Here is an 85,606-nt window from a genome sequence, read left to right as displayed (position 1 = left end):
TTACAACCGTGCCTGCGGTTCTATAGCCTGCGGTCTACGGTTTGAGCGCCTGACTCTTTTAAGATACAAGGGGCGGGTTCGCCAGTATTCTCGATACTAAAAGCCAACAGTTTCATAAACCCGCCCCGCCCATACGATCGCGAATCAACGGGACATGATATGACTAGGAACTTCAGCCGATCGCCTTTTACTGCAATACATCACCAGCAGCGCAAACAGCCCGATCCCAGCCAAATACTTCAACGGATCGGGAATTGCCGGATTTGGCGAGAAAAAACCCTCGATTGTACCAGCAATTACCAGCATCGGCACAATCCCAAATAGCAATTGTGCAGCTTGAGTACCGTAAAACTTCATGGCATCAGCACGGCGATATTTGCCAGGAAAAAAAATTGCCCTGGCTATGATTAAACCAGCGCCGCCAGCTAAAAAAATCGCTGGCAATTCCAGAGAACCGTGAGGAAATACAAAAGCCCAAAAAGGGTAAGCTAAATTATGCTGAGCTACTAAACTGGCGATCGCGCCGATGATCACTCCATTAAATGCCATAATATAAACAGTGTAAAGACCGCCAACTATTCCTCCCCCAACAGCAGCAAAACATACGGATAGATTGTTAGTCATAATACCGCTAGAAGCTAAAGGTTCGACTCCCACAATTGAACCCATCCACAATTTCCCGTCATCGCGTACCGTTTTAATCAAATGTCCAGGAACTACTAGGGACAAAAACGCCGGATCTTGCCAAGCAAACCACCAAGCAATCAACGCCATTACTAAAAAAATACCCGTCGCAGTCGCCGTATAACCAAACGTCTCCTGTACCGTAGCCGGAAAACCCCAGCGACAAAACTCCACCATAGCTTCCCAATCTTGGCGGCGCGAACCTTGGTAAATTTGGGTGTAGCCACGAGAAGTTAACCTTTGCAAATCTTGTAACAAAATATTACCGACTTCATTTGTCCTCGCCCTAGCCAAATCCGCCGAAACAGAACGGTACAAACTCGCTAATTCCCTGATTTCAGACGCAGGTAAGGACTTTAGCCCCTTTTTTTCCACTTGCTGTAAAAGAGTGTTCAACCGTTTCCAGTTGGGTTCCCGCCGCGCGATCCAACGTTTAATATTCATAAAGTTTTCACTAAGTTCTATTAGATATAGCTTAAGATAGTTGTAAATTTTCCGCCTCACACAACTATACCCATCCAGTCATGCCTAAAAAAAATCTTAGTTCTTCTGGACAAACAGGCCCCTTGAGCGTCGGTAATGTGGTTAGCGCTAGTTTGCGGATTTACCGCGACCATTTTAAGTCATATTTTGGTTTGGCTTTCACAGCTTATCTGTGGTTATTAGTTCCGATTTATGGTTGGGCTAAATATTCTGCCATCTCAGGGCTCATTTCTCGTCTGGCTTACGGTGAAGTTAGGGAAAATCCTGAGACTGTCAGTGATGCTAACAGTGAGGTGAATCCTCGGATGTGGCGTTTTTTTTGGGCAGGTGTATTGACATCTCTGATTTACATTGGAGTCTACTTGGGATGTGCGATCGGGCTGTTAGTTGTGGGAGTGGGGGCTGCTACTATCTTTGGGCAAAATGGCAGAATTATTGGAGGTTTGCTGGTAGCCGTTGGGGTCATTGCTTTCTTAATTATATATATCCGAATTCTCTCTCGCTTGCTGATTGTTGAGGTGCCGCTGGCGATCGAGAACAATCAGAGTGCTAGTTCAGCAATCAGTCGCAGTTGGGAGTTAACTAAGGGGTCGGTTGGACGCATTCAGTGGATAGTTGTTGTTGCCTTTTTGGTCTCTCTTCCGGTTTACATTGTATCAAATGTACTTACCGCGATCATTCAAATTGTTTTACTTAGACTTTTCGGGCCAGAATCCAGTCTATACTTCTTATTTTATTGGATTTTGATTGTGGGACTGAGCTTTGGCTTTGGCGCACTGGTAACTCCTTTTTGGCAAGCTATTAAAGCCATTATCTACTATGACCTCCGCAGTCGCAAAGAAGGTTTGGGTTTGCAAATGCGCGATAAAAAACGAGATTCAAACAAGCCAAATACCAAAAAATGAATGCCCCAATACCAGATTGATTAAATAAATTTGGTATTTAAAAAATTCAATTTTTTTAAGAAAAAACGCCAAACTTAACGGAATTTACTCTCTCTTGAAAAGTAAGCCCACCTAATTAAACCTAAGCTCTGCCTTCTGCGTTCTTCCTTCTATCCTTTACATCCGTTACATCCCGTACATTGCTCGTTGCCGAACCTTCTTCCTTCTTCCTTCGACTTATGCCACTTTTTAATCGCTTCACTCTCCACACTCCCGAAAGTGTAGAACTCGAATTTACCTTAGCGGGAATTGGCAACCGAGCATACGCATTGCTGATAGACTATATCATTTTGGGTTTGATGATATTAGTGTTTCTATTAGGTGCGCTGATATTTAATTCAGTGTTGCTTGAGACGATCGCAAAGTTGCTAGGAAGTACCAATCGCTTAGAACTCTGGTTGATAGCAGTTCAGGCATTAATTGGTTTTTTCATTTATGTAGGTTACTTTGTATTTTTTGAAACGGTGTGGTCTGGTCAAACACCAGGCAAGCGTCGTGTCAAAATCCGAGTAATTAGGGATGACGGCCGTCCAGTCAGGCTTCAGCAATCAACACTGCGGGCTTTGATCCGGCCTTTTGACGACTTATTTTTTATAGGCGTATTTTTTATAGTGTTCAGCCAGCGGGAAAAACGTTTAGGAGATTTGGTAGCCGGCACCCTGGTAATTCAAGAAGAACAACCTCTGACAACTACTGCATTGAAAGTATCGACATCGGCTCAATCCCTGGCAAAAAAATTGCTGATGGATACCGATATCTCCCGCTTACTGCCAGAAGATTTTGCTGTAGTTCGAGAGTATTTGCAGCGGCGCGAAGCTATGATACCTAATGCCAGAAATGAATTGAGCAAACAACTGGCTACTCAGGTTAAAGAAATCATTGGTTTGGGAAAACTGCCGACAAAAGTTGATGCTAATCTCTTTTTAGAGGCTGTATATTACGCCTACCAGCAGCAAGTTGACAATTAATATCAAGCTGGGTTAATTACTTATAAATCCACGGGCATGGGGAATTAGGCATGGGGAATTGGGCATTGGGCATTAATCTGACTAAAGCAGGAATTATGCACTTACCCTCCTCTGAGTTGTCAGGGGCAACTCTACAATAAACTCACTTCCTTCGCCAACCTGACTGACGCAACTCAGCTTGCCACCGTGAGCTTGAACAATTACCTGATAGCACACTGAAAGCCCTAAACCCGTACCTTTACCCACAGGTTTAGTAGTAAAAAATGGGTCAAAAATCTTGTCTTGAATTTCCGCAGGAATGCCAGTTCCCGTGTCGCGGACAGAGATTGTTACCCAGTCCGGCTCGCTTTGCCAACTGCGAATAGTTAATTCCCCCGGTTTGCTCGTTGACTGGAGCGCATCTAAAGCATTGTCTATCAAATTATAAAATACTTGGTTGATTTGACTGGCATGACATTGGACGGGCGGCAAACTGCCGTATTGCTTGTCTATTTTGATATGGGTTTTTAGCTTATTTTGCAGCATCAAAAAACTGCTTTCTAAACCTTCATTCAAATCTACTGGTTTTAATTCAGCGTGGTCTAAACGAGAAAAATTTCGCAGCGTCATCACGATAGAGCGAATCCTCCCGCTGCCTTCCCGCATTGAATTGAGCATTTTACCAAAGTCTTCTCGAATGTAATCTAGTTCTAGTTCTTCATTGATTCTGACAATTGCTTCTGCTGCTTCCGGGCAGGCATTTCCGGCTTGTTGTAGAGCTTCGTTCAAGGCTTTAAAATATTCTTTAGCGTGAAACAAGTTAGCGTGGATGAAATTGTTGGCGTTGTTAATTTCATGAGCAATTCCCGCTACCATTTGCCCCAAACCTGACATTTTTTCGCTTTGAATCAATTGCTGCTGCGCCGATCGCAATTCTTCTAACGCTGCTTGCAATTGCTGGGTTTGAGCTTGAGATTTGACCGCAGCTTCTCGGACTTTACTGTAAAGTTCTGCTTGCTGAATGGCGATCGCCATTTGGTCGGCTAGCTGCGACAACAACTCCATTTCTTGCCGCTGCCAATTGCGGGTATCCCCACACTCGTGAGCGATCAGCAAACCCCACAGTTTACCGGGAAATTTTAAATTAGAACTTCCGGCTGTATGGAGTGAACTTTCTTCGCTTCTGGATGTAACAATCGGCACGATCAGGTTAGCTTTTACTTGCAAACTGTCTAAGAAATCAACGTGGCAAGGCTCTAAACCGGCATTGAAAATATCATTAATTGCTTTGACTCGCCCTTGCTGGTAAAGATCGGCGTAATCTCCCCGAAAACACTTATCAGCCCCCATATCTCCTAAAATTGAAGGCCAAGGAACGGTCATGTTTTCAACAACAACTTTTCCTTGCCAGTTGTCTTGAAACTGATAGATAATTACTCGATCGCACTGCAACAGTTGGCGGACTTCCCTCACCGCTGTTTCCAGGATAGTTCCCAGATCCAGGGTACTGCGAATTTGGTTGCCGATCAGCCGTAGCAGCGATTCTCGTTCGGCTTGACGCCTGGTTTTGCTATAGAGTTTGGCTTGATTGATCGCGATCGCCAATTGCGATCCTACCCCTTCTAAAAGCTGCCGTTCCCAATCAGTCCATTCCCGTTCGCGATCGCACTGATGCAAGCCAATTATGCCATTCACTTCACCTTGATAGCGAGTAGCTACTGCCAGCATTGACTTAATCTCCAAAGCTTCGGCAATTTTTCTGGTTTGTGGGTTCAATCCCGGAAAATCGACAAACTTCGTCACTGCTAGGGACTCTTGCTGAGACACGACGGCAGCCAAATGCGGGTTGTCAGTCATCGGTACTTTCATTCCCAGTTGGATCGGATAGTCCCCCGCGTTGTACTCTCCGCGCGTGACTAAAGTTTTTTCTGTATTTGATTCTTTGACTAAAATGCTCACGCGGCTGCACTGTAATGCTTGCCCCAGCAATCTGCAGGCCGATGTCAAAATTTCTTCTATGTCAAGTGTACTGCGAATTTCGTTATTAATTTGGTTCAGCAAGTTTGATAACTGAACTTGCTGCTGCATCTGCACGATTAGGGCTTTTTGTTGGTCTATTTCCGGCAGCGAAAGACTTTCTTCTTGCATCCAGTTTTCAGATTCAGGCAACCGCGAAGTTACTCTGTGCCAGGGGTTTTCGTGTTCTTGTATTTTTAAAGACATATTTACTTAGCAGTTGTACAGTATTCTGATTGAGTCTGGTTTTATAAACCTGTGCTTACCCCGCCAACAGCCCCATTGCAGCTACCAGGACTTTTGGAATATCTTAAGACATTATAAAGGATGCAGCATGAGCAAAGCAATTATTTGCTTTACAAATATTTATATTTAGCAAGTATGCGCTCTGCCGCCCACAATACTAATTGGTGCGCTGCATGGAACTTGGTCAGATGTCAAATAGAGTTAACCGCCCGGTTAAGCGTAAAATTAATCTAAAATCTATCTTTAGTTCAATGTTTGCGCCGACTCGATCAACATGGAAAATTCAATTCCTGACAATTTTAGTTCGCCAGCAAGCACCGATAACATTACGTCTGGATTGACAGGTAAAGCCCAGATTAAAATAGCTTTGGCGATCGGCAATTCCCGACTGCACTGGGGATTATTTGTGGGGAAAACTCTGAAGAAAACATGGGATACAGAGCATCTCAATGCTGATACTGTTTCCTCGCTCTCGGAGCAGGAAAAAGCCGAATATTTGGTGCAAATAGTAATGAGGTCGATCGAGGAAATATCTGCTCAAAATCTCCTTTGTCTTCCTGCTACTCCCGCTTTTTCTAATCCTCACACACTTTCTTTCGTGCCACTGCCTCTAATTTTGGCTTCAGTTGTTCCCCAGCAAACAGGAATTTGGCAGAGTTATCCAGATGTCCGAATTATTACTTTAGACCAGTTGCCGATCGGGGGACTCTATCCTACCCTGGGAATTGACAGAGCTTTGGCTGTACTGGGCGCTGGCAACCAATTGGGTTGGCCAGTTTTACTTATAGATGCTGGTACAGCTTTAACATTTACTGGGGCTGATGTCAATAGGTATTTAGTTGGGGGGGCAATCTTACCAGGTTTGGGTTTGCAGTTATCGTCGCTAGGTAAAAAAACCGCTGCATTACCTTTAATCACTTTACCACAAAATCTGCCGCACCGCTGGGCGAAAGACACTGCTGGGGCAATTCAAAGCGGAGTTGTGTATGCGACGGTGGCAGGAGTTAGGGATTTTATTGAAGATTGGCGGGGTTTGTTTCCTGATAGCAAAATTGCGGTCACGGGGGGCGATCGCACTATGCTTTTAAAATACCTCACTGCAGCCTTTCCTGATACAGCCGCAGGCTTAATTGACGCACCAGAGGCTATTTTTTGGGGAATTAGCCTGTTAACAGTTGACTGTTGACTGTTGACTGTTGTCAGTTGATCAATTCGCAATTCCCAATTCACCTAGCAAACTCGCGAATATAGTTAGCAACAACATCCGGGACTTCCTGCGGCAAATTGCTTTCCCCCGGACTGACTAATTGTAGTTCGGCATTAGGAGCCAGAGCAGCATAGGATTGACACAAAGACGAAGCTGCGGGAGTATCTTCAGAACCTTGCAACAGCAAAACAGGCGCTTTCAGCAAAGGCAAATTCTCCTCAACTAATTCCGCTGTAATTTCAGCCCGCCGCCGCCCGAACAGCAACTGCACGGCAACTGGGGACTGCATCAACTGCTGTCTGAACTTTAGCAATCCGTCAATCTTTTTTTGGCTACCCAGCAACTTAGCAATTGGATAGATCGATCGTAGCCACCACAAAGCCAGCGGAGGTTGGCCCATTAGCCAGCTAGCCGTCTGCCACCGCCCCCGCCGGTTGCCAACCTTGACGCCTTCTGGGGCCAACAACACCAAACCCTGAACTCGATCGGGATATTTGATAGCGTAGCTGGTAGCCACCCAGCCACCCACAGAGTGAGCGATTAAATAAACCTGTCGCAACTTCAAAGTATCAAGGTATTGGGCGAGACATTCTACTTCCAGGTCGATCGAATAATGAAGATTCGGGCGTTCCGAGTCCCCAAACCCCAGCAAATCCGGTGCGAAGCAGTGGTAGTAGGGGCTCAAATGTTCGATCGTCCTTAGCCACTGACTGCTGTCGTGCCAAGAACCGTGCACAAATACTAAATTCGGGCCTTGACCGACTTCGTGCCAGAAGATTTGCCCTACAGAGAGTTTGACCCGAGAATTACGTAGCGGTGAGTACATCCGGTTAAATATTTAGTAATAAAAAGATGATTAATTTAATGTTCAGAGTTTGTGAATAAAAGTAGGAAAACAGTGAAAATTAATTCCACATTTATATACAGAAAATTTTTGACGGCGAGGTAATTTCCGACTTTGATCGAATTTGGATGCCCCGCCGATTTACGCCAAAGTTGTTAGGCCTTGAAAATAGTCCTGTAAGTGTTGGTTGTTATCGTGGCTCAGCGCGCCCTCCGGCAGCGATGCGGGCAAAAAAGCCTCAACCTCGCTGACTTCAAGCGTATCCTGAACTTGCATTTTTCCCTCTACCTCTGCTGCCACCACGATACAAATCGAGTGCAGGCGAGGATCTCGATCGGCAGCCGAATAAACACCCACCAAGCGACGGATTTTAACTAAATCGAGTCCTGTTTCCTCCGCTAATTCCCGGCGCACAGTTGTGGGAATATCCTCTCCCCAATCCACCATACCTCCCGGCAGTGCCCAGCGACCGTTGTCGCGGCGGCGAATTAACACAATTCGCCCGTCAGGCAATAGGGGAATCACCGCAGTACCAGTGACGGGATGTCGAAAAATCAGTCCCAGCACAGTTTGTACAATTTGCCACAATCGACGCATAAACTCAAAAGCTTGTTTAGGGGAAAGTAATTTCAGGTTTCTTAGCTGGCAGCTCAAAAGTCTTAATTTTTAATTTTTCATTCAGGCGAGAGGTCTGGCAAGTCTGCTAATATCTCGGCTGCGTGAGTTTCTGGTTTGACTTTCCGATAAACCTTTTCAATCCTACCATCAGGGTCGATCGCGAAAGTCGATCGAGTAATTCCCATAAATTCTTTTCCCATAAATTTTTTGAGTCCGTAACAGCCGTAGGCGCTAGCAACTTCGGCGTTTGAGTCGCACAGCAAGGGAAAAGGCAGTTGATATTTAGCTGCAAACTTGGCGTGGGCCCCGGCCCCGTCTGTACTGACGCCGAGGACTACTATATTGCGCGACTGGTACTGTAAGTAAATGTCGCGAAAGCCGCAAGCTTCTTTGGTACAGCCTGGGGTATTGTCCCGAGGGTAAAAGTAAAGTACAACTCGCCGCCCTCGAAAATCTGCAAGGCTGACGAAATTGCCTTGCGCGTCGGGCAGGCTGAAGACAGGTGCTACGTCACCGGGATTTATAGTCATTTGTCGTATTTTGTCAAGAGTTTATAGAAATCTTCTGCAAGATTGACAACATTGCGTCCCATCGCACCCAGATTCCCAGCGACTTGAATCCCCGTGTTCTTTTTTCTGGGTCTTGTACCGGGTGTGCTATGATCGTCATCGGTCTAAAATTGAGTATAACTAGCCAACGTAAAAACTTAACTGGATTAGTTGAGTGCGTAGTCTCACCTAACGGTGTTACGGTTTAGCTAGGCAGACAGGAATCCCCACACTGTACCGATCAAAGGTTAGTGCGGGATAAAAGGCTCGTCAGACTCCTGATTCCACCCGTTCATAATCTCATAAGCATAGCTTTGAGCCGTGGAGGGGTGGACAACGAGACGAACCAATTCCTTTTTATAATATAAGTGGGGCTGGACGTGTTCCTCACTTTAAAACGCCGTAGAGGGAAACGATTGGAGTACCTTGAAGGAAGTTCTCGATCTCCTTAACAGGACTCAGAAGCCTAAACCATATCGCTTGCGATTGTTGTGGGAGCGTCACGAAAGCTAAATTTGAACAAAACGTAGCTACAGAAAGAGAACTGATCGAGTACGGTAGGGCATACCGGAATTTACGCTTGGGGAGAAGGCACCTATATTTTGGCTGGAGAAATCCTGTCACAAGCAAGTGACTTCGCTGAACCAAGAATCTCAGTCACCAAGAGTGCACAGAGTGTCAAACTTTAAGAATCCCCGTGCGTGAAAGCCCGGGGACTGTCAATGTTTATTAGTGAGGTCAGAATGGCTAAGCGCCGCAATCTCAAGAAAGAAAAGGCACAACGAAATCAAGCATACGCTCGCAAGTTTCGCAAGCGGAGAAATCAAGATATGTTCTCCAACAAGAGAAGACGATTTGACGGCGGTAACGGCGGTGGCATGGGCGCCATGAGCGGTGGCGGCAGAGACAAAGACATGGCTGCTGCTGAAGATTAATTGAGTCAGGCTATCTGCCGAACTTAGAACCAGAGTGGAAAACACGATCGTTCTAAGGAAAGATAGCCAGCGGGAATTTGTCCAATAATTCAACGATGTTTAGGCGATCCGATCGCGCGCAGCGATAAGTGATTTTCTCACTTGTTCAAACCCGGTACCCCCGTAACTATTGCGAGCCGCCACCACTTGCTGAGGTGCGATCGCGCTGTAAATGTCTGTCTCAAAGGCTGGGTGCAAGTCTTTCCACTCCTCAAGTGTCAAATCTTTGAGGAGTTTGCCCCCCGAAAGGCAAGTTTTGACGACTTTGCCGACAAGGTTGTAAGCTTCCCGGAAGGGAACGCCTTTGGCGGCCAAGTAGTCGGCTACGTCTGTAGCATTAGAAAAGTCTTCCGTAACAGCCGCGGCGAGGATCTCGCCATTAAACTCGATTCCTTCGCGCAACAAAATGGTCATTGCTTCTAAGCAACCCTGTACCGTTCTTACGGTATCAAACAAAGCCTCTTTATCTTCTTGTAAATCTTTGTTGTAGGCCAAAGGAAGTCCCTTCACTACTACCAACAAGGCTTGCAAGTTACCGAACACCCGCCCCGCTTTGCCCCGCACCAACTCCGGCACGTCGGGATTTTTTTTCTGGGGCATGATGCTAGAACCAGTAGCGCAGCTATCTTTGAGCGTAATAAATCCAAATTCGTGAGAAGACCACAAAATCATTTCTTCTGACAAGCGGCTCAGGTGTACCATAATCAAGCTGGCTGCAGCGAGAAATTCTATGGCGAAATCTCGATCGCTCACTCCATCTAAGCTATTAGCATAAACCTTGTCAAAATGCAATAGTTCTGCCGTATAATGTCGGTCAATTGGGAAAGTCGTCCCCGCCAGCGCGCCACAACCCAAAGGCGAAACATTCACCCGCTTGCAGATATCGCCGAGACGTTCCCAATCGCGATCGCTCATTTCAAAATAAGCTAAAAGGTAATGAGCCAAACTGATCGGCTGGGCGCGCTGCAAATGAGTGTAACCGGGGATTAAAGTTTCTACATTACGATCGGCAATATCGAGCAAAACCCCTTGAAATTCCCGTAATTGCTCGCGAATTTCGGCGATGCGATCGCGCAAATACAAGCGAGTATCAGTGCCGGCTTGATCGTTGCGAGATCGGGCGGTGTGCAACTTTTTCCCAACATCCCCCACGATATCCGTCAGCCGCTTCTCTACAGCGAAGTGAACGTCTTCTGCATCAACTCCCGGAACAAAAAGTCCTTGGCGGTATTCCCGGCGGATCTGTTCCAAACCATTGACTAACTGTTCGCCTTCTGCTGCGGAAATAATCCCCGTTTTGGCCAGCATTTTAGCGTGAGCGACAGAACCAGTCAAGTCATACTCAATCAATTCAATATCGAAGCCAATACTAGCATTGAATCGGGCGATCGCCGGGTGCAGCGCCGATTCAAATCTTTGACTCCAAGTTTTTTGTTGTGTTGTCATTGCTCAAGCTAAAACTAGATTATATCTCTGTTGCAGAAGTCTATAAAAACCGATTTGTAGCAAAGACTTTAGTCTTTCCTCCGGTTTGTAGTCAGCACTTTAGTCCTCCATCCCAAATTCTGTAATAAAAAACTCAAGTCCTGACTAACAACTTTTTATACATCTTTTGACCAGAAAAAACTGAAGTCTTGACTACAAAATTGTGAAACTTTTGCTGCATCACAAAGAAGTGAAGTTTGGGCTACAAACCTTTCAAATCCGTTACCGATACCTTCTTCGACAATAACTCTAACGAAAAATGCCTTTAAAGAACCAGCCCACAAAAATACCTATAAAAAAAGCTCCTATTTGACCAGTCGAAACAAAATTGTTCCAAGCTTTCTGGAAATTCGTAAAAATTTCGTAACTTTGAGCCAAAAACACCGTCGAACTCAAATGAGATTTCAAAACTAACACGTGAGCGATATCGTTCCAATTAATCGAACTGGTTAATCCAGCAGTAATTTCCGGCATTAAATTAACTATCATGGTGATTTTCTCCTGCTAAAGGTGTTACCCTAAGTACAACCAGTGTCATGTCATCTTCGTTACGATTGCCGATGCCAATAAACTGGTGAACGCGATCAAACAAATAATCCAAAATTTCTTCAGACTGCTGGTAATTTTGACAGGCCCACTGAAAAGCCGAGGTCAAATTATCCTCATCAAAGCGATCGCCCCTTTGATTAGAAGCATCGGTAAATCCGTCTGTGTAATAAATAATAGTATCTCCTGGCTGCAATTGCACTTGAGCTTCTTGGTAATGCGAATCAGCATCCAGGCCAATTAACATTCCCTCCAAAGTATCGAGCTGAAGAATCGTATTAGTTGCAGCTTGCCACAGCAAAGGCGGGTGGTGAGCAGCATTGCTGTAAGACAAAACGCGAGTTTTCGGGTCATACTCCGAATAAAACAGAGTCACAAAACGGTGGGAATTTTCCAAATCCGCGTGCATAACCCGGTTTAAATGTTGCAAAATTCTCGACGGCGAGTGGCGGTTCAAAACCTCCGCCCGCAGCATACCCCGTGTCATCGTCATCAACAGGCCAGCCGGTACTCCTTTGCCCATCACGTCGCCGATCACAATGCTCCAGCGGCCCTTGTCGATTTTGGACTTGAGATTTTTAATTAGGGATGGGGGGTGTTCCCCCTCATTTTCCTTGCCGATCGGGTCATAGTCAGCGGGAATAAAATCATAATAATCTCCGCCGACTCTGCTAGCAGTTTGGCAGCGGGCGGCCACGTCAAGGCCGGGAATTTTCGGACAACTACGGGGTTGCAGCCGCAATTGAATTTCCGCCCCGATTTCTAACTCTCTGTCTAAGCGGTCTTTTTCCGCCAACTTAACAGTAAGTTCGTCTTTGCAAATAGCCACAGCGGTTTGATCCGCCACCAACCGAACTAATTTCTGTCTGCTGGGAGTCCAGAGATATTGCGGATCACTGCTAAAAACATAAAGCCGTCCGCGTTCCAAATTGTTGACTAAAATTGGCGCCCCAAACAAATGAACATCCGGGCCCAAATAACGACCGACTTGCAAGTCTAGACTAGAAGTTTGCCCAGAGGTTTCCGAAAACGTTCCAGCAGTAGCGCCCACACCTGCTGTAGCTTGCCTGGTGGCTATTTCCAGCGCTTTTCGCATATCTTGGCACTGCCGTCCTTCCTGACAATGCAACTGCTGGAACCTGACTTGACCGTTGGGTTTGAACAGCACTAAAGCTCCCCCATCGGCGTCCGTAACGCGAGTCGCCACCAAAGGCACCAACTCCAAAAATTGGTTGAGATTGTTAAAACTTCGCAGGGCAAATCCCAGCGAACCCAACATATCTTGAACGTTGTGCTGATATCGGTGCAAACGCGCCACCAGTTCTTTGAGGGCAAATACTGGCGTCGCGTCGGTGGAATTGCGACCCGAAGGGCGGTCAGCAGGTTGAGGTGAGGGACGAGGCAAAGGCACAGCAGTCATTGTAAATTTGTGATTTTCGATCTTAGACGGAGGAGGAATGATTGAGGACTTACGGGCCACTTGAACAGAAACCCGTTTTTTTTTCGAGCAAGCAGTTTGGTTTGATCAAGTAAGTTGGGTACTAGGACATTGGTATCAACTGAAGTCTGAAATTCTTAAGCAATCTCGTTTATAGCTGAGTCTATATCCCCTAAATCCACGTCGCTTGCTTTACTTGGGGGGCCCCAAGACCGCAGCGGCTTCCCTTAAGAAGGGGGACTTTAACCAGTTGCTGTCGCCCTTCTTAAAGGGAGGGTCAATCGATTTTAGATTTTAGAGGCGACCCCACGGATAAATGCGGGGGCTTGAGGATTTTCGATTTTCGATTTTGGATTGATTCCACGGATAAATCACGTGGCGGGTACCATCAAGAAATTCGTGGTAAGGGGGATCGGGAAGAATATGCAATCAGACAGCAGACTGATACTAAATTTGACACACTACTGGCGCTTTGAACGCAACCCAGCAAGAACAGGGGGAAGGTATTGTTTCTAGGTATTTAGTTTTACTCGCCGCCCGTGGTGGCGCAAGTCCTGCGATGGTAGTTTGAGGTTAACGATTTGAGATTTTGAAACTCTGTATCCGCCTCCAAAAATCGGGGCGGCTGGCAGATACCTCATCAATCTAAAATCTAAAATCTAAAATCTAAAATCGAGTAGGGCTTCCACAAATTCGTAACTAGAAAACGGGCGCAAGTCTTCGATGCTTTCCCCGACTCCAATAAAGCGGATTGGCAGACCAAGCTGCTGCACTACTGCTAGGGCAACACCACCTTTAGCAGAACCGTCAAGTTTTGTCAATACTACTCCACTTAATTTGGCCGATTCTGCGAACACTTCTGCCTGTCGCAAACCATTTTGACCCAGTGTGGCATCCAAGACCAGTAGAGATTCTACGGTAGCGCCTGGGGCTTTCTTGTCTACAATGCGACGGATTTTACTTAATTCGTCCATCAGATTTTTTTTGTTTTGCAGGCGGCCTGCGGTGTCTACGATCAGCAGTTCTGTGCCGCGGGCGCTGGCAGCGGCGATCGCATCAAACACGACAGCAGCCGGATCGGTATTTTTCCCTGGGTTGGCAATAATTTCGACGCCGCTGCGGGAACCCCAAACTTTCACTTGTTCGACGGCGGCGGCGCGGAAAGTGTCGGCGGCAGCAATCAGGGTTTTGTAGCCGGATTTTTGGGCAATGTGGGCAAGTTTGCCGATCGTCGTAGTTTTGCCCGCACCGTTGACTCCTACAATTAGCCAGATATTAAAAGTGTCTTTTTCCGGGGCAAATGTCAGGCTGTAGGCGGGATTACCGGCGGCGGTTTCGGCACAGGGAGCGTCCAGAATGTCGCGCAGGATGGTTTTCAGGTAGGCTAGAGCCTGTTCTGGCGGCAGCACTTCTTGTTTGAGTCTTTCTTGGAGGCGACTGATAATGATGTCGGTGGCTGCGACTCCGACATCGGCTTGCAGGAGCAAAGTCTCAATTTCCGCTACCGCGTCTTGATTGAGCGGGCCTTGACCAACGATCGCCTTGAGTCGATTAATTAAGCTGCGGCGAGTTCTTTCTAAGCCTTTCCGCAGTTTTTGCAGCCAAGTGATTTCTTCAACGGATACTTGGTCTGGGCGGCGGCCTTGACTGGCTAAGATTTCTGAGGACCACAGGAAGCCTTCGTCAAAGGCGAAACCGGGAATTTCTTCGATAATTGCCGCTCTCTCGGCGGCGGCTGCAATTACTTCTGGTTCTTCAAGGGCTGTTTCTTTGAGGCGTTCGATGCGCTCCATGCGATCGGCCTGAGCTCTGGCCCAAAACGGCAGGGCTTCCGCTGATTCGCCCTCCGATACGAGTGATTCGGTTTCTACAACCTCCGTTGCAGGTTCGGCAATTTCTATATTTTCTGCTGTAACTTCTAATTTTTGAGCAATAGGTGCAATGTCGATCGCCCCGGCTGTGGGTTGCAGAGTTTCTGGAATTTCTGCTGGGTTGGCTGCATCGAGTTCCATCGCCTCGGTTGCTTCAAGTCCGGCGGGTTCTGCAACTTCTGGAACTTCTGCAACAGTTGGTGCTGTGGGTGCTGGTTCAAGTTCGATCGGCTCGGTTGCTTCAATAGTCGCCGGTTCTGCAACTTCTGCAACCGTCGCGATTTCTGCTTCGGCTGCTGGAACATCCGGCGCTGCTGTCTCGGAAACTTCTGTTTCTGGTTTTTGCTGTTTTTGAATATTTTTGTAAGCAGCTTTTGCCCAGTTGAGATAATCTTCGGCTACAGCGGGAGAGTCTTGCTCTGTTGCATCTGTTTGAGGCTCAACCGGTGCGGATTTTGCCGACTCATCTTGCTGCTGTTCGGGGGTTGCCTCTGTTTCTGAAGATTTGCTTTCGCTGTACTGGCGACGAAACCAATTAAATACCATAGTTGATGGGGAATAGAGAATAGTTATTAGTCATTAGTCCTCAGTCCCTAGTGTAGAGCCGATTGAGGATTGGCAATCACTAATGACCAATGACTGCTGACTAAGGACTACTGACTAAGAACTAGGGACTAACAACTTCTGCGTTGATTTTATCGACTACTCGGCGCAGGACTCCGTTGATGAAGCGATGTCCTTCGTCGCCACTGTAGCGTTTTGCCAGTTGGACGGCTTCGTTGACGCTGACTTGTTCGGGTAAGCCTAGATATAGCATTTCGGCGATCGCGATTCTCATGATATCTCGATCGATCCGGGGCAACCGTTCTATTTGCCAGTCTACAAGGGATTCCGAGAGCAATTCATCAATTTGAACACGGTTGGCGCTGACTTTCGTCAGAATTTGCAAAGCATAGGTGCGGACATCTTGCTGGTTGGCTAGCTGGATTAGTTCTGGAAACTCCATTGCTGAACCGAGACGGTTGATGGCGGTTTGGGTGAGTTCGACTGCTTCCCGTACCATTGTTCTAGCACTTTGTATATCGGCGGCACGGATTTCGCTAGCAAGCAGTTTGTCGCTACTCCGCTGCACTTCGGATGCTGCTGCTTCTAGGGATTCTTGAACTTCTGCTGTCAGGGTACGGATGGCGGCGAGGAGAACATCTTGCAGTTTCTTGGCTTCTAAGAGTTCTGGATTCGTCGGCAGTTGGCTGATGCCGAGGAGTGCGAGTTCGCGTGCTGTTTCGCGGGCTTTTTTCATAGTTTTTAGATAGGGATTGAGAATTTAGGAAGTTTTTCGATCGCGCGCGGACTTGAACTTTAGCAGAAAACTCGACTAAAAGCGGTACAAGACAAGCCGTCTGACTCGCCAGCGGCGGGTAGTTTACTGATACTTGGCTGTCAAACCCAAGATTGATGCTCGAAACCGGGTTTCTGAGTTTAGGCTTTCTTGGTTTCGGCTGGTTTTGTCGAAATATTATCTGCTATGGGGAAAGTTTACACGGCCTTACGGGCCACTAAAGATGTCTTGGTTTAGTCTTCTTCGACTGGGACAGCCTGGTATCTTGATTCGGATACCAAGGGTTCGAGTGTTTTGCCCTTAATGTTTTCGGGGGTTACTGGAACTGAGTTGCTGGGGTTGACGATGCCGCCAGAGATGATGACTTTAAAGGCATCTTCGATCGACATTGACAAATTGACTAAATCTGCCTCCGGGACTATAGCGTACCATCCGGTGGTGGGGTTGGGAGTGGTGGGGATGAAAATGCCGATCGGGGTTTCGCCGGAAAGGTGAGGCGGAATATCGTTATTCTCGATCGTACCGGTCACAAATGCTAAAGTCCAGATTCCCCGCCGGGGATATTCCACTAACACCACGCGGCGAAATTTGTCGTTTGATTTGAGGAGGGTTCCCAGCAGTTGTTTGAGGGTTTTGTAAACCGAACCGGCTAGGGGAATTGCCTGCAACACCCGTTCGCCAAAATCTAGCAGCCACTTGCCGAAAATGTTGCGGGCCATTAAACCGATGACTAAGATGCTCAGCAGGGGTACAGCCAGCCCTACTAAAAGATTTAACAGATTCACCAAAATCGGGTGGAGTCCGTCAAAAGGGTTGATCTGCTTGGGAATTTTGGTGAGAAAATTGATCACCCAACTGGCGACGGTAATTGTCAGCCAGATGGTGGTAGCTAAGGGTATCACTACCAATAGTCCTGCGATCAGGTCGTTTTTTAAGTCTTGTTTGATGCGTTGGAGCACGGCGGGTCAAATCTCCTCGTAACTGGTTCCCAATAACCTGAATAAAGCTGAGACTAAAGCAACTGCACGGGCTTTACTGGATGTCACCATAGACGATCGTCTTCAATTCTGCTAAACCCTACCCTTTCTGAGGGGGAAGAGTTAGGGATCGCCGGTGCTGTACCTTTATTTTAAAGAATTATTGCAAGTTGGCGCTTGATTTTAATATATGCGGGCTGTGCAGCAGCTCACCGTATTGTATATTTTAAGACATTTTGGGTCGGTTCAATCAATAAGCCGATCGGTCAGAGGCAGCCTGGGAGTCCAAGTCAAGCGAGTCCAGAGAAAATTTTCTGGGATTGGTATGGGGAATTAATTGGTCGATCGAGCTTTCTCAGATTTTCGGCGGGGTGGCAGTTCGTTTTACCGAATTCAGGGGAATCTCTGCAGGTTGAGTGCAGTGTGTCTGCAACATTATATCTTTGGATAGATGCAATATAACGAGCTGCTACTATAATAACTGTGATTTTTCAGGGGCGAGTGCGATAAACAAGGCAACAGTTACCTACCATGAAACACTTGCATGGTAGGCAAATTCGGCAAAAAGTAAAGCAGACAGACCAGCAACTTTGACTTTTTTTGACAGGATTGATCCATATTCAGGAAATAAGGGCAGAATTCAAGCGAATTCGAGCTTGAGAGGAGCGGCAAAGCAATATAGAATTAACTCGGGCATCACTACAAAAAAAATAATCTGCCAAACGAGGTAGCAGTAGTTAGGAGCAAGCGAGATAAATTACTACATAGCTAGTTGTTTCTAGCCAGAAGCGCGAAACTATTTGTTCAACAGGGTATAGCTAAACTGCTGCATACAAGCAAGACTCCAGCGGTACCGATTCCTGGAAAACCGACGAAAGTTAAGGAAAAATAAGCGTACTAGCCAATCAAGTCAGAGCGGGGGTTCACCCCGCGGCAAGAAGCAATAGACTTGATTAGAAGTTAGGATTGAGATATGAATGCTCAACTCATGAAACCAATTGGTTTTTACATTTTTTTATGCCATTCAAAACCCAAAACTTTTTTGGGCTTGACTTAAAGCCACAGCCCGCTCAAATTTTGTGTCCGATAATTAATATTTAAGAAAAAGGAATTTTTGTGAAAACGCTCAGTATCCTCTTAGTAGAAGACAGTCCCCTAGATGCCGAACTGATTGAGGCATATCTAATGGATGGCGGGCTCCAATTTTCTCTGGTGTGTGTGGAAACTCGAGAAGACTTTGCCACGGCGCTGGAAAAACAACGTTTTGACATTATTTTGGCAGATTATATGCTGCCTTGTTTTAACGGGATAGCTGCATTGGAAATTGCCCACATTACTTGTCCGGGAGTGCCGTTTATTTTTGTTTCGGCTACTTTGGGCGAGGAAGTGGCAATCGAAACTTTGAAAAGAGGGGCTACTGATTATGTTCTCAAACGCCGTTTGATACGCCTGGTGCCGTCGATTGAGCGGGCCCTGCGGGAAGTTCAAGAACGGAACGAGCGCAAGCAAGCCGAAGCACAGCAGCAGGAGAGTGAAGCTCGATTTCGGATCATGGCAGATACCGCGCCGGTAATGATTTGGATGTCGGATACTGACCAACTTGGCGATTACTTTAATAAAGTTTGGCTGGAGTTTACCGGTAGAACTTTGGCGCAAGAAATGGGCATGGGTTGGATGGAAAACTTGCACCCAGATGACTTACCAGAATGTCTGGATATTTACCAAAAAGCCTTCGACGCTGGCAGTGAGTATCGGCACGAATGCCGCCTGAGACGCTATGACGGGGAATACCGCTGGGTTTTGGGTACAGGCGTACCCCGGTACAGGCCCGATCGCACTTTTGCAGGTTACATCGGTTCTTACATCGATATTAGCGATCGAAAACAGGCAGAACAAGAACGCGGGGCAGCTTTGTCCCGCGAACAAGCAGCGAGGTTGCAAGCAGAAGAAACAGCTAAAGCGCTGCAATCGGCAAACTATAAAATTACTAACATTCTCGAAAGCATTACCGATGCTTTTATCGCTGTTGATTTAAATTGGAACTATACCTATGTCAACCATCAAGCTATTGAACTGTTAGGCAGACCAAAAGCAGAACTGATTGGTAAAAATTTTTGGGATATATTTCCCTGGGCTGTCGATTTACAGTTTTACAAAATGGCGAGCAAAGCATTAGCAGAAAAGGTAACGGTCGAGTATGAAGAATTCGTACCGTTATGGAATAAGTGGTTGAAGATGCGTTTTTATCCTTCCGATTCTGGTTTGTCGGGTTACATCCAAGACATTACCGAGCGCAAGCAAACAGAAGCTGCACTCCAAGCTAGCGAAGAAAAGCTGAGAATGTTAGCCGAAGCTAACTTGATGGGAATTATCTTCGGGGATGTGAACGGCGGTATCATCGAGGCCAACGATGAATTTTTGCGGATAGTTGGTTACACGCGGGAACAGTTGCAGCGCGGGGAATTAAACTGGATTGACATCACGCCGCCGGAGTACCAGTCTCTCGACAAGAAGGGGATGGCAGAGGCACAAGCAACGGGGGCTTGCACTCCCTACGAAAAGGAATTCTGGAGGAGAGACGGTAGCCGGATTCCGGTGTTGATCGGATATGTTTTGCTGGCCCAAAAGCGGCAAGAATCTGTCGCTTTTATTCTCGATTTAACGGTTGGCAAGCAGTTGGAAAGAGAACTGCACGATCGAGCCCAGGAATTGGCGCGGGCGAACCGGATTAAAGACGAGTTTCTAGGAACTTTGTCCCACGAATTGCGGACGCCGCTGAATGCGATGCTGGGATGGGCGCAACTGCTGCGAAACCGCAAGTTTGACGAAAAAACGACTGTTAGGGCTCTGGAAACGATCGACCGCAATACACGTTCGCTGGCAACTCTAATCGAGGATTTGCTGGACGTGTCGCAGATTATTACCGGAAAACTGTCGCTGAATTTGCGGTGGGTGGATGTGATTTCTACTGTTGAGGCTGCGATCGATACTCTAGCGCCCGCGATTGCCGCCAAAAATATTGAAATGGTGACGGATTTCGACCCCAGTACCGGGCGGATTTTTGCCGATTCCGGTCGCTTGCAGCAGGTAGCGTGGAATTTGCTGTCGAATGCAATTAAGTTCACTCCTGATGGCGGACAGGTGAGGGTGGCGGTGCGAAAGATGGAGAGGACTTTTGCCGATGACGAATCCGCTTGCTGTAAAAATTTGTCGCCCGCTAGTATCGAAATTGAGGTTAGTGACACGGGACAAGGGATTTCAAAAGAGTTTTTGCCGCACGTTTTCGAGCGGTTCAGCCAAGCTGACAGCTCTACAAGGCGATCGTACAACGGATTGGGTTTGGGCTTGGCCCTAGTGCGGCATTTTGTGGAAATGCACGGGGGGACGGTGCAAGCCGAATCTGCCGGGAAGGGAGAAGGCTCGAGGTTTTTAGTGAAATTGCCAATTCAACAGCTTCATTGCGACGGCGGATTTTCTGTTGCCCCACTCGGTGAGGTTGCGATTCCTCAAAGCAAGGCGCGAGCCCCTGTAAAGGAGTCTTTTGTCAGCACCAATCTTTCTGGAGTGCGGGTATTGGTGGTCGATATCGACGCGGATTCCCTGGATTTTGCCTGTACCGTGCTCGAAGATTGCGGGGCCCAGGTGGAGACTGCTAGCTCTGGAAAGGATGCCCTGGAGGCGATTGAAAGGCTGAATCCGAATGTGTTGGCGATCGATATTGGCCTGCTGGCCCTTGATGGAGAAGCTTTGCTGCAACAAGTGCGATCAGGGATAATGGACAAGGAAATTCCGGCGTTGGCGTTCACGGCGGTTGGTAGGGTAGAGGAACGGATACGGGCACTGCAGCAAGGTTTTCAAATTTACGTGCCCAAGCCGATCGAGCCTGCTGAGTTGGTGGCGGTGGTGGCAAGTTTGGCGGCGCGCTCAAAGATTTTAGAGGTTAGATTTTAGATTGACTCTGCGATGACGGAAAAACGAGACGCAAGCCCCGGGCTACCGACACGGGGATAAGTCGGCAGCGGTTTCAACCGCCTTCAATTCTTGGTATAATTCAAGCAGCAAGTAAGAATAACCGTCTACGCGAGGAATCATCCTAGTACGGAGAAATCCCGGCAACGGAGACATCCGCCTTTGATGCGGAATACTTAAAGGGCAAATAATGGCAGGGTGAGGAGCGTACCTATCTGGCGCAAGTGATGGACTCAGAAAGCGAAAACAACTTAAAAGTAACGGCAATTCTAGCACCTCTGGTACTGGTGTTATTTTGAGCCTCTAGAGGGACTTTTGCCTGTTCCTTCCAAGTTGGACTTGGAGAATCCCCCGGTTTCAACCGTGGGGAGTGTCAAGGATGTCGTAACTACAGATCAATTTTCTTGCATTCGAGCGATCGGACAATTCTTAGGACTCAGGCCAACTGGCCGATTAAACAAAAATATGTAGTTGCGCTTGTGCGCTATTCGCTTAGGAAAGAGCGTACAAGCGCAACGAGATACTTAAAATTTAAGCTTTACTTTGTGAGAGTTGCCCTTAGTCCTAATCCTGCCGAAAAACTTTTTTTAGTATTAATAAGACTTAGAGCTAATTTGTCAAGCCCCAAAAGTTATAAATTTAATTTAGATCACAGTATGTAGTTTTTGATACTGATAGCAGTTTCTAAAAGGAATGCAACTGTAGACAAGTTCCAAACCCCTATCATCATCAGTATTACAATTTCTCAAATCTCAAATCTAAAACCTAAAATCTAAAATTGTATGAGGTTCAGGGACGATCGCCCTTAACAGTCTCTCCTCAAATATCAAGTTCAGTAATTAGCTGCTTCATTAAGCATGACTCTTATCTACAATTAACCTAATTTGTCATACCCCAAAAGTTATAGATTTAATTTAAGTCAAAGTTTTAGCTTTTGATCAGAGGTGCAGGGACGATCGCCCCTAACACTATTTCCTCACATATCAAGTTCAGCAACGAGATACTTCATTAGAAAAATATTGGACCGGCGTAAATGCTTCTAACAGGTCTCTATTGCTTGCCGTGCAAGGATTTTTGGGTTTTTGGATGTGGACTGGTCGCCCGGTTCCCACTATCGACGGCTAGATACCAATTGCACCCGGCCGGCATCCATTTCATCCATTAATAACTCTAAAGCCTCATAATCAATATCGGAGATGTACCCCAAACGGGTGAGCTCGTAGTTGATTTCGTTTTCAATGTCAGGCGTCAACTGCTTAATGTAGAGGGCTTTTTCTACAAGTTGACGAATAGCATGAGTTGCTTGCATAGTAAGTCGGAGAACTCCGTACTGTTTAATTTTCCTCTGAACTGTCGAGTAAACAGGTGATCTAGATCAGAACTAATAAGTGATTTAAATTACATTGTTCAGTTTCATCTAACAGCTAGGACAAACTCGATCGCAATTTTTAGAATTACCAAGACTAAACCTGCAGGCCTAAATAAAAAATAGTATAGTAGCTGACGTTTCCTCCCCAAATCTTAGGCAAAACTTCATAAAAAAGAGTCAATAAATAAAGATTCAGTAAAACTACTGACAACAACTGGTCAGTTTGCCTCAGCTTAAGTTAGGCTCAGAGTAATCAAGTAGGTTTAGGCTTACATCTGTCCAGCGCAGTAGTTGAAAATACGTAGCAATCATAGGTTTGACATATGCAGACACTTCTTGCCCATAAACCAATTACGGTGATTCGACCCCTAGACTACCTGAATGCAGCCACCGCCGGAGAATTCGGACGGCAACTAGCGGCAGCAATTGCAGCCCCCGGAGTTGTAGCGGTACTCGTAGATTTGGCCGAAGTAAAATTTATTGACAGTGCAGGTTTGATGGCATTGGTTTCGGGCCTCAAGCAGGCGAAAAAAATGGGGCGCAGGTTTAGTCTTTGCTCACTATCCCCTGGGATTAAGATGATTCTGGAACTCAGCCAACTCGATCGAGTTTTTGAGATATTTGAAAATGTCGATAGCTTTGATGCCCAAAACTCCTGCGTAAAACAACACTGATAGAACCTCCTCATCGACGATAACAGGCAACAAAACACAGCAAATTCGGTTAAATGGCCGAAAAGACAGACGACTGTCGTTGGCGTGTTGGCAGATTTTAAGGTAGGCTGCTTAAGAGTCGCAAATATTTAGCGAGTCGAGCCGTGGCAGTAAAAGTCGAAGAATTACTTACAGCAGACATTAATCAGCCTGCTCGTTATCTGGGAAACGAATTGGGGGCTACGCACAAGCCTTGGGACGCGGCGTCTGTGCGCTGGGTTCTCACTTACCCAGAAGTGTATGAAGTTGGTGCTTCCAATCTGGGGCACATCATCCTTTACAACATTTTGAACGCAGGGCCGAGACAGTTGTGCGATCGAGCTTATTTGCCCGCACCAGACTTGGCAGCAAAACTGCGATCGACCAAAACTCCGCTGTTTGCCGTAGAATCGAGGCGATCGCTCACAGAATTTGATATTCTGGGCTTCAGCCTCAGCTACGAACTCGGAGCAACAAACATTCTGGAAATGCTGGATTTAGCTGGCATTCCCCTAACTTGGCAAGAAAGAGCGACCAATCCCCAAAACGCTCAAATGCCGCTGATTTTTGCTGGTGGGCAAACGGCAACTTCCAACCCCGAACCCTACGCTGACTTTTTTGACTTCATCGCTTTGGGAGATGGAGAAGAGTTGCTGCCAGAAATTGGCTTGATTTTGGCAGAAGGCAAAACTAATAATTTGAGCCGAGAAGCATTGCTGCTGGATTTAGCGCAAATTCCAGGCGTCTACGTCCCGCAATTCTACGATATGGCGGCAGACGGTTCTGTTCATCCCAACCGCCCGCAAGTTCCCGATCGAATTCTGCGCCGCGTGGCGACTCCGATACCAGCTTATTCGATCGGCCTGGTTCCCTACGTCCAGACAGTACATGACAGACTGACAGTAGAAATCCGCCGGGGATGCACGCGCGGGTGTCGCTTCTGTCAGCCGGGAATGCTGACTCGCCCCGCGCGCGATGTCGAACCGCAGCAAGTCGTAGAGGCGATCGAACAGGGGATGCAAGCCACCGGACACAGCGAGTTTTCCCTGCTTTCCCTGAGTTGTTCCGACTATCTGGCACTCCCAGCAGTCGGCATGGAAATCAAAAATCGCCTGAAAGATAAAAATATTTCTCTATCTCTACCCAGTCAGCGGGTTGACAGATTTGACGATAATATTGCCGACATTCTCGGCGGGACGCGACAAGGCGGTTTGACTTTTGCGCCGGAAGCTGGTACTCAGCGGATGCGGGACATCGTTAACAAAGGTTTGACCAACGAAGAATTGCTTCGGGGTGTAAAAACTGCGGTCGATCGCGGCTGGGATAAAATCAAGCTGTATTTTATGATCGGTTTGCCCGGAGAAACAGATTTTGATGTTCTGGGCATCGCCGAAACAGTCCGCTGGCTGCACAGGGAATGCAGGATCAATGGCAGGCGGGGACTGAATTTTAACTTGACAATTTCTAATTTTACGCCTAAGCCTCACACTCCTTTTCAGTGGCACTCGGTTTCTACTGCTGAGTTTTCCCGCAAGCAAAAACTCCTGAAGGAAGAGTTTCGGGGAATGCGGGGCGTCAAGGTGAATTACACTGATGTGCGGATTTCGGCAATGGAGGATTTTGTCGGACGGGGCGATCGACGTTTGGGCGCTGTAGTCCGCCGCGCTTGGGAACTTGGCGCGGGTATGGATGCGTGGTGGGAAAGCTTGGATAAGGCATATAAAGCTTGGACTCAGGCGATCGATGAATCGGGCCTTACCTGGAAATACCGCCAAGTCGAAAGCGGCGAGTGGAATCTTTTTGAGAAGGAAGAAGGAAGTTCGGCAACGGATTCTGTAACGGATGTAACGGATGTAACGGATGTCAGTCCGATGTCCGTCGGAAGAAGGGAGAAGGAAGATTTTTCCAATTCTCCGGATCTCCCCCTCTCCTCCTCCTCCACTCTCCCCCTCTCCCCTTCCCCCTCTCTCCCCCTCTCTCTCGATCAGGCCCTGCCTTGGGATCATTTAGATACGGGAATCGACAAAAACTGGCTGAAAATTGACTTGCAAAAGGCTTTAGAAGCAGCGACGGTTCCCGACTGTTCCTTTGAAGGGTGCTCGCGCTGCGGGGTGTGTGGCACCGATTTCGGACACAATGTGGTTGTGGATGCGCTGCCAATTCCTGAGTTTGCCGGGGAGTTTGTCCCGAATACGGATCGGAAACAGCGTTTGCGGGTTTGGTTCGGGAAGGTGGGCGATATGGCTTTGGTTGGTCATTTGGATTTGATCCGATTGTTCGATCGAGTAGTCCGCAGAGCCGATTTGCCGATTTCGTTTACCGGCGGGTTTCACCCGAACCCTCGGATTTCTCTGGCAAATGCTCTGCCTCTGGGCGTTACCAGCACTGGGGAAATTGCTGACTTTGAGCTCACTGAGTCGATCGATATTGAGAGTTTTCGGGAAAAGTTGGCCGCTAAGCTGCCGGCAAATATTCCGATTTACAAGGTTGAGTCGATCGATCTCAAGGCTCCTTCTGCTAACCAGTTGTTAGAAGCAGCGGAGTACGTGATTACTGTCGCTGTAGGGGGTTCGCTGACAGAAGATGGCGAATTAGACCGGGACAATGCTGCTCCTGTCTCGGTGGCTCCTGATGCCAACTGGGAAACTTGGGTCAAGACGATCGTCGAAACCGAGGCTTTTTGGCGGGTGCATACTACTAAGTCGGGAAAGACCCACAATGTCAATTTGCGCGATCGACTGCACAAACTAGAGCTTGTAGAGCAGAAACCAGACAGCAGCACCTCTGCGAGGAGTGCTACATCCGAAGGTAGAGCCGTCTTGCGCTTTACCGGCAGTTGTCGCAGCGACGGCAACGTGCTGAAGCCAGAACATATTGTGTTCATGCTCGAACAAGTCAGCCAGCAGGAAATTCAGCTTCTACAGGTTGAGCGTAGTCAGCTAATCCTGGGTTATGGTTAAGATAGGGAAGTCGTGGTGGAATTTTTCACCTTCGGCTCTCGATCGGGATGTGTCGTTTCACGCTATAATCGCTTGTTATGGAAGCCGCGGCGGCTCGAGCGCTTTAGTCGCTCGTCGCCCTCGTCAACCAGCAACGCGGGCTGGGTGCAATTTGCTTCTGTTCAAGACTTCAAGCCTTTTTGTTGTACATTCACGGGCTAAATCTAGCGCCAAACCCGCCGGAGCGGGGTCTGAACCAAATTTAGCGATTAATTTCGATTGATCGACTGGTTGTCGGTGGTCGGCTTATTCAAAAATCTCACGGTTCAAACCGCAGAGCGGGTATTCAACAATAGATGTTTTTGACGGGTCAAAAAACGGAGATAAGCCCCGACTTAAGTCGTGGAGAACCAAAAATTTTAGATTTTAGATTAAAGTTCCAGCTCCGAGATTTATCTGTGGAGTAAATCTAAAATCTAAAACCTAAAATCTAAAATCGACTGACCCGTCAAAAAACGGAGATAAGCCCCCCACTTAATTCGTGGAGAACCAAAAATTTTAGATTTTAGACTCTAGTTCAATCTCCCAGATTCGTCTGTGGAGTAAATCTAAAATCTAAAATTTAAAATCTAAAATCGACTGACCCGTCAAAAAACGGAGATAAGCCCCCGACTTAGTTCGTGGAGAACCCAAATTTTAGACTTTAGACTCTAGTTCAATCTCCGAGATTCATCTGTGGAGTAAATCTAAAATCTAAAATCTAAAATCTAAAATCGACTGACGAGGTTTTAGGGTTGGCAGGGGCGGAGGTTGCAGTCGAATGCCAAACTGGGGTATGTTGAGTGCGATCGCACAAGAATTCAACAAAAGTCTAGGCGCTTTCACTCCTACCTACTTTCCCTCAAAACCAGCCCTCTACCACCACGCAAGCGGAGTTATCAGTTCGTAGTGTTAAGTTGTGTGTTAAGAAATTGGTACGGTGTCACTGAATTTATTCGCGCTCGTTCAAGGGAAGAGTTGTAAGTGTTGAATTTTGAGTATTGATGTCGCAATTCTCAACTCAAACCTCAATATTGCTAACTCGATAAAAGCCTCCTTATTTCTATCTCTCAGATTTATCTGCTGAGCATAACTCATAACTCTGTACGGGCGGGTTTAACTACTTTATCTGTAACAGTTAACAGTGAACAGTCAACAGTCAACAGTTAACAGTTAACAGTGAACGGTCAAAAGTTAACTTTCCTTCCACCCTGCACCAACTCACAGCTAATAACTCTTCAAGCTACTACTAATTACAGTCTAAGTCAGAGGCACTATGAGTGCGTAAGTGTCTCTAACTTGCTGCCAGTTTTTTGAGGAAATTGAATGACAAAGCAGATAGTTATAGCAGAGCAGCATCGCATTGCTGCCGTCTTTTCAGAAGATCAAATCCAAGAACTTGTGGTAGCCACAGGCAGCCACCAAGTCAGTGACATTTACTTGGGAATTGTTGAAAATGTACTCCCTGGGATAGATGCGGCCTTTGTCAATATTGGCGATCCAGAACGTAACGGGTTTATGCACGTCACAGACCTCGGCCCGCTGCGTCTTAAACGCTCGGCAGGAGCAATTACAGAACTCCTGACCCCCCAGCAGAAAGTGGTGGTACAGGTAATGAAAGAACCGACGGGCAGCAAAGGCCCCCGGCTGACAGGCAACATTACCCTGCCGGGTCGCTATTTGGTACTGATGCCCTACGGCAGGGGAGTCAACCTGTCACGCAGGATCAAGTCGGAAGCCGAGCGCAACCGCCTCAGAGCTCTGGCTATTTTGGTGAAACCGGCCGGGATGGGGCTGCTGGTACGCACCGAAGCTGAAGGGATGACTGAAGAAGCGATCATGGAAGATTTGGAAGTCCTCCAAAAACAGTGGGAAGCCGTTCAACTCGAAGGCGGTACTTCGCGGGCGCCGGCACTACTCAACCGGGATGACGATTTTATCCAGCGGGTGCTGCGAGATATGTTCAGCGGTGACGTGAATCGGATTGTGGTGGACTCGCAAAATGGAATTAAGCGGGTGAAGCAGCAGTTGATGAGCTGGAACGGCGGTAAACTTCCTGCGGGAGTTTTGATCGACCACCACCGAGAGCGCGCCTCGATTTTAGAATTTTTCCGGGTTAATGCTGCGATTCGAGAAGCCCTCAGACCAAGGGTGGATTTGCCTTCGGGTGGTTATGTGATTATTGAGCCGACTGAGGCGCTGACGGTTATAGATGTCAACTCGGGTTCGTTTACTCGATCGGCGACGGCTAGGGAAACGGTACTCTGGACAAATTGCGAAGCAGCAACGGAAATTGCTAGACAACTGCGGTTACGCAATATTGCCGGGGTGATTATTGTTGACTTTATTGACATGGAATCCCGCCGCGATCAGTTGCAGGTGCTGGAACATTTCAATAAAGCTCTCAAGGCTGACAAAGCTCGGCCGCAAATCGCTCAACTGTCGGAATTGGGACTGGTAGAACTGACCCGCAAGCGCCAAGGTCAAAATATTTATGAGTTGTTCGGGCACAGTTGCCCTACTTGCAGCGGGTTGGGTCATCTGGTGCACTTGCCCGGGGAAGAAGACTTCGCCGCAGCGGTGCGGGAATCGGGCGATCGCACTGTTGCTACGTCGAACCGCGTTTTGTTGAATTTACCCGAAGGATTGGAACGCCGCAGCTTGACGCCTGTAGCGGCTGCAACTCCTGCCCCGGTGCGGGAAGAACGCCCCCCCGAACCTGCTCGGGCTGCTTGGGAACCTCAGAGTCAGAGCGAAAGTTCGGATTTTGAGACAGCCAGTAACGCCTCGCCTTTGGACTTGCTCAACCATCCCAGCTATCAGGATTTGGGGAACGGAACTAGACGCCGCCGCCGCCGCCGGATTGGCGAAGAGCCTTTTGCTCTCCCGGCGGAGGAGGAACCTGTACGTAGCAAGTTGCGGCTGCCGAATACTTCGAGCGCGCCCGTCGCGGATACGCGCTCTGAGTATCTGGCACCCCCCGGCATCCGGGCAGCTTCGGAGGGCTTCGGGCTGGTGAATATGGCTGCTGCTGGCAGGCGCGAGGATTTTGATCGCGTGCGTCCGGCTAAGTCTGAGTTGATGAAGCCGATGGTGGAGCCTCCAGAGGTGATTTCGGTGGAAATGACGGCGGAGGAGCAGGATGTTTATGCTCTGATGGGGGTTTCTCCTTTGGTGCTTACTGATCGCAGCGTGAAAAATCCTAAGAATGCGATCGTTTCGGTGACGCTTCCGGGAGCTGCTCCGAACAAGCCACCTTTCGAGCAGCTCGAATTTGAATTTGAAGCGACGACGCCTCAAGAGAATGTTGAGGAACGGGATTATTATCCAGAAAGGTCGGTAGTTGAGCCTGTGTTTTCAGAGGATGATGATGATGATGATGATGATGATGCCCAAATTTATGGCGAGAGTTTGATCGACGAAACTGATGATTTTGATCGGATGGAGGAACCCAGCGATGTGATGGACGAATCCTATGAACCGATCGAATCCTATGAACCGATCGAACTCAATGAGCCGATCAAACTCAATGAGCCGATCAAACTCAATGAGCCGATCGAACTCAATGAGTCCAGCGAACTCAATGAGCCGATCGAACTCAATGAGCCGATCGAAGCCAGCGAACCCAGCGAACCCAGCGAACCCGAGGAGCCTGCTATCAACCGTCGCCGCCGCCGTCGCTCGTCAGCCGTTGTGGATGAGTGATATGAAGTCAGAGGGAAGAAGGAAGAAGTCAGAGGGAAGAGGGAAGAAGGAAGAAGTAGAAATTTTTACTCTCTTCCCATCTTTCCATCTTCCCCTTTCCTCCTCTCCCTCGAACGCTCTGGTAATTGCGGGTGTGGATGAAGTCGGACGAGGCGCTTTGTTCGGGCCGGTGGTGGCTGCAGCCTGCATTTTGCCCGACGAAGTTCTCGATGAATTAGCAAGTTGCGGGGTGCGAGATAGCAAGCAGTTGAGTGCCGCAGCCCGGAGTCGGTTAGCTGTGAAAATCCGGGCTGTGGCGGTTGACTGTCAAATTGGTGCGGCTTCGGTGCGGGAGATCGATCGCCTCAATATTTTGCAGGCTTCTTTGTTGGCGATGAAACGGGCGATTTTGAAGTTGAAGGTGACGCCGGATTTGTGTTTGGTTGACGGGAATCAAAGGATTCCCAATTTGGCGATCAAGCAAGAGACGATGATTAAGGGTGATGCGCGATCGATTCAGATTGCTGCTGCTAGTATTGTGGCGAAAGTTTGGCGCGATGAATTAATCCTGCGGATGGCTGTTAAGTATCCTGAATATGACTTGACAAATAACAAGGGATATGGAACAGCAAAACATAAATTGGCTTTGGAACGCTGCGGGCGATCGGCTTTTCACCGAGTCTCTTTTAGTCCTTGTCAAAAATCTTAAAATAAGGGTGAAAAACTTAGCTAATTCCAGCGCAATTATATAAAATTTGAAAAACCGAGAATTTCCGCTTAAAAAATTCAGTTAGTACAGGCTGAACAATGTCTATCACCTGTTAGAGAAACTAGCTAAGCAATAGACCTGTCTTAGTCTATTCCCAAATTTATCATTTTCAGCCTCCGGTAGCATCTATAAAATCTTTATTTAACCTCTTCCGCATGACTGATAATTTGTTAACAATTCCCGGCTATCGCATCCTTGAGCAAATCTACAATGGCTCTAAAACACAGGTTTATCGAGGAGTTTCTGAGTCAAACCAAAAAGTAATTATCAAACTGCTATTGAGCGAGTATCCCACTTTTAGCGAACTGGTGCAGTTGCGGAATCAGTACACCATTACCAAAAATCTTGACCTTCCTGGAATTGTCAAACCCATTGCACTCTTAAACTACCGCAATGCTTTTGCTCTGGTAATGGAGGATGTTGGGGGTGTTTCTCTTGCTGAGTATACTGCTAATGCTGAAGCGAAGAATTTGGGCGATCGCCTATCAAATAATTCTGAGGTTTCCTACCCCCATACTTCGCCCCTACCGCTCGATGAATTTATGCCCATCGCGATTCAGATTGTCCAAACCATAGAAGGATTATATCACAACCGAATTATTCACAAAGATATCAAGCCCGATAATATTATCATTAACCCCCAAACTAAAGAAGTTAAATTAATTGACTTCAGCATTTCCTCTCTTTTACCCAGAGAAAAACAGGAAATCCACAACCCAAACGTCTTAGAAGGAACTCTAGCTTATATGTCCCCAGAACAGACGGGACGAATGAATCGGGGTATCGACTACCGCACAGATTTTTACTCGCTGGGAATCACGTTTTACGAACTACTGACAGGGCAATTACCTTTTAACTCTAGCGATTCAATGGAGTTAGTCCATTGTCATATGGCCACGATTCCTACTCCTCCAATTGAGCTGGTCCCAGCTATTGGCGCGATGGTGAATAAAATTATTATGAAATTGCTCAATAAAACTCCAGAGTCACGCTATCGAAGTGCTGTTGGGCTGCGATATGACTTAGAAAATTGTTGGCAGCAATGGCAAGAAAATGGCAATATTAGCCAGTTTGCCTTGGGGAATAGAGATATTTGCGATCGCTTCGTCATTCCTGAAAAACTCTACGGTAGAGAAACTGAAGTTAAAGCGCTATTAGATGCCTTCGATCGCGTCAGCGAAGGCAGTTGCGAAATCATGCTAGTTGCTGGCTTTTCCGGGATTGGCAAAACAGCGGTTGTTAACGAAGTTCATAAACCTATTGTCCGCCAGCGGGGTTACTTCATTAAAGGTAAATTTGACCAATTTAAGCGCGATATTCCCTTCTCGTCGTGGGTGCAAGCCTTTCAGAATTTGATGCAGCAATTACTCACCGAAAGTGCTGCTGAGATCCATAAATGGCAAGTCAAAATATTAGAAGCGTTAGGCGAAAATAGTCAAGTCATTATAGATGTTATCCCGGAATTAGAACGACTAATTGGCAAGCAGCCAGAAGTGCCAAAACTAGAAGGGACTGCCGCTCAAAATCGCTTCAATCTATTATTTAAAAAAATCCTCAGAGTGTTCGCAACAAAAGAACATCCTTTAGTGATTTTCTTGGATGATTTGCAGTGGGCAGATTCGGCTTCTTTGAAGCTAATGCAGTTGTTAATGAGTGAAATAGATACCCGCTATCTGTTGTTAATGGGAGCGTATCGGGATAACGAAGTGTTTCCCGCCCATCCACTAATGCTGACATTGGATGAGATTCGCAAAGACTCGGCAACAGTCAACCAAATTACATTAGCACCCTTAGACAAAACTTCCCTGAATCGCCTGATTGTCGATACTCTTTCCTGTCCACCAGAACGGGCGATTCCTCTGACAGAGCTGGTTTTTACCAAAACTAAAGGCAATCCTTTTTTTGCTACTCAATTTATAAAATCTCTGCACGAAGATGGGTTAATATCTTTTGATTTTAATAGTGGCTATTGGCAATGTGACATAGCCCAAGTGAGGACGCTAGCTTTGACAGATGATGTTGTCGAGTTTATGGCGATTCAGTTGCAAAAGTTGCCTAGAGATACCCAGGATGTTCTGAAACTTGCAGCGTGTATTGGCAACCAATTTGACTTAGCAACCCTGGCAATGGTTCATCAAAAATCTCAGAGTGAGACAGCGGCTGATTTGTGGAAAGCTTTGCAAGAAGGGTTAGTTATTCCGATCGCTGAAGTGTACAAATTTTTTCAAGACTCGGAATCAGTTGAACTTGCACAAACGCCTGAGTTATCGGTTCCCTACAAGTTTTTACACGATCGAGTGCAGCAAGCAGCATATCTTCTGATCCCCGAATCCCAGAAACAGTCCACCCATCTCGAAATTGGGAAAATGCTGTTGAGGAAGGGCGGGGACGGAGGCACCGCCCCTACGGAAGCAGAAATAGAAGAGAAAATTTTTGATATTGTCAACCAATTGAATATGGGGATGGAGTTAATTACCCCTCAAATAGAACGGGACGAACTGGCTCAGTTGAATTTAATGGCTGGACGTAAAGCTAAATCTTCAACGGCTTACGCGGCTGCTAAAAAGTATTTAACTGTAGGTATAGCACTTCTGGCTATTGATTGTTGGAATAACCATTATAACCTAACTTTGGCACTGTATGAAGAAGCCACGGAGGCGATGTATCTAAACGGTGATTTTGAGCAAATGGAGCGATTGGCAGAAATTGCCCTCCAAAACGCAAATATGCTCTTAGATAAAATCAAAATTTATCAAGTTAAAATTCAAGCTTTGAGAGCGCAGAACCAAATCAAACAATCTTTAAATTTTGGGTTAGACATTCTCAAACTATTGGGGATAAATCTACCTCAAGATCCAGAACCGACAGAAATTCCCCTGGCTTTTAAAGAGACGCAATTGGCTTTACAGGGGAAACATATTCAAGACTTAATTGACTTGCCTGACATGACTGACCCGCAAAAACTGGCAGCGAGTAAGATCCTGTTAAAACTCTGTCCTGCTGCCTACATGGTAACTCCCCTCCTGTTGCCCCTGATTACTTTTAAACAGATTCAGTTAGCCATTGAATATGGTAATGCACCAACTCATACTCATTCCTATGCGAATTATGGAGTCATTCTCTGCGGCTTCATGGGAGAGTTAGAATCGGGCTATCAATTTGGAGAACTGGCACTAAATCTGCTCAATAAGCTCGATGCCAAGCCTTTCGAGGCTATGACTATTTTTGTAGCAACTTACTTGACCAAACCTTGGAAAAATCATATTAAAGAAACGTTTAAACCCCTGTTATCTGCTTACCTTAGAGGTTTAGAAACTGGAGATTTAGAACACGCTGGCTGTTCAGCACAAAGGTACTGTTACCTTTTGTACTGTAGTGGCTCTACTGAACTGTCAAGGGTTGAACTAGAAATGCAAACCTACAGGGATGCTTTCACAAAGATGAATCAGGATAGCATTCTTCAAGTGCATCAAATTGACCATCAACTTGTATTAAACTTGCTGGGAATGACAGAGAATCCTTGCCGTTTAATGGGTTCAGCTTGTGATGAATCTAAAATGTTACCGCTTCATATTGCCAATAATCACAGAATGGCGTGTTACTATTTTTACTTAAATAAGTTAATCCTTTGTTATCTTTTTAGTGACTACCACCAAGCAGTTGAGAATTCTGCCGGAGCAAAACAGTATTTAGATGCAGTAGTAGCTTCGATATTAGTGCCGATTTTTTATACCTACGATTCTCTTTCTAAGTTGGCGGTGTATTCTGATGTAGAGATTTCTGAACAACAACAAATCCTCGAAACTATAATTTCCAATCAGGCAAAAATGCAAAACTGGGCGAATCATGCCCCGATGAATTATTTACATAAATTCTATCTAGTAGAGGCAGAACGGCATCGAGTTTTAGGTCAAAATATGGAGGCCATGGATTATTACGATCGCGCCATAAAACTCGCTAAAGAAAATGAGTACATTAACGAAGAAGCACTTAGCAATGAGCTGGCAGGAAAATTCTATCTCACTTGGGGTAAAGAAAAAATTGCCCAAGTCTACCTTACAGAAGCTTACTACGCCTATGCACGCTGGGGAGCCAAGGCAAAAATTGAGGATTTAGAAAAATGCTACCCCCAATTACTTGCACCTATTTTAAATCAAAAAATCAGCTTAAAGACAGGAGAAACAATTACCCAAATGATGACTAGAACTGTTGCAAATACAACTTCAGGTCTTTCAGAGATTTTGGACTTGGCAACAGTAATCAAAGCCTCTCAATCACTGTCAGGAGAAATCAACCTCGATAAGTTGCTCTCCACTTTGATGCAAGTGATGATTGAGAATGTGGGAGCTAAAAAAGGAGCTATGATTTTGAGAGAAAGAGATTCTTTCTTCGTCGTGGCTCTATGTGTGAGCAGTAAATCGTGCAATCTAGCATCAACTCCCCTTGTTGACTCTAACGAAATTCCGATCGCGATCGTTAACTATGTCTCGCGCACCCAAGAAACCTTGGTAATTCATGATGCGACGGCTGAGGCTACCTTTGCGGCTGACTCTTATATCATCCAGCATCAACCCAAGTCGGTTTTGTGTCTGCCGATTCAACATCAAGGAAAGCCGATCGCCATTCTTTACCTAGAAAATACTCTTGTTACAAATGCCTTTACTCCCGATCGGCTGGCCGTCTTAAATATCTTAGCCTCCCAAGCCGCGATCTCTATAGAAAATGCCCAACTCTATGCCAACTTAGAAGCCAAAGTCGAAGAACGCACCCAAGAATTATCACAAGCTTTAAGCAATCTCGAAGCCACCCAAGAAGGATTGATTCAATCAGAAAAAATGGCAGCTTTAGGACAACTGGTTGCCGGAGTTGCTCACGAAGTTAACACTCCCCTGGGTGCAATTCGCTCCTCGGCAGGAAATGTTTCTAAGTTCTTGAATCAAACTTTAGAACAGTTGCCCGCACTTTTTCAATCTCTCTCCCCAGAAGAAGCACAGAATTTCTTGAGTTTACTTCAGCGATCGCTCCAACAAGAAGCAAGCTTATCAACCAAAGAAGAACGCAAATTGAAGAGAGCTTTGAGAAGCCAACTGGAAGAATTAGGAATTGACAGTGCCGATACCGTAGCCGATCGCCTAGTGATTATGGGTGTTTATAATGAAATAGATGCCTTTGTTCGTTTGTTGCAAAGATCCGATAGTTTACACATCCTAGAAATCGCCTACAAACTTTCCGAATTAAAAAGAGGCATCGCTACTATCAACACAGCCACAGATAGAGCATCGAAAGTAGTTTTTGCCTTAAAAACTTATGCCCGCTACGAACAGTCGGGCGAAAAAACAGCAGCCTGTATTAAAGAAGGTATTGAAACAATCTTAACTCTGTATCAAAATCTCCTCAAACAGGGAGTTGAGGTCATCACAAACTATGCCGAAATCCCGCCGATACTGTGCTATCCCGACGAACTCAATCAAGTTTGGACGAATTTAATTCATAATGCTTTGCAAGCAATGGATTATCGAGGCACGCTAACAATTGAGTTAACGGTTCAAGATGACCAGGCTAAAATTAGCATTACCGACAGCGGCAACGGGATACCAGAAGAGATAAAAACAAAAATATTTGACCCGTTTTTTACTACTAAATTGGCCGGAGAAGGCAGCGGATTAGGACTAGATATTGTCAAGAAGATTGTTGACAAACATCAGGGAAAAATTGAAGTGGAATCACTTCCTGGCAAAACTATATTTAATGTTTTCCTGCCCATGAGCGGTCTATAAGCAGGTCAATGCGATCGCCAACAATATAAGCTACTAAGTAGGTCGGGTGTTACTTGGTTCCGCCTAAGCTGCAATCTACCCCATTGGGAGTATTTCAAAAGTCAAAGCGTTTTGAGGCTCATAACTCCGATTCAACAGGAAACGGATGTAAAACAGCAGTACGATGCGTTATGCTCAGCTAAGCTACTACGCATATAAGTTTCTTGGTTTCGGCGACTGGGGAGGGAGAAAGGATTTGGCGAGGCGTTGACTTGTGACATCTTAAGATAAAATGGGGCCTACTAATATACTTTACTACTGTGACTACTTTTGCTACTAATAAACAATTAAAAACGAGAAAAAATAGATGTCTAAACCAGTTATTTTGTGCGTTGACGACGAGAGAATAGTGTTAGACAGTCTCAGGACGCAGCTAGCAGCAGCATTTGGGGATACCTACATCTATGAAGGGGCTGAGGATGCTGAGGAGGCTTTAGATCTAATTAATGACCTCAATGAGGAGGGAATTAGCGTTATTTTGATTATTTCTGATTGGTTAATGCCCGGTATCAGGGGAGATGAGTTGCTGATTCAAATTCACAAAAACTACCCCAATGTTATTAAAATCATGCTCACAGGTCAAGCTGATGAAGTAGCAATTGACAGAGCAAAAAAACAGGCGAACCTCCATCGTTGCTTATCTAAACCTTGGTCGGAAGACCATTTGCTAGAAACTATTAAATCTGGTTTATCTAAACTATGACCCAGCAGGTAATTATCTGTGTCGATGATGAGAAAACTATACTCAGCAGCCTCAAAGCAGAACTGCAAGAGGCTGTCGGCAAGGATTACATAATCGAAATTGCTGAAGGGGGAGAGGAAGCATTAGAGTTAATTGAAGAATTGTTAGAGGATGGGGATGAAATTCCTTTACTTATTTCTGACCACATTATGCCTGAAATGAAGGGAGATGAGCTGTTAAAACAGGCTCATCTAATTTTGCCTAAAACTATAAAAATTATGCTGACAGGACAAGCAGATCTTGGGGCTATCGCCCATGCTATCAACTCTGCAAACTTATATCGTTATATTACCAAACCTTGGCAATCTGAAGATTTGAAATTGACGGTTAGAGAAGCGCTAAATAGTTATCTTCAAGATAAACAACTTACCGAACAAAATGCCAAACTCCACCAAATAAATCAGGAGTTAGCCCAGCTAAACAGCCAGCAAACGGCACTGATTGCCAAACTGCATGAAAACGAAAATCGCTTGAGACAGTTTTTGGAAGCAATGCCGATTGGTGTAGGTGTGCTGGGTGCGGACGGCAAACCTTACTACGTCAATCGGAAAGCAAAAGAGATATTTGGTAAAGGAGTTGTGCCGAATACGAGTTCGGAGCAATTGTCAGAGGTTTATGAAGTCTACCAAGCAGGCACAAATCAAAAGTATCCTACGGAAAATTTGCCCATCGTGCGCGCGTTGAAGGGGGAAATTGCTAGGGCTGACGATGCAGAAGTTCATCAAGGCGACAAGATTATTCCCTTAGAAATCTTCGCTACTCCAATCTACGATCAACAAGGAAATATTGTTTATGCTATCAACACTCTTCAAGATATCACAGAACGCCGAGAAGCTGAGGCAGAACGCAAAAAGTTCATTCAGGATCTCTTTGAGGTCAATTCCAATTTGGAGCTTTCACTGGATGCAGAATTAGAAATTGCGGAGGCGACAAGTCGCTTTGTACCCAATGAGTTTTTAGCTTTTTTGGGATGTGACAGTATTGTTGATATTAAATTGGGAGGAGCGGTGGAGTTGGAAATGTCAGTTTTGTTTTCTGACATCCGCGATTTCACTACTCTCTCGGAACAAATGACACCGACAGAAAATTTCAAATTTATCAATTCTTATCTGAGTCGAATGGAACCACTGATTGTGGAAAATAAAGGGTTTATTGATAAATATATTGGTGATGCAATTATGGCTTTGTTTAGCGAGGGCGCGGATGATGCTGTGAAAGCCGGAATTGCGATGCTGCATACTCTGGCTGAATACAATCGAGATCGCGCTTCTGTGGGTTATGTGCCAGTTGAGATTGGGGTGGGAATCAATACTGGTTCTTTGATTCTGGGTATAGTGGGCGGAAAAAGCCGCATGGACGGTACTGTGATTAGCGATGCGGTTAATTTGGCTTCTCGGATTGAAAGTTTGACGAAGAATTACGGGGTGTCGCTGTTAATTACTCAGCAGACGTTCGATCGCTTGACAAATCCTGCTGAGTATGCAATTCGAGTAATTGATAAAGTTCAGGTTAAGGGTAAGTCTGAATGGGTGACTGTTTATGAAGTTTTTGATGCGGATTGGCCGGAAGTTAAAGCGGGGAAGTTAGCGACTCTGCAACTATTTACTGAGGCTTTGTCTTTTTACAATATGAAGAATTTTAGGGAAGCTGCGGGACTTTTTGCGGATTGTTTGGGGCAAAATCCAGAGGATAAGGTGGCTCGAATTTATTGGGAAAGGTGTCAGTATAGCCTTTCTCAGTAACATGAGGTGCTCACGCGGGCATAGGGCATAGGGCATAGGGCATAGGGCATAGGGCATAGGCATAGGACTCACCCCATACGTCACTTTCTTGAAAACCGCTATAGTTAGTTGGTAGTTGTTAGTTGGCAGTTGGTAGTTGTTAGTTGTTATTAGTTATTAGTCATTAGTCATGGGTTAGCGATCGAGCGTCATCAGTCAACAGTCAACAGTCATAAATAAGCAATAACCAATGACTAATGACTGCTGACTAGGGTTGTTCGATCGGCAATTCTATGATAAATTCTGCTCCGTGGCCGAGTGCAGATACGCAGCTAAGTTTGCCACCGTGTTCTTGGACAACTTTGTAGGAAATTGACAGACCTAAACCGGTACCTTTGTCGGCGGGTTTTGTGGTAAAAAAAGCCTCGAATAACTGCTGGGAAACTTCTTCTGGCATACCGGGGCCGTTGTCAGAAATCCTAATTACAGCATGGGAGTTTTGGACTTCAGTCCTAATTTTAATCTTGCTGCGGTTAGCTTTGACTTCAGCAACTGAACGCCCTTCGTTGTATTCCTCGATCGCGTCGATCGCATTTCCGATCAAATTCATAAATACCTGATTAACTTTCCCGGCATAACACTCAACCAAAGGCAAATTTCCATAGTCCTTAACTACCGCAATTTCGGGATAGTTGCCTCTGGCTTTCAGGCGGCTTTGCAGAATCAGCAACGTTCCTTCAATCCCTTCGTGCAGGTTAACTTTGCTCATTTGAGAATCGTCTTTGCGAGAGAAATTTCTGAGCGATCGCACGATTTCCCGAATGCGATCGGCCCCAACCTGCATCGAAGACATCGCTTTCGGCAAATCTTCTAGCAGAAACTCTAATTCGATATCCTTAATTTGATCTTGAATTGCTGCCGGCGGCTGCGGGCAGTGCTTCTGGTACATATCGAGCAAATTCAGCAAATCTTCGGTGTAGTGGCCGACGTGGACGAGATTGCCGCAGACGCTGCTAACAGGATTGTTAATTTCGTGAGCAACACCGGCTACCATTTGACCGAGAGTAGACATTTTCTCAGTATGAATTAATAAGGCTTGAGTTTGCTGCAATTCGTGCAAAGTATTTTCGAGTTGAAGTTTTTGTTGGGTTAACTCTGTTTGCGATCGCAGTAAAGCTTCTTCACTGCGTTTCTGCTCGGAAATATCAGTAATTAACCCTTCCAAAGCTATCAAATCTCCAGAGTCGGAAAACACTCCCAAACCTTGCTCCCAAACCCATTTTACTTCGCCATTTTTAGAAGTAATTCGGTAATTTAGCTGATAGGGTCGATTTTCTTGTAAGGCAACTTGCACGGCATTCCACAAATTTTCGCGATCGTCCGGGTGAGTCAATTCCGAGATAGAAACTTCCCGAGTGCCGATAAATTCTTCAGGAGAATAGCCGGCTAACTGATAGCAACCTTCGCTGACAAACTCCATACTGCGATCGGCATCGTTGCGAAAACGGTAGGCCATTCCCGGCAAATTGCTCATCAGCGTCGCCAAGGCCCGCTGGCTTTCCCGTAGGGCTTCTTCGGCGTGTTTGCGATCGGTAATATCCGTCATCACCCCCAGCATACAGAGTTCGCCGTCCAAATTAATCAACTCTGCTGACAGCAAACACACCACCACCGATCCCGACTTCATCCGAAACTCGCATTCCTGATTGCGAACAACACCTTGTTCGTGCAAACTTCGCCTAAAATTAAGTCGGTCTTCAGGTCTTACCCAAATATTTAACCCCGGTACTGTATTCCAGGTCGTTTCTTCTAAATCGTAACCAGTCATCGACAGAAAACTATCATTAACTTCAATAAAACGACCCTCAGCAAAAGTAGTAATAATCATCGGATCTGGACTCGACCGAAAAGCCTTAGAAAACTTTTCTTCCGATAACCTCAACTTTTTAATAGCCTCTTCCAACTGACTTGTCCGCTCTTTAACCCGGCGTTCCAATACTTCATTAGCCTGCTTCAGGGCTTCCTCAGCCTGTACCCGATAAGTGATATCGCGCACCACGCCTTGCAGCCCTATTTTGCCGCCGATATCCATAGAAGTTAGCAGCACTTCCGCCGGAAACTCAGAACCATCCAAACGGCAGTGCCGCCAGTCAAAACGGCAATTTCCCGATCGCAGAGCCGTATTAATGCGCTCTTGAGAAATACTCCTAGAATCTTGTCCGTCTGGTTGCAACGGCGGGCTGAACTCCGAAGGATGCTTGCCGCAAAACTCCGATTCAGTGCTGCATCCAAATAACTTTAAAGTAGCCGGATTGCAATCCAAAAACCCCTCTTCGTCTAGCAGCATTACCGCATCAGTCGTCGATTCGTACAAAGTGCGAAACTTTTTTTCCGACGCCTGCAAAGAAGCAATCAACTGCATCTTTTCCTCAGCCGCCCGCTTTTGCTCAGTAATATCCTGCATTACTTGAGAAAAGCCCTGCAACTTTCCCCTTTCATCGCGCAAAGGAGTAACAATAATATTCGCCCAAAATCGCGATCCGTCTTTGCGAAGCCGCCAGCCTTGATTTTCGTATCGACCTTCGGCTACTGCCCTGATTAATTTTTCTTGGGGCTTGCCAATTTTAATATCTTCTTTCGTGAAAAAACACTCCGAATGATTGCCGACTATTTCATGAAATATATATCCAAAAATGCGTTCAGCACCAGAATTCCAGCTAGCTACATACCCCTCAGTATCTAACATGAATATAGCGTAATCCTTAACGCCTTCAATGATTAAGCGCAGGCGTTCTTCGCTTTCTCGAAGTGCAGATTCTGCTTGCTTGCGCTGGGTGATATCTTCTACAAAACCTTCGTAGTAGAGCAATTTACCCGCTTCATCGCAGACAGCCCGCGCATTTTCAGCGATCCAAATTATTGTTCCGTCTCGGCGATAAATCTGCGACTCAAAATCCGATACGATGCCCTGTGCTTGCAAAGCAGAAACAAACTGATCGCGGCGATCGGGATTGACGTAAAGCTGATCGCTGATATCAGTCAGAGAACCCATCAATTCTGCGGCGGAACTATATCCGTAAATGCGAGCCAAAGCTGGGTTAGCGCTGATGTAGCGACCGTCTTGGGTTGTTTGAAAAATGCCCGACACCGCATTTTCAAACATACTATAATATTTTGCTTCCATTTGGTGCAGTGCCTCCGCGACATTCAGGCATTCTATCGCTTTATTTCCTAGTTTTTGATTTCCCACTTTTGAATACCCTGCTCTTGTGTGTGAGTTGAATATTTTGGTCTACCGCCTGTTAAATTCGAGCCGTTAGTTAGGTTGAAAGATGGTGTGTCGCAGCCGGATACGAGTGTGTTTATTTATCTGTCCTACGGGGCTGTTAGTTGTTAGTGGTTGCTGCCGAAAGTTGATTTGATCGGGTATTTATTTGAGGCTTGACTGGCTGTCACGATCGCATTGGCACATCGAACGACCTATGATGCAGGTGTTCTAGCAAAACCCGTTCGTTGAAATCTCCCTGAATATATTAGCCGTTGAATACCCTGAAATAAGTTAGTAGCAAGGAGGTTGTTACAATAATAAAAGGCAGCGACTTGTACAACCGCAAGACTCTATTTTTAGGATTTGGGTGAGAGTACGATCGACTCTTACCCGAAGCAACTAACCCGCCTGCAAGAGCTAAATGCTCGCTGTCCTTGCTGTCAGTCGATTTGAGATTTTAGATTAAAGTTGACTCCACAGATGAATCTGGGGCTCCCTAATGTCTAAAATTTTTTGGTCTCCACAACTCCTGTCGGAAACTTTTATCGGTCTTTGGGTGCTCTGAGTTACTGTTAAGTATTATTGCTGATAGATAATACAGCAGACTACTGGCAGTTGTACGATCTGGGGTTTCTATGTAAAGTTGGCACAACAATAGCGTAATTGTTGTATCAAAAAATTCATATTCTGCTACTGCAGGCGGAAAAATTCTGTAGCGGTGCTGGCATTTGAGCAAAAATCGAGGCCCGATCGCGCAAAATTTGATCGGCAAGTCTGGTAAAATCCCGATCGATTCTCGGTTTGGCCGCAAAGCTCGATCGGGCTAAATTTGACTAAAAACTAATAAATGACAGATTCTCCTCTCCTAGCAACGCCAGAGTTATCCCCTGCTTCCACCCAGACGGCAGATTCTCCTGTGTGGCCAGCCCTCCTGCAACAACTGTTAGACAGACAATCTCTCTCACGCGCCCAAGCAGCCGACTTAATGCAGGGATGGCTAGCAGAAGCTATTCCCCCCGTCCTCTCAGGAGCAATTTTAGCGGCCATCCAAGCCAAAGGCATCTCTGCCCAAGAATTGGTAGGAATGGCTCAGGTATTGGATTCTCAGTCGCTTGCAGGTGAGTCGGAGAGCGTTTTCAATTCCCAATCTCCAACCTCCAATCTCAAATTAATTGATACTTGTGGCACGGGCGGCGACGGCGCTTCCACCTTTAATATTTCCACTGCTGTCGCTTTTGTGGCCGCCGCCGGCAAAGTTCGAGTTGCCAAACACGGAAATCGATCGGCATCAAGCAAAGTGGGTTCTGCTGACGTGTTGGAAGCACTCGGAGTCAACCTCAACGCCGATCCGGCGAAGGTGAGAGCTGCGGTAGACTCTGTGGGCATCACCTTTTTATTTGCCCCTGGGTGGCATCCCGCACTTAAGGCTGTAGCGTCGCTCCGGCGCACTTTGAAGGTGCGGACTGTTTTTAACCTTTTAGGCCCCCTCGTTAATCCTATGCGCCCTACAGGGCAGGTAATCGGGGTGTTCGATCCTAGTCTGGTATCCACTATTGCCCAAGCTTTGGGCGAGTTGGGGACTGAGTTAGCTGTAGTCGTTCACGGCAGAGAAAAATTGGACGAGGCGGGTTTGGGAGATGTGACTGATTTGGCGGTTTTGTCGGATGGCAAAGTGGAACTCACTACTTTAGACCCGCAAAAGGTAGGAGTGACACCAAGTGCGATCGGCTCGTTAAAAGGCGGAAATGTTGAGGAAAACGCCGAGATTTTGCGGAACGTTTTGCAAGGCAAAGGTACGTCCGCACAAATGGATGTTGTAGCTTTGAATGCGTCTTTGGCTTTGCAGGTGGGAGGTGCAATTCCTATGGGTTCTCACGCAGCAGGAGTTTCTATGGCTAAGGACATTTTATTGAGCGGTGAATCTTGGTTGAAGTTGCAGCAGTTGATTGAGTTTTTGAAATGAAGGAAGTTCGGCAACGGATTTTGTAACGGATGTAACGGATGTAACGGATGGAAGAAGGATGAAGGAAAAAGGAAAAAGGAAGAAGGAAGAAGGAATTTTTGGTTTTAAGTGACCAAGAGTAAAAATTATTTAATTCTAAATTTTTCTTTACTTCTTCCCTCGGACTTCTTCGTTTTTTTTAAGAGCGCGATCGAAATTCAATGACATCTTGCTTAATAGTCACATCTTTATTACCAAAAAAGTCGTGACCCAACAGTCCGATATCTAGGGATGGCGAGACGGCCACAACCACATTGTTAACTGCCAGACCACCTGCTTCCATAGAAGTCAGGCGACCGAGGGGAAAAGTAGCCACTCCGTTCGGAGTTTGTGCTTGCACTGTTCCCTGGAGAACAACACCCAAGGCTTTAGCCATTGCTGGTGTAATTACTGTGCCACTAGCTCCAGAATCTACCATCATCTCGAACTTTTGTTTGCCGTTAAACGTGACTTCTATGACGGGGATATTAGCCTCTCGCCGTTTGATTTTTGCCTGAAACACTCCCGACTTTGCCGCCGCCGAAGTGGTAGGCGTCAATTCTTCGGGGAGAAAACCGCAGACTGATTGGCTGAGGTTGAGGGTTCGGCCTGACGAGCTCCGCATGAAGCATCCCTCACTTTCTTGAGCCACTGCTCGCGAGGAGTTGGCAACAGTCCCTATTAAAATTGAACTGCTCAGAGAAATAACTGTTGTTACAACCAGTAGCGGTTTGCACAGTTTTTGAGAGTTCAGTAGATGCTTGTATAAGTTTGAGAGTAAAGGCAAGGGAGATTTGCTGGCCATAGTTTCGTTAAACGCTGTAGCTCGATCGTAACAGCGACAACTGCCTTTTGGTATAGATATAGAATTTCCGCCCGCCTCCTAAACTGCTGGCAGATAAATTGCTGGCGCGGGGGGAGATGGAGAATTTGCACTTATTGCTGCTTTTTGATTACCTGTGGCATAAGTGCCTCCGGCATCGGGCCTCCGGCATCAGGGCCTTGCTTTTCCGAACCCTTGCACAAATTAAAATAATATCTGTACATTGCCGACTAGCATCAAATCCCTGGCAGTGGTAAGAATTAAACCAAACGAAAGTAATTAAGGATGCCATGTCACTTTCAACTGCACAACCCGCTCTCCTAGTCCTGGCTGACGGTACTGCTTACCGCGGCTGGTCCTTTGGCGCTGACGCCACCGTCGTTGGCGAGGTAGTATTTAATACTGGAATGACGGGCTACCAAGAAGTATTGACCGATCCCAGCTATTGCGGTCAAATTGTAACTTTTACTTATCCAGAATTGGGCAATACCGGGGTAAATCTTGAAGACGAAGAATCCTCGCGCCCGCAAATTCAGGGCGCGATCGCCCGCAACGTCTGCAGCCGCCCCAGCAACTGGCGCTGTTCGCAATCTCTGCAAGACTACCTAAAACAGTACGATATCCCCGGAATTTACGGGATCGACACCCGCGCCCTGACTCGCAAAATTCGCACGGTGGGAGCGATCAACGGTGGCATTTCGACCACGATTCTCGACCAGGCAGAGCTTTTGGAGCTAGTACAAGACGCCCCCAGCATGGACGGGCTGAATCTAGTCCAGGAAGTCACCACCCGCAAGGTTTACGAGTGGTCTGAAGCCACGGACTCGGTTTGGGAGTTCAGTCCTACAGTCAAACCTGCTAACGGCAAAATGTGGACGGTGGTAGCGCTAGACTTTGGGATCAAGCGCAACATCCTGCGGCGTCTGGCGAGTTACGGGTGTCGGGTCATCGTTGTCCCCGCTGACACCTCGCCGGAGGAAATCCTCAAATACAACCCGGACGGCATTTTTCTGTCCAACGGCCCCGGAGATCCGGCGGCGGTAACGGAAGGGATCGCTACTGCGAAAGCTTTGTTAAAGTCGGACAAACCCGTATTCGGCATCTGCATGGGACACCAAATTTTGGGACTTTCCTTGGGTGCAGAAACTTTTAAACTTAAGTTCGGCCATCGGGGATTGAATCATCCAGCGGGTTTAACCGAGCAAGTAGAAATTACTAGCCAAAATCACGGTTTTGCGATCGACCCCGATTCCTTAACCCCCGAAGTAGAGATTACTCATCTCAATTTGAACGATCGCACCGTAGCCGGATTGAAACATAAAACTCTGCCACTGTTCTCAGTGCAGTACCACCCAGAAGCCAGTCCGGGCCCGCACGACGCCGATTATTTATTCGATCGATTCGTGCAGTCAATGCGAGACAATCAGAAAGTAGCCAGCAGTAAGTAGTCCTTAGTCAGCAGTCATTAGTCAGTAGTCATCAGAGGCTGTTTATGTCGATCGCTTCTGACTAATGACCAATGACTAAAAAACTGTAGACAAAAGACCAAAAAACTCCTATAATGAAGCCTCGACTTTAAGCCATATCTAGCTAGGAGGGTGTCATTCCTGAGTCATTGACCCTGACCGTTAGCCTCAGAGGCACTCGCGAAGTCAAGAATAACTATCAGTTATTTCGCTTGACTGGCCTGCTGGACGCTTTTTCTGAGGCCACTTTTCGGAAGGTAATAAGCAAATGTATTGACGAGGGCCCAAAACACGTAATTTTGGACTTGTCTCAGATAGACTTTGTGGATAGTTCAGGCTTGGGCGCACTTGTGCAACTTGTCAAAAAAGCCCAAACCTTGGAAGGGACATTGCAAATTGTCTCAAATCCCCGCGTAACTCAGACTGTTAAACTGGTTCGCTTAGAGAAATTTTTGTCTTTGCAGCCTTCGGTTGATGAGGCGGTAAAAAACGTCAAGGATGCTTGACGCCAAAGTGGATTAAATTAGCTATCCGGTTCTAAACGCTGGATAGCAAATTTTTATTTTTTTGCTGGTAAAACAATACCAATTTACCCAGAAGCTGTGACACGCGCCAGCCGCTATTTCTCCGATGCTTAGAGTTTCGGTGGATGGGCAGTAAAATATGTGTGGCAAACACGCGGAAAAATGGTATAAAAATTAGAGCATCCCGATTTGGTAAAAAGCCTTTTTTAGGAGTGCGATCGTCGCGCCAAGCTTTGCCTATATATCTCGCTTCGTGCTCTGAGAGCGAACAGTCCTGTAAAAGCTATAATTGCGGAAGTGACGAAAGACGAAATAAGTAAGTAACTAGAAAAACCAAGCTGTGCGGAAGTTTTATTTAAAAAAGTATGTCGCCGATCGCAGATGACGGACTCAAACTGAGTCTGACGGATATCAGTTTAAATCGAGTGCATCCTGCGAGGGCTACACCAGCAGAAATAGAAAGAATTTCGCCTGCAGCCTGGGCATATTTGGGAGATGCAGTGTACGAACTCTACGTTCGGAGTTCGTACTTAGTGCCACCCAAAAGATTGCAAGCTTATCACGAATTGGTGGTGGGGCAAGTACGAGCCGAAACTCAAGCGCGTCACTTGCGATCGCTCTCTCCTTACTTGAACAGTACAGAATTAGCAATTGTCAAGCGCGGCCGCAATGCTGCAGCGGGCCGTTCTAAGCGAGCAGATCCAGAGATATACCAACAAGCCAGCAGCTTAGAAACTTTGATCGGATATTTGTATCTCACCGATCCCGAAAGATTGACCGAACTTCTGGCACTTTTAGATATTGAGACTTAAAGGATTTAGCAGTTAAGAGTTGCGAATGAGGAGGGATTAATTAACCATCCTTGCACGGCCAACATAAAACCTCAAAAATCTTGATGGGCAAAACAGGATTTATCAGTTATTAACTAGCAATTTGAACACAGCAAAATCCTTGCTCCCTCCCTAGAATATCTAAAATCTCAAAGCCCCAAGATTGCTCCCTCAATCAAGAATCTCAAATCTACAATCTACAATCGACTAGCCTTCAGCCAAAACGTTTTGACTACAAGAAACCAATGAGAAAATTTACCAGACCCAACTCCTCGCGATCGAATTCCGACAGCAAGCCATTCAAAAGCGAAGGCCGCCGTCAGGACTCACAACCATCCTCTCCCCGCTTTGAACGCAAGCCCCGTCCCGATACTCGCGGAGTAGACGCGCCTCAAAAGCGATCGACCTTCGCCCCGCAATCGCGAGAAATGCCCGTGAGAGCAATTTTCAAACGGAGAGTCGATGCCGACAGCCAACCGGAAATTCGCAGAAATAATCATTTCAAAGACAGAGACAGCAGCCCGCAGGAATCCAGGGGCAATTATTACCAAGACAGAGACAGCAGCCCCCAGCCGGCCCGCAACAGTTTCCGAGACAGAGACAGAGATAGCAGCCCCCAGCCGGCCCGCAACAGTTTCCGAGACAGAGACAGAGACAGAGACAGGAGCCCCCAGCCGGCCCGCAACAATTTCCGAGACAGAGACAGAGACAGCAGCCCACAGCGGGCCCGCAATAATTTCCGAGACAGAGACAGCAGCCCACAGGAATCCAGGGGCAATTATTACAAAGACAGAGACAAAGACAATAGCCCGCAGGAATTCCGGGGCAACCATTTCAGAGACAGGGACAAAGACAGAGACACTCGCCCTGTTGACACTGCCTCAAATACAGTCGTGCAACCAGACGCAGACACAGACGACATGATTTACGGTCGCCATGCGGTGCAAGCAGCTTTAGAAACAAACCAAGTCCTCAACCGGATCTGGGTTGTTCCGCACCTGCGCTACGATCCCCGCTTTCATAGCTTGCTAACCGAAGCAAAAGCCAACGGCAGCATTATTGACGAAGTTGACGATTTGCGCCTCGACTACATCACGCGCAAAGCAAACCACCAAGGCGTAGCCGCCCAAGTATCAGCTTACGAATACCTGGATTTGAGCGAACTGATCGCAAAGGCTAAGTCGGCTTGCGAAGATCCAGTAATTGTGGTGGCAGAAGGACTCAACGACCCGCACAATCTAGGGGCGATCATTCGCACCGCAGAAGCATTGGGATCTCAGGGCATGGTGATTCCCCAGCGGCGGGCTGTTGGGATTACCTCGGCAGTGAGAAAAGTGGCAGCAGGGGCATTGGAAAGCCTGCCCGTGGCGAGGGTTGTCAATCTTAACCGGGCGCTGGAAGAACTCAAAGAGGCTGGATTCTGGATTTATGGCACTGCAGCAGGCGTCGGTCAATCTATAGAGACAGTCAAGTTCTCCGGGCCCACTGTTTTAGTGGTGGGTGGTGAAGCTGACGGTTTGAGCCTTTTGATACAGCGCGGATGTGACGGATTAGTTTCAATTCCTTTAAGGGGCCATACTCCTAGCCTGAATGTCTCGGTAGCAACGGGGATGGCTTTATACGAAATTTACCGTCAGCGCGGGCCCAAAAAGTTTCACGTACACGGATCGTAAAGGTGCTTGAAAAAAAGAGCACAACAGAGTAGTTTATTGTGGATGCCGCCCAGAATTGAGTGGCACCACACCCGGAACAAGTAAGGATAGTCGATCGACTGTCGTTACTTGTTCAGGCGAAAGTAGAAGGGGCGTAGCCCCTAGGTTCAAACAGGAATTCGACACAAATCTATTTAGATATATTTAAATAGGTTTGGATCGGTTCTTGGCAGCAGTCAGCCACGTGTAAATAACAAAAGCCTAGGCGTGTTCGCAGCACCCTGAAAACACCGTCAAATACATTAGAAAAGCAGATGAAAGAATTCTTGATTAGCTTGCTCAACTTTTTCGGATTGGCTTGGTGGGTTGAAGTTAAAACTTCAGCGCCGCGGTGCATTTACTATTTTGGCCCGTTCTTAACCGATGGAGAGGCGGAAGCTGCAAAAGCAGGATATGTAGAAGACATAGAAAATGAAGGGGCAGAAGGTGTTAGTGTTTCGATTCACCGCTGCAAACCAATTACTTTGACGGTTGCAGAAGATATGGGAAAGCTTGGTGATGCAGGGCTGTGGCCGGTTTTGAGCGGTCAGTAGCAACAGGGGAGTTTTGAGTTTTGAGAGGGCTACGCTTCTATCGCAACGCTGTGCGGTTTTGAGTGGTGATTTATAACTTCAAAACTGTTGAGTGTTGGGTAATAAATTGCTTGTGACAAAATCCCAACTCAACACTCGCAATTGCCAACTGCTTCGGGGTGACTCTCAATCCAATGATCGATGTCTGCAACTACCCGATCGGGAATTTCCCAAGGGAACAAGTGGGCGGTATTTGGATAGCACTGCCACTGACAATCGTGGAGGTGGCGGGCGGTTTCTAAACTGGATGCTGAGGTGATGTGCCGATCGCCTTCTCCGGCCAACACTAAGCACGGACAATGAATGTCGCCCAGGTGGAGCAGTCGATCGTATCCTGCCCTGAGAGCGGTATTTAATGCCTTCGTGGCCGTGTTGGAAGTCTTGAGGTAGGCGGGAGTACCTGCCTGTGCTAAGTAGCGGTAAGGGGTGGCGTTATGCTGCTGTATCAAGTAGCGAAAGAGCGATCGCCTAGCAAAAGTATCAATATTCCACTGCCAACCGGGTATCACCCAATTGATAATTCCCGCTAAACCGGTGTAAAGGTTATCTTGCCAAGAGATGGGAGGGTGACTTCCTCGCGGTTTTGCTGCGGATGCAAGTAAAATCAAACCGGTGACTCGCTGGGGATATTTCATGGCTAATTCCATCGCTAAAATCCCTCCCAAAGACCATCCGATCACCAAACACCGATCGACTCCTAATTTGTCTAATAGTGCTTCTAAATCTACCAGATGATCTGTCATTTCAAAGGGAACAGAGGTGCGGCTGTTGCCGTATCCGCGCAAGTCTGGGGCGATCGTTTGGAAGCGTTTTGATAGGTGTTCTGTAAAGACGGACATACAATCGCCGGAACCTGGATGGCCGTGCAAACAAAGAATAGGAAATCCCTTGCCTTCGACGGAAACACTGAGTTGTTGATGCGGCATTTTTTAACTGTTTGGGCGGTGCGTTGTCCCCCGCTATAAATTGTATATTCCAGCGGTTAAAAGCTGGGGTTTCGGACAATGTAATCGGCAATTTTAGAAATAGACTGGCGCATTTGTAGCTCGCCGCTGCGGCTGTCAATCACAGTAATCACATAGGCCTCGTCGTCGATGCTCATCGCTAAAGTTGTGCCGAGCACCCAGGAATTTTGGCCTGTTTTTTCCCCCAACCACTGAGCTTTCGTTCCTTCCAATGCGGCAAATCCCAGAGCGTGATCGTACTGGCGGTTGAGAGTTTCTATTAATAGTTTAGCACCGGGTGTTTCGCCGTTGTAAATTTGCACCATCATTTCGGTGAGTTCGTTAGCAGTCACGCGGTTGCGACCAGAACCGGGGTTGGAGGGCATAATTCTTTCCCCCATTAATTTGAAGTTGACGCGGGTGACTTCGTAGCCGCTATTATCTAAATATTGATTGATGTAATCCGAACCCAAATAATCGATTAGTTGATTGGTGGCGATATTGCTGCTGTGATAGATCATTTCTTCTAACAGTAGCTGTAGCGGGTAATTGCGATTGGACGTAATCTTTGCCGATGCGTCTTCGGTGAAATTACCGCGAGTGACTAATACTTCTTGGTTCAGACTAATTTTTTCTTTATCGACTTTTTGCATCAGGGCGACAGCAATCGGCAATTTAATTAAGCTGGCCGGACTGATAGGAGGCACATCGCCCCGCAGGTTTACGCATTCTCTAGAAAGGTTACAAAGGCCGATCGAAGCTTGAGCAGACAAACCGCTTTCCCTGGCAAGCGCACCCAACAAATCAGATTTTGCTTGCTGCACTTGAAAGGTTGCTGCTGTTAAATTTTCCCGGTATTCTTGAGTTTTTGAGGCAGTGACGGAAGCTAAAAATGAATTTTGAGGAACTTCCTGCAAGTTGTTGAGGGCCTGATGCCAGAAAAATTGAGTTTGCTGCGAAGATGCGATCGACTTATTTTGCTGCTGTTTAGTTTCTACGGCTCTGTTGGCTAAACGGACTGCTTGCTGTAAGTTGTCGTTAGCCCTCTTTTCTACTAATATTTGAGCTTCCACCGCTTGCAACTGCTGTAGCAGTTGTTCTGGAGGATTGGCTGCGAAGGGAACTAAGCCGGAAAGGATGCTTGGTTCTGGGGAGGGAGAGGAGGGTTGTTCTAATTCGGTGATCAGCCCATCGCGAATTTTGTAGAGTTCGTCTAGGGAACGCGGGTTAGATGATTGAGAGAATGAACTTGCGATGGTTAACATCTGAACCAGTCCAATGCCGGCTACTACTGCCGCCATCTTGTTGGCGATCGACAAAAAACACCTCATATCTCGCATATTTAACATCCTCAACACCACCACATTCAATATAAGCAGCTATTGTTACATCAGTCAAACTATTTTAGATTTTAGATTTTAGATTATTGTAGATGTTAGATTTTTTTAGATTGCAGAATAAATCTACAATGTACAATGTGAAATCGGAAAGTTAGATCGCAGCAAAATAACCAAAATAAAGGGAGCGATCGCTCGAAGGCAATCAACCCCCTCTAAATATTGCGAACTATCTACTTTTTGCGCCGCCGCCGCCAGTCAGCACCCAACCGCTTGAGGTAATCCCAGCCGCGTTGGGGCCAGACATGATCGCTACCTATTTTTTCGGCAATCCAGCGAGCGACTTTGGGGCCTGTCCAGTCTCCGCCGTCGGGGGCAGGGCCTAGCAGGGCTTGTCGCAGTTCTTCTTGCTGTTCAGGATTCAGCAAGGATTTTGCAGGAGGGGGCTGGCGGTCTCCGCTGCGATTTCTCACAGAGTTAGGCCCTTCTCGGTTGTAGCGCTGGACAATTTCTTTGGCGTAGTCGTAGTTGAGGCCTACGACTTGGGCTGCTTGTTTAATAGTCCAATTTCTGGAAACTAACAGCAGCAAGTGCCAGCGGCGCGACTCTGTGGTGTTTTGTGCCTGCCGGTAGCGAATTTTGAGTTCCTCTGCCGTCAGGTGGGATTCTAAGTGAGCTTTAGGTGGCATTCCTCCAACGGGGCATCGGGAACTTCTTACCATATATCTTGGGTTTTGGGGATAATTCCGGATGAAATTATTTTCCTGGGGATCGATCGGGCAAATAAGTAGCTTTTTTTACCGCAGATGCACGCAGCTAGTCGCAATTGAGGAAGGACTGCTGTTTTTTTGCAGGTGCGCGCAACAGGAGACCACGGCGTGGCGGTGAGCGTTCCCAGCTTTTTTGTGAACCCCAGATTTATGACAGGCTTGTTGACCGAAAGCATCCAGGATACAAGCCGCCGGATTCATTCCGAAAGCAGACTCAGGATCCAGAAATAAAAAACCTGTATCCGATGAAACTTGCCCCCCGAATTTATCCGTGGAGTCAATGCTTCAATTCTAAAATCTAAAATCTAAAATCTAAAATCTAAAATCGATTGACCTCTGGCACAGGGGGCGTGGATCGGAAAAGGTCGATCGCTATTTTCTTCGATCGGGCAGCGGCCCTTAATTCACTCGGCTGAATGATAACTTTTAGTCATTTTTGACTAAAAAAGTATTCTTCATAATCTGACCCTAATTATTAGGCTATATACCGCCATGATCTAATCTTTTATTATCATATTTTTTATATTAAGTTTATTTATTTATATGTTCACAGGAGATTAATCTTCTATAAAATCAGCTTAAATGCTGCTAATTATGCCCTTTAAAATAACTTAAGCCTAATAAACAAATATGTATTGTGAACTATAATATTCTGAAAATTCCCCGGAATAAAGCATTCATAACCGGGAATTGGTTTATTTTCTATGCCGTCTTTTTCTTCCCTAAATACTTGGTTGCGTCGAAGAAAAGCTAGGTTCTATCTAATATTTGAGAATTTAGATTGCAGAATTGGGAATGACTAATTTCCTAATGATTGTGATCTTGCATACACATTCTTGGAGGCATAACCTAATTATGTAGGGGTCTCATTGCACACATTACCCCTTCTTCAAATAATTCGCAAGTCCAACCACTTGTTGCATAAGTTTTGATACAGTTGCATTCTTGGTTTGTTAAAAGATGAGGTAAAAAACTCGATCGCTATTTTGTGTTCGGTGGGATTTGGGGAATTTAATCTATTGTAGATAAAATGACCTATCGCCCGTTAGCGGAGTCCTCTTTGAGGCTCGAACTTTCGCCACAAAAATAGCCGACTTTGCCTTCGGGCTGTAAGCAGGTACAATTGCCAGTTATATTAACTGTATTGTCTCAAAGTAGAAAGAATAAAGGTACGAGCATGGCATCCATCCGCGAGTTGCACCGACAACTGGTCAATAAAGAACGCTCTGCTGTGGAAATTACTCAAGAAGCATTAGACCGAATTACCCAGCTAGAGCCGAAGTTGAAAAGCTTTCTGTGCGTGACGGCAGACAGCGCACTGGCGCAGGCCCATAAAGTGGATGCCCAAATCGCAGCCGGAGAGCAAATTGGCCTGTTGGCCGGCATCCCGATCGCCGTTAAAGATAATATGTGCACCGAGGGCGTTCCCACAACCTGCGCCTCTCGGATTTTGGAGAATTTTGTGCCTCCCTACGATGCAACCGTCGTCTCCAAACTCCAAGCAGCCGGTGCGGTGATTGTGGGTAAGGCGAATATGGACGAGTTTGCAATGGGGAGCTCGACAGAAACTTCTGCTTATCAAGTTACCGCGAATCCTTGGGACTTGGAGCGCGTGCCCGGAGGGTCTTCTGGCGGTTCTGCCGCAGCGGTAGCCGCTGGAGAATGCGTCGTGAGTTTGGGTTCGGATACTGGGGGCTCAATCCGCCAACCTGCTGCTTTTTGCGGGTTGGTGGGGCTGAAACCAACTTATGGGTTGGTTTCTCGCTACGGTTTGGTGGCCTATGCTTCTTCTCTCGATCAAATCGGGCCCTTTGGCCGGACTGTTGAGGATACGGCGATTTTGTTGGGGGCGATCGCGGGTTATGATCCGAGAGATTCCACGAGTCTTAATGTCCCAATTCCTGACTACGCTCAAGCTTTAAGACCCAGTTTGCGACCCAAGGGTCAAATTAGAATTGGTGTAATTAAAGAAACTTTTGGTGTAGGGCTGGACTCGGGGGTTAAAGACGCTGTTACTAAGGCGATCGAGCAATTTCAACAATTGGGCGCAGAAATTCAAGTCATTTCTTGCCCCCGGTTCCGCTACGGTTTACCCACTTACTACATCATTGCTCCCTCGGAAGCTTCGGCAAATTTGGCGCGATATGATGGAGTGAAGTACGGTTTCCGATCTCCAGACTCCGATAATCTTTTGGATATGTATGCCAAAACCCGCTCTCAGGGGTTCGGTGCGGAAGTTAAACGCCGGATTGCGATCGGCACTTACGTATTGTCGGCTGGATATTACGATGCCTATTATCTAAAAGCTCAAAAAGTTCGGACTTTGATTAAAGAAGACTTTGAAAAAGCTTTTTCTCAAGTTGATGTTTTAGTCTGTCCCACTGCTCCTACTACCGCATTTAAGGCAGGCGAAAAATTCAATGATCCCCTGAGTATGTATTTGTCAGATTTGATGACTATTCCCGTGAATCTTGCTGGTTTGCCAGCTTTGAGTTTGCCCTGCGGATTTGATGATAAAGGACTGCCCGTGGGTATACAACTGATTAGTAATGTTTTGCAAGAATCTCGGTTGTTTCAAGTGGCTCACGCTTACGAACAGTCTACGAATTGGCACTTACACCACCCGGAATTGCATTAATTTTTGAAAATCGGCGGAATACGGTGGCGGAAGTTAGTAATCGATCTTGGCTAATTGTCTAAATTAATAATTTGCCATTAGCTTTTGAGCGATCTCTAATTTCCCGCGTGCTCTATCTATGAACAATTTGCTAGTATTCCTTTTGTCTAAATCGCTAATAGCTTTTGGGATAGTTTTGGCCGTTGCTTATTCTGCTGCTTGTGTATTCCTATTTGTAGCGCAAGGTAAGTTTATCTTTTTTCCTGCGCGGGCGATCGAAACTACGCCAGATGATTTTCAGTTGAAATATCAAGATGTCTGGCTGCCAATTTCAACTAAAACAGGCGCGGTTGACAGCGTGCACGGGTGGTGGATTCCTGCCTCGGAAAATCCCCCCAGCCCCCCCTTAGCAAGAGGGAGAGCAAGAAAGGGAGAGGCTGTTCCCTCTGTTAACACCGGAGGCTCGGATAGCCCCCCCAGCCCCCCCTTGCCAAGGGGGGGAGCTAGAGGAGTCGGAACGTCCCCGCAAAGTGATAGACCGACAGTCGCTCCGCTTCCCCCCCTTAACAAGGGGGGGTTAGGGGGGGTAGTTTTGTACCTGCACGGCAATGCTTCAAATGTGGGATCAAATGTCGAACACGCTCATCGATTTCATCGATTAGGTTTGTCGGTATTTGTGATGGATTATCGTGGTTATGGAAAAAGCCAGGGCGATTTTCCGAGTGAATCTCAGGTTTATGAGGATGCTCAACTTGCTTGGGATTATTTGGTGAAACAGCGGGGGATTAACCCGAATCAAATTTATATCTACGGTCATTCTTTGGGAGGCGCGATCGCGATCGATCTAGCCGTGCGTCACCCGGAGGCGGCGGGGTTAATCGTAGAAGGATCTTTTACTTCGACGCGGGCGATGGTGAATTTCCAAAAAGGCTTGTTTTGGATGTTTCCGATCGATTTTTTGCTGACACAGCGGTTTGATTCTCTTTCAAAAGTCGATCGCCTGCAAATGCCCGTGCTGTTTATTCACGGGACTGCTGACAATGTAGTTCCAGTGGAAATGACCAAAAAACTGTTTGATGCAGCACCTGAACCCAAACAGCTTTACATAGTTCCTGACGGAGGTCACACTAATGTGGCACAGATCGGGGGCGCAGAATATCTGCAAATACTGAGCCAATTTTTAGGTTCTTGAAAGTAGATAAAAGCTATTGGCGGTAACAGGTTAAGTTTGATATCTGTACCGCCTGCTCGCACTTCTAACAGTAGATATCTAAAGCAGAGCAGTTATCCCGATGATACCGCTTAGTAAAACCTTAATACATTCAGCCACCAGTCATTCAAGGCATAGCAATAATTGCAGTAATTGTTCGTGTTTATAGCTTGTTCTTTCTTAACTTCGCAGCCTCGCCGAGATATTTTTCGATCCGGCATCCGGGCGCCACAGAGATTGGCATCTGTAAGATTAGTTTTGTTCAATCTCGCATCGGTCAAGTCGGCCGATCTAAGGTCGGCACCCCTGAGATTTGCACCGCTTAAATCGGCTTCTTGGAGGTCTGCACCCCTGAGATTTGCACCGCTTAAGTCAGCAACTCTCAGGTCGGTTCTATTTAGTTTGGCGGCGCTCAAATTACTGCATTTTAAGTTAGCCAACTGGAGGGATGCGCCTCGCAGAAAACTCTCGCTGAGGTTGGCATTTTCTAAGTTAGCTCCCCTGATGTCTGCCCTGCTCATGTCGGCTTTGCTGAGGTCGGCGTCAGCCAAAAAGGCGTTTCTCATGTTGGCGTGGTTTAAATTAGCTTCCATTAAGTCAGCCGCAGTCAAGTCGGCATCAACTAAGTCGGCCCTGTTGAGAGTGGCGCGACTCAAGGAAGCGCCAAACAAATCTGCACGGCTCAAGGAAGCGCCAAATAAGTCGCATCCGGGACATCCTCTGGTTTCTAGCAACCGCTTGACTAGAGACAGATTTTGAGCTTGTAAGGGAAGTGCCGCGCAAAATGGGAGTAGCATTATCGCTGCAGTCAGAATTTTCAGTTTGATTTTGGTCATAGTCGGGGTAAGTTCTGTAACTGCCTTTCATCACCGATTTGTCTGCTGGACTTACGCGCGGGGGACCAAAAACCCGGTTTCCTCGTTAATTCCTCGCTTTGACACTCCCCAACCTAAAGGTGTGGGGATTCTTGCTTCATCCGTCCTCTCTAGGATTATTGCTAATCCCCTGTTTGGATACGTTCACAAGCGCACACGGACTGCCCGACCGCATTTGAAATGATTTACTTAATTGTTTGTTCCTCTTTCCTACACTATGTCGCACGTAGCTGAGCATTGTAGACGGGGAGAACCCAATATTGGCTATCTAGGCGTTTTATCGCGTTGCCATTTCTCTCTTAACATAGTATTCCAGAATGTGTCAAGAGAAAGCCGTCATAAAATGACGGGGCTTGTACCCAAAATTTTGGTCAAACCCAATATTCTTAGCAGAAACCGGGTTGTTGGCGCAAGTCCTACTCTAGTGCATTGACGCGGCTCGACGGTGTAAGGTTCGATCGCGCTCACGGATATTACTTACGCCTTTGGGATGAGAGCGCGCACTTCAAGGCTCCCTTGCAGCGAGCGGCGAGCTGCAGGATTCCCTGAATACCAGGGATTCGGGAGCTGGCGACGGCGGAAGCAAGTGGCTGACTCCGACAACGGATAAGTATTTGTAATCGATCCAGTTGGATTTTGCTGCCGAGGGCGATCGTTCTCCGTACAGGCGATCGGTAAATAAGCCAATTGGCTTAGACTCTTAAGACATATTGCTGATGCGCTGCCTTCTATAAAGAAGATAGCATTTTTGTGTGATCCCCGAAATAATACCGAGCAAGGAAGTATAAAAAAAATTCCACGTGTCTCGGCGAGTGGGAAAATTGGGTATAGCTAATACTTTCAGACGAGGAAAATAGATGTCTAACAGCATAGATCAACTTGCAGAAGGCGGGAGGGGGATCAAACTCCTGTGGCAGATTGCAGACGAGATCAATTACACCCGGACTCTCGACAATCGAAATTGTTTGTCGCTTAGCAAAAATTACGAAGTAGAAGGTCGCAATCGCTCCCAAAATATAAAAAAAGCTAGCGTTTTAGATGGGTTAATGAATTTATTAAACACCTGGGATTGGCAGACTGAAACAGAGCAGGAAGAATATCTGCATGAAACTTGTGTTCAACATATTAGCCTGCAAGTCAACACAGATGTCAATGCTTTAACTCAAGTTTTGTTGTGGTTTGAGCAGTTGAAAGATTTATCGCTCCCCAATGAGGTTTGGTGGAAGTTTCAGTTGGCGTTGGCTGAAGGTTTCACTAATGCCGTTCGCCACGCTCACAAATATTTGCCAGTAGAAACTCCTATTAAACTGGAAATTAGGGTGTTTAACGGACGGTTGGAACTCAAAGTTTGGGATTGCGGGCCGTGTTTTGATTTTGATGCTAAGGTGAAGGAAATTCTGGCAGCAGATAGAAATAACGGCTTGGATTTAGAGGTTTTGAACGATGCTTGCTTGATGCCTAGCAGACAGAAAACTTTGGAACCGTCTCTATTTCTAATTGCTGGGTAGCTTTGGGGTGAGGGACAATTAACAGACTGGCACGGTGAAAAATGTGTTATTCTAAAAACGGTGTTAGGGGAAAAGTTACGGGTTTTGTCTCCGCGTGGGTGAGGGGTTTTGGATACTGCCTACCTGCTGCGGCTTGGGTTAAGAGCTATGGTCTTGGGTGACTCTATAGCGGTTCGATTGGAACGGGTGCATCTGTCTCATTAAATATTAAAAACTAAACATTAAAAGTTAAAAATTATTCACACTAATTTTTGAGCTTTTAATTTATCATAGTATCTGGTAGCTCACCAATTACTAATGATTTCCAAAGAAACTTTATTTGTTCTGTCTCTATTTCCCTACTTGGGATTTCTCTGGTTTTTGACTCGATCGGGAAAAACACCCCGTTTAGCTCTGATGGGATTTTATGGCACTCTCGTTTTTGTGGCTGTGACTATTCCCGCAGCAATTTACGCAAAAGTTGCCTACAACGAGTCGCTAGCAAATGTCGATTGGCTGCACGGTTCTGCGGAACTATTCTTAACACTCGCCAATATTTTATTAGTTTTAGGCTTTAGGGAAGCGGTAATTAAAGCCAAAGCATCGTCACAGAAGGGCGGCGAGGAGCAAGAGTGTCTTTTAGATGGGGGAGAATAGCCGGGCTCATCTCAGTTTGGTATTTACTCTCTGCAGAAATGCTCCAGAATAGCTGCAATTACCAGTTAACTGTTGACATAGCAGTTTGTGAGCCGCCAACCTGCAAAATTTTAGGAAAGTATTAGAATATATGGAAACTCACATCAAGCAATTCTAGTGTCCTCACCTTGGTTTCTTGCCACGGGCTCAACCTGAGAGCCGAGATTTTGGGTTAAGAAAGCGAGTTTCTCAGGTATTATCGAGAATAGTGCTCTGGGCGTGAGTGGAAACAGACTACCATGTTGCTAAGTTTAGCTGTGGTGGGAATCTCCAGGTCGGAAAAAAGATGAGCTATTGCCTCAATCCCCATTGCCAAAAGCCGCAGAATGCTGACTCAAGCAATTTTTGTTTGGCGTGCGGCTCTAAATTGCTACTGAAAGAGCGTTACCGCGCCATTCAACCTATCGGTGAAGGAACATTTGGCAGAACTTTTTTAGCTGTCGATGAAGATAGGTTGAAAACTCCCTGCGCCATCAAACAATTTTTCCCCCAAGTGCAAGAAAAAGCCGAATTAGAAAAGGCAACTGCACTGTTCAAACAAGAAGCTCACCGACTGCACGAACTCGGAGAGCACCCGCAGATTCCAAGCTTGCTGGCTTCTTTTGAACAAGCCAAACGTCTGTATCTTGTGGAAGAGTTAATCGAGGGAAATAATTTGTTTCAGGAGTTGCACCAGCGGGGAGCTTTTAGCGAGGAACAGATTTGGGAATTGTTGATCAATTTGCTGCCTGTTTTGCAATTTGTTCACGAGCAGCAGGTGATTCATCGGGATATTAAGCCGGAAAATATTGTGCGGAGAACTCCCCAAACCTTGTGGGCGGCGGCGGGATACAGCACCTCAACTCCTGGTAAAGGAAAAGGAGGGGCAAATTTACCTCAATCTTCTGCTGGTATGAAAGGGCTAATTGTCGCTGAATCTCCGGCTGTACAGGGGAAGGCGATGGGGGGTCAGTTTGTGCTCGTAGATTTTGGAGTTGCTAAGCACATTACCGGCCTTTCTGAGGCGCAAACTGGAACGATAACTGGAACTGCTGGCTATGCGCCCATCGAACAAATTCGCAGTGGCAAGGCGTATCCGGCGAGCGACCTTTACAGTTTGGGCGTTACCTGTATTCACCTGCTAACTGGGGCAGTATTGAAGGATTTGTTCGATGCTTTGGAATGCAAATGGATTTGGCGATCGCACTTGGCGCAAAAAGGCATAAAAGTCAGCCAAAAATTAGCAACTATTTTGAATAAATTGCTCAAAGATTCGGTACGAGAGCGATATCAATCCGCTGCTGAAGTGTTGCAAGACTTGGTAAATGTTGGGCAATATCCCCGCTCTCAAATCAGTTATAATTCGCCCACAAAAATAGCTATTAATTCGCCAGTAACTAACTCGCAGCCCAATAAGGCAACCGCCGTCTCCGCCGCGCCGCCCCCCAAGATTCATGTTGTGCCATCCGCTGGCAATCCGAAATTATTGTCTAATAACTGGCGGTGCGATCGCATTCTCCACGGTCATTCAGCCTCGGTTAATGCTGTTGTTATTAATCCTCAAGGCAATATTCTCGCTAGCGCCAGCGATGATAAAACAATTAAGCTGTGGGATCTGCAAACAGGTGAATTCATCCATACTTTTTTCGGCCATTCCGCAACGGTTGATGCTGTGGCAATCAGCCCAGACGGGAGAATGCTAGTTAGCGGCAGTTTTGACAGAAAAGTCATTGAGTGGAAGCTGGATAAAAAGGCGATGATTCGCGAATTTTACAGCGATTTTGGTTCGCCGTACAGTCATCGCTACGGCTCCGTGTACTCGGTGGCTTTTAGTTGCGACTCTGGAGCGATCGCGAGTGCCAGCGGCGACAAGAGTATTAAATTGTGGAACCAGCGCAACGGAGCATTGGTTCAAAAGCTTTCGGGACATTCTGACAAGGTTTTATCTGTTAGTTTTCGCCCTCAAAGTATGATGCTTGCCAGCGGTAGTGCTGACACAACTATCAAGATGTGGCTGGTAGGTATTGGGGAGAGTGTACGGACTTTTGTCGGTCATTCAGATTGGGTTTATGCGATCGCATTTAGTCAAGACGGCAAGATGATTGTCAGTGGAAGTGCCGATGCTACTGTTAAATTGTGGAATGCCGATACAGGGGAATTGATTAATACTTTGAGGGGGCATTCTGATGCGGTGATTTCGGTGGCGATTAGTCCCGATCGCGAAACGATGGCTAGTGGCAGTCGAGACGGTACGGTTAAACTCTGGAACCTTGAAACAGGAGAATGTTTGTGCAGTCTGGCTGGGTACAATCCGGTGGCTTTTAGTCCTGACGGCCAAACTTTAGTCACCGGTGGGGATGGTGGCGAAGTGTTAGTTTGGCGGGCGTCTGTTTAGTTGGGCGAGATAAGTGACATACTTGTGAAGGCGATCGGTGTCAGTGTCAAGTAAACGACTGGCCCAAGAATGTACATTAAGTTGCGATCGCATTTCTCGAAATACCACAGCCTCCCCGCGATTGTCTAGAGGAAAAACCCAAGCATCAAATCCAGCCGACTTGAGACGGCTAACAGTTCCCTCGCCATCTTGCACCCACAATTGAGGGCTAATCCGAAGCGGTTGACAGGAATATTCACCGACAACAATTCCCCCCACAGAAACGCTAGCATCTTCTCCACGATTGGAAAGTTCTTGCAAAATAGCTTTGAGGGAATTGAGTTTTTTCCCGTCTTGTACTTGCTGCGGTGTCAGCTTGACAATGACCATTTCTAAAACTTCCACAGGTTTTGTCGATCGTACAACGTTGACTGGTTCCGCTGGCCAATGGTTATTTATTTCCGGTTCCGCCTTCTCGATTTCCTCTTCAACCTGTACTGTTTCTACCGGCTTTGCAGTGTCTACAATTATCTGAATTTCCTCCCCATCTTTCTCGATTTTTCCACTAATCTGTAAGATAGCATTCTCTACAATGTAAGGTTTCACTTGTTCGTAAGCCTTGGGGAACACCACAGCTTTTATTTGATGTGTCAAATCTTCTAACTGCAAAATTGCCATCGCATCGCCTTTTTTAGTCACTACCATTTTGATAGCGCTGAGCATGACAATAACTGATACTTTCCCCTTTTTATCTGCTAACTGTTCGAGAGTCACCACATCGGGGTCTTCGTTTACTTGCATGAGAAACTTTAGGGGATGTTCTGACACATAAAAGCCAAGCAGTTCTTTTTCTAAACGCAATTTCTCCTGTTTGTCATAATCTGGTACCAATTTAGATTTTGGCGCCGACTCATAGGTATTGACTGACTTGCCAAAGCTATTCGCGCCTAACAAGTCAAAAAGATTACCTTGGCCGCTTTCTCTGTCTCTTTTGCGGTCTTGCGCCCATTTCATCACCCCTTCGAGGTCGTTTACTAATTGATGACGGTTGGGGTCAATTTTATCAAAAGCACCGCATTGAATTAATGCTTCTAAAGCGCGGCGGTTGACAGAATGGAGATTTACGCGATCGCACAAATCAGCCAACGATTTAAACTTACCCTCTTCCTGCCGCGCCGCCAAAATATTTTCAATTGCCGATTCTCCCACATTTTTAACAGCCGAAATTCCAAACAAAATTTTATCTTTTGCAGAGCCAGTCATCTGCTTCGGCATCGGTGTAAAAGTAAGTTCCGAGCTATTAACATCGGGCGGATCAACCTCAATACCCAGCTTGAGACAATTGGCAATATATTTCTGTACTTTATCCTGATCGCCCCTGTTAGCAGTCAGCAGTGCAGCCATGTATTCTAGAGGATAATTCGCCTTTAAATATGCCGTTTGATAAGTGATATAAGCATAGGCCATTGAATGGGATTTATTAAAACAATATTCCGCGAATTGCAGCATCTGCGCGAACAGTTTATCAGCAATTCTTTGACTGACTCCATTCTTAGTTGCGCCGTCGATAAACGTTTCTTTTTGCTTCTGCATTTCATCAGCTTTCTTCTTGCCCATTGCGCGCCGAAGCAAGTCAGCTTGTCCCAAAGAATAGCCCGCCAAATCTTGAGCCATCCGCATAATTTGCTCTTGAAAGCAAAGCGTTCCGTAAGTCTCTTTTAAAATAGGCTCTAATAACGGATGATCGTACTCAACTGTTTTACCGTGCTTGCAGTCAATAAACTGCGGAATCAAACCTGCATCCAGCGGGCCGGGTCGGTAAAGTGCCAAAATAGAAGAAATATCATCAAGACAGGAAGGTTTGAGTTTTTTCACTACATCCAGCATTCCAGAGGATTCTAGCTGAAAAATACCTTCTAAATCTCCTCTTTCTAAAAGTCTATATGTTTTATCTACATCATCGGGTAACTTTTTGATTCGGCCAAAAGTCTCTTGAGCTCTGCGCTCAATATCAGAAGGTAGCATTTCTGGATCGACAATTAGATTTTGGGTTTGCTTAATATAATCAACAGTTTTCTGGAGCGTTGTTAAATTTTTTAATCCCAAAAAGTCCATTTTCAGCAGCCCCAAAAATTCCAAATCTTCCATGAAATATTGGGTAATCACAGCACCCTCATTATTCTTTTGCAGCGGTACAAGTTCATCCAACGGCTCTGAAGAAATTACCACACCTGCCGCGTGAACCCCATAGGTTTTGTTGGTTCCTTCAATGCGAATTGCCATGTCAATCCACTGACGAACGGGGACTTCGGTACCAGTTTCTGCATTTATGCAAATTGTATTTTCATAGTTGTCTTTAAATTCCTGTGCAGGTGTTTCATTGGAAATCATCACTTTAAGTTTTTCCGGTTTTCCCCTGGACACGGGAATTAGTTTTGCCATTTCGTCGGCTTTTTTGTAGGGAATACCTAACACCCTCCCAACATCTTTTAATACAGCTTTTGATGTCATTCTGTTGAAAGTAATAATTTGCGCTACGCGCTCGCTACCATATTTTTCCGTAACGTATTTAATCATGTCGTCCCGCCTTTCTATGCAGAAATCGCTATCAATATCTGGCATAGATTTCCGCTCTGGATTGAGAAATCGCTCGAATAGTAGTCCGTGGTGTACGGGGTCTATATTGGTGATTTTGAGGACGTAGGCAACTAGAGAACCTGCGGCAGAACCGCGTCCTGGCCCTACTGGAATATCATTGTCTCTAGCATATTTTATGTAGTCCCAAACTACTAAAAAATATTCCGAAAAGCCCATCTGCTGAAGCATTTTCAGTTCGTATTCTAGTCTTTGTTTGTAGACAGGGGGGATTTCATTTCTGGTGCGGGCTTTGAGGCGTTCTAAGAGTCCCAGCCAGGATATTTCTTCTACATAAGTATCGGCTGTATGTTCTGGGGGAATTGGAATTGTGGGAATTCGAGCTTCTCCTGTGAGCTCGTATCTTGATACTTTATTTGCGACCTCTAAAGTGGTTTCGATCGCCTCTTTGATTGTTTCATCATCCAAATGGTCTCGAAACAGTTGCGCCATCTCCTCTGCGGACTTAAGATATTCAGTACCGCTGTAGCGCATCCGCTTGTCTTCTTCAATCAGTTTGTTGGTGTTAATGCACAGTAAAGCATCGTGTGCTTCTACGTCGTTGCAGGAAATATAGTGCGAATCATTGGTGGCAATTATTTTAATCTTGAGTTCGCGGGCAATTTTGACGATTTCAACATTAACAATCCGGTCTTCCGGGGAACCGTGGTCTTGAATTTCTATATAGTAATCTTCCCCAAATACTTCTTTATACCATGAGGCTACTTCACGGGCAGTATCTAGCTTATTTTGCAGAATCATTTGGGGAACTTCGCCACCCAAACAAGCACTGGTAACAATTAAACCTTCTGAGTATTGTTTTAGCAGTTCTTTGTTGATGCAAGGTCTAGCAAAAATACCTCTTTCTGGCATTCCCTTTAAGTGGGAAATTGTGGTTAGCTTGACGAGGTTTTTATAACCTTGGGTATTTTTAGCTAAAACAACTTGATGGTATTTTCTTCTACCTCGAACTTTTACTTCAATGTCGCCGTTGACGACATACATTTCATTGCCAATAATCGGCTTGATATTTTTATTTCGGCAAACTTTGATTAGCTCGATCGCCCCGTACATCACCCCGTGGTCTGTAAGGGCGATCGCGGGCATCCCCAATTCCACCGCCCGTTCTGCGAGCTGTTGTAGCTGAGACGCCCCGTCTAGCAAGCTATAATCGCTGTGAATGTGCAAACCAACGAAGGACATAGGGATTTAAAATATAAGATTTGAGAATTTAGATTTTACACCATAGGCGTGTCAAAAGGTAAAATAAAAAACAAAGCTTTATATCACTCTTGAGCTGGTTTGTGCTGGGGGTCTGATGTCGCAGCGCATCAGTTCGCCTCCGCCGTATTTGTTAACCATTATCAATTGTTGAGTTACGATTTCAAAGTTATGCGTTAAAATATTGAGTGCTATAGTTAAGCATTTGGTGTGATTTTTAAAGAAAAAAAAAAGGTAATTAAATGCTGCACAATTATCAACTAGCTCTCGCAGAAATTCCATCACTTGCTCAAACTATTGGGGAGCACTTTAGCAGTTTGCCTCAAGTTGTAGCCGTCGTTTTAGCAGGTTCTCGAACAACTATAGTTACTGATGAGTCGTCGGATTTTGATTTTTACGTGTATGTTGAAGAGGATATTCCTGTTGACATACGCGAGGCGATAGCGAGACAATTTTCCGATCGCATCGCAATCAACAATCAATTTTGGGAACCCGGGGACGAGTGGATAGATATTAACACTGGCTGCGGTATAGATATTATGTACCGCAAGCCCGAATGGATCGAAGAAGAACTCGATCGCGTCCTTGTCAAACATCAAGCATCAGTAGGTTATTCAACCTGTTTCTGGTGGAACGTTCTCACCTCAGTATCATTGTATGACAGAGACGGTTGGTTTCAGCAATTGCAAGCTAATGTCGATCGACCTTATCCAGAACAACTCCGTCAAGCCATAATTGCCAAAAATTATCCGATTTTGCGCCACCAGATTTTTTCATTTCGCCACCAGCTAGAATCCGCTGTTTTGCGCCGCGATTTAGTAAGTATTATCCATCGAACAGCAGCTTTTTTAGGCAGTTATTTTGATATTGTTTTTGCTGTTAATTCTATCCCTCATCCGGGCGAAAAACGTCTCGTAGAAAGGGCCACAGCTTTGTGTTCAAAATTGCCGGAAGATTTGGAGAGCCAGATTCACAGTCTAACTAATTGTGTTTCGTTACCTGCGGGCGATCGCCAAATTTTACATTGTCTTGATGGACTGGTTGACAGTCTCGATCACTTGTTGATTGAGGCAGGTTTAATTGCTACTAATTCTGTGGCGTTGCAATTCTGAAAGATTGGTGAATTAGATTTTTTTACGAACACAGGCGGGACGCCTGTTCCACAAATACAGGGCGGACTCCTGTGCTAGAAATACAGGCGGGACTCCTGTGCTACAAACCGATAACTTTCCTAAATATCGATCGAACTTTTACAAATTTGCTTGTTTCAAATAACCTTCCAAATCTTTAATCCGTTCTTGCGTCACTCTGGCCCTGCAATAACCGTAGGTAGAAGCAGCCAAAGAACCGCCTTCAAACTGTCCTTTTGCATAATCACAATTTTCATCTCGAAATTTGATCCAAGTACGCTGTGCCACAGTCAATCTCTGCTTTTGTCTACTGCTGATTTTTGCTTGCAGTTGCTGATAGACTTGATTGAGCTTTCTGTCGGCTGCCTGAAACTCTTGACTGGAACAGACATTCATCTCTAGTGTGGTTTGAGGATTTTTGCAGTTAGGCTGTTGGGCGACTTGTACGGGAATGTTGCTGGCTTTGCTGGGAAGCAAAAATCCGGCTGTCAACAAAAGCAAACTTGCCGCAAATTTTACGCAAATAGTGCTATTTTTCACTTCGTTTCTCCTTTTTTTAATCTTTAATTTTCTCGGCTGGTTGAGCCGATCGCCAAATCCACCAAGCTGCAGCCCACAAAGTAAAATTGCCGAAAAGAGTCATCGCCGCTTGCAGGGTAACGATCCATTCTAGGGCGGGAGAGTTGTCAAAATAGTGCCATGTACAGGCACACATAGCGCTGACAAGAGCGGGCAGCATTCCGGCGGAAAGGGCCCACCAAGCTCGGTTTTGAGTGACTTCGCCGTAAGTCCAAATTAACCAGATGGCGGCAATCCACTCGACGACGCTAGAGACGTGAATAATCCAGGTGGGAATTGACAAAGCGTGCATTTTTTGTATTGTGAACGAAGAAGATGAAAAATTTATTGATAACGAAGATGAAAGATTTATCTATCGGGACTTACGCAACTGTCATATTAAAGTATGATGCGTCATACAATTCTAGATTAGCGAGTTGAGATTTTATTAGATTTGCGATTTGAGCTGACTGATGACGTAAAGCCTTGAAGCTTGATCACAGTATCATTTTTTTGGGTAGTAATATTATCAAATTTCACATCTCAAAAAAATCTAAAATCCAAAATCTAAAATCTAAAATAGTTAGATTCCCCATCACAAACAAACAAAAGAGTAGAAATGCGAGCAATTTTGTGCGGCTATTACGGTAAAGGCAACGGCGGCGACGAGGCGCTGTTGGCATCGCTACTGCAAATGTTACCAGATGGCGTGACGCCGATCGTCCTGTCTGGCAATCCTGTCGAGACAAATCAGCGGTACGGGGTAGCTGCGCGCGATCGCATGAATGCCTTTCAAGTTCTCGAAGCACTCCGCACCTCCGACGCGCTAATCTGGGGCGGCGGCAGTTTAATCCAAGACGCTACTAGCATAGCGAGCCCTTTCTATTATGGTGGTTTGATGGGATTAGCCCAGCAGATGGGCTTAAAAACTGTCGCTTGGGCCCAGGGAATTGGGCCTTTGAAGCGCGAAATGACTCGCAAGTTATCTCAGCGCTGTTTTGCTGGATGCACCGCCGTCAGCGTGCGGGATAAAGGTTCAGCTACTTTACTTGCAGATTGGGAAATTCCCTTTACTTTAGCGCCCGATCCCGTGTGGGCTTTGGAGAATTCCCCCGTGTCGGGTTTGTGGGATTTACCCGCGCCAAGAGTTGCTGTTTGTTTGCGTTCTCATCCTACACTAACTCCCGCTCGTTTGTCAATCTTAACTCAAGCTTTAGTTGACTTTCAAAAAGCAACTCGTACCTTAATTTTGCTGCTGCCTTTTCAAGCGTCTCACGACTTAGAAATTGCCCAACATTTGCACGAAGCCCTGTCGAAAAGAAGCTGCATCCTCAGTTTAGACGATCCCAGAAAATTGAAAGGAGTATTCCGGGGAGTCGAAATGGCGATCGGGATGCGCTACCACAGTTTAATTATGGCAGCATCCGAAGAATGCCGCTGTTTTGCCCTCAGCTACGATCCCAAAGTCAGCCAGTTAATGGAAGAGCTAGAAATGCCCGGATACTTATTATCAGAATTGCCAGACGATCCTTATTTAATCAGCAAAACCTGGATCGAACATTATGCTAACGGCGACGCCTTATCGCCAGACAGGATAAAATTTATAGTAGAGCGATCGCTCTTTCATCGCGAAGTATTGCGAGCCGCGCTCCAGTAATCTCATTGAGAGGTGAAATACAATGACAGTCAGTACAGCCGACTTAAAAATTACCTGGAAAAAATTACCAGATGATTTCATTTTAGAGGATCAACCTCTGCAAAATATCGACCAACCCTTACTCGCTGCAGCCTTGCGAGAAATCTTAGAAATCGCGGGGCTAATTTTGGAGGGAACATTAGTTGCCCCTAATATGGGGATTTGTGCCACCTTAGATAATAAGCTAGTTATCAAAGCTCCAGATTGGTTTTATGCCCGCAACGTACAGCCACTTTCTAGTCAAGAAATTCGTCGCAGTTACACTCCCAACTTAGAAGGAGAAGTCCCGGCGATTGTCATGGAATTTTTGTCAGCTAGTCCCAACGATGAATATTCAATAAAACCAACGTATCCGCCGGGAAAATGGTTTTTTTACGAGCAAGTATTGCGAGTGCCAATCTATGCAGTTTTTGAACCTGCCGCCGGACTTCTCGAAGTCTATCAGTTGAATTTATCAGAAAGATATCAAGTACAGCAGCCGGATTCAAACAATCGTTATTGGATTGAAGGAGTTGGATTATTTTTGGGTGTTTGGCAGGGAACCAAGGCCGAAAGAACCGGATATTGGTTGCGGTGGTGGGATGAGAGCGGAGAGATGTTATTGTGGGGAGCAGAAATGGTAGAAAGGGAACGGCAGCAAAGGGATCTCGCTCAACAGCAAGCCGAACAAGAACGAGAACGATCGGAAAGATTAGCCGCCCAATTAAGAGCAGCAGGCATTGAACCAGAAGCCTAATGCAATAATGAGCAATTTAAAATTGTCCCTCTGCAATTTAATATTGCTCATTAATTAAAAAGTATTGAACAACCTCGCAAAAATCAATATTTATCTGCGTTAATCCACGTTCATCTGCCTTCATCAGCGGTTCAAAAATACATTCAGGAGACAGCAAAATTGGCAAGAGTAAGAGTGCGGGAACACGTCAATCCCCTATCAATCAGATATCAAGCATCTGCAAGTCCCCCGGATTGGACTAAAATCTATGCTGACTTAAACTTACCGCTGCATTTAGATATCGGCTGCGGCAGAGGACGGTTTTTGTGGCACATGGCGCAAATCCAAACAGACTGGAACTTTCTAGGATTAGAAATTCGGGAACCTCTGGTAGAGGAGGCGAATCTTTGGCGGGACGAAAAAGGCTTGACAAATTTGCACTATTTGTTTTGCAATGCTAATAGTTCCCTGAAACCAATTTTAGAAACTTTACCTGCAGGTATTTTGCAGCGAGTTAGCATTCAATTTCCCGATCCGTGGTTCAAGAAAAAGCACCACAAACGGCGGGTAGTGCAGCAGGAATTAGTTAATGAATTGGCAATTTATCTGGGAATTGGCGGCGAAGTTTTTATCCAGTCAGATATTGAGGAAGTAGAAAGAGAAATGTGCGATCGCTTTTCATCTCACCCTAGTTTTCAACGTCAAAATGGCGACGACTGGCTAGCAGAAAATCCCCTACCTGTTGCTACTGAAAGAGAAATTGCTACTCTCAAACGGGGCGAACCAGTTTATCGAGCACTGTATCAGAAATAATGCTCGCTTTTGCAAACTCACCTTTGTAATAAACGTTATAACTTACATCTTGCACCTTTATTAGGAACAGGCATCTTGCCTGTTCCACAAAACTTAATTTTCTTGTGGAACGGGCATCTTGCCCGTTAATAAAAGAATTATTTCTAACTTAAACCCAAGATTGTAGCCACATCCGAATTTGCCATTCCATTTGCGACAAAGGCAGTCCCAAATAGATAGGCATCCAGAAAATAAAAGCACCTAAAACCAGAAAAATAATTGTTACCCCCATCCCTCGGAGTCGAGTTTGAGGGCTGTGCAGCCACCTGTCTACCCACCAAGCAAGTGCTAAGGCTGCAAACACAGAACAGCCCATATAATGGTACAAAAATATGCAGCGAGTTACCTTCATCCAAGGCAGCAAATTAGCGGCCCAATTAACTATTAAATATAACGCCAGCCACATTTCAGCAGTCGGCGGAAACAAAATCGGCCGCTGCTGTTCTATGGTGTCAACTGAAGCCTCGCTGCGCGTTTGCAGCCACACTAAAATCCGGTGAACTAAAACTCCTATTACTAGCAGTAAAGCTAAGGTTGACAGCCACCAAAGCAATGGATTTCCCATCGCGTGAACGTCAAAAATTGCCTGAGTTGCACCTTCAGGTAAAGGGGGCAAAACCGGATCAGGTTGGGCATTGCTGCTAGCTTTTTTGAAGAAGTAAACTATGGGGCGCAGCATCAAAGGCCAACTGTACCACGTGGAACAGTAAGGATGTACATCTGGGCCGCTTTTAATCCGCTGGTGATAAGTCAAAATTTCCGTTTGCATCTGCCAGAAATTGGGAGTTGGATTAAAGTGCAGGTGAGGAATCCAAGAGATGCTGTAAACTAGAATAGGAATAATAGCTAGACTTAAGCAGAGTTCTATAAAATTGAGTTTAGTCAGTTTTTGTACGGGACTTTCGGCAGGAATTAGAGGTGAATCTACCTCGTGGCTTTGTTCTTCATTTCCTCTGTTACCCTGGATAAAACGAACGACCCAAGCACAGATTAAAATTAGATAAGTACCGAAAAGAAACCATAATCCGTTCCATTTGATAGCCGCAGATGCGCCGAAACCTATCCCGGAGAGTACCAGCCAAAGCCAGCGCTTTTTGCCTTCTGCTTCTACGGCTTTTAAAATAAATAACTGACCTAAAATTCCAAATAAAACCAGATAAATGTTGTTCAGCGCGTAGCGAGACTCAACTAAAAACAGACCGTCGCAAGCGATCAATAAAGCAGCAATAAAAGCAAAGGTGCGGCGCGGAACTAGCTGATAAGCCAGGGCTCCCACAACTAGCGGAATAAAGGAACCTGTAAGAGCATTCAGCCAGCGGTAATCCCAAGGGGAAAGCAGGGAACCAGCCATACTGTTGACGGCTGTTTTGCCGAAGGGAAGGTGAGTTCCGATCCAAATGCCGATCGCAATTATGTACTGGCTCAGAGGCGGGTGAGCGTTGAAAAAGGGAGTTTTTGTGAGATAATCGTTGGCAAATTTAGCGTAATAAACCTCGTCAAATACTAAAGTATTAAATCTCTCTAGTTCCCAAAAGCGGAGAGCTAAGGATAGGAGGAACACACCGAGCATTCCCAGGGCAAAAACAAAAATTGATTTGTTGGATTGTTTTTTGTTGGGGTTCATAAAACATCAAAAAATAGTGGATGCTAGGTTTGGGAGCGATCGCTAATTTAAAAATACTGAGTTGAGAATAGCGTAAAAATTACAATTATGACTTTTAACCTTCGCCCAGGCAAATCCGATGCGGGCGATCGCGCTTGGAGGGTGCAGCCAGAGGCAGCGGCGGGATGGCACAATATACCCTCGATGTAACCTGCACGCAGGAAGGGAAAGTGCATCTGATAAGCTGCGATCGACTATGATACCCCTTAACAAGGTCTGGTTTAAGGGGTGTTTATGAATCTCAGGCTGTGGGTTTGGGGGATAGCTGTAGGTGCGAGTATCTTGCTAGGAGTCCCGGCGTTAGCTGCACCCAGTGCGATTAAAATTAGTCAAGGGGTATCGCACCAGGGAGGGGGAAATCCTGCGGAGGCTGCTGCTGAAAGAGCTTTGAAAGAAGGGGATCAACTGTACCAGCAGGGGACGGCGGAATCTTTAAGAAAAGCACTCGCCAAATATGAAGAAGCGTTAAAGCTGTTTCGGGCCGGGGGCGATCGCGGTGGGGAAGCTCGCACCCTCAACAACATCGCGAGTGGTGGTAAGTTTGTGGAGTGTCAATGATGAAGGAACGGCGAATTTAATGGCGAGTTTTTATCAGGGAATGTTGCAAAAAGGATTAGCACCAGGGGCGGCGTTAAGGGCGGCACAATTGGAAATGTGGCAGCAAGAAAAGTGGCGTACTCCTTATTATTGGGCGGCTTTTACGCTTCAGGGGGAATGGTAATTAGATGTGATTTGTTGCTGTCCAATTTTTGTACCTACATTTTTTGAATATTAGTGCCTTGAAATACAGTACAAAGGGTAAAATTTGAGGAAATGCAAAAAGGTGTCAGCCCATGCTTTTTCAAAGTCGATTGATTGGGTTGAGTCTATTGAGTACCTTGGCGCTTTACTGGGGACAGCCAATAGCGGGAGCCATGCCTATAGCGAGAGTGGCAGAAGTAACAGCACAAGCCAGCACTAAAGAGGCGGCTGACAAAGCTTTGATAGAAGGGGATCAACTTCGCCAGGAAGGGACAGGAGAATCTTTAAGAAAAGCGATCGCTACATGGGAAGAAGCATTAAAACTGTATCGAGAATTGGGCGATCGCGGTGGGGAAGCTCGCACCCTCAGCAATATCGGCGGTGTCTACGCAGCATTGGGAGAACAACAGAAAGCGTTAGAGTATTTAAGCCAGTCCCTTCCCCTGAGTCGGGCAGTAGGCGATCGCCAGCGGGAAGCTTTCACTCTCAACATAATCGGCATTGTCTACGGAGACTTGGGAGAAAATCAGAAAGCCCTAGAGTATTACAACCAGGCTCTTTCCCTGAGACGGGCTGAGGGCAATCGCGGTAGCGAAGCTGCCAATCTCACCAACATCGGCACTGTCTACTTAAATTTGGGAGAAAACCAAAAAGCCCTAGAGTATTACAACCAGTCCCTTCCCCTGAGACGGGCAGCAAACGATCGCCGTGGGGAAGCTCTCACCCTCCTTGGCATCGGCAGTATCTACTCAAAATTGGGAGAAAAGCAGAAAGGGCTAGAGTATTACAACCAGTCCCTTTCCCTGAGTCGGGCAGTAGGCAATCGCAATGGGGAAGCTACCACCCTTGACTACATCGGCGTTGTCTACTCAGAATTGGGAGAAAACCAGAAAGCCCTGGAGTATTTCAGTCAGTCCCTTCCCATGAGTCGGGCTGTAGGTGATCGCATACAGGAAGCTCTCACCCTCAGCAACATAGCTTCTGCCAAACGCGCTCAAGGCAACCTCACCGAAGCCCTCACTAACATTGAAGCCTCCCTCAAAATTATTGAAAGCCTCCGCACCAAAGTTGCTAGCCCAGAACTCCGCACCTCTTACTTTGCCACCGTACAGGACTATTACCAGTTCTACATTGGCCTGTTAATGGAACTGCACAAAACGCAACCCAAATCTGGTTATGATACCAAAGCCTTTGAAGCCAGCGAACGTTCCCGCGCCCGCAGCCTCCTCGAACTTCTTCAAGAAGCAAACGCCGATATTCGCCAAGGCGTTTCCCCAGAATTATTGCAAAAAGAACGCAGTTTACAACAACAACTTGATGCCCTTGAAAAACGGCGAATCGAAGTTCTCAATCGCCCAAACCACACTCCCGCCCAACAAGCAGAATTAGAAAAACAGCGGCAAACTTTACTAGCACAATATCAGGACATTCAAACCCAAATCCGCACCACCAGCCCCCGTTACGCAGCCCTCACCCAACCGCAACCCCTAACCTTGGCACAAATCCAACAACAAATCCTCGACGATCAGACAATTTTACTTCAGTATTCTTTAGGAAAAGAGCGCAGCTATCTCTGGGCCGTCACTAAAAACAGTATCACCGCTTATGAATTACCAAAAGCTGCCGACATCGAGACAATTGCCAGAAAATTCCGCGATGCTGTCACCGCTCCAAGTTCCCGAGACAGCCCCGATCAAATCGCCCAAGCCAACGATGCTATCAGTCAAATTATCTTACAGCCCGTTGCTGCCCAACTCGGTCAAAAGCGCCTGCTGATTGTTGGGGATGGCCTTTTGAATTCCCTCCCCTTTGCTGCCCTTTCGCTCCCCGGGAAATCCGGTGAAAATGGGAATCTGCCTTTAATAGTAGACCATGAAATCGTGATCCTGCCTTCAGCTTCCACCTTGGGAGTATTAAGACAAAACTACAATGACAGACAACCTCCTAATCGGAGTTTAGCCATACTCGCCGACCCAGTTTTTAGCGCTAACGATGAACGAGTTAAAAATTCTTCTTCAGCCACCACTCAGCAAGCGGTAGAATCAGCAAATCCTGGTTTAAGTCGCTCCAGAGGCGACAAGACCGGACAGTTTGACCGTTTAAATTTTACTCGCCAAGAATCTCAAATTATTCAAGCGTTATTCCCGGCTAATTCTCGCACAGAATCTTTGGATTTTGAAGCCAGTCGTGCCACAGCAACAAGCCCAAATTTAAGCCAATATAAAATCATTCATTTTGCCACTCACGGTTTCGCCAATAGCGCTCACCCGGAACTGTCGGGAATTGTCATGTCGCTGGTAGATGAAAAGGGCAACCCTTTAAACGGATTCCTGCGACTTACTGATATTTTCAATCTGAAATTAGCAGCCGATTTAGTAGTGTTAAGTGCCTGTCAAACCGGAATGGGGCAGAACATTCAAGGCGAGGGCTTGGTAGGATTGACACGGGGATTTATGTATGCAGGGGCTCAGCGAGTGGTGGTGAGCTTGTGGACTGTGGACGATGAAGGAACGGCTACGTTAATGTCGAGTTTCTATCAGGGAATGCTGCAAAAAGGGTTAACGCCAGCGGCTGCTTTAAGGGCGGCGCAACTGGAAATGTTGAAGCAGGAAAAGTGGAAGTTTCCCTATTATTGGGCGGCTTTTAACCTTCAGGGGGAATGGCGATAAATTTTAGGAAAAAAACCAGCATCAATTCCCATTTCGGGCGAGTGTAAGTCTGGCGAGAACTTTTTGCGGTGAATCTGGATACCAAAAAAAAGCGGCTCCGCTTGTCGCAGAACCGCCGTCACAGAGGATGAAAAATCAAAACTTAACGCACAGCGCCCTGTACTGAAGGTGATTCAATTGTTTTCATGAAGTACAGCTTGACTAATTGCCAGCCGTTCGACAGATACAAAGGCAATTTTTGGAAGAACTGCAAGAATTTCGGAGTATTAGAAGCAACAATTGCAGTCAACTGCTGATTGTTCTTGAGGCAAACATCCAACCGTTCATAAAATTCTGGATTGTTCACGTCAAGCATGACGGGGAATACGCGACCTGCTGTTTCGTTGGTCTTTTTGATGACTTCAATGTCGTATTCGCGAGCATCGAGACCGAGCGATCGATAAAAACCACCGCGCTGGATATCATTGAGATACATTGTCGCGAACACTGACAGCAAGAAGAAACGGCACCAAAGCTTAGCGCGCCAATCGTTCAACATCTGAGGCTGAGCTCTCATCACCGCATCGAAGAAATCTCCGTGGCGGTTTTCATCCTGGCACCAATTTTCAAAGAATCGGAAAATCGGATAAATCTGGTCTTCAGGATGGGCTTTTAAGTGCTGATAAATCGTGATGTAGCGCCAATAACCGATTTTTTCCGACAAGTAAGTCGCGTAGAAAATAAACTTCGGCTTAAAGAATGTGTAACTGCGGCTCTTTGTCAAGAAACCCAAATCCAGGGACAAATTAAAGTCCGAGAGAGCTTTGTTGAGGAATCCGGCGTGCCGCGCTTCGTCGCGCGACATCAGGTTGAAACCCTCGGCTAGCACGGGATTTTTTCCTTTGAGCCTGCGTCCCAATTCTTTGTAAAGCAAGAACCCAGAAAACTCAGCGGTGCAGGAACGTTCCAGGAATTCAATGAACAACTGGCGCTTTTCGCCGTCGATGTGTTCCCAAGATTGATCGAACTCGGCATCCCGCACGAAGTGGTTTTTGTTGTAGTCAACGCGGAACTCTTGGATAATTGCTTCTAGTTCGGCTTCATTTACCGAGATGTCCATTTTGGCCATCTCGTCAAAATCTGTTGTGTAAAATCTCGGCGTGAGAATAGTTTCTTTGGCTGGGGCTTTCACTCCCGGCCGCAGTTCTTCAAAAGTGGGTTTTTTGAGGGAATCTACCATATGTTTATTGGATTTCTGCTTATAACTACTCGCTTGTTTCCATTGTCGGGTACTGCGGGCGATCGCGCTCGTGTATGTCCGGCCAGCGCTGGCGGTGCGCTTGGTTTCGCGCTCCGTGTGGAATCCCGGTCTAAGCTGCTGTAATTTCCACGCCCTCCAGTTTACCAAGCTCTCGCCCGCGCAAATATGTTGCTGGCGTTAAGAATTGCTACGCAAAATTACTCACTGGGAATGGGGCATGGGGCATGGGGCATGGGGCATGGGGCATGGGGAATTTGGGAATTGGTAGTAAATAACCAATAATTTCGGACTATTCACAAATATCTGCTGGTGTCAAGCTGTTTAAACACGACATAGAAAGTACAAAATGTATAGAGGGACTCCAATTCTTAGAATAATCAGGCAGGACGGTCAGAAAATGAGCAATTTAGGTGTTAGTTACCTTTTATGGGCAGCTTGTTTTTTCGGCCCATTCGGACTCCACCGCCTCTACAACGGCAAGATTGGTACGGGTTTGCTGTGGCTGTTTACCTTTGGTTTGTTTGGGTTTGGGCAATTCTTTGACTTGCTGCTGCTGCCGAACATGGTGGATGAACACAATGCCAGTCTCAGGGGCAAACTTGGCGTGTCTCGCGAAGGTATACCGCTATATCCCAGCAGCGGGGCGATCGCCGCGACATATCCCAAGCCAACTCCAGACCAGTTAGGGGTTAAACTCCTGAAGGCAGCTTATACCAAGAACGGAAGATTATCTGTCACCCAGGGGGTGATGGCAACCGGCGCTACTTTTGCCGAAGTGGAAGAGGCTTTCACGGCAATGCTCAAAACGGGTTATGTGAGTATCGAGAACGATGCCGTAACTGGCGTCGTGCTCTACCACTTTCACGAACTTTAGCTGCTGCGGGTGCGTTACCTAGGGGATTTTGTCTATTTTTCCAGAAGCTAATCGCGCTCCGCACCCTACTACTTGATATTGCTAGCCCAGCAGTTGTTGCGGTTTTTCGAGTAAGCATTGCCGACAAAATCGGCTAGAATGTTTGTTTGTCTATATAAGCAAGCAAAAACTATTTAGCGTCATGGCAGTCCCTAAGAAGAAAACCTCCAAATCCAAGAAGAATATGCGTAAGGCCACATGGAAGCGCAAAGCTGTCGTGGCAGCTCAGAAAGCTCTGTCTCTGGGCAAATCTGTTCTGACTGGGCGTTCCAACAGCTTTGTGTATCCCGGCAATGAAGAAGAGGAGGAAGAATAGAAACGGAATAGCTGGTAAAAGTATAGTCATTTATAGGCATGGGAGGCTTCAAGTCCCTCCCCATTCACTTTTACTTTGAGCGGATTGACCCGCCTCGGCTGAACTACGCAGCTCCCTATCCCATTGCTGAACGCATTTGGGATTGCTTTTCTTAGGATGTTGTACGAAGCGTTGATATCAGAATTAATTAACTGACCAGTCGATGTTTTGTACAAACCTCGCTTGATACGCTTACCAGTAAACATCGGCTCTTTTTCTGTTTTCCCGTAAACAGGAATTGGGTCTAAACCCAGAAAGCTACTTCTGGACGTGTAGGATTCTTCCTGCACAATTACTGTGATTCCCAGCAAGCGAGCTTTGTATTCTAACATCTCAATTAATCGAGAGTGAGGAATACTGACAAAATTTTGGTTGGTTTGTTTACCTAGATTGATATCGGTTTTCCACTGTGCATTTTTGCCGATGACCAGCGTTCCAATTTGGTTCACTACCAAATGGTCAACAATCACGCGACTAGCATGATGCAAGTAATTATCAACTTTTTGATGGCGACAACGAGTTAAGCGCTGAATCCGGGGTGACGTTTTGCGGTTCCCTTTTAACTGGGATTGTAATCGTGAAGAGCGTTTGTTGTAGAACTGGTTAATCGATTTCAATGGTCGCCCGTTGATCAACAAAGGGGTAAAACCCGGTTGATTTGAAGTTAACGCCACTAAATTGTCCAGTCCCAAATCAATACTAGCTACAGAGTTGGCATTGCCAAGGGTGGACTCCGCTTCATCATAAATCACCTCAATTACATAGGAATCACATTTCGGAACCAGCCTAACTTGACAAATCTGGTTGGGATTGAGTTGGGTTTTAATTGAAAGTTCAGTGCCGGAAAGTTTAATGATTCCTTTCTTCAACTGTTTGCTGCTAATTGCTTGAATCGTGTAAACGAGAAGGTTTCGCCCTTTAGTCTTATCTTTGTACTTTGGCAATTTTGGGCTACCCGTGAATTTTGAAGAGTCAGCTTTGTAAGCTTTAACGGCTTCAAAAAACGATTTCCAATTCTTGTCTAGCACCATCAAGATTTGCTGACTTACTTTAGCAGGCAAAGCCTTATATGCTTCGTGAGACTTCATCAATCGGTTCATTTCGTTATAACTGACATAACCCCATCCATAAATAAAGCTCTGACGAATGACGTAATTGGCGGCATTGTAGAGGTTTTTGGACTTGAAAGCTAGTTCGTCAATTTGGGCGAAACGGTGTTCCGTTGATTTAATGATGTGCCTCTGTGTTAGTTGCATTTGAGACTTGCGTTCTTCAGGCTGTGCGTATTCCTTATTCAACACTTACAACATAATACCATTATTGTTTATAATTGCTTATAAACTCAATGAAGTTTTACAATACCGGGCATAGGGCGAACCCGATGCCCGATCGATCAATCCTTTTTTGCTGTGGGTAAAATCAGCATGGCATCGCCAAAGGAATAAAAGCGGTACTGTTGCTCGATCGCCTCTCGGTACAAATCCAACAGCCGAGGCCTTCCAATCATCGCACTTACCATCATCATCAAAGTAGAGCGGGGCAAGTGGAAATTGGTAATCATCCCCTCTACAACCCGCCACTTGTAACCAGGGTAGATAAACAAATTGGTCGGGCCACAAAAAGGTTGCAAGGAAAAATCGCCACTCGCGGCGGCGGCTCCCTCTAAAGCTCGCACTGCTGTTGTACCCACGGCAATGATCCGCCCGCCTCGGGCTTGAGTTTCCCGGATTTTCTCAACGGTGGCGGGGGGTACTTCCACCCATTCGCCGTGCATTTTGTGAGCCGTCACGTCTGTCACCTCCACCGGGCGAAATGTCCCTACTCCGACGTGTAAGGTGACAAAAGTTTTTTCTATTCCCCGCTGTTCCAAGCGGCTGAACAATTCTTCGGTGAAGTGCAGGCCTGCTGTGGGGGCAGCCACGGCCCCAAGCCTATCGGCATAAACAGTTTGGTACTGTTCCGGTGAAGCTTGGGAATTTTCGATGTAGGGCGGCAGGGGTACGTGGCCGTATTCGTCCAAAAACTTCGCCAGATTCTCATCTGTGGGGATGTCAAACTCCAACAGCCGTCCCCCTGTTGCGTCGTCCCTCTCTATAACTGTTGCAGTCAATCGACGACGATGGGGCATCGTGGCATCGGGAAGGCAACAGCAAGGAGCTGTGGTCGAGTTCTCACAGGCAGGGGCGATGGGATCAAACTCAATTTTTGCTCCCAACTTTAAGCGTTTCCCCGGTTTAACCAAAGCCAGCCAACAGTTGTGCTGCCGTTCTTCCATCAACAATATTTCAACAGCCGGGCCGTTGGGTTTGTGCCCGTAGAGCCTCGCTGGCAGCACGCGGGTGTTGTTGAGTACCAGCAAGTCCCCCGGTTGCAGCAAATCGGGTAAATCCCTAAAAATCCGGTGTTGCTGGCTGCTGGGAGAATCTACAGCCAGCAAGCGAGAACTGTCCCTCGGCACTACGGGATTTTGGGCAATGCGCGAGGGCGGAAGTTCGTAGTCGTAGCCGTCCAAAGACCAGTCCATCTCTGTCATCGAGTGAATTCCTGTGCGATCGATCTGTCAACTGGGTAACAAATTGGGTAAAAACCCCCATCCAAAGTCGGGTGCTTTTCCCCTTGTGGTGGCGGGTATAGCCCGCGAGGATAGAGGTGTAGCATCAGCTTTGCTCATAAGGATTGTTATGGAATACCTCTACTACATCGCCAATACTAGCCTTACTCTGAGAGTCGTGGATTACCTACGCACGGCTCATCATCTTCCCTTGCAATTTATCACTGTTATTCACCAAATTGACGGCTGGGTGGTAAAGGTGAAAATGAGCCAATATTTAACACCCGAAATGCACGGGGATTTTCGGGCTTTTATGAACGAACTCGGAATTCCTTACGATCCTGAAATTCGCTTGCAAATGGCGCTGTGGAGTTTGGAAACCGGACAGTCGCCACTGAGCGTGATGCGCCGCTACCAGGTGGCAGTGGTTTGTCACGGCAGCCCTGACCGCAAAGAAATTGAAGCGTTTCGCCAGCAGTTTGTCAAGGGTCTGGGATATTGCCCGGAAACTCTGGCCTAGATTGCTACGCATATAAATTAACTGTGATGACAGAACAGGAGAGGGAGAGAAGGGGAAAGCGGGAGAAGATTTAACGCTTTTTTCAGCTCCGTTAAAGCTCAAGAGAGAAATGCGCGACAGCCTAGGCAAGTTAACAATTAAAAATTACCTAGTGGCATTACTTTGAGATTTTACCCTCTAAATTTTAATTATATATTTTTAATTGCTAAAAGCGGAGCGAATGTATTCTTGCAGGGTGAGTCGGTAGTTTCCTGCAACGGCGGATTGAGAGTTCGCTGCTGTTAATGGTGGTAAGATTTGCTTAGTTTTTTGTTGTGAAGGTTCGCACCTGACTAGGGCGACATCAAAGCGACAAGAATTATTTGTTAAATCTGGACGAGTGCTTAAAAATATTTCGGCTGTTTGCCAAAGTTTGGCTTGTTTTGTGGTGGTAACAGCCAGCATTCCACCAGCATCCCAATTTCCCCGGCGGCGAGTTTTTACCTCTACAAATGCTAATGTTTGGGAATGGGGAATGGGGAATGGGGAATTTTCGTTACCTCTGTTGATTTCGCTTTCTTCATCTCTTCCGAGGGCGATGATGTCAATCTCTCCCCAGCGACAGTGCCACTGCCGGTGCAAGATTTCCCAGCCTTGCTGCTGTAACCAGTCGGCGACTAAGTTTTCTCCCAATGTGCCGATATCCCTAGAGTTTGGGGATTGGGGGGAATTGGAGTCAGCCGTCGCGATCGGGCGATTCCCTACGGGATAGCTACGCTTGACGCGCTTTCTGGTAGAATTCAATTCTGAACTGTCACGACTGCTCATTAGCTTGAACTTGTATGATGATTTCTCGAATTCGCCAACATATTTATACTTTCTTGCTGAGTTTTGTTATTTTAGCAGTAATTGCCGCTGGGGCGCTCGGCATTAATCCGGCACCTGCTTTCGCTTTGGATCACGACAAAGAAATCCTAGTCGGCGCTGATTTTACTGGGCAAATTCTGACTGACGACAGCTTTAATAAAGCCAATCTTCGCAACAGCAATTTTACTAATGCTGATTTGCGAGGTGTCAGCTTTTTTGCTGCCAATATGGAAGAAGCAAATTTAGAAGGGGCGAATTTCACGGGTGCAACTTTAGATTTGGCTCGCATGATGAAAGCGAATTTAACTAATGCTATCCTTGAGGGTGCTTTCGCTTACAATACCAGGCTGGAAGGAGCTATCATTGACGGTGCTGATTTTACAGAGACACTGCTGCGAGACGATATGATAGAAAAACTTTGTAAAGTGGCAAAAGGTACTAATCCGGTGACGGGTAGAGATACTCGCGAAACTCTTTTTTGCGATTATTAAAAGGATCGTTGAATAAAGGAATAAACTCCTTACTACAAACGGGTTCGTAGTAAGGAGTTTATTCCTTATACCAGTAAAAAAAATGTAACCCCAGGCAAGCTTCAAACCTATCTCGAACGAGTCATCCCCAATCTAAACTCTAAAATATAAAATATAAAAGGGTATTAGCCCCAAGGCACGGATGTTAAATCGTAAAAATTAACTTGACGCAGCCGCTCTAATTCCTTGAGCCATTCTTGTTCGGCACAGAATAGTTGGTGATATTCTATAGCCTCTTCACCACTGCTAGCAGCCTTGGCTTTTTCCCACATATTGAGTGCAATTCGGCGGCGCTTCATGCTGATAATTTGCTCGATACAGGCGAGGGCAGATCTAATTACTAGAGGTGCGCGATAAACGTTTCTCTCTGAGAACTCATTTAAGTGAAATAAATGCGAGATTTGATTGAGTTGATTCGGATATTCAATGAAGCTATCTTGCAATTTCAATATTAACTCTGAAGGGGCTACTTGTAAAGACATTTTGTGCAATATTTCAGCATTCACAATCTGGTGCCACAAAAATCTGTGGTGAGAAAGGCTAAACTGCACGTCTCTAGCTTCTATTGCTTCTATGACATCTTGGCGGTATTCGGGACAGTGCAAATAAATCTGCAATAATTGCGCTTCTGCTTCTTCTAAAAGACTGCGGGCTACGGCAGATAAGCTTGACTTTAAGTTTTTGTTTTCGCCGCTTGCACGCTGCTTTTTATATTGTTTGTTCGGCTTCAGCTTGTTTCTAATTAACATGGGCATTGTCAAAGATTCGTCTTGACTCTGCCGCTTTGCCCAATCGCTAACTACTTGGTTTAGCAAGTTTTCAGCAATCATTTTTGTGAGTCTAAAATCTCCTTTACTGAGAATTTCGGCGCACTTTTGCAGGTAATGTGCTAGCTGATTGTCGTCTGTGATATTGGTTAATAAATTAATAATTTTTTTTGTGACTTGCTGGGAAGTATCGGCTTGCTTCAAATCTTGATTGACAAGCATTTGTTGCAGTTGCCAGTCGAGCCACAACGGAGCATTTTCCAGCAATTCTCGATATTGTTCTGGGGAGTATGTTTTGAGATATTCATCGGCATCTTTGCCGTCGGGAATGTTGAGCACCCGCAGTTGGACTTCTCCTTGATAAGCGAGTTTTTCTATTTCTCCAATAGCGCGTTCTGCTGCTTGAGTTCCTGCTTTGTCGGCGTCGAAGTTGAGGATAATTTGTTTGGAGTCGGTGTACCGCAATAACTGCCGCACTTGGTTTAAACTTAAGGCTGTGCCGAGGGAAGCGACGGCGTTGGAGATGCCGGCGGCCTGAAGTGCGATCGCATCAAAGTACCCCTCTACCACCACTGCGCGATCGGCTTTGCTAATGGCTGTTTTCGCCGTATCTAAGGCGAATAAAGTCTTGCCTTTATCGAAGAGTTCTGTTTCGGGAGAATTGAGGTATTTCGGCTGTTCGTCGCCGAGAGCTCTGCCGCCGAAACCGATGACTCTGCCTTGGGTGTCGCGTATGGGAATCATAATGCGATTGCGGAAGCGATCGTAATAGCCGCTGCCGCCATTTTTTCGGGGTACAATTAATCCAGCTTGTTCGACTAATTGCGCCGGATAGTTTTTCTGTTCTACTAAATAACTGTAAAGTGCTTCCCAACCTTGGGGTGCATAACCTAATTGAAATTGTTGGATAGTTTCTTCGCTTAGCTGGCGCTCTGATTTGAGATATGCTAAGGGTTCTTCTCCTTGGGGTTGTCGCAAAGCGTGTTCGTAAAAGTTAGCTGTTAGTGCTGAGATTTCATAGAGTTGTTCCCGCAGAGAAATTTGCCGCTGCAATTCTTGTCGGTGTTCGGGTTCGACTGTTTTGACGGGGACTTGATAATTTTTAGCTAATTCTAATACTACTTCGCTGAAAGGGCGTTTCTCCAATTCCATGAGAAACTTAAAAGCATTGCCGCCTGCACCGCAGCCGAAACAATAATACATTTGTTTGCCGGGACTGACAGTAAAGCTGGGAGATTTTTCGTCGTGAAAGGGACACAAACCTACGAATTCTTTCCCGCGTTTCCGCAAGACGACGCGACCGGAAATAACGTCTACTATGTCGGCTCTTTGTTTGACTTCTTCGATTGTTTCTGGATGCAGCCGGGGAACTTGCATAGGGCTATTTTAGGCAACTTGAAAGTATAGCGGAAGGAAGAAGGAAGTTCGGCAACGGATTATGTAACGGATGTGAAGAAGGAAGAAGGAAGAAGGAAGAAGGAAGAAGGAAGAAGGAAGAAAAGCCAGGGTTTTAGCAAGTGAGAAAGTGTTAATTGTCTTAGGGCTTGCTATATGTTTATTTTGAGCGATCGCACTTTAGTAAAGCACAAAACTGACTTTCAGGAATTGCACAGAAAAAATCAAGCGTTCCGGT

General features: G+C 46.2%; 63 protein-coding genes and 1 pseudogene. 35 read left to right on the top strand and 29 right to left on the bottom strand.

From position 1 onward, the window contains the following. Positions 1-144 precede the first annotated feature (144 nt). Positions 145-1,128, bottom strand: coding sequence for a stage II sporulation protein M (locus QUA36_RS04330; RefSeq protein WP_333455763.1), 984 nt, complete (start codon positions 1,126-1,128; stop codon positions 145-147). An 80-nt stretch (positions 1,129-1,208) separates the two neighbouring features. On the opposite strand from QUA36_RS04330, the gene QUA36_RS04325 reads away from it, so the two are divergent. Together QUA36_RS04325 and QUA36_RS04320 are read left to right on the top strand one after the other, a co-directional pair. Then, positions 1,209-2,072: a glycerophosphoryl diester phosphodiesterase membrane domain-containing protein gene (locus QUA36_RS04325; RefSeq protein ID WP_333161097.1), complete on the top strand. Its 864-nt coding sequence runs from the start codon at positions 1,209-1,211 to the stop codon at positions 2,070-2,072. Between the two features lie 218 nt (positions 2,073-2,290). Continuing rightward, a complete protein-coding gene (locus QUA36_RS04320; RefSeq protein ID WP_333161100.1) occupies positions 2,291-3,079 on the top strand; it encodes an RDD family protein in 789 nt (262 codons plus the stop codon). Between the two features lie 93 nt (positions 3,080-3,172). Here QUA36_RS04320 and QUA36_RS04315 read toward each other — a convergent pair whose 3' ends face one another. Beyond that, the gene (locus tag QUA36_RS04315) at positions 3,173-5,281 is read right to left on the bottom strand and encodes a GAF domain-containing protein (RefSeq protein WP_333161102.1); all 2,109 of its coding nucleotides are present in this window, start codon (positions 5,279-5,281) and stop codon (positions 3,173-3,175) included. 313 nt (positions 5,282-5,594) lie between these two features. On the opposite strand from QUA36_RS04315, the gene QUA36_RS04310 reads away from it, so the two are divergent. Beyond that, positions 5,595-6,506: a pantothenate kinase gene (locus tag QUA36_RS04310; protein ID WP_333455761.1), complete on the top strand. Its 912-nt coding sequence runs from the start codon at positions 5,595-5,597 to the stop codon at positions 6,504-6,506. Positions 6,507-6,546: 40 nt separating this feature from the next. On the opposite strand, the gene QUA36_RS04305 is transcribed toward QUA36_RS04310, so the two are convergent. From QUA36_RS04305 to bcp, 3 genes are all read right to left on the bottom strand, one after another. After that, complete coding sequence (locus QUA36_RS04305; protein ID WP_333455759.1) at positions 6,547-7,353, bottom strand: alpha/beta hydrolase; 807 nt, start codon at positions 7,351-7,353, stop codon at positions 6,547-6,549. 159 nt (positions 7,354-7,512) lie between these two features. Then, positions 7,513-7,968 carry an NUDIX hydrolase gene (locus QUA36_RS04300; protein WP_333161110.1) on the bottom strand — a complete coding sequence of 152 codons (456 nt, stop codon included), beginning with the start codon at positions 7,966-7,968 and terminating at the stop codon, positions 7,513-7,515. Between the two features lie 77 nt (positions 7,969-8,045). After that, positions 8,046-8,519, bottom strand: coding sequence for a thioredoxin-dependent thiol peroxidase (gene bcp / locus QUA36_RS04295; protein ID WP_333161112.1), 474 nt, complete (start codon positions 8,517-8,519; stop codon positions 8,046-8,048). Between the two features lie 761 nt (positions 8,520-9,280). On the opposite strand from bcp, the gene QUA36_RS04290 reads away from it, so the two are divergent. After that, a complete protein-coding gene (locus QUA36_RS04290; protein ID WP_190738786.1) occupies positions 9,281-9,472 on the top strand; it encodes a hypothetical protein in 192 nt (63 codons plus the stop codon). Between the two features lie 99 nt (positions 9,473-9,571). Here QUA36_RS04290 and argH read toward each other — a convergent pair whose 3' ends face one another. From argH to QUA36_RS04260, 6 genes are all read right to left on the bottom strand, one after another. Beyond that, entirely contained in the window at positions 9,572-10,957 is a 1,386-nt protein-coding gene (argH, locus tag QUA36_RS04285) for an argininosuccinate lyase (protein WP_333455757.1), read from the bottom strand. Between the two features lie 288 nt (positions 10,958-11,245). Next, the gene (locus QUA36_RS04280) at positions 11,246-11,485 is read right to left on the bottom strand and encodes a hypothetical protein (protein WP_333161116.1); all 240 of its coding nucleotides are present in this window, start codon (positions 11,483-11,485) and stop codon (positions 11,246-11,248) included. Beyond that, positions 11,475-12,962: a PP2C family protein-serine/threonine phosphatase gene (locus QUA36_RS04275; protein ID WP_333161118.1), complete on the bottom strand. Its 1,488-nt coding sequence runs from the start codon at positions 12,960-12,962 to the stop codon at positions 11,475-11,477. Before QUA36_RS04275 ends, QUA36_RS04280 begins: the two co-directional genes overlap by 11 nt. Positions 12,963-13,639: 677 nt before the next feature. Beyond that, complete coding sequence (gene ftsY / locus QUA36_RS04270; protein ID WP_333161120.1) at positions 13,640-15,397, bottom strand: signal recognition particle-docking protein FtsY; 1,758 nt, start codon at positions 15,395-15,397, stop codon at positions 13,640-13,642. A 121-nt stretch (positions 15,398-15,518) separates the two neighbouring features. Then, a complete protein-coding gene (gene nusB / locus QUA36_RS04265) occupies positions 15,519-16,151 on the bottom strand; it encodes a transcription antitermination factor NusB (protein WP_333161122.1) in 633 nt (210 codons plus the stop codon). Positions 16,152-16,423: 272 nt separating this feature from the next. Further along, the gene (locus QUA36_RS04260) at positions 16,424-17,149 is read right to left on the bottom strand and encodes a DUF502 domain-containing protein (protein ID WP_333161124.1); all 726 of its coding nucleotides are present in this window, start codon (positions 17,147-17,149) and stop codon (positions 16,424-16,426) included. Between the two features lie 1,134 nt (positions 17,150-18,283). Between QUA36_RS04260 and QUA36_RS04255 the strand changes: the two genes are divergently transcribed. Beyond that, positions 18,284-21,118: a PAS domain S-box protein gene (locus QUA36_RS04255; RefSeq protein ID WP_333455754.1), complete on the top strand. Its 2,835-nt coding sequence runs from the start codon at positions 18,284-18,286 to the stop codon at positions 21,116-21,118. A 1,129-nt stretch (positions 21,119-22,247) separates the two neighbouring features. Here QUA36_RS04255 and QUA36_RS04250 read toward each other — a convergent pair. Then, a complete protein-coding gene (locus QUA36_RS04250) occupies positions 22,248-22,445 on the bottom strand; it encodes a hypothetical protein (RefSeq protein ID WP_015176637.1) in 198 nt (65 codons plus the stop codon). 383 nt (positions 22,446-22,828) lie between these two features. Between QUA36_RS04250 and QUA36_RS04245 the strand changes: the two genes are divergently transcribed. The 8 genes from QUA36_RS04245 (at position 22,829) to QUA36_RS04210 (ending at position 38,928) form a co-directional block, all read left to right on the top strand. After that, on the top strand, positions 22,829-23,179 hold the full coding sequence (locus QUA36_RS04245) for an STAS domain-containing protein (protein ID WP_333455752.1): 351 nt from the start codon (positions 22,829-22,831) through the stop codon (positions 23,177-23,179). Positions 23,180-23,322: 143 nt separating this feature from the next. Further along, the gene (locus QUA36_RS04240; RefSeq protein ID WP_333455750.1) at positions 23,323-26,157 is read left to right on the top strand and encodes a TIGR03960 family B12-binding radical SAM protein; all 2,835 of its coding nucleotides are present in this window, start codon (positions 23,323-23,325) and stop codon (positions 26,155-26,157) included. A 799-nt stretch (positions 26,158-26,956) separates the two neighbouring features. After that, complete coding sequence (locus QUA36_RS04235) at positions 26,957-27,085, top strand: hypothetical protein (protein WP_333161132.1); 129 nt, start codon at positions 26,957-26,959, stop codon at positions 27,083-27,085. Positions 27,086-27,501: 416 nt separating this feature from the next. Beyond that, positions 27,502-29,880, top strand: a complete 2,379-nt coding sequence (locus tag QUA36_RS04230; RefSeq protein ID WP_333455748.1) for an Rne/Rng family ribonuclease — start codon at positions 27,502-27,504, stop codon at positions 29,878-29,880. 1 nt (position 29,881) lies between these two features. Next, positions 29,882-30,568: a ribonuclease HII gene (locus QUA36_RS04225; RefSeq protein ID WP_333455771.1), complete on the top strand. Its 687-nt coding sequence runs from the start codon at positions 29,882-29,884 to the stop codon at positions 30,566-30,568. A gap of 215 nt (positions 30,569-30,783) precedes the next feature. Further along, positions 30,784-36,405 (top strand): AAA family ATPase, encoded by a 5,622-nt coding sequence (locus QUA36_RS04220; RefSeq protein WP_333455746.1) that lies wholly within the window; start codon positions 30,784-30,786, stop codon positions 36,403-36,405. A gap of 346 nt (positions 36,406-36,751) precedes the next feature. After that, positions 36,752-37,147, top strand: a complete 396-nt coding sequence (locus QUA36_RS04215) for a response regulator (protein ID WP_333161138.1) — start codon at positions 36,752-36,754, stop codon at positions 37,145-37,147. Continuing rightward, positions 37,144-38,928, top strand: a complete 1,785-nt coding sequence (locus tag QUA36_RS04210; protein ID WP_333455744.1) for an adenylate/guanylate cyclase domain-containing protein — start codon at positions 37,144-37,146, stop codon at positions 38,926-38,928. The genes QUA36_RS04215 and QUA36_RS04210 overlap by 4 nt, the downstream gene beginning before the upstream one ends. 247 nt (positions 38,929-39,175) lie before the next feature. Here the strand turns inward: QUA36_RS04210 and QUA36_RS04205 are convergent, their stop codons facing one another. After that, on the bottom strand, positions 39,176-42,157 hold the full coding sequence (locus QUA36_RS04205; RefSeq protein ID WP_333455743.1) for a PAS domain S-box protein: 2,982 nt from the start codon (positions 42,155-42,157) through the stop codon (positions 39,176-39,178). An 865-nt stretch (positions 42,158-43,022) separates the two neighbouring features. Between QUA36_RS04205 and trpD the strand changes: the two genes are divergently transcribed. Continuing rightward, the gene (trpD, locus tag QUA36_RS04200; RefSeq protein WP_333455741.1) at positions 43,023-44,138 is read left to right on the top strand and encodes an anthranilate phosphoribosyltransferase; all 1,116 of its coding nucleotides are present in this window, start codon (positions 43,023-43,025) and stop codon (positions 44,136-44,138) included. Positions 44,139-44,316: 178 nt separating this feature from the next. On the opposite strand, the gene QUA36_RS04195 is transcribed toward trpD, so the two are convergent. Continuing rightward, entirely contained in the window at positions 44,317-44,961 is a 645-nt protein-coding gene (locus QUA36_RS04195; RefSeq protein WP_333455739.1) for a retropepsin-like aspartic protease, read from the bottom strand. A 308-nt stretch (positions 44,962-45,269) separates the two neighbouring features. On the opposite strand from QUA36_RS04195, the gene carA reads away from it, so the two are divergent. The 5 genes from carA to QUA36_RS04170 all read left to right on the top strand — a co-directional run bounded on the left by carA (position 45,270) and on the right by QUA36_RS04170 (position 50,044). Next, on the top strand, positions 45,270-46,427 hold the full coding sequence (gene carA / locus QUA36_RS04190) for a glutamine-hydrolyzing carbamoyl-phosphate synthase small subunit (protein WP_333455738.1): 1,158 nt from the start codon (positions 45,270-45,272) through the stop codon (positions 46,425-46,427). A 167-nt stretch (positions 46,428-46,594) separates the two neighbouring features. After that, positions 46,595-46,951: an STAS domain-containing protein gene (locus QUA36_RS04185; RefSeq protein ID WP_333037230.1), complete on the top strand. Its 357-nt coding sequence runs from the start codon at positions 46,595-46,597 to the stop codon at positions 46,949-46,951. A gap of 383 nt (positions 46,952-47,334) precedes the next feature. Further along, positions 47,335-47,781: a ribonuclease III domain-containing protein gene (locus QUA36_RS04180; protein ID WP_333159833.1), complete on the top strand. Its 447-nt coding sequence runs from the start codon at positions 47,335-47,337 to the stop codon at positions 47,779-47,781. 263 nt (positions 47,782-48,044) lie between these two features. Continuing rightward, the gene (gene rlmB / locus QUA36_RS04175) at positions 48,045-49,472 is read left to right on the top strand and encodes a 23S rRNA (guanosine(2251)-2'-O)-methyltransferase RlmB (protein ID WP_333455736.1); all 1,428 of its coding nucleotides are present in this window, start codon (positions 48,045-48,047) and stop codon (positions 49,470-49,472) included. A 293-nt stretch (positions 49,473-49,765) separates the two neighbouring features. Continuing rightward, positions 49,766-50,044 carry a DUF1816 domain-containing protein gene (locus QUA36_RS04170; protein ID WP_333159838.1) on the top strand — a complete coding sequence of 93 codons (279 nt, stop codon included), beginning with the start codon at positions 49,766-49,768 and terminating at the stop codon, positions 50,042-50,044. Between the two features lie 128 nt (positions 50,045-50,172). On the opposite strand, the gene QUA36_RS04165 is transcribed toward QUA36_RS04170, so the two are convergent. The 4 genes from QUA36_RS04165 to QUA36_RS04150 form a co-directional block, all read right to left on the bottom strand. After that, the gene (locus QUA36_RS04165; protein ID WP_333455734.1) at positions 50,173-51,009 is read right to left on the bottom strand and encodes an alpha/beta hydrolase; all 837 of its coding nucleotides are present in this window, start codon (positions 51,007-51,009) and stop codon (positions 50,173-50,175) included. Positions 51,010-51,065: 56 nt separating this feature from the next. Then, entirely contained in the window at positions 51,066-52,292 is a 1,227-nt protein-coding gene (locus QUA36_RS04160) for a serine hydrolase (protein ID WP_333455732.1), read from the bottom strand. Then, positions 52,255-52,425: a hypothetical protein gene (locus QUA36_RS04155; RefSeq protein WP_333455730.1), complete on the bottom strand. Its 171-nt coding sequence runs from the start codon at positions 52,423-52,425 to the stop codon at positions 52,255-52,257. The genes QUA36_RS04160 and QUA36_RS04155 overlap by 38 nt, the downstream gene beginning before the upstream one ends. Positions 52,426-52,597: 172 nt before the next feature. Then, the gene (locus QUA36_RS04150; protein WP_333205107.1) at positions 52,598-53,053 is read right to left on the bottom strand and encodes a helix-turn-helix domain-containing protein; all 456 of its coding nucleotides are present in this window, start codon (positions 53,051-53,053) and stop codon (positions 52,598-52,600) included. Between the two features lie 1,258 nt (positions 53,054-54,311). Here QUA36_RS04150 and gatA point away from each other — a divergent pair. Next, a complete protein-coding gene (gene gatA / locus QUA36_RS04145; RefSeq protein ID WP_333082744.1) occupies positions 54,312-55,772 on the top strand; it encodes an Asp-tRNA(Asn)/Glu-tRNA(Gln) amidotransferase subunit GatA in 1,461 nt (486 codons plus the stop codon). Positions 55,773-55,890: 118 nt separating this feature from the next. Continuing rightward, complete coding sequence (locus QUA36_RS04140) at positions 55,891-56,943, top strand: alpha/beta fold hydrolase (protein ID WP_333455728.1); 1,053 nt, start codon at positions 55,891-55,893, stop codon at positions 56,941-56,943. 110 nt (positions 56,944-57,053) lie between these two features. On the opposite strand, the gene QUA36_RS04135 is transcribed toward QUA36_RS04140, so the two are convergent. Together QUA36_RS04135 and QUA36_RS04130 are read right to left on the bottom strand one after the other, a co-directional pair. Continuing rightward, complete coding sequence (locus QUA36_RS04135; protein ID WP_333454409.1) at positions 57,054-57,797, bottom strand: pentapeptide repeat-containing protein; 744 nt, start codon at positions 57,795-57,797, stop codon at positions 57,054-57,056. Positions 57,798-58,313: 516 nt separating this feature from the next. After that, positions 58,314-58,523 carry a hypothetical protein gene (locus QUA36_RS04130; RefSeq protein ID WP_333455725.1) on the bottom strand — a complete coding sequence of 70 codons (210 nt, stop codon included), beginning with the start codon at positions 58,521-58,523 and terminating at the stop codon, positions 58,314-58,316. Positions 58,524-58,693: 170 nt separating this feature from the next. Here QUA36_RS04130 and QUA36_RS04125 point away from each other — a divergent pair, with 170 nt between their 5' ends. The 3 genes from QUA36_RS04125 (at position 58,694) to QUA36_RS04115 (ending at position 62,393) form a co-directional block, all read left to right on the top strand. Then, the gene (locus QUA36_RS04125) at positions 58,694-59,344 is read left to right on the top strand and encodes an ATP-binding protein (protein ID WP_333455724.1); all 651 of its coding nucleotides are present in this window, start codon (positions 58,694-58,696) and stop codon (positions 59,342-59,344) included. A gap of 297 nt (positions 59,345-59,641) precedes the next feature. Continuing rightward, a complete protein-coding gene (locus QUA36_RS04120) occupies positions 59,642-59,980 on the top strand; it encodes a DUF3593 domain-containing protein (protein ID WP_333073253.1) in 339 nt (112 codons plus the stop codon). Positions 59,981-60,305: 325 nt separating this feature from the next. Then, positions 60,306-62,393, top strand: a complete 2,088-nt coding sequence (locus QUA36_RS04115) for a protein kinase domain-containing protein (RefSeq protein ID WP_333454411.1) — start codon at positions 60,306-60,308, stop codon at positions 62,391-62,393. Here the strand turns inward: QUA36_RS04115 and QUA36_RS04110 are convergent. Continuing rightward, positions 62,370-66,209 carry a DNA polymerase III subunit alpha gene (locus tag QUA36_RS04110; RefSeq protein ID WP_333455722.1) on the bottom strand — a complete coding sequence of 1,280 codons (3,840 nt, stop codon included), beginning with the start codon at positions 66,207-66,209 and terminating at the stop codon, positions 62,370-62,372. The two genes, QUA36_RS04115 and QUA36_RS04110, sit on opposite strands and share 24 nt — an antisense overlap. Positions 66,210-66,469: 260 nt before the next feature. On the opposite strand from QUA36_RS04110, the gene QUA36_RS04105 reads away from it, so the two are divergent. After that, positions 66,470-67,339 carry a DUF4037 domain-containing protein gene (locus QUA36_RS04105; protein WP_333455720.1) on the top strand — a complete coding sequence of 290 codons (870 nt, stop codon included), beginning with the start codon at positions 66,470-66,472 and terminating at the stop codon, positions 67,337-67,339. A 138-nt stretch (positions 67,340-67,477) separates the two neighbouring features. On the opposite strand, the gene QUA36_RS04100 is transcribed toward QUA36_RS04105, so the two are convergent. Then, complete coding sequence (locus tag QUA36_RS04100; protein WP_333455718.1) at positions 67,478-67,897, bottom strand: lysozyme inhibitor LprI family protein; 420 nt, start codon at positions 67,895-67,897, stop codon at positions 67,478-67,480. A 16-nt stretch (positions 67,898-67,913) separates the two neighbouring features. Continuing rightward, complete coding sequence (locus QUA36_RS04095; RefSeq protein ID WP_242715849.1) at positions 67,914-68,228, bottom strand: DUF2499 domain-containing protein; 315 nt, start codon at positions 68,226-68,228, stop codon at positions 67,914-67,916. Positions 68,229-68,534: 306 nt separating this feature from the next. On the opposite strand from QUA36_RS04095, the gene csaB reads away from it, so the two are divergent. The 3 genes from csaB (at position 68,535) to trmB (ending at position 71,139) form a co-directional block, all read left to right on the top strand. Continuing rightward, positions 68,535-69,572 carry a polysaccharide pyruvyl transferase CsaB gene (gene csaB, locus QUA36_RS04090; RefSeq protein WP_333455716.1) on the top strand — a complete coding sequence of 346 codons (1,038 nt, stop codon included), beginning with the start codon at positions 68,535-68,537 and terminating at the stop codon, positions 69,570-69,572. A 22-nt stretch (positions 69,573-69,594) separates the two neighbouring features. Then, on the top strand, positions 69,595-70,347 hold the full coding sequence (locus QUA36_RS04085; protein WP_333455714.1) for a Uma2 family endonuclease: 753 nt from the start codon (positions 69,595-69,597) through the stop codon (positions 70,345-70,347). A gap of 159 nt (positions 70,348-70,506) precedes the next feature. Then, the gene (gene trmB / locus QUA36_RS04080; RefSeq protein ID WP_333455713.1) at positions 70,507-71,139 is read left to right on the top strand and encodes a tRNA (guanosine(46)-N7)-methyltransferase TrmB; all 633 of its coding nucleotides are present in this window, start codon (positions 70,507-70,509) and stop codon (positions 71,137-71,139) included. Positions 71,140-71,287: 148 nt separating this feature from the next. On the opposite strand, the gene QUA36_RS04075 is transcribed toward trmB, so the two are convergent. Next, the gene (locus tag QUA36_RS04075) at positions 71,288-72,802 is read right to left on the bottom strand and encodes a phospholipid carrier-dependent glycosyltransferase (protein ID WP_333455711.1); all 1,515 of its coding nucleotides are present in this window, start codon (positions 72,800-72,802) and stop codon (positions 71,288-71,290) included. Between the two features lie 273 nt (positions 72,803-73,075). Between QUA36_RS04075 and QUA36_RS04070 the strand changes: the two genes are divergently transcribed. From QUA36_RS04070 to QUA36_RS04060, 3 genes and pseudogenes are all read left to right on the top strand, one after another. Then, on the top strand, positions 73,076-73,399 hold the full coding sequence (locus QUA36_RS04070; protein ID WP_333455709.1) for a hypothetical protein: 324 nt from the start codon (positions 73,076-73,078) through the stop codon (positions 73,397-73,399). After that, positions 73,365-73,562 (top strand): annotated as a pseudogene (locus QUA36_RS04065) (CHAT domain-containing protein); the annotation flags it as partial. The gene QUA36_RS04070 and the pseudogene QUA36_RS04065, both read left to right, overlap by 35 nt. A gap of 112 nt (positions 73,563-73,674) precedes the next feature. After that, complete coding sequence (locus tag QUA36_RS04060; protein WP_333455707.1) at positions 73,675-76,251, top strand: CHAT domain-containing protein; 2,577 nt, start codon at positions 73,675-73,677, stop codon at positions 76,249-76,251. Positions 76,252-76,393: 142 nt separating this feature from the next. Here the strand turns inward: QUA36_RS04060 and acsF are convergent, their stop codons facing one another. After that, a complete protein-coding gene (gene acsF / locus QUA36_RS04055; protein ID WP_333455769.1) occupies positions 76,394-77,470 on the bottom strand; it encodes a magnesium-protoporphyrin IX monomethyl ester (oxidative) cyclase in 1,077 nt (358 codons plus the stop codon). Positions 77,471-77,888: 418 nt separating this feature from the next. On the opposite strand from acsF, the gene QUA36_RS04050 reads away from it, so the two are divergent. Both QUA36_RS04050 and rpmF read left to right on the top strand, forming a co-directional pair. Beyond that, positions 77,889-78,365 (top strand): TM2 domain-containing protein, encoded by a 477-nt coding sequence (locus QUA36_RS04050; RefSeq protein WP_333455705.1) that lies wholly within the window; start codon positions 77,889-77,891, stop codon positions 78,363-78,365. A gap of 181 nt (positions 78,366-78,546) precedes the next feature. Then, positions 78,547-78,720 carry a 50S ribosomal protein L32 gene (gene rpmF, locus QUA36_RS04045; protein ID WP_006632406.1) on the top strand — a complete coding sequence of 58 codons (174 nt, stop codon included), beginning with the start codon at positions 78,547-78,549 and terminating at the stop codon, positions 78,718-78,720. A 26-nt stretch (positions 78,721-78,746) separates the two neighbouring features. Here rpmF and QUA36_RS04040 read toward each other — a convergent pair whose 3' ends face one another. Together QUA36_RS04040 and queA are read right to left on the bottom strand one after the other, a co-directional pair. Further along, the gene (locus tag QUA36_RS04040) at positions 78,747-80,015 is read right to left on the bottom strand and encodes a transposase (RefSeq protein ID WP_333455703.1); all 1,269 of its coding nucleotides are present in this window, start codon (positions 80,013-80,015) and stop codon (positions 78,747-78,749) included. A 137-nt stretch (positions 80,016-80,152) separates the two neighbouring features. Then, positions 80,153-81,292, bottom strand: coding sequence for a tRNA preQ1(34) S-adenosylmethionine ribosyltransferase-isomerase QueA (queA, locus tag QUA36_RS04035; RefSeq protein WP_333454371.1), 1,140 nt, complete (start codon positions 81,290-81,292; stop codon positions 80,153-80,155). Between the two features lie 148 nt (positions 81,293-81,440). On the opposite strand from queA, the gene QUA36_RS04030 reads away from it, so the two are divergent. After that, on the top strand, positions 81,441-81,830 hold the full coding sequence (locus QUA36_RS04030; RefSeq protein ID WP_006632408.1) for a hypothetical protein: 390 nt from the start codon (positions 81,441-81,443) through the stop codon (positions 81,828-81,830). Positions 81,831-82,028: 198 nt separating this feature from the next. On the opposite strand, the gene QUA36_RS04025 is transcribed toward QUA36_RS04030, so the two are convergent. Beyond that, positions 82,029-82,637: a YraN family protein gene (locus tag QUA36_RS04025; protein ID WP_333455701.1), complete on the bottom strand. Its 609-nt coding sequence runs from the start codon at positions 82,635-82,637 to the stop codon at positions 82,029-82,031. A gap of 14 nt (positions 82,638-82,651) precedes the next feature. Here QUA36_RS04025 and QUA36_RS04020 point away from each other — a divergent pair, with 14 nt between their 5' ends. Beyond that, a complete protein-coding gene (locus QUA36_RS04020; RefSeq protein ID WP_333455699.1) occupies positions 82,652-83,167 on the top strand; it encodes a pentapeptide repeat-containing protein in 516 nt (171 codons plus the stop codon). A gap of 164 nt (positions 83,168-83,331) precedes the next feature. On the opposite strand, the gene dnaG is transcribed toward QUA36_RS04020, so the two are convergent. Then, entirely contained in the window at positions 83,332-85,350 is a 2,019-nt protein-coding gene (gene dnaG, locus QUA36_RS04015) for a DNA primase (RefSeq protein ID WP_333168298.1), read from the bottom strand. Positions 85,351-85,606: the final 256 nt, after the last annotated feature.

The organism is Microcoleus sp. Pol10D4, from assembly GCF_036701555.1.
Lineage (GTDB): Bacteria > Cyanobacteriota > Cyanobacteriia > Cyanobacteriales > Microcoleaceae > Microcoleus.
The sequence above is the reverse complement of the archived record's forward strand: the minus strand, read 5'-3'. Positions and strand labels throughout refer to the sequence as shown.

Excerpts from the sequence above, each read along its gene's own strand:
- QUA36_RS04305 (WP_333455759.1), bottom strand. The coding sequence starts at position 7,353 with ATGTACTCACCGCTACGTAATTCTCGGGTCAAACTCTCTGTAGGGCAA.
- QUA36_RS04075 (WP_333455711.1), bottom strand. The coding sequence starts at position 72,802 with ATGAACCCCAACAAAAAACAATCCAACAAATCAATTTTTGTTTTTGCC.
- QUA36_RS04170 (WP_333159838.1), top strand. The coding sequence starts at position 49,766 with ATGAAAGAATTCTTGATTAGCTTGCTCAACTTTTTCGGATTGGCTTGG.
- gatA (WP_333082744.1), top strand. The coding sequence starts at position 54,312 with ATGGCATCCATCCGCGAGTTGCACCGACAACTGGTCAATAAAGAACGC.
- QUA36_RS04020 (WP_333455699.1), top strand. The coding sequence starts at position 82,652 with ATGATGATTTCTCGAATTCGCCAACATATTTATACTTTCTTGCTGAGT.
- QUA36_RS04070 (WP_333455709.1), top strand. The coding sequence starts at position 73,076 with ATGAATCTCAGGCTGTGGGTTTGGGGGATAGCTGTAGGTGCGAGTATC.
- QUA36_RS04140 (WP_333455728.1), top strand. The coding sequence starts at position 55,891 with ATGAACAATTTGCTAGTATTCCTTTTGTCTAAATCGCTAATAGCTTTT.
- QUA36_RS04120 (WP_333073253.1), top strand. The coding sequence starts at position 59,642 with ATGATTTCCAAAGAAACTTTATTTGTTCTGTCTCTATTTCCCTACTTG.
- csaB (WP_333455716.1), top strand. The coding sequence starts at position 68,535 with ATGCGAGCAATTTTGTGCGGCTATTACGGTAAAGGCAACGGCGGCGAC.
- QUA36_RS04110 (WP_333455722.1), bottom strand. The coding sequence starts at position 66,209 with ATGTCCTTCGTTGGTTTGCACATTCACAGCGATTATAGCTTGCTAGAC.
- QUA36_RS04025 (WP_333455701.1), bottom strand. The coding sequence starts at position 82,637 with ATGAGCAGTCGTGACAGTTCAGAATTGAATTCTACCAGAAAGCGCGTC.
- QUA36_RS04325 (WP_333161097.1), top strand. The coding sequence starts at position 1,209 with ATGCCTAAAAAAAATCTTAGTTCTTCTGGACAAACAGGCCCCTTGAGC.
- QUA36_RS04050 (WP_333455705.1), top strand. The coding sequence starts at position 77,889 with ATGAGCAATTTAGGTGTTAGTTACCTTTTATGGGCAGCTTGTTTTTTC.
- QUA36_RS04315 (WP_333161102.1), bottom strand. The coding sequence starts at position 5,281 with ATGTCTTTAAAAATACAAGAACACGAAAACCCCTGGCACAGAGTAACT.
- QUA36_RS04220 (WP_333455746.1), top strand. The coding sequence starts at position 30,784 with ATGACTGATAATTTGTTAACAATTCCCGGCTATCGCATCCTTGAGCAA.
- QUA36_RS04235 (WP_333161132.1), top strand. The coding sequence starts at position 26,957 with ATGCCAAACTGGGGTATGTTGAGTGCGATCGCACAAGAATTCAACAAA.
- QUA36_RS04165 (WP_333455734.1), bottom strand. The coding sequence starts at position 51,009 with ATGCCGCATCAACAACTCAGTGTTTCCGTCGAAGGCAAGGGATTTCCT.
- QUA36_RS04195 (WP_333455739.1), bottom strand. The coding sequence starts at position 44,961 with ATGGCCAGCAAATCTCCCTTGCCTTTACTCTCAAACTTATACAAGCAT.
- QUA36_RS04250 (WP_015176637.1), bottom strand. The coding sequence starts at position 22,445 with ATGCAAGCAACTCATGCTATTCGTCAACTTGTAGAAAAAGCCCTCTAC.
- nusB (WP_333161122.1), bottom strand. The coding sequence starts at position 16,151 with ATGAAAAAAGCCCGCGAAACAGCACGCGAACTCGCACTCCTCGGCATC.
- ftsY (WP_333161120.1), bottom strand. The coding sequence starts at position 15,397 with ATGGTATTTAATTGGTTTCGTCGCCAGTACAGCGAAAGCAAATCTTCA.
- carA (WP_333455738.1), top strand. The coding sequence starts at position 45,270 with ATGTCACTTTCAACTGCACAACCCGCTCTCCTAGTCCTGGCTGACGGT.
- trpD (WP_333455741.1), top strand. The coding sequence starts at position 43,023 with ATGACAGATTCTCCTCTCCTAGCAACGCCAGAGTTATCCCCTGCTTCC.
- QUA36_RS04030 (WP_006632408.1), top strand. The coding sequence starts at position 81,441 with ATGGAATACCTCTACTACATCGCCAATACTAGCCTTACTCTGAGAGTC.
- QUA36_RS04095 (WP_242715849.1), bottom strand. The coding sequence starts at position 68,228 with ATGCACGCTTTGTCAATTCCCACCTGGATTATTCACGTCTCTAGCGTC.
- QUA36_RS04040 (WP_333455703.1), bottom strand. The coding sequence starts at position 80,015 with ATGCAACTAACACAGAGGCACATCATTAAATCAACGGAACACCGTTTC.
- acsF (WP_333455769.1), bottom strand. The coding sequence starts at position 77,470 with ATGGTAGATTCCCTCAAAAAACCCACTTTTGAAGAACTGCGGCCGGGA.
- argH (WP_333455757.1), bottom strand. The coding sequence starts at position 10,957 with ATGACAACACAACAAAAAACTTGGAGTCAAAGATTTGAATCGGCGCTG.
- rlmB (WP_333455736.1), top strand. The coding sequence starts at position 48,045 with ATGAGAAAATTTACCAGACCCAACTCCTCGCGATCGAATTCCGACAGC.
- QUA36_RS04300 (WP_333161110.1), bottom strand. The coding sequence starts at position 7,968 with ATGCGTCGATTGTGGCAAATTGTACAAACTGTGCTGGGACTGATTTTT.
- dnaG (WP_333168298.1), bottom strand. The coding sequence starts at position 85,350 with ATGCAAGTTCCCCGGCTGCATCCAGAAACAATCGAAGAAGTCAAACAA.
- QUA36_RS04290 (WP_190738786.1), top strand. The coding sequence starts at position 9,281 with ATGGCTAAGCGCCGCAATCTCAAGAAAGAAAAGGCACAACGAAATCAA.
- QUA36_RS04275 (WP_333161118.1), bottom strand. The coding sequence starts at position 12,962 with ATGACTGCTGTGCCTTTGCCTCGTCCCTCACCTCAACCTGCTGACCGC.
- rpmF (WP_006632406.1), top strand. The coding sequence starts at position 78,547 with ATGGCAGTCCCTAAGAAGAAAACCTCCAAATCCAAGAAGAATATGCGT.
- QUA36_RS04330 (WP_333455763.1), bottom strand. The coding sequence starts at position 1,128 with ATGAATATTAAACGTTGGATCGCGCGGCGGGAACCCAACTGGAAACGG.
- QUA36_RS04105 (WP_333455720.1), top strand. The coding sequence starts at position 66,470 with ATGCTGCACAATTATCAACTAGCTCTCGCAGAAATTCCATCACTTGCT.
- QUA36_RS04320 (WP_333161100.1), top strand. The coding sequence starts at position 2,291 with ATGCCACTTTTTAATCGCTTCACTCTCCACACTCCCGAAAGTGTAGAA.
- QUA36_RS04310 (WP_333455761.1), top strand. The coding sequence starts at position 5,595 with ATGGAAAATTCAATTCCTGACAATTTTAGTTCGCCAGCAAGCACCGAT.
- QUA36_RS04135 (WP_333454409.1), bottom strand. The coding sequence starts at position 57,797 with ATGACCAAAATCAAACTGAAAATTCTGACTGCAGCGATAATGCTACTC.
- QUA36_RS04085 (WP_333455714.1), top strand. The coding sequence starts at position 69,595 with ATGACAGTCAGTACAGCCGACTTAAAAATTACCTGGAAAAAATTACCA.
- QUA36_RS04115 (WP_333454411.1), top strand. The coding sequence starts at position 60,306 with ATGAGCTATTGCCTCAATCCCCATTGCCAAAAGCCGCAGAATGCTGAC.
- QUA36_RS04160 (WP_333455732.1), bottom strand. The coding sequence starts at position 52,292 with ATGTTAACCATCGCAAGTTCATTCTCTCAATCATCTAACCCGCGTTCC.
- QUA36_RS04180 (WP_333159833.1), top strand. The coding sequence starts at position 47,335 with ATGTCGCCGATCGCAGATGACGGACTCAAACTGAGTCTGACGGATATC.
- QUA36_RS04150 (WP_333205107.1), bottom strand. The coding sequence starts at position 53,053 with ATGCCACCTAAAGCTCACTTAGAATCCCACCTGACGGCAGAGGAACTC.
- QUA36_RS04230 (WP_333455748.1), top strand. The coding sequence starts at position 27,502 with ATGACAAAGCAGATAGTTATAGCAGAGCAGCATCGCATTGCTGCCGTC.
- QUA36_RS04225 (WP_333455771.1), top strand. The coding sequence starts at position 29,882 with ATGAAGTCAGAGGGAAGAAGGAAGAAGTCAGAGGGAAGAGGGAAGAAG.
- QUA36_RS04245 (WP_333455752.1), top strand. The coding sequence starts at position 22,829 with ATGCAGACACTTCTTGCCCATAAACCAATTACGGTGATTCGACCCCTA.
- QUA36_RS04060 (WP_333455707.1), top strand. The coding sequence starts at position 73,675 with ATGCTTTTTCAAAGTCGATTGATTGGGTTGAGTCTATTGAGTACCTTG.
- bcp (WP_333161112.1), bottom strand. The coding sequence starts at position 8,519 with ATGACTATAAATCCCGGTGACGTAGCACCTGTCTTCAGCCTGCCCGAC.
- QUA36_RS04210 (WP_333455744.1), top strand. The coding sequence starts at position 37,144 with ATGACCCAGCAGGTAATTATCTGTGTCGATGATGAGAAAACTATACTC.
- QUA36_RS04280 (WP_333161116.1), bottom strand. The coding sequence starts at position 11,485 with ATGATAGTTAATTTAATGCCGGAAATTACTGCTGGATTAACCAGTTCG.
- queA (WP_333454371.1), bottom strand. The coding sequence starts at position 81,292 with ATGACAGAGATGGACTGGTCTTTGGACGGCTACGACTACGAACTTCCG.
- QUA36_RS04215 (WP_333161138.1), top strand. The coding sequence starts at position 36,752 with ATGTCTAAACCAGTTATTTTGTGCGTTGACGACGAGAGAATAGTGTTA.
- QUA36_RS04125 (WP_333455724.1), top strand. The coding sequence starts at position 58,694 with ATGTCTAACAGCATAGATCAACTTGCAGAAGGCGGGAGGGGGATCAAA.